Source organism: Paraferrimonas sedimenticola (assembly GCF_002282855.1).
Classification (GTDB): domain Bacteria; phylum Pseudomonadota; class Gammaproteobacteria; order Enterobacterales; family Shewanellaceae; genus Paraferrimonas; species Paraferrimonas sedimenticola.
In genome coordinates this window covers 57672-173014 of sequence record NZ_NRIR01000006.1, presented here as the reverse complement: position 1 = coordinate 173014, position 115343 = coordinate 57672, and the positions used below count along the sequence as shown (strand labels likewise).

General features: G+C 51.4%; 103 protein-coding genes (2 of these 103 cut by a window edge). 58 read left to right on the top strand and 45 right to left on the bottom strand.

Annotated features, from left to right (window positions below; translation table 11 throughout):
* Together CLC93_RS11830 and folX are read right to left on the bottom strand one after the other, a co-directional pair.
* Nucleotides 1-63, bottom strand: partial view of a TIGR01777 family oxidoreductase gene (locus CLC93_RS11830; protein WP_095506188.1) — the start only. 861 nt of this gene lie to the left of the window's left edge; only the first 63 of its 924 coding nucleotides appear in the window; the start codon lies at nucleotides 61-63; the stop codon falls past the left edge of the window.
* Between the two features lie 18 nt (nucleotides 64-81).
* Nucleotides 82-450, bottom strand: coding sequence for a dihydroneopterin triphosphate 2'-epimerase (gene folX / locus CLC93_RS11825; protein ID WP_095506187.1), 369 nt, complete (start codon nucleotides 448-450; stop codon nucleotides 82-84).
* A 91-nt stretch (nucleotides 451-541) separates the two neighbouring features.
* On the opposite strand from folX, the gene CLC93_RS11820 reads away from it, so the two are divergent.
* Both CLC93_RS11820 and CLC93_RS11815 read left to right on the top strand, forming a co-directional pair.
* Nucleotides 542-1627, top strand: a complete 1086-nt coding sequence (locus tag CLC93_RS11820) for an AI-2E family transporter (protein ID WP_095506186.1) — start codon at nucleotides 542-544, stop codon at nucleotides 1625-1627.
* Nucleotides 1624-2532 (top strand): class I SAM-dependent methyltransferase, encoded by a 909-nt coding sequence (locus CLC93_RS11815; RefSeq protein WP_095506185.1) that lies wholly within the window; start codon nucleotides 1624-1626, stop codon nucleotides 2530-2532. Before CLC93_RS11820 ends, CLC93_RS11815 begins: the two co-directional genes overlap by 4 nt.
* On the opposite strand, the gene CLC93_RS11810 is transcribed toward CLC93_RS11815, so the two are convergent.
* Both CLC93_RS11810 and CLC93_RS11805 read right to left on the bottom strand, forming a co-directional pair.
* Nucleotides 2529-2753 carry a hypothetical protein gene (locus tag CLC93_RS11810; RefSeq protein ID WP_095506184.1) on the bottom strand — a complete coding sequence of 75 codons (225 nt, stop codon included), beginning with the start codon at nucleotides 2751-2753 and terminating at the stop codon, nucleotides 2529-2531. The two genes, CLC93_RS11815 and CLC93_RS11810, sit on opposite strands and share 4 nt — an antisense overlap.
* 62 nt (nucleotides 2754-2815) lie before the next feature.
* Nucleotides 2816-3076 carry a hypothetical protein gene (locus CLC93_RS11805; RefSeq protein WP_095506183.1) on the bottom strand — a complete coding sequence of 87 codons (261 nt, stop codon included), beginning with the start codon at nucleotides 3074-3076 and terminating at the stop codon, nucleotides 2816-2818.
* Between the two features lie 434 nt (nucleotides 3077-3510).
* Here CLC93_RS11805 and ggt point away from each other — a divergent pair, with 434 nt between their 5' ends.
* From ggt to CLC93_RS11785, 4 genes are all read left to right on the top strand, one after another.
* Nucleotides 3511-5250, top strand: a complete 1740-nt coding sequence (gene ggt, locus CLC93_RS11800) for a gamma-glutamyltransferase (protein WP_095506182.1) — start codon at nucleotides 3511-3513, stop codon at nucleotides 5248-5250.
* Between the two features lie 4 nt (nucleotides 5251-5254).
* Nucleotides 5255-5683: a hypothetical protein gene (locus CLC93_RS11795; RefSeq protein ID WP_095506181.1), complete on the top strand. Its 429-nt coding sequence runs from the start codon at nucleotides 5255-5257 to the stop codon at nucleotides 5681-5683.
* Nucleotides 5684-5985: 302 nt separating this feature from the next.
* Complete coding sequence (locus tag CLC93_RS11790) at nucleotides 5986-7353, top strand: GntP family permease (protein ID WP_095506180.1); 1368 nt, start codon at nucleotides 5986-5988, stop codon at nucleotides 7351-7353.
* 16 nt (nucleotides 7354-7369) lie between these two features.
* Nucleotides 7370-8506: a glycerate kinase family protein gene (locus CLC93_RS11785; protein WP_095506179.1), complete on the top strand. Its 1137-nt coding sequence runs from the start codon at nucleotides 7370-7372 to the stop codon at nucleotides 8504-8506.
* A 60-nt stretch (nucleotides 8507-8566) separates the two neighbouring features.
* Here CLC93_RS11785 and pta read toward each other — a convergent pair whose 3' ends face one another.
* Entirely contained in the window at nucleotides 8567-10705 is a 2139-nt protein-coding gene (pta, locus tag CLC93_RS11780) for a phosphate acetyltransferase (RefSeq protein WP_095506178.1), read from the bottom strand.
* 11 nt (nucleotides 10706-10716) lie between these two features.
* Nucleotides 10717-11910, bottom strand: coding sequence for an acetate kinase (locus tag CLC93_RS11775; protein ID WP_095506177.1), 1194 nt, complete (start codon nucleotides 11908-11910; stop codon nucleotides 10717-10719).
* Between the two features lie 104 nt (nucleotides 11911-12014).
* Here CLC93_RS11775 and yfbV point away from each other — a divergent pair, with 104 nt between their 5' ends.
* Nucleotides 12015-12455 carry a terminus macrodomain insulation protein YfbV gene (gene yfbV / locus CLC93_RS11770; protein ID WP_095506176.1) on the top strand — a complete coding sequence of 147 codons (441 nt, stop codon included), beginning with the start codon at nucleotides 12015-12017 and terminating at the stop codon, nucleotides 12453-12455.
* A gap of 14 nt (nucleotides 12456-12469) precedes the next feature.
* Here the strand turns inward: yfbV and pflA are convergent, their stop codons facing one another.
* The 4 genes from pflA to fur form a co-directional block, all read right to left on the bottom strand.
* The gene (gene pflA, locus CLC93_RS11765; protein WP_095506175.1) at nucleotides 12470-13204 is read right to left on the bottom strand and encodes a pyruvate formate lyase 1-activating protein; all 735 of its coding nucleotides are present in this window, start codon (nucleotides 13202-13204) and stop codon (nucleotides 12470-12472) included.
* Between the two features lie 7 nt (nucleotides 13205-13211).
* Nucleotides 13212-15494 (bottom strand): formate C-acetyltransferase, encoded by a 2283-nt coding sequence (gene pflB / locus CLC93_RS11760; protein WP_095506174.1) that lies wholly within the window; start codon nucleotides 15492-15494, stop codon nucleotides 13212-13214.
* 314 nt (nucleotides 15495-15808) lie between these two features.
* Nucleotides 15809-16645 (bottom strand): CvfB family protein, encoded by an 837-nt coding sequence (locus CLC93_RS11755; RefSeq protein WP_095506173.1) that lies wholly within the window; start codon nucleotides 16643-16645, stop codon nucleotides 15809-15811.
* A gap of 119 nt (nucleotides 16646-16764) precedes the next feature.
* The gene (fur, locus tag CLC93_RS11750) at nucleotides 16765-17196 is read right to left on the bottom strand and encodes a ferric iron uptake transcriptional regulator (RefSeq protein WP_095506172.1); all 432 of its coding nucleotides are present in this window, start codon (nucleotides 17194-17196) and stop codon (nucleotides 16765-16767) included.
* Between the two features lie 176 nt (nucleotides 17197-17372).
* Here fur and cobB point away from each other — a divergent pair, with 176 nt between their 5' ends.
* The gene (cobB, locus tag CLC93_RS11745) at nucleotides 17373-18080 is read left to right on the top strand and encodes a Sir2 family NAD+-dependent deacetylase (RefSeq protein ID WP_245837154.1); all 708 of its coding nucleotides are present in this window, start codon (nucleotides 17373-17375) and stop codon (nucleotides 18078-18080) included.
* Nucleotides 18081-18117: 37 nt separating this feature from the next.
* Here cobB and CLC93_RS11740 read toward each other — a convergent pair whose 3' ends face one another.
* Nucleotides 18118-18972, bottom strand: a complete 855-nt coding sequence (locus tag CLC93_RS11740; protein WP_095506170.1) for an outer membrane beta-barrel protein — start codon at nucleotides 18970-18972, stop codon at nucleotides 18118-18120.
* Between the two features lie 96 nt (nucleotides 18973-19068).
* Here CLC93_RS11740 and CLC93_RS11735 point away from each other — a divergent pair, with 96 nt between their 5' ends.
* Nucleotides 19069-20550, top strand: coding sequence for an MATE family efflux transporter (locus CLC93_RS11735; protein ID WP_095506169.1), 1482 nt, complete (start codon nucleotides 19069-19071; stop codon nucleotides 20548-20550).
* A 43-nt stretch (nucleotides 20551-20593) separates the two neighbouring features.
* Here the strand turns inward: CLC93_RS11735 and CLC93_RS11730 are convergent, their stop codons facing one another.
* The 5 genes from CLC93_RS11730 to CLC93_RS11710 all read right to left on the bottom strand — a co-directional run bounded on the left by CLC93_RS11730 (nucleotide 20594) and on the right by CLC93_RS11710 (nucleotide 29455).
* On the bottom strand, nucleotides 20594-22675 hold the full coding sequence (locus tag CLC93_RS11730) for an MtrB/PioB family decaheme-associated outer membrane protein (RefSeq protein ID WP_095506168.1): 2082 nt from the start codon (nucleotides 22673-22675) through the stop codon (nucleotides 20594-20596).
* Nucleotides 22676-22690: 15 nt separating this feature from the next.
* Nucleotides 22691-23647: a DmsE family decaheme c-type cytochrome gene (locus tag CLC93_RS11725; RefSeq protein ID WP_095506167.1), complete on the bottom strand. Its 957-nt coding sequence runs from the start codon at nucleotides 23645-23647 to the stop codon at nucleotides 22691-22693.
* A 58-nt stretch (nucleotides 23648-23705) separates the two neighbouring features.
* Entirely contained in the window at nucleotides 23706-25715 is a 2010-nt protein-coding gene (locus CLC93_RS11720; RefSeq protein WP_095506166.1) for an OmcA/MtrC family decaheme c-type cytochrome, read from the bottom strand.
* Nucleotides 25716-25982: 267 nt separating this feature from the next.
* Complete coding sequence (locus CLC93_RS11715; protein ID WP_095506165.1) at nucleotides 25983-28445, bottom strand: OmcA/MtrC family decaheme c-type cytochrome; 2463 nt, start codon at nucleotides 28443-28445, stop codon at nucleotides 25983-25985.
* Nucleotides 28446-28879: 434 nt separating this feature from the next.
* The gene (locus CLC93_RS11710) at nucleotides 28880-29455 is read right to left on the bottom strand and encodes a hypothetical protein (protein ID WP_141237389.1); all 576 of its coding nucleotides are present in this window, start codon (nucleotides 29453-29455) and stop codon (nucleotides 28880-28882) included.
* A gap of 320 nt (nucleotides 29456-29775) precedes the next feature.
* Between CLC93_RS11710 and CLC93_RS11705 the strand changes: the two genes are divergently transcribed.
* The 8 genes from CLC93_RS11705 to CLC93_RS11670 all read left to right on the top strand — a co-directional run bounded on the left by CLC93_RS11705 (nucleotide 29776) and on the right by CLC93_RS11670 (nucleotide 40709).
* The gene (locus CLC93_RS11705) at nucleotides 29776-30012 is read left to right on the top strand and encodes a FeoA family protein (RefSeq protein WP_095506163.1); all 237 of its coding nucleotides are present in this window, start codon (nucleotides 29776-29778) and stop codon (nucleotides 30010-30012) included.
* A complete protein-coding gene (gene feoB / locus CLC93_RS11700) occupies nucleotides 30009-32339 on the top strand; it encodes a Fe(2+) transporter permease subunit FeoB (protein WP_095506162.1) in 2331 nt (776 codons plus the stop codon). The genes CLC93_RS11705 and feoB overlap by 4 nt, the downstream gene beginning before the upstream one ends.
* A 138-nt stretch (nucleotides 32340-32477) precedes the next feature.
* Nucleotides 32478-34145, top strand: coding sequence for a glutamine--tRNA ligase (gene glnS / locus CLC93_RS11695; protein ID WP_095506161.1), 1668 nt, complete (start codon nucleotides 32478-32480; stop codon nucleotides 34143-34145).
* 177 nt (nucleotides 34146-34322) lie between these two features.
* Nucleotides 34323-35708 carry a sensor histidine kinase gene (locus tag CLC93_RS11690; RefSeq protein WP_095506160.1) on the top strand — a complete coding sequence of 462 codons (1386 nt, stop codon included), beginning with the start codon at nucleotides 34323-34325 and terminating at the stop codon, nucleotides 35706-35708.
* The gene (locus CLC93_RS11685; protein ID WP_095506159.1) at nucleotides 35705-36349 is read left to right on the top strand and encodes a response regulator; all 645 of its coding nucleotides are present in this window, start codon (nucleotides 35705-35707) and stop codon (nucleotides 36347-36349) included. Before CLC93_RS11690 ends, CLC93_RS11685 begins: the two co-directional genes overlap by 4 nt.
* Nucleotides 36350-36503: 154 nt before the next feature.
* Entirely contained in the window at nucleotides 36504-38213 is a 1710-nt protein-coding gene (locus CLC93_RS11680; RefSeq protein WP_141237388.1) for an Ig-like domain-containing protein, read from the top strand.
* A gap of 245 nt (nucleotides 38214-38458) precedes the next feature.
* Complete coding sequence (locus CLC93_RS11675) at nucleotides 38459-39883, top strand: DUF3360 family protein (protein WP_095506157.1); 1425 nt, start codon at nucleotides 38459-38461, stop codon at nucleotides 39881-39883.
* 217 nt (nucleotides 39884-40100) lie between these two features.
* Nucleotides 40101-40709 carry a MarC family protein gene (locus tag CLC93_RS11670; protein WP_095506156.1) on the top strand — a complete coding sequence of 203 codons (609 nt, stop codon included), beginning with the start codon at nucleotides 40101-40103 and terminating at the stop codon, nucleotides 40707-40709.
* 8 nt (nucleotides 40710-40717) lie between these two features.
* On the opposite strand, the gene CLC93_RS11665 is transcribed toward CLC93_RS11670, so the two are convergent.
* The 4 genes from CLC93_RS11665 to purM form a co-directional block, all read right to left on the bottom strand.
* Nucleotides 40718-41905, bottom strand: a complete 1188-nt coding sequence (locus CLC93_RS11665; RefSeq protein WP_095506155.1) for a cystathionine beta-lyase — start codon at nucleotides 41903-41905, stop codon at nucleotides 40718-40720.
* A 91-nt stretch (nucleotides 41906-41996) separates the two neighbouring features.
* The gene (gene asnB, locus CLC93_RS11660) at nucleotides 41997-43658 is read right to left on the bottom strand and encodes an asparagine synthase B (protein ID WP_095506154.1); all 1662 of its coding nucleotides are present in this window, start codon (nucleotides 43656-43658) and stop codon (nucleotides 41997-41999) included.
* A gap of 162 nt (nucleotides 43659-43820) precedes the next feature.
* Entirely contained in the window at nucleotides 43821-44468 is a 648-nt protein-coding gene (gene purN / locus CLC93_RS11655; RefSeq protein ID WP_095506153.1) for a phosphoribosylglycinamide formyltransferase, read from the bottom strand.
* On the bottom strand, nucleotides 44468-45505 hold the full coding sequence (gene purM, locus CLC93_RS11650) for a phosphoribosylformylglycinamidine cyclo-ligase (protein ID WP_095506152.1): 1038 nt from the start codon (nucleotides 45503-45505) through the stop codon (nucleotides 44468-44470). The genes purN and purM overlap by 1 nt, the downstream gene beginning before the upstream one ends.
* 197 nt (nucleotides 45506-45702) lie before the next feature.
* Between purM and upp the strand changes: the two genes are divergently transcribed.
* The 7 genes from upp (at nucleotide 45703) to CLC93_RS11615 (ending at nucleotide 53011) form a co-directional block, all read left to right on the top strand.
* Complete coding sequence (gene upp / locus CLC93_RS11645) at nucleotides 45703-46329, top strand: uracil phosphoribosyltransferase (RefSeq protein ID WP_095506151.1); 627 nt, start codon at nucleotides 45703-45705, stop codon at nucleotides 46327-46329.
* A gap of 14 nt (nucleotides 46330-46343) precedes the next feature.
* Nucleotides 46344-47420 carry a DUF2066 domain-containing protein gene (locus CLC93_RS11640; protein WP_095506150.1) on the top strand — a complete coding sequence of 359 codons (1077 nt, stop codon included), beginning with the start codon at nucleotides 46344-46346 and terminating at the stop codon, nucleotides 47418-47420.
* Nucleotides 47421-47487: 67 nt separating this feature from the next.
* Nucleotides 47488-48192: a DnaA inactivator Hda gene (gene hda, locus CLC93_RS11635; protein WP_095506149.1), complete on the top strand. Its 705-nt coding sequence runs from the start codon at nucleotides 47488-47490 to the stop codon at nucleotides 48190-48192.
* A gap of 109 nt (nucleotides 48193-48301) precedes the next feature.
* The gene (locus CLC93_RS11630) at nucleotides 48302-49405 is read left to right on the top strand and encodes a phosphoribosylaminoimidazolesuccinocarboxamide synthase (protein WP_095506148.1); all 1104 of its coding nucleotides are present in this window, start codon (nucleotides 48302-48304) and stop codon (nucleotides 49403-49405) included.
* Nucleotides 49406-49519: 114 nt separating this feature from the next.
* The gene (locus CLC93_RS11625) at nucleotides 49520-50308 is read left to right on the top strand and encodes a Rossmann-like fold-containing protein (protein WP_095506147.1); all 789 of its coding nucleotides are present in this window, start codon (nucleotides 49520-49522) and stop codon (nucleotides 50306-50308) included.
* 393 nt (nucleotides 50309-50701) lie between these two features.
* Complete coding sequence (locus CLC93_RS11620) at nucleotides 50702-51778, top strand: TonB family protein (protein ID WP_095506146.1); 1077 nt, start codon at nucleotides 50702-50704, stop codon at nucleotides 51776-51778.
* Nucleotides 51779-51931: 153 nt separating this feature from the next.
* A complete protein-coding gene (locus CLC93_RS11615) occupies nucleotides 51932-53011 on the top strand; it encodes a TonB family protein (RefSeq protein WP_095506145.1) in 1080 nt (359 codons plus the stop codon).
* Between the two features lie 55 nt (nucleotides 53012-53066).
* Here the strand turns inward: CLC93_RS11615 and CLC93_RS11610 are convergent, their stop codons facing one another.
* Nucleotides 53067-55640 carry a TonB-dependent receptor plug domain-containing protein gene (locus CLC93_RS11610; protein WP_095506144.1) on the bottom strand — a complete coding sequence of 858 codons (2574 nt, stop codon included), beginning with the start codon at nucleotides 55638-55640 and terminating at the stop codon, nucleotides 53067-53069.
* 517 nt (nucleotides 55641-56157) lie between these two features.
* On the opposite strand from CLC93_RS11610, the gene CLC93_RS11605 reads away from it, so the two are divergent.
* The 4 genes from CLC93_RS11605 to yghU all read left to right on the top strand — a co-directional run bounded on the left by CLC93_RS11605 (nucleotide 56158) and on the right by yghU (nucleotide 60197).
* Entirely contained in the window at nucleotides 56158-57780 is a 1623-nt protein-coding gene (locus CLC93_RS11605; protein ID WP_095506143.1) for an FAD-dependent oxidoreductase, read from the top strand.
* Entirely contained in the window at nucleotides 57773-58249 is a 477-nt protein-coding gene (locus CLC93_RS11600; protein WP_095506142.1) for a GNAT family N-acetyltransferase, read from the top strand. Before CLC93_RS11605 ends, CLC93_RS11600 begins: the two co-directional genes overlap by 8 nt.
* Nucleotides 58250-58323: 74 nt before the next feature.
* A complete protein-coding gene (locus tag CLC93_RS11595) occupies nucleotides 58324-59250 on the top strand; it encodes an alpha/beta hydrolase (protein ID WP_169902992.1) in 927 nt (308 codons plus the stop codon).
* Between the two features lie 80 nt (nucleotides 59251-59330).
* Nucleotides 59331-60197, top strand: coding sequence for a glutathione-dependent disulfide-bond oxidoreductase (gene yghU / locus CLC93_RS11590; RefSeq protein WP_095506140.1), 867 nt, complete (start codon nucleotides 59331-59333; stop codon nucleotides 60195-60197).
* A 67-nt stretch (nucleotides 60198-60264) separates the two neighbouring features.
* Here the strand turns inward: yghU and CLC93_RS11585 are convergent, their stop codons facing one another.
* From CLC93_RS11585 to bepA, 4 genes are read right to left on the bottom strand one after another with little or no spacing between them, the layout of a single operon-like run.
* Entirely contained in the window at nucleotides 60265-62136 is a 1872-nt protein-coding gene (locus tag CLC93_RS11585) for a PKD domain-containing protein (RefSeq protein ID WP_095506139.1), read from the bottom strand.
* A 35-nt stretch (nucleotides 62137-62171) separates the two neighbouring features.
* Complete coding sequence (locus CLC93_RS11580) at nucleotides 62172-62543, bottom strand: DUF2069 domain-containing protein (RefSeq protein WP_095506138.1); 372 nt, start codon at nucleotides 62541-62543, stop codon at nucleotides 62172-62174.
* Complete coding sequence (gene arsC / locus CLC93_RS11575; RefSeq protein WP_095506137.1) at nucleotides 62540-62899, bottom strand: arsenate reductase (glutaredoxin); 360 nt, start codon at nucleotides 62897-62899, stop codon at nucleotides 62540-62542. Before arsC ends, CLC93_RS11580 begins: the two co-directional genes overlap by 4 nt.
* Before the next feature lie 15 nt (nucleotides 62900-62914).
* On the bottom strand, nucleotides 62915-64381 hold the full coding sequence (gene bepA / locus CLC93_RS11570; protein ID WP_245837153.1) for a beta-barrel assembly-enhancing protease: 1467 nt from the start codon (nucleotides 64379-64381) through the stop codon (nucleotides 62915-62917).
* A 142-nt stretch (nucleotides 64382-64523) separates the two neighbouring features.
* Between bepA and CLC93_RS11565 the strand changes: the two genes are divergently transcribed.
* Together CLC93_RS11565 and CLC93_RS11560 are read left to right on the top strand one after the other, a co-directional pair.
* Complete coding sequence (locus tag CLC93_RS11565; RefSeq protein ID WP_095506136.1) at nucleotides 64524-64739, top strand: sulfurtransferase TusA family protein; 216 nt, start codon at nucleotides 64524-64526, stop codon at nucleotides 64737-64739.
* An 18-nt stretch (nucleotides 64740-64757) separates the two neighbouring features.
* Nucleotides 64758-65852: an AI-2E family transporter gene (locus CLC93_RS11560; RefSeq protein ID WP_095506135.1), complete on the top strand. Its 1095-nt coding sequence runs from the start codon at nucleotides 64758-64760 to the stop codon at nucleotides 65850-65852.
* Between the two features lie 19 nt (nucleotides 65853-65871).
* Here CLC93_RS11560 and CLC93_RS11555 read toward each other — a convergent pair whose 3' ends face one another.
* Complete coding sequence (locus CLC93_RS11555; RefSeq protein ID WP_095506134.1) at nucleotides 65872-66774, bottom strand: LysR family transcriptional regulator ArgP; 903 nt, start codon at nucleotides 66772-66774, stop codon at nucleotides 65872-65874.
* 131 nt (nucleotides 66775-66905) lie between these two features.
* Between CLC93_RS11555 and CLC93_RS11550 the strand changes: the two genes are divergently transcribed.
* Nucleotides 66906-67532 carry a LysE/ArgO family amino acid transporter gene (locus CLC93_RS11550; RefSeq protein WP_095506133.1) on the top strand — a complete coding sequence of 209 codons (627 nt, stop codon included), beginning with the start codon at nucleotides 66906-66908 and terminating at the stop codon, nucleotides 67530-67532.
* Between the two features lie 99 nt (nucleotides 67533-67631).
* A complete protein-coding gene (bcp, locus tag CLC93_RS11545; protein ID WP_211286864.1) occupies nucleotides 67632-68099 on the top strand; it encodes a thioredoxin-dependent thiol peroxidase in 468 nt (155 codons plus the stop codon).
* Nucleotides 68100-68156: 57 nt separating this feature from the next.
* On the opposite strand, the gene CLC93_RS11540 is transcribed toward bcp, so the two are convergent.
* Nucleotides 68157-68684 carry a glycine cleavage system transcriptional repressor gene (locus CLC93_RS11540; protein WP_095506132.1) on the bottom strand — a complete coding sequence of 176 codons (528 nt, stop codon included), beginning with the start codon at nucleotides 68682-68684 and terminating at the stop codon, nucleotides 68157-68159.
* Nucleotides 68685-68820: 136 nt separating this feature from the next.
* Here CLC93_RS11540 and dapA point away from each other — a divergent pair, with 136 nt between their 5' ends.
* The 6 genes from dapA to CLC93_RS11510 all read left to right on the top strand — a co-directional run bounded on the left by dapA (nucleotide 68821) and on the right by CLC93_RS11510 (nucleotide 76864).
* Nucleotides 68821-69708 carry a 4-hydroxy-tetrahydrodipicolinate synthase gene (gene dapA, locus CLC93_RS11535; RefSeq protein WP_095506131.1) on the top strand — a complete coding sequence of 296 codons (888 nt, stop codon included), beginning with the start codon at nucleotides 68821-68823 and terminating at the stop codon, nucleotides 69706-69708.
* Nucleotides 69705-70808: an outer membrane protein assembly factor BamC gene (gene bamC, locus CLC93_RS11530; RefSeq protein ID WP_095506130.1), complete on the top strand. Its 1104-nt coding sequence runs from the start codon at nucleotides 69705-69707 to the stop codon at nucleotides 70806-70808. Before dapA ends, bamC begins: the two co-directional genes overlap by 4 nt.
* A 163-nt stretch (nucleotides 70809-70971) precedes the next feature.
* Entirely contained in the window at nucleotides 70972-72039 is a 1068-nt protein-coding gene (locus tag CLC93_RS11525; RefSeq protein ID WP_095506129.1) for an efflux RND transporter periplasmic adaptor subunit, read from the top strand.
* A gap of 6 nt (nucleotides 72040-72045) precedes the next feature.
* A complete protein-coding gene (locus CLC93_RS11520; protein WP_095506128.1) occupies nucleotides 72046-75147 on the top strand; it encodes an efflux RND transporter permease subunit in 3102 nt (1033 codons plus the stop codon).
* Nucleotides 75148-75299: 152 nt separating this feature from the next.
* Entirely contained in the window at nucleotides 75300-75782 is a 483-nt protein-coding gene (locus CLC93_RS11515) for a DUF4019 domain-containing protein (protein WP_095506127.1), read from the top strand.
* Nucleotides 75783-75889: 107 nt separating this feature from the next.
* On the top strand, nucleotides 75890-76864 hold the full coding sequence (locus CLC93_RS11510) for a transposase (RefSeq protein ID WP_095506126.1): 975 nt from the start codon (nucleotides 75890-75892) through the stop codon (nucleotides 76862-76864).
* Between the two features lie 176 nt (nucleotides 76865-77040).
* On the opposite strand, the gene CLC93_RS17980 is transcribed toward CLC93_RS11510, so the two are convergent.
* The 6 genes from CLC93_RS17980 to CLC93_RS11480 form a co-directional block, all read right to left on the bottom strand.
* Nucleotides 77041-77163, bottom strand: coding sequence for a DUF2897 family protein (locus tag CLC93_RS17980; RefSeq protein ID WP_425439853.1), 123 nt, complete (start codon nucleotides 77161-77163; stop codon nucleotides 77041-77043).
* Between the two features lie 71 nt (nucleotides 77164-77234).
* Nucleotides 77235-77972, bottom strand: a complete 738-nt coding sequence (gene kdsB / locus CLC93_RS11500; protein ID WP_095506125.1) for a 3-deoxy-manno-octulosonate cytidylyltransferase — start codon at nucleotides 77970-77972, stop codon at nucleotides 77235-77237.
* Nucleotides 77973-77978: 6 nt separating this feature from the next.
* Nucleotides 77979-78602 (bottom strand): carbonate dehydratase, encoded by a 624-nt coding sequence (gene can / locus CLC93_RS11495; protein ID WP_095506124.1) that lies wholly within the window; start codon nucleotides 78600-78602, stop codon nucleotides 77979-77981.
* Between the two features lie 87 nt (nucleotides 78603-78689).
* Complete coding sequence (locus tag CLC93_RS11490; protein ID WP_141237387.1) at nucleotides 78690-79427, bottom strand: M15 family metallopeptidase; 738 nt, start codon at nucleotides 79425-79427, stop codon at nucleotides 78690-78692.
* On the bottom strand, nucleotides 79355-80485 hold the full coding sequence (gene dapE / locus CLC93_RS11485; protein WP_095506122.1) for a succinyl-diaminopimelate desuccinylase: 1131 nt from the start codon (nucleotides 80483-80485) through the stop codon (nucleotides 79355-79357). The genes CLC93_RS11490 and dapE overlap by 73 nt, the downstream gene beginning before the upstream one ends.
* On the bottom strand, nucleotides 80482-80829 hold the full coding sequence (locus tag CLC93_RS11480; protein WP_095506121.1) for an ArsC family reductase: 348 nt from the start codon (nucleotides 80827-80829) through the stop codon (nucleotides 80482-80484). The genes dapE and CLC93_RS11480 overlap by 4 nt, the downstream gene beginning before the upstream one ends.
* Nucleotides 80830-81184: 355 nt before the next feature.
* Here CLC93_RS11480 and CLC93_RS11475 point away from each other — a divergent pair, with 355 nt between their 5' ends.
* Nucleotides 81185-81559 (top strand): NAD-dependent epimerase/dehydratase family protein, encoded by a 375-nt coding sequence (locus tag CLC93_RS11475; RefSeq protein WP_342744934.1) that lies wholly within the window; start codon nucleotides 81185-81187, stop codon nucleotides 81557-81559.
* Between the two features lie 150 nt (nucleotides 81560-81709).
* On the top strand, nucleotides 81710-82432 hold the full coding sequence (locus tag CLC93_RS11470; RefSeq protein WP_095506119.1) for a YebC/PmpR family DNA-binding transcriptional regulator: 723 nt from the start codon (nucleotides 81710-81712) through the stop codon (nucleotides 82430-82432).
* Nucleotides 82433-82476: 44 nt separating this feature from the next.
* Here CLC93_RS11470 and CLC93_RS11465 read toward each other — a convergent pair whose 3' ends face one another.
* From CLC93_RS11465 to cysZ, 4 genes are all read right to left on the bottom strand, one after another.
* Nucleotides 82477-82869 (bottom strand): ACT domain-containing protein, encoded by a 393-nt coding sequence (locus CLC93_RS11465; protein ID WP_245837152.1) that lies wholly within the window; start codon nucleotides 82867-82869, stop codon nucleotides 82477-82479.
* Between the two features lie 402 nt (nucleotides 82870-83271).
* A complete protein-coding gene (locus CLC93_RS11460; protein ID WP_095506118.1) occupies nucleotides 83272-84909 on the bottom strand; it encodes a methyl-accepting chemotaxis protein in 1638 nt (545 codons plus the stop codon).
* A 145-nt stretch (nucleotides 84910-85054) separates the two neighbouring features.
* On the bottom strand, nucleotides 85055-86023 hold the full coding sequence (gene cysK, locus CLC93_RS11455) for a cysteine synthase A (RefSeq protein ID WP_095506117.1): 969 nt from the start codon (nucleotides 86021-86023) through the stop codon (nucleotides 85055-85057).
* Between the two features lie 108 nt (nucleotides 86024-86131).
* On the bottom strand, nucleotides 86132-86920 hold the full coding sequence (gene cysZ / locus CLC93_RS11450) for a sulfate transporter CysZ (protein ID WP_095506116.1): 789 nt from the start codon (nucleotides 86918-86920) through the stop codon (nucleotides 86132-86134).
* 164 nt (nucleotides 86921-87084) lie between these two features.
* Between cysZ and CLC93_RS11445 the strand changes: the two genes are divergently transcribed.
* Genes CLC93_RS11445 through ligA form a run of 3 tightly spaced genes read left to right on the top strand, consistent with a single transcriptional unit; the run spans nucleotide 87085 to nucleotide 93750 of the window.
* Complete coding sequence (locus tag CLC93_RS11445; RefSeq protein WP_095506115.1) at nucleotides 87085-90501, top strand: chromosome segregation SMC family protein; 3417 nt, start codon at nucleotides 87085-87087, stop codon at nucleotides 90499-90501.
* Between the two features lie 24 nt (nucleotides 90502-90525).
* Nucleotides 90526-91683, top strand: a complete 1158-nt coding sequence (gene zipA, locus CLC93_RS11440) for a cell division protein ZipA (RefSeq protein WP_095506114.1) — start codon at nucleotides 90526-90528, stop codon at nucleotides 91681-91683.
* A gap of 48 nt (nucleotides 91684-91731) precedes the next feature.
* Nucleotides 91732-93750: an NAD-dependent DNA ligase LigA gene (gene ligA / locus CLC93_RS11435; protein WP_095506113.1), complete on the top strand. Its 2019-nt coding sequence runs from the start codon at nucleotides 91732-91734 to the stop codon at nucleotides 93748-93750.
* 65 nt (nucleotides 93751-93815) lie between these two features.
* Here the strand turns inward: ligA and CLC93_RS11430 are convergent, their stop codons facing one another.
* The gene (locus tag CLC93_RS11430; RefSeq protein ID WP_095506112.1) at nucleotides 93816-94742 is read right to left on the bottom strand and encodes an alpha/beta hydrolase family protein; all 927 of its coding nucleotides are present in this window, start codon (nucleotides 94740-94742) and stop codon (nucleotides 93816-93818) included.
* A gap of 163 nt (nucleotides 94743-94905) precedes the next feature.
* Here CLC93_RS11430 and CLC93_RS11425 point away from each other — a divergent pair, with 163 nt between their 5' ends.
* Nucleotides 94906-95814 carry an AraC family transcriptional regulator gene (locus tag CLC93_RS11425; protein ID WP_169902990.1) on the top strand — a complete coding sequence of 303 codons (909 nt, stop codon included), beginning with the start codon at nucleotides 94906-94908 and terminating at the stop codon, nucleotides 95812-95814.
* 116 nt (nucleotides 95815-95930) lie between these two features.
* Here CLC93_RS11425 and CLC93_RS11420 read toward each other — a convergent pair whose 3' ends face one another.
* From CLC93_RS11420 to CLC93_RS11410, 3 genes are read right to left on the bottom strand one after another with little or no spacing between them, the layout of a single operon-like run.
* Nucleotides 95931-96134: a PLDc N-terminal domain-containing protein gene (locus tag CLC93_RS11420; protein WP_095506110.1), complete on the bottom strand. Its 204-nt coding sequence runs from the start codon at nucleotides 96132-96134 to the stop codon at nucleotides 95931-95933.
* Nucleotides 96135-96157: 23 nt separating this feature from the next.
* Nucleotides 96158-97318 carry an isovaleryl-CoA dehydrogenase gene (locus CLC93_RS11415; protein ID WP_095506109.1) on the bottom strand — a complete coding sequence of 387 codons (1161 nt, stop codon included), beginning with the start codon at nucleotides 97316-97318 and terminating at the stop codon, nucleotides 96158-96160.
* 13 nt (nucleotides 97319-97331) lie between these two features.
* A complete protein-coding gene (locus CLC93_RS11410; RefSeq protein ID WP_095506108.1) occupies nucleotides 97332-97727 on the bottom strand; it encodes a MerR family transcriptional regulator in 396 nt (131 codons plus the stop codon).
* Nucleotides 97728-97898: 171 nt separating this feature from the next.
* Between CLC93_RS11410 and CLC93_RS11405 the strand changes: the two genes are divergently transcribed.
* A complete protein-coding gene (locus tag CLC93_RS11405) occupies nucleotides 97899-99797 on the top strand; it encodes a propionyl-CoA synthetase (RefSeq protein WP_095506107.1) in 1899 nt (632 codons plus the stop codon).
* Here the strand turns inward: CLC93_RS11405 and CLC93_RS11400 are convergent.
* Entirely contained in the window at nucleotides 99794-100687 is an 894-nt protein-coding gene (locus CLC93_RS11400; RefSeq protein WP_095506106.1) for a 1,4-dihydroxy-2-naphthoate polyprenyltransferase, read from the bottom strand. The genes CLC93_RS11405 and CLC93_RS11400 overlap by 4 nt on opposite strands.
* 259 nt (nucleotides 100688-100946) lie before the next feature.
* Between CLC93_RS11400 and CLC93_RS11395 the strand changes: the two genes are divergently transcribed.
* The 3 genes from CLC93_RS11395 (at nucleotide 100947) to CLC93_RS11385 (ending at nucleotide 103223) form a co-directional block, all read left to right on the top strand.
* Nucleotides 100947-101864, top strand: coding sequence for an SDR family NAD(P)-dependent oxidoreductase (locus CLC93_RS11395; RefSeq protein ID WP_095506105.1), 918 nt, complete (start codon nucleotides 100947-100949; stop codon nucleotides 101862-101864).
* Nucleotides 101865-101948: 84 nt separating this feature from the next.
* Nucleotides 101949-102824, top strand: coding sequence for an acyl-CoA thioesterase II (gene tesB / locus CLC93_RS11390; protein ID WP_095506104.1), 876 nt, complete (start codon nucleotides 101949-101951; stop codon nucleotides 102822-102824).
* Nucleotides 102825-102836: 12 nt separating this feature from the next.
* Nucleotides 102837-103223 carry a YbaY family lipoprotein gene (locus CLC93_RS11385; RefSeq protein WP_095506103.1) on the top strand — a complete coding sequence of 129 codons (387 nt, stop codon included), beginning with the start codon at nucleotides 102837-102839 and terminating at the stop codon, nucleotides 103221-103223.
* Nucleotides 103224-103239: 16 nt separating this feature from the next.
* Here CLC93_RS11385 and CLC93_RS11380 read toward each other — a convergent pair whose 3' ends face one another.
* Complete coding sequence (locus CLC93_RS11380) at nucleotides 103240-103995, bottom strand: SDR family NAD(P)-dependent oxidoreductase (RefSeq protein WP_095506102.1); 756 nt, start codon at nucleotides 103993-103995, stop codon at nucleotides 103240-103242.
* Nucleotides 103996-104179: 184 nt separating this feature from the next.
* On the opposite strand from CLC93_RS11380, the gene metA reads away from it, so the two are divergent.
* The 7 genes from metA (at nucleotide 104180) to CLC93_RS11345 (ending at nucleotide 112037) form a co-directional block, all read left to right on the top strand.
* The gene (gene metA / locus CLC93_RS11375; protein WP_095506101.1) at nucleotides 104180-105130 is read left to right on the top strand and encodes a homoserine O-acetyltransferase MetA; all 951 of its coding nucleotides are present in this window, start codon (nucleotides 104180-104182) and stop codon (nucleotides 105128-105130) included.
* Between the two features lie 199 nt (nucleotides 105131-105329).
* Entirely contained in the window at nucleotides 105330-106502 is a 1173-nt protein-coding gene (locus CLC93_RS11370) for a thiolase family protein (RefSeq protein WP_095506100.1), read from the top strand.
* 88 nt (nucleotides 106503-106590) lie between these two features.
* Entirely contained in the window at nucleotides 106591-108081 is a 1491-nt protein-coding gene (locus tag CLC93_RS11365; protein WP_095506099.1) for a CoA-acylating methylmalonate-semialdehyde dehydrogenase, read from the top strand.
* A 12-nt stretch (nucleotides 108082-108093) separates the two neighbouring features.
* Nucleotides 108094-109251 (top strand): acyl-CoA dehydrogenase family protein, encoded by a 1158-nt coding sequence (locus CLC93_RS11360; protein WP_095506098.1) that lies wholly within the window; start codon nucleotides 108094-108096, stop codon nucleotides 109249-109251.
* 8 nt (nucleotides 109252-109259) lie between these two features.
* Nucleotides 109260-110381 carry an enoyl-CoA hydratase/isomerase family protein gene (locus tag CLC93_RS11355; protein WP_095506097.1) on the top strand — a complete coding sequence of 374 codons (1122 nt, stop codon included), beginning with the start codon at nucleotides 109260-109262 and terminating at the stop codon, nucleotides 110379-110381.
* Nucleotide 110382: 1 nt separating this feature from the next.
* On the top strand, nucleotides 110383-111273 hold the full coding sequence (gene mmsB, locus CLC93_RS11350; protein ID WP_095506096.1) for a 3-hydroxyisobutyrate dehydrogenase: 891 nt from the start codon (nucleotides 110383-110385) through the stop codon (nucleotides 111271-111273).
* 2 nt (nucleotides 111274-111275) lie between these two features.
* Nucleotides 111276-112037 carry an SDR family oxidoreductase gene (locus CLC93_RS11345; protein ID WP_095506095.1) on the top strand — a complete coding sequence of 254 codons (762 nt, stop codon included), beginning with the start codon at nucleotides 111276-111278 and terminating at the stop codon, nucleotides 112035-112037.
* On the opposite strand, the gene CLC93_RS11340 is transcribed toward CLC93_RS11345, so the two are convergent.
* A complete protein-coding gene (locus CLC93_RS11340; RefSeq protein WP_169902988.1) occupies nucleotides 112034-112504 on the bottom strand; it encodes a GNAT family N-acetyltransferase in 471 nt (156 codons plus the stop codon). The genes CLC93_RS11345 and CLC93_RS11340 overlap by 4 nt on opposite strands.
* 40 nt (nucleotides 112505-112544) lie before the next feature.
* Here CLC93_RS11340 and CLC93_RS11335 point away from each other — a divergent pair, with 40 nt between their 5' ends.
* The 3 genes from CLC93_RS11335 to CLC93_RS11325 all read left to right on the top strand — a co-directional run bounded on the left by CLC93_RS11335 (nucleotide 112545) and on the right by CLC93_RS11325 (nucleotide 114338).
* Nucleotides 112545-112922: a hypothetical protein gene (locus tag CLC93_RS11335; protein ID WP_169902986.1), complete on the top strand. Its 378-nt coding sequence runs from the start codon at nucleotides 112545-112547 to the stop codon at nucleotides 112920-112922.
* A gap of 99 nt (nucleotides 112923-113021) precedes the next feature.
* Nucleotides 113022-113969 (top strand): magnesium/cobalt transporter CorA, encoded by a 948-nt coding sequence (corA, locus tag CLC93_RS11330; protein WP_095506309.1) that lies wholly within the window; start codon nucleotides 113022-113024, stop codon nucleotides 113967-113969.
* Between the two features lie 60 nt (nucleotides 113970-114029).
* Nucleotides 114030-114338: a DUF3135 domain-containing protein gene (locus CLC93_RS11325; protein WP_169902984.1), complete on the top strand. Its 309-nt coding sequence runs from the start codon at nucleotides 114030-114032 to the stop codon at nucleotides 114336-114338.
* Here the strand turns inward: CLC93_RS11325 and CLC93_RS11320 are convergent.
* Nucleotides 114335-115343, bottom strand: partial view of an ATP-binding protein gene (locus tag CLC93_RS11320; protein WP_425439851.1) — the 3' portion only. It continues 353 nt past the right edge of the window; only the last 1009 of its 1362 coding nucleotides appear in the window; its start codon lies off the right edge, out of view; the stop codon is at nucleotides 114335-114337. The two genes, CLC93_RS11325 and CLC93_RS11320, sit on opposite strands and share 4 nt — an antisense overlap.

Below are 115343 nucleotides of genomic sequence, written 5' to 3'. Positions count from 1 at the left end.
GAGTAACTTGCTAACCAGCGCACTGCCAAGAAACCCGGTGGCGCCACTGACAAGAAGATTCATTAGACCTCTCTTGCGATATTAAACGTCTCGCTCAAAACTTAATTGTAGTGAAACTGAGTCGGCAAAGCGCAGCGCGTGCGGTTTGTCGATCTCAACACTGGCTCGCTCAACCCAAGGGTGCTCGCTCGCAATGTCTAACACGTCTTGAGTTAGCTTTTCGAGCAAGAAGAAGCGATTGTCTTCTACTAAAGGGATAATGCGTTTGGTGATGGTGCGATAATTCAAAGCATCGTCCATGTTGTCGCTTTGGCGCGCCTTATCATCGCAATACTCAATCACGACGTTAATGACCACATCCTGCTTGTTCTTCACCTCGTCGGGATTGATACCTATGTAGGTGCGCAAGCGCAGGTTTTTTATTCGAATAATGGCTTTGTCTGGTTGCATGCTTTTGCTTTTGAGTTATTTGCACTTATGATAACCAGTGTATACGAGCCCCCGCCGGTTTTGGACTAATTATTTCGGAAAAATCAACACCATGCTAAAAGTCGCTAAAGAAAGCGTGATGTTTCGCAGCCTAGCTATCATGGCCTTCCTAGTGGTCATCATGGCCGGAATCAAAGCCGCCAGCGCGGTATTGGTGCCGTTTATCCTATCGGCGTTTATCGCCATTATCTGTTACCCATTGATTCGTCGCATGACCGACAAAGGGGTACCCAAAGTCCTAGCTGTGCTTGTGATAGTGGCCTTCATCGTGCTCATGGGGCTTTGGCTTGCAGGCCTTGTGGGCTCTTCGATCAACGAGTTTACTCAACAACTGCCTGTGTATCGCGCCAAGCTACTGGCCCAACTTGGTTGGGTGTTTGAGTGGCTTGCACACAACAATGTGTCCTTGGGGCGCGAGCAAATTCTGGCGTATTTTGACCCGGGTAAAGCCATGTCGCTGGCTACCAATATGCTCTCCGGCGTGGGCGGTGTGATGACCAATCTGTTTTTGATCATCTTAACCGTGGTCTTCATGCTATTTGAAGCGCCAAGTCTGGGTAAGAAGGTCCATTTGGCGATGGACGACCCCACCATGCGCATCAAGCAAATCGACGAAGTGCTTGAGTCCATTAATCGCTACATGGTGATAAAGACGCTAATCAGCCTGGCCACAGGTGCTGTGGTCGGTTTAGGTTTGACGCTAATTGGCGTTGACTACGCGCTGCTGTGGGCGGTCGTAGCTTTCTTATTCAATTACATTCCCAATATTGGCAGTATCATTGCCGCGGTACCTGCGGTGATATTAGCCTTGGTTCAACTCGGGCCTGCAGCTGCTGGTGCAACCGCGCTACTGTATTTGGGAACCAACACTGTCATGGGTAACGCCATCGAGCCAAGGTTTATGGGGAAGGGACTTGGGCTCTCAACCCTAGTGGTGTTTTTATCTTTGTTGTTTTGGGGCTGGTTGTTGGGCTCTACCGGCATGTTGCTATCCGTGCCGCTAACAATGGTGGTGAAAATCGCGATGGAATCCTCGTCTAGTGGTCGTTGGTTGTCGGTCATTATGGGCGGAGATGCGGATTTGGATAAGCAAATCGAGCAAGCGGAAGCAGAACAGCAAGCGCAGAACGAGTCATGAAGCCAGTAATTGATAGCCTTGAGTCGCTAACTCAAATCGACCAAGTACAGCGCTTGTTTCACGGCCGTGGTGGGCGTTTTAGCGGACTAAATCACATTTGTTTGGACTGGTTTCCGGATGTTTTGCTACTCACCAGTTTTGATGTCATCGAAGATGACCTGTTAGCAGACTGGCATCGCGCAATAGAGGCTGCGGTGCAACAACATCCATTGATGCAAAGCTTTAATTTGGTGTATCAATGCCGCGCCAAAGGCCATCAACAGACTCAGTTGTTAGCGGGCGAGGTACCCGAGCCCCATATCGTTCAAGAAGGTCAGTGTCGCTACCTAATCCACCTGATGCGCGGCCAGAATCACGGACTGTTTTTGGACATGGCGAATGGGCGCAACTGGGTTCAAAATCACGCCAACGGGGCTAAAGTGCTCAATCTGTTTGCTTATACCTGTGCTTTTTCTTGCGTGGCTATGGCTGGCGGTGCTCAAAGCGTGGTCAATATGGATATGAGCCGAGGCGCGCTAAACATTGGAAAGCGCAATCATCAGCTCAACGGCTTTGAATCCGGCGTGCGCTATTTCTCCCATGACATTTTTTCAAGCTTTGGCAAGCTCAAACGCCATGGTCCCTACGACTTGATAGTTGCGGATCCACCCAGTTACCAAAAGGGTAGCTTTATCGCCAGCAAAGATTACCCAAGATTGCTGCGCAGGCTGCCAGAGCTGCTTGAGGAACGAGGGGAGTTGTTGTTGTGTTTGAACGCGCCGAATCTCGATAGCGGCTTTTTGCGCGAGCAAGTCGCGCAAGCTGCTCCAGAATTGGTGTTTGCGGAGCGATTGGCTAACCCAGCAGTATTCGCTGATAGCGACGAAGAGCGTTCTCTGAAAGTGTTGCGTTACCGCAAGCGCTAGCCGCGAATACGTTCTGAGATAGTGCTGTAGCCGTGGGATTCTATAATGCTGCCGATGTTGACACTATTACAGGTTCTCAGTTGAGAAACGTCGTCGAGGATCTTGTCCTGGACGTCAACCGGCAAACTCATCGATTCCATAAACATGCGAATTGCGATGTGGTCGCCTTGCTTGAGTAGCATTGCTAACTGGTCTGCTTCGAACTCTACCAGAGTGTTCATGGATACCTCGCTTATCGACACCGATCTATTAAGTAAAGTCGGCACAAGCGAGATTTTCCAGTCTATGAGAGCTCGTTAATGTCCTTTCTCAGTTGGTATGTATTGTCGGTTACTATCGCCTCTAAGGTCGCAACTCTTTGTTTTAATTTCTCAATTTCTAGTTCCATCTGGCTGACTTGACGCTCCGACGCTTTTCCCTGAATTTCAGCAGAATGCATGGCCAATTCTTTCTGATGTTTCAGATGGCTGCGATATGCGGTCAACATTAGGCCGCCGCCTATGGCAATTAATGGAATTAACAAGGAGAGTATCGCTGGGTTCATTTTAGGGCTCCGGCTCGCTGTACACCTTTAAAAGGATAACTCAGTTTTTTAGCTCTTGGTTAACCTCTATTGATGTTGTTTTTGCTGAAAGTATTACAAGATCTAATGCGTAAGTTATTGAGTTTTGCTTTGCATAAACAGTTTTAGTCTATTTTTTAGTCAAAACTTTCAAAAAACTTTCAAAAAGGAAAGCTTTTGCGTGCCAAGTTAGCTAAACTAGGCACACTGTTTAATCACAATTAGTAGGAAGTCGCCATGAACGAGCGTTTGCCATACTATTTGATTCGTTATCAATTGGGCCGCCGCAGCTAATTTGCGATTGCCTTGGCTTTGTTAAGCCAACCAAGAATAGCAACCCTGCGCGGTTGCTATTTTTTTTGCGCCTTTGCAGAATGGACGGCATGCCATCGAATAACTAACAACAAAGGTGCGTTGTGCGTTTCACTCCCTGGGTTCTTTCCCTTTGCCTAATCGGCCTAAGTCAATCAGTCTTAGCCAAAACTCCGCTAGAAGTCGGCGAGCCGGAGGCAGCCACCGGGATCCAAACGGTTCGCTTAGTCGAGGGCAAACAATGGCTGGCCGCTACCGCTAATCCTCACGCCTCGCAAGCGGCAGCCGAGCAGCTGCGAAATGGCGGTAGCGCAATTGATGCTGCCATTGCGGCCCAGACTATGCTGACGCTTACAGAGCCTCAGTCATCTGGGATTGGCGGCGGCTTTTTCATGATGTTTTGGGACGCCAAAGCCAAAAAATTACACACACTAGATGCTCGTGAAACAGCCCCCATGAGCGCCGATGCCAGCCAGTACGTCGAAGCCGATGGCAAGCGCAGCACTTGGCGTCAGGCGATTGTCGGCGGACGTAGCGTCGGCGTACCCGGCGCGGTACAGGGGCTTTGGGATGCGCACCAGCGCTGGGGCAAACTGCCGTGGAAAGCCAGCTTTCAGCCAGCCATCCAAAAATCCATCGATGGCTTTGCAGTATCCCCGCGTTTACACAAGTTACTGGCGGCTCGTATTCACCCGGGATTTGAGCGGGACGGCGCTGCGGCCGATTACTTTTACCCCAAGGGCGAGCCTTTGGCGATTGGGCACCAGCTGAAAAACCCGGAGCTGGCCGAGAGTTTGCGTTTGGTAGCCAATTACGGTCCTGCGGGCTTTTATCAGGGGCAGTTGGCAAAACAGATAGTGACCGCGGTACAAAACGACCCAGACTACCCTGGGCGCTTGAGTTTAACCGACATGGCAGACTATCAAGTGCGCTGGCGTGAACCTTTGTGCGGTGATTATCGCCAGTTTTCGGTATGCGGCATGGGACCGCCTTCTTCCGGCGCAGTGACCATTGCTCAGATACTGGGCATTCTGGCTCACCAGGATGTAGCCAGCATGCCGGTGAATGGGCTTGAGTTTGTCCATTGGTTCTCACAGGCGTCCCGCTTAGCCTACGCGGATCGCAACAAGTTCGTCGCTGACCCAGATTTCAACGACACTCCGATTGAGCAAATGCTTGACCCCCAATACCTCAAATCCCGCTGGCAGCTAATTGATCAGGCTAAAGACGGAGGCGTTCGACGGGCGGGCATTTCTCAAGGGATTTACGTCAGCGCGAAGGCGTTTGAACTGCCATCCACTAGCCATATGGTGTTCAAAGACAGCGAAGGCAACCTAGTGAGTCTGACCAGCTCAATCGAAATGGGCTTTGGCTCTAGTGTGATGGTCGGTGGCTTTTTACTAAACAATCAATTGACTGACTTTACTCTGTCAGCAGACAGTGGCGATATTACCGTGGCCAATCGACTGCAAGGGGGTAAACGGCCCCGTAGCTCAATGGCGCCGACCATAGTATTTGACGATAAAGGCCAACCCATATTGGCTGTGGGTTCGCCCGGCGGTAGCCGAATTATCAATTACGTGGCTCAGGCAGTCATCGCCAGTTTGGACTGGCAACTGCCTTTGGATCAGGTGATGGCCCTGCCCAGAGTCACCAACCGCAACGATTACACCGCGCTTGAAGTCGACACTGGTCTTGAGAAGTTACAGCCACAGCTTGAGCAAATGGGACACAAGGTACGAGTGGTGCCGTTGAATTCCGGCATTCAGGCGATTCAATTCAAAGATGGGCGCTGGTTCGGCAGCGCGGATCCACGCCGTGAAGGCTTGGTGGTAGCGGAGTAACCCTATGCGATTATTGCTGTTGTTAGTGGCTTTGTTGAGCTTGGGTTGTCAGCCCAAAGATCCTCGTGCTGAAATGACTCCAGAGCAAGTGGCGATTGCGTTTTTGGATGCGATCTATGTCCAGCAAAACACTCAGCTTGCCAGCGAATTTGTGTCCGATGAACTCAAAGAGTTACTGGCTCATTACCGCCTTCCGTCCAGTGTACAAAGGCACGTACTTGGTCTGCGGATGAACAATGCCGAATTGATGATTGGCGACGTAGGCATCGACTTTTTTCGGTTGAGCGACAAGGACATTCAGGTCACGGTTAAGCTGGAGGGAGATTTGGACTTTGAGCGTCGCTTAGACGATAGAACGCTAGAGCTAAACCGGATCAATGGTTACTGGTATGTCACCAAAGTTGAAATGGATATTCACGATATCAACGGCTGACAAGTTATCCACAAAATCTGTGGACAAGTGTGTTTACAGTTTTGGCGAAACTCCGTAAGTGCATGAATATCAAAGTTAAAAATTGGTGATTATTTTTTACCACCCACGAGTCAAGCAAAACTTTTCGGTTTTGAAAAACTGCGCGAAACAAGATCCAGATCAAAGGACTGTGGGATAGCTCAAAAAACCGCGTTGTTCCGTCTCAGCGCGCGTGTGTTCACTAACAAATTCGATTAACATTGGCCGCTTTATTACTCTCAACTAATGTAAGTTAGTCGTCGATTACAAAATCGGAGCCTGTTGTGGATCTCATCCTGATACTTCTGGCCGTTGTCACCTTCATTGTTGTGGCTGCGTCAAAATACAAACTACACGCCTTTCTAACCCTGTTGTTGGCCTCTTATTTGGCCGCCTTTGCCTACGGACTTGAACCTGCAGAAATTGCCTCCACCATTACCGGTGGTTTTGGCGGTATTCTGGGTTACATCGGTCTAGTGATTGTGCTGGGTACCATTATTGGTGTGATTCTCGAAAAGAGCGGAGCGGCAATTACCATGGCCGACGCGGTTGTGCGCGTGCTGGGTGACCGTTTTCCAACCCTGACCATGGCGATTATCGGTTACATTGTATCGGTACCCGTTTTCTGCGATTCAGGCTTTGTGATTCTGAACTCGCTGAAAGAGTCTATGGCCAAGCGCATGCTGGTATCACCGGTGGCCATGAGTGTGGCGTTGGCTTGTGGTTTGTACGCCACTCACACCTTTATCCCACCAACCCCAGGTCCGATTGCTGCTGCGGGTAACTTAGGCCTTGAGTCTAACTTGGGCTTAGTGATTGCCATGGGTATTGTGGTTGCCGCTGTGGCCACGCTTGCGGGACTGTTTTGGGCCAACCGCTTCAAAGACACTCAGCGTGACGAAGAAGATCCACAGTCTTCTGAAGAAGTCATGGCCGAGTACCAGCGCATCAAAGACAGCTACGGCGTGCTGCCGTCTGCGGGCATGGCGTTTGCGCCAATTTTTGTTCCAATTCTGCTTATCTGCCTAGGCTCAATTGCTAACTTCCCATCTGCGCCGTTGGGCGAGGGTGTTGTGGCCGATGTGTTTGCTTTCTTTGGTCAGCCGCTTAATGCTTTGTTGGTTGGTCTGCTTGTGGCTTTGGGTCTGCTTAAGAGCGATGAGCAAAACAATCGCGCCGAAGTTTTGTCTAAGCGCATTGGTGAAGGTCTTACGGTTGCTGCGCCAATTCTATTGATCACAGGTGCAGGTGGTGCCTTTGGTGCGGTACTAAAAGCCACTCCAATCGGTGAGTACTTGGGATCGACCTTGTCTGCCTTGGGTATTGGCATCTTCATGCCATTCGTTGTGGCGGCAGCGCTTAAATCGGCACAGGGCTCGTCTACCGTTGCCTTAGTGACAACTTCTGCTCTTGTGGCGCCTTTAATGGCCGAACTCGGACTAGACTCTGAAATGGGCCGGGTATTATGCGTGATGGCGATTGGCGCTGGTGCGATGACAGTTTCTCATGCAAACGACAGTTTCTTCTGGGTAGTATCACAGTTCAGTAAGATGAATGTGTCACTGGCTTACCGCGCTCACACCATGGCGACCTTGGTGCAAGGTGTGACAGCTATGATTGCGGTGTATATCCTCAGCTTGGTGCTACTGTAACAACGAGTGAGAATTGATGAATTCTATACTGATTGCTCCGGACTCTTTTAAAGAAAGCTTGACCGCTATGCAGGTGTCTCAAGCCATTCAAAAAGGTTTAATGAAAGTTTGGCCCGATGCCAACTATCAACTGCTGCCAGTGGCTGACGGCGGCGAGGGGACGGTGCAATCCTTAGTGGATGCTAGCCATGGTGAATTTTGTCAAAAAACCGTTCGCGGCCCGATGGGCGAGCCCGTCAGTGCTCGCTACGGCCTGATTGACCAAGGAGACACCGCGGTCATCGAAATGGCGGAAGCTTCAGGCCTTCACCTGGTGGAGCGTCGCCAGCGCAATCCCTTGGTGGCTTCGTCTTTTGGTACAGGCGAGCTGATTGTCGATGCGTTAAACAAAGGCGTGTCGAAACTGATTATCGGCTTGGGTGGCAGTGCCACCAATGACGCTGGGCGTGGCATGTTGGCCGCACTTGGGGTGAAGTTCATTGATGCCGATGGCAAACTCCTGCCTCCAGGCGGAGCGGCACTGTCTCAGCTGGCCAAAGTGGATGCCAGTTCGCTGGATCCGCGTCTTGCCAAAGTTGAACTACAGGTGGCATGCGACGTGGATAACCCGCTTTGTGGCGCACGAGGCGCTAGTGCTGTGTTTGGCCCACAAAAGGGCGCAAATGACGCTATGGTCGAGCAACTGGACAAAGCTCTGATGCAGTTTGCCAAGGTTGTATCTCAATGCGGCGGGCCAAATGTGGCCAATATCGCCGGAGCGGGCGCCGCAGGTGGAATGGGGGCGGGTTTGTTGGCCTTCACTCAAGCCCAGTTGCGCCCTGGCATCGACATTGTGACCGACGCGGTTAGCCTGAAAGAGCGCCTTAAGGGGGTGGACTTGGTGGTAACCGGAGAAGGTCGAATTGATGCGCAAACCGTGTTTGGTAAAACTCCGGTTGGGGTGGCGCGCCATGCACGTGAACTTGGCATTCCTGTGATTGCGATTTGCGGCAGCGTCGGCGATGGCGCCGAAGCGGTTTATGAGCACGGCATTGATGCAGTGTTCGATGTGGTTCCAGGGGCGATGAGCTTAGAGCAAGCTCTTGCCGATGGCGCAATTAATCTCGAACGTTGCGCTGAAAACCTAGCGCGCGCGATGCGCTTATCTCGCTAATTTTGTCTTTTATATGAAAACGCCGACTCTGTGGAGTCGGCGTTTTTTTTGCTTCAGAGCTTATTGCTGATCCGCTTGAATCGCAGTTAGCGCGATGGTGTAAACGATATCGTCCACCAAAGCACCTCGGCTCAAGTCGTTCACCGGTTTGCCTAAACCTTGCAGCATAGGACCGATACTGATCAGGTCTGCGCTTCGCTGTACCGCCTTGTAGGTGGTGTTACCCGTGTTTAGGTCGGGGAATACGAACACAGTGGCTTTACCGGCTACTGGGCTATCTGGCGCTTTAGATGCAGCCACATTTGGCATTACTGCAGCGTCGTATTGCAGCGGGCCATCGATCACTAGATCCGGACGGGCTTTTTGCGCCAGCTCGGTGGCTTGGCGAACCTTCTCAACGTCGGAACCCGAGCCAGATGAGCCGGTGGAGTAGCTGATCATCGCCACTCTTGGTTCAATCCCAAAGGCTTTGGCCGACTCGGCGCTTTGAATAGCAATGTCAGCCAGCTGCTCTGAGGTAGGGTCTGGGTTAATCGCACAATCACCGTAAATCAGTACTTGATCCGGCAACAGCATAAAGAACACAGAGGATACCAAGTTGGAATTGGGTGCGGTTTTAATCAACTGCAGGGCCGGACGAATGGTATTGGCGGTGGTGTGAACCGCGCCAGAAACCAAGCCGTCTACGTGGTCTTGCTGCAACATCATGGTACCAAGCACTACGTTGTCTTCCAGTTGCTCACGAGCGACGACTTCTTCTAGGCCTTTGTGCTTGCGCAGCTCAACCATAGGCGCCACGTATTGTTCGCGAATGCTTTGCGGATCGACAATCTCAACCCCAGGCCCAAGCGTAACACCTTGCGCAGCGGCAACGCGCTCGATTTCAGCGGGATCGCCAAGCAGCACACACTGAGCGATGCCACGCTCTGCAGCAATTGCAGCCGCTTGCACGGTGCGCGGCTCGTCGCCTTCTGGCAATACCACGCGTTTTTTGGCGGCGCGGGCCAATTCGGTCAACTGATAGCGGAATGCCGAAGGTGATAAACGACGCGCACGAGCACTGCCTTGAGCAATACCGGTGACAAAGTTCTCGTCGATACAGCTGGCTACATAGTCTTGCATAAACTCAATGCGCACGGCATCGTCCACTGGCACTTCGTTGTTGAAGTTCTGCAAGTGCAGAGCGGTTTGCCAAGTGTTGGACTGGACTAAAAAGACAGGTAAGCCGGTGGCCAACGCTTGCTCGCAAAGCTCCATGATCTGCGGCTCTGGGTGTAAACCACTGGTCAGCAAGATAGCGCCGACTTTGACGCCATTCATCGCAGCCAAGCAGGCCGCAACCAGCACATCGGAGCGATCGCCTGAGGTCACCAACAAAGTATCGGCAGCAATGTGGTTCACCATGTAAGGCACAGAGCGGGCGCAGAACGAGGTGCGACGCAGACGGCGAGTGTTCATCTCACCGGCATTCAAAATCTGTACGTTTAAATGCTTGGCCAAGTCTGAAGCACGGGGTGCGCGCATGTCAGTATGGAAAGGGATAGCACCAAGCAGCGGTACCGGGCATCGCTCAGAAAGGGCGAACTGCTCGGACACTGCCACAAACTCCATGTTGGACTCGTCAAACACCTCACCGGTATCCGGTTGCAGATTGGTAGGAGTTACCGCCGGTTGACCAACCTTGTTGACAATAGTGCCAAGCAAACGTTTGTTCGAGCGCCCACCCCAAGTGTTGTAGGCCATCTCCAATCGCGCGGACACATCAGCGGGATCTGAGCCACCACCAGAGGTGACGAATACAATATCTGCGTCTAGTGCGCTGGCGACGTTTTCATTGACGTACTTGGCGTAAGGGTGCGAGCGGGTCGGCACCAAGCCTTCAAGCACCAGCACTTCGCACTCGCTTTGCACAGTTTGGGCGCGGGCGATGATCTCTTCGAGCATGATGTCCATCTCATTGGCACCAATGCGCTCTTCCACATAGTCCATTGAGAAAGGCTCAAGTGGGCTAATGGTAGGCGAGGTGGCCAAAATCGTGGTGGAGCGCTCTGGGCCAATATCCCCTTCGCGCAACTGAGAGATGGGCTTGAAGAACTGGACTTTAATCCCCTGACGTTCAAGCGCTCGAACCATGCCCAGACTGATAGAGGTCAAACCTACGTCAGAGCCAACCGGAACCAGAATAATATTACGCTTCATTAATGCGCCCCTTAAATCAGGTTGATAGCGTCGGAGGCGATAACCCACTCTTCGTTGGTGGGGATCACCATGGCCTTGGTAGCACCTTCGGCGGTAATCACTCCAGATGCGCCAAAGCAAGCCGCGTTATTGCCGGCCTCGTCTAGTTTATAACCCAAAATACTCAACTGATTGATGACTTTAGCGCGAATCAACGCCGAATTCTCGCCAATACCGCCAGTAAATACTAAAGCGTCAATGCGGTCGAGCGCCACAGCGTAACTGCCAATGTACTTGGCCAGTCGGTAGCAGAAGATTTCCAGCGCCAAGGTCGCACCTTTGTGGCCCTTTTCGTAGCCTTCTTCAATGTCGCGACAATCATTGGTCAGCTCGCTGATCCCCAAAAGCCCCGATTGCTTGTTGAGCATTTGCTGTACTTCATCCAGGGTGTAGCCCAGTTGGTCGACCAAATGGAAGATGATACTAGGGTCAAGGTCGCCACAGCGTGTGCCCATTACCAGTCCTTCTAGTGGGGTCAGGCCCATCGAGGTATCGACGCATTGACCGTTTTTCACCGCCGCTACCGAGGCACCATTGCCCAAGTGGCAACAAATCAAGTTGGTCTCACTCTCACTTTTGCCCAGGGTACGTGCGGTTTCTTGGGTAATGAACTTGTGGCTGGTACCGTGCATGCCGTAGCGACGTACGCTGTTCTCTCGATAAAGCTTGTACGGCAGGGCGTAGACATACGCTTTTTCTGGCATGGTTTGATGAAACGCGGTATCGAACACCGCCACTTGTGGCAGGTCGGGGAATGAGGCCTGAGCGGCACGAATACCAATTAGATGCGCTGGATTGTGCAGCGGCGCCAAAGTGGCGCAGGCTTCAATACCCTTGATGACGTCGTCGGTAATTTGTACGGATTCGCTAAACTTCTCACCACCGTGTACCACGCGATGGCCAATAGCTTTGATGCCGGCCGACAGCTCTGGGTGAGCGCCCAGTACTTTGTCGACAATAAACTCAACAGCTTCGCGGTGAGCACTAAAAGGCGGCAAATCGGCGCTGTCTTTTTGGCCAGACGCTTTCCACTTGATGCGGGCATCTTCCAACGCGAAACACTCGGCTAGGCCTGAGATTAAATCGTCGCCGGTGGCGGCGTCGATCACAGCGAATTTCAGCGATGAGCTACCGCAATTCAGTACTAGTACCAGTTGTTGACTCATATTGACCTCTTTGATTGATTCAGGCATTCACTAGAATGCGCGAAAAAGCTCTGTCTGTTGCGTTCAAGCTTAGCTGAGCCTGTGCTTTGTGCTAAGGTTGCGTTATGAACGCGTTTTCTAGTTTGTTTTCCGAGGGGCAGCGCTACATGGCCACTTGGCCGATGTTGAAAGCTCTGGCGTCCTCATTTCCCGAATATCGGGTTATCAAAGCCACTCAATTTGCCATGCGATACTTGCCCGCCGTGGCTGTGTTGGTGGCTTTTGGCCATGTCAGCGTGTTTGGTCTGGAGCAATTGCCCCAAGCCCTTGCCATGGCCTTGTTAATCCTGAGTCTGCCCATGCAGGGCTTATTGTGGTTGGGCTGGCGCGCACGCCACCCGCTTCCTTTGTCTGTGTACGCTTGGTGCCAGCAGTTGCAGCAACGCATGCGTGAGGCCGGGCATGAGGCGCCGGCTTTTCGATATGGCGCTTGTTATTTAGACCTAGCTTGTATCCTCAACCAAGCACTGGTGTGTTTGGATGACAATTTCCTCGACGATCTTTAGCGACGCCGCTTGTGTCAATAACGCGCTTTAAGCCCTTTGGCTTCAAACACCCCTAGGATGCGTTTCATGGTGTCGCCACTCGGTGGCTTAACTCCGTCTAACGGGTAGTCCAGTCCCAGTGCCTGCCATTTGTGCTTGCCCAGTTCGTGATAGGGCAATAACTCAACCTGCTCTACATTTTTCATGGGGGCGATGAATTCAGCCAAGGCTTCGGCGCTGTCGACATCGTCGGTGAAACCGTCCACGACCACGTAGCGAATCCAAGTAGGTTGATTGAGCTTGGCCAGGTATTCGGCAAATTGCAGGGTTCGTTTGTTGCTGACTTGGGTAAGTGCTATGTGCTTGTCGTCGTCCATCTGCTTGATGTCCAACAGCACTAAATCGGTGAGCGATAACAACTCGTCCAGCGCCGGCGTGTAATGGCGCGCGAATCCATTGGTATCCAAGCAAGTGTGCAGTCCTTCCGCTTTGACTCGCTTAAACAGCTCTACCAAAAACTCCACTTGCAATATGGCTTCGCCACCAGAGGCGGTGATACCGCCTCCCGAGGCTTCAAAAAAGTGTCGATAGCTGAGGATTTGCTCCATCAGCTCGTCGACACTGACCAGCTTGCCATCGTCCAACGCCCAAGAGTCGCGGTTGTGACAATACTGGCAACGCATTAGGCAGCCTTGCATAAACACAATAAAACGGATCCCGGGCCCGTCGACCGTGCCACAGGATTCCGTTGAGTGTATGCGACCTAGCATAGCGGCCTTATACCGACTCGGTGAAAGTCCGAGTGATAACGTCTTTCTGCTGTTCGGCAGTCAGAGCGTTAAAGCGTACCGCGTAACCGGACACACGAATGGTCAGTTGCGGGTACTTCTCTGGATTCTCTACCGCGTCCATCAGCATTTCGCGATTCAGAACGTTCACGTTTAGGTGCTGACCACCTTCAACGCGATCGTCATGCTTAAAGTAACCGTCCATCAGTGCGGCTAGGTTGCCACGACGGCTGTCGTCGTCTTTACCCAGTGCGTTTGGCACGATAGAGAAGGTGTACGAGATACCATCTTTGGCGTGCGAGAAGGGCAGTTTGGCCACCGAAGTCAGCGAGGCAATCGCGCCTTTTTGGTCGCGGCCGTGCATCGGGTTGGCACCAGGTGCAAAGGGTGCGCCTGCAGGGCGACCATCTGGCGTGTTACCTGTCTTCTTACCGTAAACTACGTTTGAGGTAATGGTCAGAATTGACTGAGTGTGCGTCGCGTTGCGATAGGTTTTGATGTTGCGAATCTTGCTCATAAAGCGTTCGGTCAAATCCACCGCAATGTCATCAACACGAGCGTCGTTGTTACCGAACTTAGGATAATCGCCTTCGATGTTGAAGTCGGTCGCAATACCATCGTCGTCAAGTACCGGAGTAACCTTGGCGTACTTAATCGCAGACAGTGAGTCAGCGGCAACCGACAGACCAGCAATACCACAAGCCATGGTGCGCTCTACGTCACGGTCGTGCAGGGCTAGCTGAATTGACTCGTAGGCGTATTTGTCGTGCATGAAGTGAATGGTGTTCAGCGCAGTCACGTATTGAGTGGCTAACCAGTCCATTAGTGGGTCTAGCTTGGCCATCACAGCGTCGTAGTCCAACACACCATCGGTGAGCTTGTCTGACACAGGTGCCACTTGGGCTTTTGACTTCTCGTCCACACCACCGTTGATAGCGTATAACAAGGTCTTACCAAGGTTGGCGCGAGCACCAAAGAACTGCATTTGCTTACCAACGATCATCGGGCTTACACAACAAGCGATAGCATAGTCATCGTTGTTGAAGTCCGGACGCATCAAATCGTCGTTCTCATACTGGATTGAGCTGGTGTCGATGGAGACCTTGGCGCAGTACTTTTTAAATGGGGTAGGCAGTTGCTCAGACCAAAGCACAGTAATGTTTGGCTCTGGGCTTGGACCCATGGTGTAAAGGGTGTGCAGAATACGGAAGCTCGACTTGGTCACCAAAGTGCGACCGTCAACGCCCATACCGGCAACCGATTCAGTCGCCCAGATTGGGTCGCCCGAGAACAATTCGTCGTACTCTGGGGTACGAAGGAAGCGAACCATACGCAACTTCATCACAAAGTGGTCCATCATCTCTTGCGCTTCAGATTCGGTAATTGCACCCGCTTGCAAGTCGCGCTCAAAGTAGATGTCTAGGAAAGTCGATACACGACCCAATGACATCGCGGCACCGTTTTGGCTCTTAACCGCAGCCAGGTAGGCAAAGTAGGTCCACTGAACCGCTTCTTTAGCGTTTTGCGCAGGCTTGGAGATGTCGAAACCATAGCTGGCGGCCATTTCTTTCAGCTGACCAAGTGCACGGTGCTGCTCGGCAATCTCTTCGCGCAGCTGAATCACAGCCTGCACGTCTTGACCAGTTTCTAGGTCTGCTTGAGTCGAGTGGAATTGGTTTAGCTTGTCTTGCATCAAGAAGTCGATGCCGTACAGAGCAACGCGACGGTAGTCACCAATAATACGACCACGGCCGTACGCATCTGGCAAACCAGTCAGTACGCCAGATTTGCGGCAGCGCAGAATGTCTGGAGTATAAACGTCAAATACGCCCTGGTTGTGGGTTTTGCGGTATTCGCTGTAAATCTTAGAAATCTGTGGGTCTAGGGTGCGACCATAGGCTTTGCACGAACCTTCCACCATGCGCACACCACCGTTTGGCATGACCGCGCGCTTAAGCGGTGCATCAGTTTGTAAGCCAACAATGGTTTCTAAATCTTGATTGATATAGCCGGGGGCGTGGGAGGTAATGGTAGAGATAACGTCAGTGTCGAAGTCGACTGGGGCTAGGGTGGCGTTTTCTTTCTTAATGCCTTCCATCACTTTTGCCCACAAAGTGGTGGTGGCGTCGGTGGCGTCGGCTAGAAACGATTCGTCGCCGTGGTAAGGAGTGTAATTGGTTTGAATGAAATCGCGAACGTTTACCGCTTCTTTCCAATCACCAGGGGTAAATTCACGCCAAGCTTGTGCATATACTTCTTGCGTCACTGTCATCGCTTCGTACCTTAATATAACGAAATCACGGGTGAAGGGCTGTGCCCTAACTAACCATAGCAGCCGCGCTAAATTTAGAAAGCTGGCGGCTACGACATCATTGCCCAAGCGATTTATCTCCACTTCAAAATCGCTTTTTTGAATGACGGTAAATTGGTAAGACCAATTTTAGTAAATAGTATAACACGCTTATCGAGCTGCGCATTGAGCGCTGGATCGAATTTTTTAAACCGTGGTGTTAAACGACCTTTAAGGCCATTAAAGCAGAGGCACAAGGCGAGCAATGTGTCTTAGCGCTCGCCTTATGTGAGGAGTTACTTAGAGATGAGACGAATGCCGGAAGGTTCAATAACTATTTGTTGTTGCTTATAAAGGCTGCCAATGGCTTGCTTGAACGATTTTTTCGAACAGCCAAACAAACGCTTGATAAGCGCCGGGTCACTTTTATCGGTAACCGCCATAAACCCATCGTTTTTCTGTAGGTTTGTTAGCACTTGTTGCGTTAGTGTTTCAATTTTGCCGTAACCGGGCTCGGTAAGAGTGAGATTGATTTTGTCGTCGCGGCGTACTTTTTGGACAAAACCCTTTACCTTCATGCCCGGGTAAAGCTTTTGATAAACCTCTTCGTGAAAAATCACACCCCAGTGGCTTTTATTGATAATGGCTTTTTGACCAAGGTCAGTTCGACCGGCAATGATTAGCTCAACCGCTTCACCTGTCTCGTAGGGTGGTGGGGTTTTATCCAAAAACTTGTTGAGCTTGGCAGACGCACAAATACGCTGGCTGGCGCGGTCCTGATAAAGGTGAACCAAGACTCGCTGGCCTACTTCGTAGGGGCGCAACTGCTCACCAAACGGAAGCAATAGGTCTTTGGGTAAGCCCCAGTCCAAAAAAGCGCCCGCTTTATTGACATCGACTACTTTGAGCGACACAAAGTCACCCAGTTGGGCCAGTGGCTTTTCTGTGGTGGCCAGTAATCTGTCTTCGGAATCAAGGTAAATGAACACTTGGAGGCGATCGCCAATGGCCGAGTTTTGCGGCACGTAGCGATTGGGCAGCAAAATATCACCGAGTTCGCCGGCGTCTAAATACAAGCCTTGCGCGGTTTCTTCCACCACTGAAAGTAAATTGAAGCGGCCGAGTTGAGCCATGGTTACACCTTGTTGCCTGAGAACAGATTGGGAGGCAGATTGTAGGCTGCAAGGGCTGAGTGTCAAGGCAAAAAACAAAGGCTTACCTGAGGTAAGCCTTTATTTGGAGTGATTTCGACTCAGTCGTCGTTGTGGTCGCATTTGCCGTCGATTGACGAACCGTACAAATACAAGCTGTGGTTGGTCAGTTTGATATTGTGTTTGGCGGCGATCTGGTTTTGACGTTCTTCGATAATGTCGTCGCTAAACTCAATCACTTTGCCGCAATCTAGGCAGACTAGGTGATCGTGGTGTTTTTGCGAGGAAAGTTCAAACACGGCTTTGCCGCTTTCGAAGTGGTGTCGAGTAACGATACCAGCGTCATCAAACTGGTTAAGTACGCGATACACGGTGGCTAAACCAATTTCTTCGCCTTGATCCAGCAGTAGTTTGTAAAGGTCTTCTGCACTGATGTGCTGATTGCTAGGTTGCTCCAGAAGCTCCAAAATCTTAATTCGGGGCAGGGTGATTTTCAGACCGGCTTTTTTTAAGGCCTGATTTCCGTCTGTCATAGTCCGTCTCTTATTTTCGCCTGGTGAATTAAGGCAACCCGTCGGCACCTTTTAGTGGATTCATTATAAAGAAAAAGTCTAAAACTGAAAGCGTTATCACAGTGTTTCGTGGTCGGCTTCCCATGTTGGTGGATTTTCGCCACAATGGGTGTGGCAGTATAAAAGGGGACCACACATTGGCTAATATCGTCATTCTGACCGGCGCAGGGATTTCAGCGGAATCTGGCTTGAAGACTTTTCGAGATCAAGACGGACTTTGGGAGAATCATCCGATTGAAGCGGTGGCCACTCCAGAGGGCTATCAAGCAAATCCACAGCTGGTTCGCGAGTTTTATAACGCTCGCTGGAAACAGCTTAAAGACGCCGATGTCGCTCCAAACGCGGCGCACCAAGCGCTGGCTCGATTAGAGGCAGAGCACCAAGGTCGCGTGACCTTGGTGACCCAAAACGTAGACGACTTACACGAGCGCGCCGGCAGCCGTCGCGTGATTCACATGCACGGCCAGCTCACAAAGGCTCGTTGCCCAGTGAGTCAGCAAGTATTTCCAAAAACCGAACCTTTTTCGGAAAGTACGGTTTGCACCTGTTGCATTCCCCATTACCCGCTGCGTCCACACATTGTTTGGTTTGGTGAAATGCCACTGCAAATGGAGCGCATTGAGAACGAACTGGCCCAGTGTGATTTGTTCATTTCTATCGGTACTAGCGGCAGTGTGTACCCTGCAGCAGGCTTTGTGGAGTTGGCCAATCAGCTGGGAGCGCAAACCATTGAACTCAACCTCGAGCCTTCGCAAGTAGCCAGTCAATTCCAGCAAACCCGCTATGGTAGAGCTTCTGAAACTGTGGTCGAGCTGGTGGAACAGATACTAAAAAGCCCGCAGTAGCGGGCTCCTATACAGCAATTTCCTCTACACCTTTATTTTAGAAAAAGTAGCGCAAGCTAAGCTCGGGACCCCAGTAGGTGAAACGCGCGTCCATTTCTCCAAGGAAGCCAGTCTCTTTGGCTTCAGCCTGATAATACTGATAAGCCAAACCCACCGAGAAATTGTCGGTAAAGTATTTGCTAAGCTCTAAACGCAAATCCACCAAACCTCCAGAGACACTATCTAGGCTAATCGCAAAGTACTGGGCGTTGCCCACCAACAACCAGTCTGGCGCCAACTGGTAGCTGCCATAGACACCAATGTCCGGCAGCGGTGCGGTGGCTTTGCCTTCCACACCGTCGTCGGTAATGGGAATGTTGACTCGGTCATCTGGATTCATCGCGTCGATAATCTGAATATCACCACTAAAGCCCAAATTGAATCGCATAATATGAGCGCCCGCGGTTAACGCGATACGCGAGTTTTCAGTGGGGTAGAAGCTATAGCCGTACATCAACTGGTAAATGTCGATATCCAGCTTGGTTGTGATTTGAGCTGCAGCCCCAATACTGTAATCGACTCCGCCTAGGGTAAAGTCAAACGGGCGGGTGACGCCTTCGGTAAAGCCCGTTCGATTCAAGTTGATGTAGTTCAGTGACAGGCTGTGGCGCTCATTAAAGCCATAAGCGATTTCGATGAAAGGGCTGTTTTTACTTTGCTCCAGCGCTAAATCGTTCTCTAAATCCACTCGATAGGGCTCTTCGCGACCTATGACTCGAGCGTTGAGTTTGGAATCCACTTTGGCCCAGAAGGCGCCAAGACCTACTGACCAACCTTGTTCGCGGGCTACAGCATGTGCCTGGCCTGTGCTAGCTAGCAGCGCAAGTCCTACTAAGCTGGATAAAACTTTCATGGCAACGTCCTTTGCGAAAACAATGTTATGCTTTTGTTGTGTTTGTTTAATTTTAAGATAGTATCCCATCCAAAGCTAAAACACTAAACGTGGATTATGGTTCAAGCTAAGTTCGTTACCGGCTCCATCATGCGACACATCGCAGTGATGAGCTCAACTGCCGCTGTTGGCATTACCGCGCTGTTCCTGGTTGACCTGCTAGACATGTTCTTCTTAAGCCTTTTAGGGCAAGAGCATTTGGCGGCCGCTGTGGGCTACGCCGGGACGATTTCCTTTTTTACCACCTCGGTCGGGATTGGTTTGTCTATCGCGGTCGGCGCTTTGGTGTCGCGCAATATTGGCGCGAAAGATAAAGAAACCGCCCAACGATTACTTATCAACGCCTTGGTTCTGACCTTAATCATTGCGCTGGTGGTGACCGTTGCCGTATTCCTAAGCATTGATGAGTTACTGTCTTTAATTGGTGCCAAAGGCAACACCCACACTCTGGCCAGTCAGTATTTGGTGATTTTGGTGCCATCGATGCCGGTGATCTGTATGGCCATGGCACTAGGTGCCGCGTTGCGCGCGGTGGGCGATGCCAAATTGTCGATGAACTCTACCTTGGCCGGTGGTGCGGTTAATGCCATCCTCGACCCCATCTTAATTTTTGGTCTTAGCATGGGAATTGAAGGGGCGGCTGTCGCCTCGGTGTTTGCGCGTTTCACCGTGATGTTTGTGTCACTGCGTGGGGTGTGGGTTAAACACGGACTACTGGTGAAATGGGTGCCAGCGCTGTTCGTTGAAGATGTCAGCAAAGTCATGGCTATTGCTGGACCTGCGATAATTACCAATGTTGCGACGCCAATAGGTAACGCTTTTGCCACTCGTGCGATTGCGGAATTTGGCGATGGTTACGTGGCTGGGTGGGCGATAGTCGGGCGTATTATCCCGGTAGCTTTTGGGATGATCTTCGCACTATCTGGCGCGATAGGACCGATCATCGGCCAAAACTACGGTGCGCAATCCTATAAAAGAGTCCGCCAAACCCTCACGGATTCACTTAAGTTTTGTGTCTACTATGTCCTGGGCATGTGCTTGTTGTTATTTGTGTTCCACAATCAGATATCCACCCTGTTTAACGTCAGTGGCGATGCAGCTCACTTAATCCAAGTGTTCTGTCAGTTCATTGCGATAAGCTTTGCCTTTAACGGCGCTTTGTTCATTGCCAATGCGTCGTTTAACAATTTGGGTAAAGCCAAATACTCCACCATGTTTAATGTAGGTAAAGCCACCTTGGGTACCATTCCCTTTGTGTATTTAGGCGGCTTGTGGGGCGGTGCGGTTGGCGTTTTGGTGGGGCAGGCAATTGGTGCCGCCTTGTTTGGTGTCGCCGGCGTTTGGGCAGCGTATACCTTGGTCAACAAGATTAGCGAGTGCGAAGAGCCGGAGCCTGAAGAAGACGAGCCGCTGTCCAGCGCCAGCAATACAGGGGTTGCACTTAGCTCTGACCGCTCGATTATGGGGCAGGAAACCGACCCAGATCTCGCTTGTGATATCGCCGACGAAGCCTCCAAATCGACACAAAAAACGACATAAAAAAAGCGCCTTAAGACGCTTTTTTTGACTCGAAACCGACGATTTACAGACGGTAGTTCAAGCTTAACATCACCAAGTGAGCTGTGTAGTCATGGCGTTGGTCGCCAAAGGTGACTACGTTCCAGATGGTATCTGGCGTGGTGCCCGCGTTGGCAAAGTTAGTGTCGCGGTAGCGTTCAATCTTGTAGTCCAAACGCAGCGCGGCGCGCTCTGAAACCTGGAAGCTGGTGTAGGCATTCAGGTTGTGTACTTTAGAGAAGTAATCTCCGTACTGGTTAGGCGTACCGTTAACCACCAAAGTGTCAGACTTAGAGTCGTTAAAGGTGTAATCCAGACCAATGCGCATTCTGTCGTCTAACAGATTGCCCTTAGAGATGCCGGCGCCATACGACTTAATCTTGTCTTCGACTTTGCTGGTCCAAGTCGGAGTGCTGAAGATAGCGCTACCGGCTTGCTCAGAGACGATTTCTTGATGCGAGAAGAAAGCGTATGCGTTGAAACCATTGCTGGTGACATAGCTGGCGTTCACATCAAAGTACTGGTCATCCGCTTCGGTTAGGCCAATTACCGTGCTCTTATAGTCGTCGTGGGCGTAGCGATAACCCGCGTCTAGGCTCAAGCTTTCCAATGGCGTGTGCGATACACGAACTTCGCTGAACTTACGGCTGCGGTCGGCAAGGTAGTACTTGCGCAGCAGAGCGTTGTTCTCGCGAGAAGTGTGTGCAGAGGCCTGATACTCAGAACCATCGCGCTCGCTAAAGCCACCTTTAACCCACATGTCCCAGTTGTCCATGCGGTTAAAGCGCAACTTACCCCAAAGCGACTGCTCATCGGTCTTTTCGCGCTCTTGATTTGAGCGCTCATCGCTGCGGAAGTCGTAACCCACTTCACCCCGAAGTCCCTGAGCCATACGCACGTCGGTCGCCAGTTTTACCTTTTGAGTACGAATGTCGTATTGCTTGTTGTAAGCCACTCGGCCGTTGACGTTATCAATGCTGACTTGGTCATAAGGCAGTGAGCTGGTTTTGTTATCGCGATCCGAGTAGTCGTAAGCCGCGCGCACGCGCACAGCTGAAGACACGCGGGAGGTCAGCTTAAAGTTGGCCTGAGTCAGGTCAACTTTGCCGTCCAACGAATGAGCCGGAACGTCATAACGATAGTTGGTCGTTACGTAATCTTGGTTTTGGGTCATCTTGGTGTGATTCACACGACCAGACAGATGGGTTTTACCCAACGACACCTGGCCCAGGGCCGAAATGGTGTGCGCTTGGTTGTCTGGCGCCAAAGCCATAGTACCTTGAGTTTGCCCGCCAAAAGTCGGCACAAACGCGTTGGCGTAGGTCAGCTGTGAATTGCCGTTTTGGAAGCGCGAACCATTGTAGGTTAGGGCACCAAACCAGTTGTCACCATTGAGCTTAAAGCCAGCTTCAACCAAGTCCGTGGTGTAATCCACTGGCGAGGCCAGCATCATCGACTGGTTAAAGAAAGCACCAGAAGCGGTTTTCAGACCTGTCTTCTCTTCGCGGCTGTAATCCACATAGGCGCTCCAAAGCTTTTCACCTTGAAGCTCGGCACCCATGAAGGCTTTCTGACGCTTGAGCTTAAGTGTCACAGGTTGTAGCGAGTTGTTCAGCTCGCTCATATCACCTGTGTTGCCCGCAGGCACCCAGTTGTCAGGCAGGGTCAGGTTGTTACCACCCACACCTTGATACGGCGTCAGTGCCTTGTCAGTTTGATAAGTCGCGATTTGGCGAATACCTAGCTCAACGTTGGCAGTACCTTTACGGCCGGCCTTGATTTTGGCATCACCGCGCTCGGTACCCAGCTCGCGGGCTTCAAAGCTCGCGCTGTGGTTACCGCGGTTGTACTGCATGTCGGCGTCTAAGCGGCCAAACACGCCATCTTTTACACCAAAGGCATTGGCACTGCGAACATCATCCGAGTTGCTGTTGCCCATGCCAACGGCGAAATCGCCGCTGGCACCTTGTTCAACTTTACAGGCTTTACAAGCCCACTTGTCGAACTTGACCTTTTCAGTGTTGGCTTGGCTCAAGTCGAAGCTAGCAATCGCTGCGCCTGAGTGAGCCAGCACCGCCAAGGTAATCAGATTGAGTTTAAATTTCATCTGTAACTCTCCTTGTTAGCGCTGGAACAACTGGCCAGATGGGTGGTTTGAACCGTGAATCTGGTTGTGACAGTTGAGGCAGCTACGACCACCAGTGAAGGCATTGTTATTACCGCCGGTATACGGGTTGCTGACGTGACCGTCGCTCGCGTGACACTGTTGACACAGTTGCGGGGCGCGGGTCTTCAACATGCCTTCATTCACCGATCCATGGGGGTTATGACACGAAACACAGTTCTCGGTGACTGGCGCGTGCTCCCACAAATGTGGACCGCGCTTCTCGGCGTGACACTCGTAACAGGTTTCGTTAATGCTTGGCTTTACCAGGTCGGCTTCGCTTAAGGTACCGTGCGGGTTGTGACAATCACTACATACCATCTGTGCCCATTTCAGCGGGTGCGAAGAGCGCTTCAGTGCATCAGATTTTTGCTTAGTGTGACAGCTAGTACAGACTTCCATTTCGGTCTGCTTAGACAGCACGGCATCGTTGTGAGTGTGAACTTGGTGACATGAGGCACAAGACACGTCCGCGATGTCGTGGTGACCACCGTTCCAAGCCATGCGCTTGTCGTCTTTGTGACAGCTCATACACACACTGTTTTGCTTCTCAGTCGACAGGGTAGAGTCTGGACCAAAGGTGATCATTGGCTCGCGGCCACCTTTGTTGTGACTACCTTGTGGGCCGTGGCAAGACTCACACTGTAGACCCGCCATAGGTCCTTTCGGATGGCTTGGATCACCGTGTACGTTGTTGAAAATGGCCTTCACCTTGTCAGAACGACGGTGACACATCATGCATGAGTCGGCGCCCTTAGGTGAGTATTTCCCTTCTGCAAACTTGGTTTCGAGAACTTGCTCCACCTCAGCGGGGGTCATTTTCTCGTCCCACTTAGCAGCTAGCGCTTGGCCGTTGATACCGGCAAATGCCAATACACCGAACAAGACTGTGGCTAAACGTTTTTTATGTTTCATCGTAGGCTTCTCTTATCCACGTGAATTCGAGGGAGGGCAAGCCTCCCTCGAAAGTCCCTTACATCTTGATGGCGCGGTGATCGTCAACCGTGACATCGTGGCAGAAGAAACAAGTTTCAGACTGCGCAGCCTGGTTGGCCTTAGTGAAGTCATCATTGACGACAGCACCCATGTTCTCTAGGCCGTGGCCGATAGAGTCAGAGCTGTGGCAAGAGAGACAGGTAGCAGTACGAGGCGTGGTGTAACCTTGGGCGTCGTCGCTTTCGTAAGTGCGGATAGCACCTTTGTTAGCAAACGCTTCTAGGTTAAAGCTGTCGTGACACTGAGCACAGTCACTAACCACTTGCTGACCGCTGTGAGTGGTGTGGATCTTCATTTCCCAAGCACCATTCTTAGTCGGCGAGTAAGTGCCTTCTGGCGTATGACAGGTCACACAAGCGTCAGTACCAACACGCAGCTCACCGTCTACTTCGCGGCCCATTTGCTCGGTGTTCATGACGAAACCAGCGTGGTAGCCCTTGTGAATCTGCCAATCTTCACCGTGACAGCTTTGGCAAGAAGCGAAGTTAACCGAGTCAATGTGACGCAGTGATGGCGCATCACCAGAAGCGGTTACGTGAGCCAGAGAGGCTTTAGTACCTGTGTACTCAGAAGAACCGTCTTCATTACACTCAACGATTTGGTCTGCGTCAGAACACACAGCCAAGCCGGCGAAGGTAAAGGCAGTGTCAGCGTCGCCTTCTGCGAATGGCAGGCTACCTGTGTTAACCACAAACTTGCCGTTCTCGATGGCAGCATCACCTTGAAGCTGGCCGTCTTTCACCAAGTCGATAGCTTTCTTACCTTGAATGCCATTGGCTTCGTTGGCGCTGTAGCCCATCACTGGGAAGTTAGGGCCTACGTTAGTCAGGGTTTCGATGCGCTTGATCTTGCTCAGCATGCTCGAAGCATCGATGTCGTTGCCGTTACCGTCGTTCAGACCAACGATTAGGTTGGCAGAACCAGTGGTTTGGCCTTCAGCGGCTGCAACGTACTCAAGGGTCAGTGACATGCCTACTTGGTCAATCACGGCAGCTGTGTCGGTAGACTTGCGCAAGTGCAATTCTTCGGTCCACTCGGCGTTGTGACAGGCGATACAGTTAGAGTTGTCTAGCTGTTGGCTGTGGCCTTGGCCCGCTTGGAAGTCAACGTTGTGACAGCTTGAACAGGTTTCCATGGTAGGAACGCGAGTCCAGTTGCCCCACTCAGTAAGCTCTTCGCTTTCCACGTGACAGCTAGAACAGTTGTTTTGTAGCAAGTGCTCAGCTTTCTCACCAGTGTATTCATCACCGTTTTTGTCGGTGAATGACTTGGTGCTGTTGTGGATATTGTGAACCAGGTGTTTCCACTGGGTCTCAGTGCGGAAGCTGCCGTTGTGGCAGGTGGCACAAGTCTCGTTGGTATAGTAGCTAGAATGACGACGGGTCAGCGGCTCGCTCTCATCGTGACACTGAGTACAGGCTTCGTGAGAAACGATGTCTTTGGTGTAGTGAGCAATACCGCCTTGGCCGTTAAAATCAGCGACGATTTCGCGGCGCGGTACTTCGGTTACACCGTCTTCAAGTACTTTGCCTTTGCCGCCAGCGTATACGTTGTAGCGCTGGGTCAAAGCAGCGTCAAAGCCGTCAATGGCAGGGGTGAAGGTGTAGTAACCGTTCTTTTGGTCGACGTAGTTATCAGCTCCGCTCACGCGTGCGGTGCGGCTCCACTCAGCACTATCACCAGGATTTTTGTCTCCCTGTGGAGTTAGTTGAGCGACAACCATGCCCATACCTGTGATACCGACGACTGGCTGGCCTTCTTCGTTAGAGGCGTAAACTTGAATGGTTGGTTGGTTACCCTCGTAGGTTACCGCGTCAACTTCCAAGTTCAGCACTTCGATAGAAGTGGCTGGGGTTCCGCCTGGACGACCAGGTTCACCAGGTTCGCCCGGTTGACCGTCTTTACCGTCTTGGGCACAACCGGCTAACGCGGCTGAAACCATGCTGGCAATGAGCAGCTTTTTCAGATTTGATTTGTGAATTTCCATTATAACTCCCTGCAATTTTGACCCTTTTTCGAACGCTTATTGGTTCGCTTGTCGCTGACTTGGAGGCTCAGTCAGACGGGTTTTTGTTATGGTTCAAGCGTACCTAAATCGATATACCCCTGCAGCAGCTGTAGATGGGAACTGTGAACAGACCCCCACTTTGTTTGCAGATGTGTATCAAAGCGTTCGCTAGATCCCGTTTTTACAGGTCAAAATTAAACAAAAATGTAACGATGGAGCCGGCTGGCTCCATCGTTTGTTAACGGCTTACTTGTAACGCACTGGGTGCACTATATCGACGCCGTGAGACTTGCCTTCTGCGTGACACGCAGCACAAGACTCAGTACCTGGAACGTAAGGCTCAGGTCCCCATACACCACCATTGCCAATAGCGTGGGATTTGAAGGAATCACCACCATGGCCTTCGTGACAGGCTGCACAAGTAGCTGTGGTTGGTGAGACATTGATGACTTCACCGTCCTGACTAGCAACCACGGCTTTTTGCATAGCTACTTCGGTCAGAGTTAACTGGCCTGGGTTGTGGCAACTGCCGCAATTGGCATAGTGCTCAGGGTAGGTGATCGCTGAACTCTCTTGCTCGCCATCGTCATTGGTATGAGTGCGCTTACTAGCGTGCAGGCTGTGAGCTAACACTTTGTAATCCAATGAGTTATTTAGTGGGCGAACAAAGCTTGAGTGGTAGTTGTTGATGCTGTTGTTGTGACAGCTAGCACAGCTACCATCTTCGAAGTTGCCCGACAACATAGAGCGGTCGTGACAAGCGATACAGCTTGAGCTTTCGTCCTTACCAGTGTCAGTGTGAATCCCACGGTCTTTTGAGGTGTTCATCTGACCTTCGTGACAGCTTTGACACTTGGCATTATCTACCACCATACGGCGCACTTCGGTGTCCGCGGTTTCAGTGGCGAAAGTAATGGCACTGGTCAGTACTTTTGCGGTCACCAGTTTTACGTCTTCACCGGCGTTGCAATCGACAGCAGTGCCACCTTTTTCAGCGCAGATTTCTAGGTGTGCGGTCAGGTTACCTTGCTCGGCTTTTTGCATTGCAACGTTAGCTACTTGATAAACGAAGAAACCGTCATCGCCTTGGGAAACCGTGACGCGTGGCGACTCGGTTTTCTTCAGTTCAGCCACCAAATCGCCCACGTATGAGTTGTAGCGAGCGGTGTAGGAACGCGCATTGCTCTCGTCGCCTGGGGGCACGTCAAAGTTGTAGTCGTAGTTGGCATTACCCATAGCGCGAACTGGCAACTTACTGATCTGTGCGATTTCGTGAACAGGAGTGTTGTAGCTAGAGCCATCGCTTGGGTTGCTTACCTTCACTTCGAAGGTCAGTGTGCCTTCGGTTTCTGATAAGCGCTCAAAGCTGGCGTTACGAGTTTCAATGGCGAACAAATCGCTGGCTTGAGCGCGAGCTGACTGAGTTGCCATGTGGAACTGAGTGGCACCCAACGACTGGTTGTCGTCGGCGTGACACGAGCTACAGCCTTGCTCCCAAGCATTCGGAAAACGCTCAGGGTCGTGGAATAAGCCCTTAGCGGTGCCATCCCAACCGGCCATACCTTCATCCGTGCTTGGCTCGTGACAGCTCAAACAGGCTTCTTGGCGGTGGAAGTTGAAGTAGTTGGCTTGCGCTGGTGCATCTTCGCCTTGGATGTGACAAGCCTGACAGGCATTGTACTCAGCTGGGAATGTAACCTTGCTGTAGTCGTGTCCACGACCACCGTAACCAACGATAAAGGACTTAGACTTGTGGATCCTGTGCAGCATTGCCCCAAAATCTACGGTTTCACCGGTTTCAGGGTCGCCAGAATAGCTGGTATGACAAACTACGCAGTTCTCGATATTGGTCCGACGCCCGCCGTGGAACACCAACTTTGGGGCCCAAGCGTGATCGTAATCATTGGAGTGACAACGAATACAAGATTCTTCCAGAGACACCAGATTACGGGTTTCGTCCGCAGGTGCGGCTTGGCCAGTTTCAGGAATGAAGTCGTAGAAGGTGTTGATAAGCTTTACCGCTGGCGCACCCGATTCAACGTTGAGCTCCATAGTGACACGGTGTACTAGCTCGGGTTGGTAATCGGTATTGATGCCTTCAATGGCGTCGTACTCGTTGAGCGCTTTGGAGAAGGTGTAGCGATAAATGCCATCGTCCACCAATTCGACACAGTCTAGCTGGCAGCTAGAGTCGATGCTGGCTTGGATTTGTGGTCCTTGGTGACGGTCCCAGTTTTCCGGGAAACCATCGGTGTTTGGTGGCGTCACTGGGTCAACCATGCGGTTGATATAGCTGGTCCACTGTTGAGTTTTAAACCCTTTGGCGTAGGTGCTTGCGTCATCTTGGCCGGTTGGGTGGCCCGGTAGTGGGCGAGTACGGGTTTGCAATTCACTGAGTTTGGCAATACCAAAGCCCAGAGTGTGAATGCTGTCGAGCTCGTTCAGGCCTGATACGGCAACGCCGTTACCGTCGACCAAGTCGAACTCAACGCTAACACGCCCGTCGACAATCTCGGTTTGAATGATGGTCGCCTGTAGCGCGCTGGCTTCGCGGATATCAACGGTGACTGGTCCCGGCCCGCCAGGCTCGCCTGGCTTACCTTGATCACCATCTTTGCCATCGCGAGCACAGCCCGTGAGTGCCATTGACAATACGCCAGCGCCCAAAATCGCTTTGGTCGCTAAGCTGAGGTTAAATTGAAGGTTCATAAGATTCCCTGCATAAAAATCTATTTCTGTGTGTTGCCAAGCACTCGTACAATCAAGGGCTTAGGCCAACTCGGAATTTAATCCGGCGACTAGTTTAGCGAGTTGCTAATTTAGAGTTCAGCAAACCGGTGGCTTTTGTGATCCCACTCCAACTATTTCGAAAGGAGTAGTTCTTCAAGGGTTTAGCCAGATGCTCGCTTAACTGCGACGTTACAAAATGGCCACATAAGCAGGGGAAAAATACAGGGATTTTGCAACTTAGGAGGTATTGTTCAAAGCATTGAAATCTATAGGTTTGATCTATACTTCCTGAAATTGCCAGTTTTGAAAAGTGTGAGCTGGATCTACTAAAAAGAGGCGGTGTGCCTCTTTTCAGTGGATTGGATTTAACAGATTGTGATCTTGATGCAGCATCGAAAAACGAACGTTTTTGTTTACATGGAATAACTCACGCTCAAGCCGAAGAAAGGGGAGGGGCGAACGTTAGAAATGGCGTCTTGCACGCCGGCATGATTACCCATATTTGCTGAATGGTTATGCAGCGGGGCTTGGGTGTGCCAATCGAAGCGAACTTGTAGCTGTTGCTCATAGGCGTATTTAACGTAGAAGCTCAAAGCAGGAGCATTTAAGTCCAATTGGGCACGGCTTTGCTCGCCAGGATTTAAACCGGCGCCCACTTGAACTTGGTGATTGGACAGCGAGGTAAAACCAAACCCAAGCTGAGCCTGTTGTTTGTCGTTCCAGGGACTGGTGCCGTAATCTGTCTGAGAGTGCAGCCCCAGCTCTTGTCGCCACTGATTGTGGTTGACGACCACTTGTTTGGGCTGCAAGCGCCAATCCACGCCCCAACCGATAGAATCCGATTGCATTTGTGCGAGGGGAGCGCTGAGAGTGTGTGCGAGGGGAGCGCTGAGAGTGGTTTCGTCGGAAGCGAGCGCAGCCGTGCCTAGCAGGCCGCTGCATGCGTATAAAATGAAGCTAACTCTGATCTTTTTTATTAAGTTCGTCATTATCACTCCCGAAGGCTTTGCGCAGTTCACAGTAAATTACTGTTTGTTCTTTTAATTTGTCTTATTTGTTGGTGTCTATCTGGGCTCGAACGACGAACTTCACGCAGCCTCATTTAACTATAAACAAGCTTTTTCATCCCTGCATAAAAATTATGCAAAATACCGTAATTTTGTTCGCAGCAACTCACATTTACGGATTTAGTATTGAAAACCATTCGCATTAAAGTTCGTAAATATGATCTCGATTAAGTTTTTCCGTAAGTGCCTTGGGTAGACTGTCGCCAATTAAGCTGTTTACTGGTTCGTATCCAGGAGTACCAATGATTTTATCTGACCTGAGTCCGGGGCAAGTGGCGACCATTCGCCAAATCAACGCCCAAGACTTACCTCAACCTATTAAACGCAAGCTACTGTCGATGGGATTAACCCCTAATAGCAGTGTTGAGTTTGTGCGCAATGCGCCGTTGGGGAGCAATTTACAAGTCAAAATTCGAGGAAGTCAGTTGTGTTTGCGCAAGGACTTGGCTGAGAAAATTCAAGTTGAGGTAAGCCAATGAGCAAGCAACACAAACAGTGCGGTTGCCACTCGCCTGCGATTAACATTACTCCTGGGAAACACTTTCATTGCGTGACTGTGGGTAACCCAAACGCCGGTAAATCTACTCTGTTTAACGCTCTAACCGGTGGTAATCAGCACGTGGGTAACTGGTCAGGGGTTACTGTCGAAAAGAAAACCGGTGAGTTTCAACTAGCCGGACAGTCAATTCACCTGACCGATTTGCCAGGCATTTATGACTTGGTACCGGCCGAAGCCGACCAACAGGGCAGTTTAGACGAAGTCATCGCCCAACAGTTTTTAGCGCGCCAACCGGTAGACGCCATTATTAACTTGGTCGATGCCACTAATCTTGAGCGCCATTTGTACCTCACAGTGCAACTGCTTGAGCTAAACCTACCTATGTTGGTGGTCATCAACAAAATCGATGTTGCCGGTGCACAAGGTGTGGTGATCGACGAGCGTGCTTTAGAGGCTCAGCTCGGTTGTCAGGTGATTTCGGTTAACGCCAAAAACGCCGCCGATATTAAGCACGTGCAGCAGCACGTTGTGGAGCTGGTGAACTGTTCCGCGAACGCCAAGCCGGTACGCATCGATTATGGCCAGCAGATTGAAGCTGAGTTGGCGGCACTGTCAAGCGAAGCGCTTCCGCGTAGCGAGCTATTAAACGCACTGGCGCAGCCAGAACGAGCTGAGCCACGCAGCGAGCTAGAGGCCAAGGCGGCCAAAACTAAGGCACGCTTGCTAGAACAAGGTGTTGATGTTGACACCGAGCTGGCACACGCCCGCTATCAAAAAGTGGAAAGCATTTGCGCCGCTGGTGTCAAAGCCCGCGAGTCGATGACTTTGACTGAGCGCTTAGACAAAGTGGTATTGCACCCAATTACCGGGGTGCCTGTGTTCTTGTTGGCCATGTACTTGATGTTCATGTTCGCGATTAACGTGGGCTCGGCCTTTATCGACTTTTTCGACATTGCCGCTGGGGCATTGTTCGTCGACCACTTTGGTGCGCTAATGAGCACCATGGGTGCGCCTGAGTGGCTAGTCACTATTGTTGCCGGTGGTATTGGTGCCGGTATTCAAACAGTAGCGACCTTTATTCCAGTGGTGGTTGCCTTGTTCCTAGCGCTTTCCTTTATGGAAACCTCGGGTTACCTGTCGCGCGCGGCCTTCGTGATTGACGGTGTGATGCGTCGCATTGGCCTGCCTGGCAAAGCCTTTGTACCTATGATTGTGGGCTTTGGCTGTTCGGTACCTGCGATTATGGCGACTCGTACTCTGGGTAACGAACGCGAGCGCATTGTGACCGGGATGATGACGCCGTTCATGTCTTGTGGTGCGCGTTTGCCTGTGTATGCCTTGTTTGCCGCCGCCTTCTTTCCCGAGCAGGGTCAAAACCTAGTCTTCTTGCTATACGTGATTGGCATTATCGCTGCGATTGGTACTGGTTTGATGCTGCGCTCCACGGTTCTGCCGGGTCAATCGACTTCCAGCGTCATGGAACTGCCAGACTACGAATTGCCGAAAGCCAAAGCGATTTTGAATCGTACCGGTAAGCGTACCAAGAGCTTTATCAAAGGCGCAGGTGTCACTATTGTGCTAGTGGTTACCGGACTTAACTTTGTGAATTCCATTGGTACCGATGGCAGCTTTGGCCACGAAGACTCCAAAGAGTCAGTGCTTAGTGCCATTAGCCAGACGGTAACGCCAGTGTTTGCCCCTATGGGTGTTGAGCAGGACAACTGGCCAGCTACCGTGGGCATTGTGACTGGTATTTTTGCCAAAGAAGCCGTAGTAGGTACGCTGAATAGCTTGTACTCCGGCGGTGGCGAAGAAGAAGAGCTAGCGCCTTTGTCTGAGTCGATGGCGGAAGCCTTTGCCACTATTCCTGAGAACCTGCTGGGGATTAATCCACGCGACCCTTTAGGCGTTGATACCGGCGATAGCACCAACAGAGCAGAGCAATCTGAAGCTTTAGAGGTGGATAACAGTACCTTTGATAAAGTTAAAGGAAGCTTCACAAATAGTGCCGCCTTTGCTTACCTGCTATTCGTGCTGCTTTACACCCCGTGTGTAGCCGCCATGGGCGCTTTGGTTGCCGAATTTGGCAAGAAGTGGGCGATCTTCGCCGGTACTTGGACCTTTGGCCTGGCCTACGGTGTGGCGACTCTGTTCTATCAAAGCGTGAATTTCGCTAGCCATCCTGCCCAATCAAGCGCATACATTATTGCGGTGTTGGTGACTTTTGTTGGCTACTTTAAGTGGCTACAACACAAAGGCCGCAAACAGCAGCAAATCATCCCGACTCAGGTGATTTCTCAAAGCTAATGCTGGATTAATAGTCGAGTGTTTCTAAAGCCGCTTGAGAGAGCGGCTTTTTTATTGTACTTGGATTAGATATGTAGGATTATACCCGGCTAGTCTAAGAGTTAACCGCAACACAGTCCTGAAGCTAAGGGGTAAGGCATGAGCGCCTCGGACACAGAAAACCGTCCAAGCAATTTCATTCGCACCATCATTGACACTGATTTGGCCGCTGGTAAGCACCAAAGTGTTAAGACTCGTTTTCCACCTGAGCCTAATGGTTATCTGCACATTGGCCACGCTAAGTCTATCTGCTTGAACTTTGGCATCGCGCAAGACTACCAGGGTACTTGTAACCTGCGTTTTGACGACACCAATCCAGAGAAAGAAGACATGGATTTTGTGCGCTCGATTCAGGAAGACGTGAGCTGGTTGGGTTTTCAGTGGGATGGCGAGGTTCGCTACTCCTCTAATTACTTCGACAGCTTGTACGGCTACGCCATCGAACTCATCGAAAAGGGCTTGGCCTATGTGGATTTCTTAAGCCCTGAGCAAATGCGCGAGTACCGCGGTACCCTAAAAGAGCCGGGTAAGAACTCGCCCCATCGCGACAGCAGTGTCGAAGACAATCTGGCCAACTTTGAGAAAATGCGCGCCGGTGAGTACAAAGAAGGTCAAGCCTGTTTACGTGCCAAGATCGACATGAGCTCACCATTCATGGTGATGCGCGATCCTGTGTTGTATCGCGTGAAGTTTGTTGAGCATCATCAGACCGGTGATAAGTGGTGCATTTACCCTATGTACGACTTCACTCACTGTATCTCGGATGCGCTTGAGAACATTACTCACTCTCTGTGTACTTTAGAGTTCCAAGACAACCGTCGTTTGTACGACTGGGTGCTGGATAACATCTCGATTGAAGCTCGCCCACATCAGTACGAATTCAGCCGCCTGAATTTGGAATACACCCTGATGTCCAAGCGCAAGCTTTCGGCCTTGGTGGAAGAGGGTAAGGTTAGCGGCTGGAACGACCCGCGTATGCCAACCATTGCCGGTTTGCGTCGCCGTGGTTACACCCCAGCTTCGATTCGTGAATTCTCTAAGCGCATTGGTGTCACCAAGCAAGACAATCTCGTAGAAATGGGCATGCTTGAAGCCTGTATTCGCGACGATTTAAACGCTAACGCGCCACGTGCGATGGCGGTCATGGACCCAATTAAACTGGTTATCGAAAACTTCGATGGCGAGCCTGAGATCCTGCAAGCGCCAAATCACCCGAATAAGGAAGAAATGGGTACTCGTGAGCTGCCGTTTAGCCGTGAGATCTATATCGACCGCGCTGACTTCCGCGAAGAAGCCAACAAGAAGTACAAGCGCTTGGTATTGGGTAACGAAGTGCGTTTGCGTAATGCTTATGTTGTCTCGGCGGATCGTGTTGAGTACGACGAGCAGGGCAACGTCACTACCATTTATGGTCAGTACGACAAAGACACGCTGGGTAAGAACCCTGAGCCGCGCGAAGGCCGCAAGGTACGTGGGGTTATCCATTGGGTGGCAGCAAGTCACGCCAAACCGGCTCAATTCCGTTTGTACGACCGCTTGTTTAAAGTGGCCAACCCTAACGGCCTAGAAATCGACGAAGCCTTGAATCCTGACTCTTTGATTGAGAAGAGCGGTTTTGTTGAAGCCAGCCTAGCCAATGCCGTAGCCGAGCAAGCCTATCAGTTTGAGCGTGAAGGCTACTTCTGCGCTGACAACACTGACAGCTCTGCGGATAACTTGGTGTTTAACCGCACGGTTGGTCTTCGCGACTCTTGGGGTCAAGGCTAACCGCAAACGCCTGTCGAAAAAACCGAGAGCTGGCCTCTCGGTTTTTTTATGCCTGAAGCTTGCCTTGCATGAGCGGTCACATTTCCCGGTAAATTCTAATTGCAGAGAAACCTCTGTTCCTGCCGTCACTACCAAGCTCACAGAATCCTGAACCAGAGCCGCTTATATTGCGGCACTATGAACGTATCTTTGATTTTTATCGTCTACCTGATTTACGGCTTGGCGTTTTTCTCCATTGCTTGCGCGATTGCGTTTCGCAATGTGGGCTTTTCCAATTTGGCTATTACCAAAGCCTTGCCGGCACTGGCGGTGTTTGGCTTGGTGCACGCCGTGCATGAATGGTCGGAAATGTACTGGCTATTACGCCATCATCACTTTGACCCAAGTCTTTGGCATGTGGGACAGGTGTGGCGAGTCATCAAACTCGTTTTCTCCTATTTGGCCATGGTGTGGTTTGCCTGGCTGATGATTGACATCAGCCGAGTCAAACGCAGCCATTTGTTTAAATCGGCGATAGTGGCTGTGCTGTTTAGCTATGTGGCGCTTATGTATCGCCATTGGAATCTACTCGACTCACAGGAATACGTTAGCCAAGCGGCCTTAATTACTCGCTGGGTGTTTGGTTTTGGCGCATCGACCTTAGCTGGCATTCTGCTAATTGTTTATGGCGGCAATAAGCAAAGCAAAGGCCTAGATGGCGGTCGTTATTTCGCTTACTGCGGCATCGCTCTGGGTTGTTACGGCATCGCGGCCGGTATTTTGAAAGCGGATTATGGACTTTGGGTGCCTATGCTCAGAACCACCATGGCATTGGCCATGCTGGTATTTCTAATTCAGGCGCTCAAGGTGTTTGACGAAGAGCGCGAACGCCAGATTGCTGCCCAACTAACCCGCGCGATGAAAGCCGAAAAGCTCAACGCTATCGGTCAGCTCACCACTGGCATAGCCCATGAGATAAAGACGCCGTTGGCTAATGCTACCTTGGCCTTGGATTTGGTTGAGCGCCAGCCCAGTTTAGAAGACGCAAAACCGCTATTGGGACGAATTAAAAAAAGCTTAAGTCGGGCCAGTCATATCAGCCAGGAAGTGCTGCAGTTTGGGCGTCAGAAAAAGACTGAATTTGAGGCGGTTGATCTGAGTAAGGTGGTTGCATCTACGCTCGATCTGCTAGCGTTTAGGGCCCGCCAGTACCGAATTATCAACTCTGTGGTGGAGCCGGTTTGGGTTCACGGTGATCCGATTAAACTCGAAGAAGTGCTGGTTAATTTGATTGGCAATGCCATGGATGCCAGCGAACCGGGTGGCCGAATTTCGTTGTTCGTCGAACAGTGCGATGAGCGCGTACGTTTGTGCGTGCGTGATAACGGCCCTGGCATCGAGCCTCATGAGCTGGAAAAAGCCTTTACGCCTTTCTATACCAGCAAGCCTGCGGGACAGGGCACTGGATTAGGACTGGTGATCAGTCGCGAAATCGTAGAGCAGCATTTAGGTGAGTTGAGCTTAGAAAATCACGCCAGCGGTCTACAGGCGTGGGTGTGTTTACCGGGAGGGAGCGAAACGTGAGCATTCGATTATTGTTGGCTGAGGATGATGCCGATCTACGCGAAACCCTGACTGAGGCCCTTGAGTTCTCAGGCTTTGAGGTGAGTGCTTGTGAAGACGCTGAGCAAGCGATCGCGGTAGCGCAAGAGCAAGTGTTCGACATGGCTTTGTTGGACATGGTGATGCCAGGCATGAGCGGGATTGATGCCATTGGCCAGATTCGCCTGTTTCAGCCAACCATAGGAGTGGTGATCACCACCGCCTTTGGCACGGTAGATACTGCAGTGGATGCTATGAAGCACGGCGCTGCGGAGTTTTTAACCAAGCCCTTTGATATGGATAGTTTGTGCGTGACCCTTAAACGGGTCGAGGCACAACGACGTCAAAGCCCCAAACTTAGTGGCGATAAAGCGGACAAGGTGTTTTCAGCGCTGGCTAACCCAATACGCCGTGAAACCTTGCTACAACTCAGGAAACACGGGCGCTTGCGTTTTATGGATCTGTGCCGCTTGGTCCATATTGATAACCACACCAAGTTTAATTTTCACGTGCGACAGCTCAAAAACTCGGGGCTTGTCGAGCAAACTGAGAGCAAGATCTACTTTTTAACAACTCAAGGCAAAAACCTGTGCGCTTCCTTGTTTGAGGAGGAAAATGCCTAGCCTAGAGGGATAAAGGGCTGGCAACAATTCTGATAAGTAAATTTGACAACCCCTGAATCCTTGTCAATTTTGCTTATCTAGTTTCAACTCGCCGCTGCGACCATCATGAATCCCAGAACAATAATGACAGCCTTTTTTGGGTATTTGGGAGTTCATGATGAAAACCACACATAAAGCCAAACTCTTGGCAATGGTAGTCGCCGCGGCATTAGCAGGCTGTTCGAGCGACGATCCGAAAGACGTCACCCCTGAGGTGCCAGAAGTTCCACAAAACAACGCGCCAGTAGCGGGTGAAGTGGCGCAAGCCACCATTGTTAACCAAGTTATCACTCTGGATGTCGTTGCCGTTGCTAGCGACGCCGATGGCGATGAAGTTAGCCTTGTGGCTGATAGTGTTTCTGCCTCAGTGGGTGATGCCGTCTACTACGGCGGAAAAATTAGCTATTTTGCGCCGTTGGGCACCGATGGTGAAGTGACCGTAAGCTACACCCTGACCGATGGCACCGACGAAACTGCGGCAACCGCAACCGTTACCGTTGAAGACAAGACCATGAGCGTTGAGTACATGGGCTCACAAAGCTGCTTAGGCTGCCACGCCGATCACGCCAGCTTCCTAGAGACTGGTCACAACTTTAAAATCAACAAAGTTGAGAACGACCAAGCGCCTAAGTACCCATTCTCCAACATCGACGGTCGCCTAGAGCAGTTGGTTGAGCGTTTGGAGAGCGGTGATTCGTTTATCGAGAATATTCTGCAACCATCAAGCTATGCCGACGTGACTTATGTTATTGGTGGTTACCACTGGAAAAACCGCTGGGCCGATGCCGATGGCTATGTCCATGCCGGTACTGGCACCCAGTTTAACTTGCAAGCGGAAGAAGGCGCTGCTGATCAATGGGGTAACTACAAGTCTGGCCAAGTATTCAAAGATGGCGAACGTTTGAAAGATGGTTACACCTATGGTTGTGGTGGCTGTCACAACACAGGTTATAAGCGCTATGACGAAGAGCTAAACCCGAACCGTCAGTGGGACCTAGTGGGTACCGGTGGTACTTGGGAGCTATCTGGCGTTCAGTGTGAAGCCTGCCACGGTGCCGGTAACGAGCACGTAGACACCATGGTGGCTATCTCGAACACGCCACACGTATTGGACTCAGAGCTGTTGCGCATTACACGCAAGGCCACCCCACGTACAGCAGAGGCCTTGGCAGCGGATGACATGGCCTTTGGTCAAGCGGTTCACTGCGCCGAGTGTCATACCCGGGATGGTGAGCGCAAGTACGACTCTGAAACTGGCGAGTACAAGACTCCGTACAACAAGGCCTTCCCAGAGGGTTCTACTTATGGCGGCCGTATTGTCGGTAACAACAAAGGTTACGGCTTAGGTAAGCATCACCAAACCATTGATGAGTTGGTGGGTGTGAACCCTGCGACCGGCGAGGAAATGGGTAAGCATTTCCAAGCGGGATTGGATTGCTCTAGCTGTCACAACCCTCACAAGTCGACGGTGAATCGCGACAAGCCAGGACACGACGGTGCGCTGAAGTCAGTATGTACTGACTGCCATACCGACCAAGCGCCAAGTGGTGCGACTCACGCAGCACTTGACTGTACCTCTTGTCACATGCCAGGGACCGCGAAGAGTGCCATCTATGAAGACTTCACCCCAATGATGGGTGGTGGTGAAGAGAGCGTGCGCTTGGGCGACGTTAAGGGTCACATCTTCAAGATTGACCTGAGTAAGAGCTCGGCTGAGCTAGAGATGGACGGATTTGTCTATCCTGCTATATCTCGCGACCAAGCTTGTGGCGCATGTCACAGCGAAAGTTTCCGTGAAATGACGAAGAGCACAGTTATTCACTAAGCTTTCAAGCGTCCCTGCATAGTTGGAGCAAGGCGCGGTATGGATACCGCGCCTTTTTCCTTTTTGATTATGAGTAAAAAGCGTTCGAAAAACCGTTCTTTTTGCTGTTTTTTTGTCCTGACTGTTGGGCTAGTCCAGTTCTCCATTGAAACCTATTAGACCATTGGCGCATGGTGCGTCTTAGGCCACTCAATTAGTGTGCAAGGCTCCTTACTGTGGTTTTGAGCTGAGAATTACAAAACACTATGTCGTCACAGAGTACTAATTCGTCACAGAGTGAGCGCCAAGCCTTGCTCGACAACGAGCTTATCAACGCGCGCTACCAGCGCTGGAAAATTCACTTACCCGGAAGAGACTTCCATTTTCGCATCGAGGACTGGGTGCCTGCGATGGCGGGTACCATTGGCAAGATTGTGATGGTCGCCGCGGTGGCGGGGATGTTTGCCGCCGAGTTTGGCCTAGGCCCTGAGTTCGTAGCCGAGAACGTACGCTATGAATTATTGATTGTGGCGCTATTTGCGGTGCTGTTTTGTGGCATTTTACTGCCTAACGCCAACCTGCCAGGCACTCATGGTCCTATGCTGCCGCTAATTCCGCTGGTGGTGGCCTCTGGCGGACATCCCTTAGCATTGGGGATTGCTGTGGGTGTGCTTGGGTTGATGTTGAGTTTGTTCAAAGGCGGTAGTCGCTTGTTGAATTTAACCGGGGTTGGCGTGAGAGCGGGCCTTCTATTGTATCTCGGCGCGGTGGGGCTCATCTCACAGATGTCGGCATTTCAAGCTTGGGCCGAGGCCAGCGGTAATGGTTTGGCTTTCTTTGGCGTGATTTTGGTAACCATAGTGATTTACGCTGTGCTAGCTCGAGTGCAGCTGCGTTGGCTGGCCATTCCATTGTGTTCTGTTGTGGCGGGTGTTATGGCGTTGATGCTTGGTGCAGACTTTGAATTTAAGACCGAACCTGGATTACCGCACTTAAGCCCATTTTACTGGTGGGGTGAGGATACGGGTTGGCAGCTGGGCTGGCCAGAGTTAAGCCATTTTGTGGCAGTGCTGCCGTTCGCCATTTTGGCAGTAGCCATGTGGTCACCAGATTTCGTTGGCCATCGCGTCTTCCAAGAGATGAACTATCCGAAAAAGGCCAAGGGCGCGTTAATGAACGTCGACGACACCATGACGGTGTGCTCGGTGCGTCAGATTGTCGGCTCAACCTTGTGTGGCGGCAATCTTACGTCAAGCTGGGGCACCTACATTATCCCCGCGGCAATCGCTAAACGCCCAATTCCAGGCGGGGCTATGTTAACCGGTTTGCTGTGCGTGGTGTGCGCGCTATGGGGCTACCCAATGGACTTGGCCATGTGGGAGCCGGTATTGCGAGTGGCCTTGATCGTGGGTGTGTTCTTACCGCTACTGGAAGCCGGCATGACCATGGTGAAAGAGGTCAAGACCTCGCAGGTGGCTGGCATTTGTCTGTTTAGCTGTGCGTTTGTGAATCCTGTGTTTGGCTGGGCGGCCACCATGTTAATGGATAATTCGGGTGTGATTGGCGATCGCGACCGCAGCAGTAGCTTAACCTCGGCCGATCGAGTATGGCTCCCTCTGGCGACTCTATCCTTGTGTGTGGTTGCTCTGGCGAGTGTCGGTCAGCTGCCGGGAATACCAGCTCTGCTATAGCGAGCGTTTATTAGGGGCTAGGGTTGTCGGCCAACTGAATACTGCGTCTTGTGCCTATTGAGTTTATTGCGACAATCCAAGACAGCCCCTAAGCTGTGCTTGGTGGTCAAACAATTCCACCGCTTTAGAACGAGCTGCCGTTGAGCCAAAACAAGATACGCTTCGTAGACTGTGAGCAGCGAGGGAGAATGCGTCTTAATGCCCGCAGGTTTAATCAATGATTGATTTCGTTGCCACTTTTATCGTTTTTTTCGCCGTCATAGACCCGATAGGGACTGTGCCCGTGTTTGTGGCTGTCACTTCGCGCTTTGACAGTGCCGCGAGGAAGAAAATCGCGCTGGTTGCCACCATAGCTGCGGCGCTGATTCTGCTGTTTTTTGTCATCGCCGGCGAGATCATTCTAATAGCCATGTCTATCCCACTGCCTGCTTTTCAGATAGCGGGAGGCATAGTGTTATTCCTGTTTGCCTTGACCATGATTTTTGGTGAGAGCAAGCCAGAGGAGGAGGTCAAGCTGATTCCGGACCATCATCAGACGGCAATTTACCCCCTGGCAATCCCCTCAATAGCAAGCCCAGGCGCCATATTAGCGGCTGTCCTACTCACGGAAAAAAATCGTTTTAGCCTGTGGGAGCAAGCCCAAACCGTGTCTATGATTTTTGCGGTTTTACTGGTCACCTACATACTCATGTTGTTGGCAGGCCGCATCAATCGCTTGATTGGCGCAAGCGGTGCCACTGTGGTGAGCCGAGTCATGGGCTTGATTCTAGCCTCAGTGGCCACATCCAATACGCTTGATGGTATCAAAGCCTACTTTGAGTTGTAGCCACTGGCTTAACTGTTCTGAAGCGCTGCGTGAAAGCGCGCAAAACCCGCTTCCAAATCCTCAATTAAATCCTGAGTGTCCTCAAGGCCGATGTGCAACCTAAGCAACGGGCCATCCGCCTGCCATTGAGTGGCACTACGAGGTCCAGGAGTACCGTGATTGGCCAACATTAAGCTCTCAAATCCGCCCCAGCTGTAGCCCATTTTAAAGTGCTCCATACCATTGAGCATGGCGTTGGTGGCGGCGCGATTGCCACAGTTAAGTACTACGCTGAAAAGGCCATTGCTGCCGTTAAAGTCACGCTTAAATTCGGCGTGTCCTGGGTTGGATTCAAAGGCTGGATGACGCACTTCTGCCACTTCGGGGCGAGCCGCTAGCCAGTTGGCTACTTCAAGGGCGTTTGTCTCGTGCTGGCGCATGCGAACTCCCAGAGTACGCAGGCCGCGCAAGGCCAAATAGGCGTCGTCTGGTGACACACAGTAGCCGTGCAAATAGCTTTGCTCACGCAGCTGAGGCCAAAGTTCTTCCGTGGTTGAGGCAGTACCCATCATCACATCTGAGTGACCGACGATGTACTTGGTGGCCGCTTGAATACAAACGTCCACCCCATGGGCTTTGGCATCGAATAATAGTGGGCTGGCCCAAGTGTTATCCAGCATCACCAGAATGTCCTTGCTACGCGCCACTTCTACGATTGCGGGCAGGTCTTGCACTTCCATGGTGATAGAGCCTGGCGACTCAGTGAAAATCACCTTGGTATTCGGCTGAACTAGGCGAGCGATATCGGCGCCAAGCATAGGGTCGTAATAGGTGGTGGTAACGCCCATTTTGGCTAGTACTTTGTCGCAAAAGTCACGGGTGGGCTCGTAGGTGGTATCCACCATCAACAGGTGATCGCCGGCCTCTAAGAAGGCCATCAAGCTGCCAGCGATTGCTGCGGTACCGCAAGGGTACAAAGCGCAACCGGCGTAGCCGTCGAGCTCATTTATCGCTTGTTGCAAGGCAAAGTGCGTGTCGGTACCGCGACGACCGTAAAACATCACCTTGTCGCCACGGTTTTGAGTGGCGTGCTTCATCTCGTCGGTATTGTTAAACACCACGGTGGAGGCGCGCGTCACCGGTGGGTTGACGGTGTTTTTGGTCCAACGCTTGTTGCGTCCGCCGCTGATAATTTTGGTATCGATTCGCTTGGTCATGGAGTTTTTGTAATTCTTGAGTCTGTTGCACTGAGTGTATAAAAACTAAGGCCGGCATAAAACCGGCCTTTGGCGTAAATGTTAGCTATCACTAATAACTTTCGTTGTGAACGCTCTTAACCGCCCGTCCTGAAGGGTCGGTAAGCTCGGCCAAACTGGCATCCCAAGCCAAGGCTTGTTCGGTAGAGCAGGCCACAGATTTACCGCCAGGCACACACTCGGCGGCGGTAGGCTGTGGGAAGTGACCTTCAAACAAGCTGCGATACAAATAAGCCTCTTTGGTTTCCGGTGTGTTGTGCGGAAAGCGATAGTGGGCGTTGGCTAACTCGCTATCCGACACCACAGCGTCGGCCTGGTCTTTAAGACCGTCAATCCAGGAGTAACCCACACCATCGGAGAACTGTTCCTTTTGGCGCTTCACAATCGACTCGGGCAGCATGTCGGCAAAGGCGTCTCGCAGCGCTTGTTTTTCGATGCGTCCATCGCGACACATTTTGGCCTCTGGATTAAAGCGCATCGCAATATCGACAAACTCTTTATCCAAGAAGGGCACACGCGCTTCCAAGCCCCAAGCGGCCATCGCCTTGTTGGCGCGGGCGCAGTCAAACATGTGCAGCTTGTCGAGCTTACGTACCGTCTCTTCGTGGAATTCCTGCGCGTTCGGCGCTTTGTGGAAGTACAAATAGCCGCCAAACAGCTCATCGGCGCCTTCGCCAGAGAGCACCATTTTAATGCCCATGGCTTTAATTTTACGCGCCATCAAATACATAGGGGTGGAAGCGCGAATGGTGGTCACGTCATAGGTTTCCAAGTGGTAGATAACATCTTTAATCGCATCTAAGCCTTCTTGGAAGGTGAAGTGAATCTCGTGGTGCACTGTGCCTAAGTACTTGGCCACTTCCGCAGCGGCGGCCAAATCTGGCGCGCCTTTAAGACCGACGGCAAAGCTGTGTAGCTGCGGCCACCAGGCAGCGCTTTGCTGATCGTCCTCAACTCGCTTATCCGCATAGCTCTTGGTAATCGCGCTGATAATGGATGAATCCAAACCACCGGAAAGTAAGACGCCGTAAGGCACATCAGACATCAGCTGGCGTTTTACCGCCGCCATTAAGCCTAGACGCAGGCTGGCCAAATCGGCGCTTTCTGCAGATACATTGGCGTAGTCACGCCAATCGCGCTGGTAGTAGTGCACCGGCGCTTGCTGGTCTTGCTGATAGTGGCCGGGTTTAAACTCCGCAATGGTGCGACACACAGGAGTTAAGGCTTTCATTTCAGAGGCGACGTAAAAGTTACCTTTCTCATCAAAGCCAGTGTAGAGCGGAATAATGCCGATGTGGTCGCGACCAATTAGCGTGCGGCCGGTTTGCTTGTCATACAGCACAAAGGCAAAGATACCGTTGAGCTTGTCTAAAAAGTCGTTGCCGTACTCTTGGTACAAGGCCAAAATCACTTCGCAGTCCGAGTCGGTTTGATAGCGATACTTGTCGCCAAGCTCGGCTTTTAGCTCTCTGTGATTGTAAATCTCGCCATTAACTGCCAAAACCAAATTACCATCTTCGCTGAATAGTGGTTGCGCGCCATTATTAATATCAACGATTGCCAAACGTTCGTGAGCCAGGATGGCTTGGTTATCCGCATATATACCTGACCAGTCAGGGCCGCGGTGACGCAAGCGTTTGGACATCTCAAGGGCGACATCGCGCAGGGCTTGAGGATCGGACTTAATATCGAGAATGGCAAAGATGGAACACATAGCTGGCTCTCCAACGACTAATGGGCGCAGTCTCTAGAGTGCCATTAAGCGGGGCAAATGCCTAACCCAAAGTGGTTGAGGATTACTAATAAAACCCAAGGTGAAATGCTAAATAAAAAGGGCCACTTTCAAAGCGGCCCTTATGTTTAGATTTTGGCGTCGTTAATCTGCAGCGTAGCCCGATGGCGGCAGCGGCTGGTCATCCAACCAAGCCTGACCGTCTTTAAGCTGCACGCGCTGTTGCGAGAGCCATTTTACCACCAAAGGATAAATGCTGTGCTCTTGTACGTGCACGCGCTCAGACAAGCTAGTGACATCGTCATCGGCAAATACTGGCACTTTGGCCTGTAAAATCACGGGGCCAGAATCCAGTTGTGGGGTCACAAAGTGCACGCTGGCACCGTGTTCCTCGTCACCGTTGTCGATAGCCTTTTGGTGAGTGTTAAGGCCTGGGTACTTAGGTAGCAGCGATGGGTGAATGTTCACCATGCGGCCTAGGTAGCGCTCAACAAACTCATCGCTGAGAATTCGCATAAAGCCCGCCAGCACAATGATGTCTGGCTGGTACTCGCTCAAGGCCTGGTGCAAGCGTTGATCGTAGCTTGCACGAGATTCACCGGCTTCAGCGGTTAACGCCAACGCTGGAATGCCTTGTTGCTCGGCACGAATGAGGCCGTAAGCGTCTTCCTTGTTGCTAATTACCACTGCAAACTCGACATCGATGTCGCCAATGGTGTTGGCGTCCATGATGGCTTGCAGGTTAGTGCCTTGTCCTGAAATCAGGACGGCGACTCGTGCCGGGCGATTCACTAGCGGATCTCCACCTGAGGCTGGTCGCCTTCGCGAGCGTCAATGTGGCCGATTAGCCATGCATTTTCGCCAGCGGCTTGCAGCTGAGCTACCGCTTTGTCAGCGCAGTCGGCAGGAACCACAACTACCATGCCCACACCACAGTTAAAGGTGCGGTACATTTCGTCTTGAGCGATGTTGCCGTTTTCCATTAGCCAGTTGAACACTACTGGCCATTCCCAAGAGCTGCCATCGCATACGGCTTTGGCGTCAACTGGCAATACGCGAGGAATGTTTTCCCAGAAACCACCACCGGTGATGTGGGCCATGGCGTGCACAGGCACTTGCTCGATAAGCTCAAGCAAAGGCTTCACGTAAATTTTGGTAGGCGCCAATAGGTGCTCAATTAGCGGCTTGCCGTTCAAGTCTTGGCTTGGGTCAGCTTGGCTCACTTCCAGTACTTTGCGAATTAGCGAGTAGCCGTTTGAGTGTGGGCCAGATGAGCCCAGTGCAATCAGTGCATCACCCGCGGCCACTTTAGAGCCGTCGATAACGCCGTCTTTTTCTACAACGCCAACGCAGAAGCCGGCTAGGTCGTAGTCTTCGCCTTCGTACATGCCAGGCATTTCAGCAGTTTCACCGCCGATAAGGGCACAGCCAGATTGCTGACAGCCTTCGCCGATACCGCTTACCACACTGGTAGCAGTGGCAACGTCTAGTTTGCCAGTGGCGTAGTAGTCCAAGAAGAACAGAGGCTCAGCGCCTTGAACGATAAGGTCGTTAACGCACATGGCAACCAAATCGATACCCACAGAGTCGTGCTTGTTGTGGTCGATTGCCAGACGTAGCTTGGTACCAACACCATCGGTGCCGCTAACCAGTACAGGGTGCTTATATTTAGTTGGTAGTTCGCACAGGGCACCAAATCCACCTAAGTTACCCAAAACTTCTGGGCGGTGAGTCTTTTTAACGACAGATTTGATGTTATCAACCAGTTCATTACCAGCGTCGATATCGACACCAGCGTCTTTATAGCTTAATTGGCTTGGGGCACTCACGGAGGATCCTCGTAAATGGCGTGTAATGGGTTTTTTAGCGCGCATAGTCTAGCAGCTTGTGACTCGGCTCAAAAGAAAAATGTCCAAAATAGTAGCTGTTGAACTGAGTGATTCGGTTTTGAAGCAAATTTTGGCTGTTGCGCGGCAAGCGATTCGACTAAAATCCTTGGCAAGCAGCAAAATTTGGAGAGATTTCAATGAAGATCGTTGAAGTGAAGCACCCCTTGGTTCAGCACAAAATCGGTAAAATGCGCGAAGGTGATGTATCCACCAAGCGCTTTAGAGAGCTGGCGGGGGAGATAGGTAGCTTACTGACCTACGAAGCCACCGCTGACTTGGCCACCGAAGCGGTCACCATCGACGGTTGGAACGGCCCGATTGATGTTCGCCAAATCAAAGGTAAGAAAATCACGGTGGTACCAATTTTGCGCGCGGGCCTTGGAATGATGGACGGCGTGCTAGAGCACGTACCGTCAGCTCGAATCAGCGTGGTGGGCATGTACCGCAACGAAGAAACGCTTGAGCCGGTTTGGTATTTCGAAAAGCTCGCCTCAAGTCTCGAAGAGCGCCTAGCTCTGGTGGTTGACCCTATGCTGGCCACCGGTGGTTCTATGGTGGCGACCATTGATTTGCTTAAAGAGCGCGGCTGTAAGAACATCAAGTTGTTGGTATTGGTCGCAGCCCCTGAAGGCATTGCCGCAGTGGAAGCTGCACATCCAGATGTAGAGCTGTATACTGCAGCGATTGACGAACGACTCAACGAAGATGGCTACATTCTGCCCGGACTGGGCGATGCAGGCGATAAAATCTTCGGAACCAAATAAGGATTCAGCAGTTGATGCGACAGGCGTTGGCGTTAGTGTTCGCCGGCTTGACCCTATTGTGGGCACAAGCACTACAGGCAGTCGAAGTTAAGGACTTAGACAAGGCTCAGGTGAAAGTGAGCTCGCGCAGTAATGCCTCGCTCAATCAAGGCATGAAAGCGGGCTTAACCCAAGTGCTGATGAAAAACTCAGGCGGCTTGGCCCAGCTTGACGAGCCTTTGTTAAAAAGCCGCTTGGCCGCGCCGCGTGCTCTGATAAGCCAATACGGTTACACCGACGTCGACGGCCAGTTGTGGTTAGAAATGAGCTTTGACCACAAGCAAATCTTGGCGCTATTACGCCAGTCGAACCAGCCGATATGGGCGGCGCAGCGTCCGTTGACCTTAATGTGGATGGTGGACGAGCAAAGCGAAGAGCAGACTATTCTATCTGACACCTTAGACTCTGAATTTCGCGACCAGTTACTAGAGCAGGCTCAGCAAGTGGGCATGCCTATGCTGCTACCGCTAATGGATTTAGACGATGCCATGACGGTCGCTGCCAACGACGTGAAAGGTCAGTTTATCGATCCAGTGGCGACCGCTAGTGCGCGCTATCGCTCCGATTTCTTTGCCATGGCGAGCGTACAGTCGTCGTTGGATGGGGTGTTTTATCAGCTGCAGCTGTACCCAAAGAACAGCAACACTCAAGGGTTTGTGCGCCCTGTGCTCAACCTGCAAGACCAAGCGCTTGATGCCGATGCCGCCCTAGCTGCCATGATGAGCGCGATAAGCGGCTATTATGTGGATCGCTACGCCGTGGTTAGCACTGGCGAGAGCGATACCGTGAGCTTGAGCTTCGCGCCGATTAAGGACCTGACCAAGCTGGTGGAGCTTGAGCGCTATTTGAGCAGCTTACCTTCGGTGAAGTCACTCTTGATGAGCAACTATCAAGGCGAAGTGGCTCAGTTTGATGTGGCCTTATTTGGTCAGCTGGCCGAGCTTGAGCAACAGCTGAGCCTAGACTCTCGCATCAGTCCGGTGGAGGCTTCTGATACTCCGTCTGACGATCTGCAACCAAAGCAAGAATTAAACTTTTGGTGGCAGCCGTAACAGAGTTCAGATCCCCTTTGGCTTTTGATATGATCCCTTGCAATAAGAGTTACCCCGAGAGGGATCATTGAGCCAGTCTTCGCCCACCCAGTTGTCCTTACCGGTGTACCTGCCGGACGATGAGACTTTTACCAGTTTTTACGCGGCTGCGAATTGCGAGCTGATCGATCAGCTGCAAAGCATTGCCCAAGGTAAAGGCGACAACAATGTATTCCTTTGGGGCGAGCCTAAATGCGGTCGTACGCATTTGCTCCACGCCGCCTGTGCTGCCGCCAACGAGGCACAGCGTCGCAGCTTCTATTTGCCGCTAGCCATTCATTCCAGTTTGTCCGTTGCCGTTTTTGAAGATCTCGAGCAGTGCGACTTGGTGTGCCTGGACGACATACACAGTATTTGTGGCAATCCACTGTGGGAAGAGGCGGTGTTTGATTTGTACAATCGGGTTGCCGAGCAAGGGCACACCTTAATTGTCAGCGGTAATGCAGGTCCTGCCAGTTTGCCAATTGCGCTGCCGGATCTGCGCTCGCGATTGTCTTGGGGCGTGGCCTACCAATTGCACCCGCTGGATGATGAGCAAAAACTGGCAGCCCTAACTCGCCGCGCCGAAGCCCGTGGTTTGAGCTTGCCTGAGGATGCTGGTCGTTTTTTACTGAATCGTTTGAATCGGGACATGCGAACGCTGTTTGATGTATTGGATAAGCTAGACAAAGCGTCCATGGTGCATCAGCGTCGCCTGACAATCCCATTTATTAAAGAAACTTTATTGCTGTAATTGTGTGCCGATTCCTTGATCTGGTACACTTTGCGACCCTAACAAGCTGTTAACAAACAGACTTGTGACAGTCTATTAATAACAACGTCGACCTAGGAAAGCGCTAACCATGAGTCTTGCCGACAAAGTACTTGCCGTAAATAACGATCTACCCATTCGTACCGACGCTCCAGTGCACAGCGGAAAAGTTCGCTCTGTATACTGGCTAACTGCCGAAGACAGTGCCCGTCTGATTAAAGACCGTGGCTATGACGTCGCTGCAGATGCGCCACTGGCCATCATGGTGATTTCTGACCGCATCTCGGCGTTTGACTGCATTTGGCACGGCGAAGGCGACATGCGCGGCGTACCGGGTAAAGGTGCCGCCTTGAACGCGATTTCGAACCACTGGTTTGGGCTGTTCAAAGAAAAAGGTTTGGCCGATAGCCACATTCTAGAAATCCCACATCCGTTCGTTTGGATCGTGCAAAAAGCCCGCCCAGTGATGATTGAAGCGATTTGTCGCCAGTACATCACAGGCTCTATGTGGCGCTCATACGCCAAGGGCGAGCGCGATTTCTGTGGCATCACCATGCCTGAAGGCCTAGAGCGCGATAAGAAGCTTCCTGAGCTGCTGATCACTCCATCGACCAAAGGTATTTTGGAAAATATTCCTGGTGTGCCGGCGGTAGACGATGTGAACATTAGCCGCAGCGACATCGATAACAACTTCGAAGCCTTTAAGTTCCAGTCGAAAGAAGACATCGACCGCTACGAGCGTCTGCTGCGCGAAGGTTTTGACGTTATTAGCGATGAGCTATCTAAAATCGATCAAATCTTTGTCGATACCAAGTTTGAATTTGGCTATGTCACCGATGCTTCGGGCAACGACAAGCTGATCTACATGGACGAAGTGGGTACGCCTGACTCGTCACGCATTTGGGACGGCCCAAGCTACCGCGATGGCAAAGTCGTGGAAAACTCAAAAGAAGGTTTCCGCCAGTTGCTGCTTAACCACTTCCCAGATCCAGACATTCTGTTGAACAAGGACCGCATGGAGGAGCGCTCGGCCTTGGCGCGCGATAACGCTCTGCCAACTGACGTGCTAATGGCGGTTTCTAAGACCTACACCGACATCGCTGAGAAAATCACTGGCCAGCCAGTACACCTAAGCGATAACCCCCGCGCTGAAATCCTTGAGATTTTGAAAAACGAGTTCAACTTGGTGGACTAAGTTTTTATCAGTGCGTAGAAGCCTCAAGCCTTAGCTTGGGGCTTTTTCGTTTTTGAGCGTGTATGATTTGCTCGGTATAGCGGGTTGATTCGATCGTGAGGATGGGAAGCGGGCATGTATTTAGACCCTAGTTGGCGAGTGCTGACCATTGGTGATGGCGATTTAAGCTTTTCGCGTTCTTTGGCGCGCATGGGCTCTGTGGCGGACCTGACCGCTAGTGTGTATGACTCTCGGGAAAGTTTGTTGGCTAAATATGCGGACAATGGACATTCTGAACTTGAGAGCGCTGGTGTACCGGTGTTGTTTGGGTTGGACGTCACTCGACCTGAGAGTTTTGTGGAGTGTGTGACGAAGCACTTTGATGCGGTCATTTTTCAGTTTCCCTTGTTAACTGCTGATGTGAGCAGCCAAGCTTTGAGAGATGGCGTTAAGGTCGATTCCAACCTAATGAATCGACAGTTACTGCGTTGGTTTTTGGAACACTGCCATGCGCATTTACTCGATGACACCGGCGCAGGGCTTGCAATTATCTCTTCAAAAGATGTCCAGCCATACCGCCACTGGAACTTGGAGTCGAGCTTGGCTGTCGGTTGTGATTTGGGGTATCTGGGCAAAAGCGAGTTCGATGTCAGCGCATTTCCCGGTTATCGGATTCGCAACGTAGAGCGAGATAAGAAAGTCAAAAACACACAGGCCTACAGCTACTATTTCGGTCGAGCCATTTCTCCACAAATAGATAGCTTGCAGCCGCCAATCCCAAGTTCTAAGTTCTACTGCCCCTGGTGCCGAGTCGGCCCCGCCCAAAACGCTGCCGATTGGCAAGCGCATTTAGCTTCAAAGTCCCATCAGAAAATGGCGGCCTACGAGCAGGCTTACCAGCAATGGCTTTTCTCTCGCAAATAACACAGACACCCACCGCTAATTTGCTTTGGCCTAACACAGACACCCACCGTTAACTCGCTTTGAATTAACACAGACACCCGCCGTTAACTCGCTTTGAATTAATACAGACACCCATCGCTAATTTGTTTTGACCTAACGCAGACACCCACCGCTAATTAGCTTTGGATTAATACAGACACCCACCGTTAACTCGCTTTGAGCTAACACAGACATCCACTCTCAGTGACACTTCGGTTTTTCAGCCACTAGCAGCAATCAGGGTTTCAACTTCTAAGTCGTTCATCTATACGAATAGCTTATGCTTTAGTTGGTTAGGTTTTGCTTATAAACGGCCAAGCTGCTAGCTTAAAGGCTTGCTGTTGAAAGCGGAACAATAAAACAAGGAGTGTTTTTATGTCATCGAAACTATGGTTCGGCGCAGTCATCGCTTGCTTTCTGCCTTTCTCAGGTGCTCATTCATCAAAAACTGATGATTTCTCAACAGCCTATAAAGCCTACAACCAAGCCTTAGAAACTGACGACAAATCAGCTATCACTCAGCATGCCAAAACTGCCTTTGAGTTGGGCTGCAAAAAGTTCGGCGATTCGAGCACCAACTGCGCTTCGTTAATGGTCAACTACGCCAATAGCCTCCCTAAAGAGCTCGAGAATGCGGAAGAAACCAACGAGCTTCTAGAGGATGCTAGAAATATCTTTTTGAAGCTGTATGGAGAAAACTCAGTCGAAGTCGCAGAAACCTATTTATCTGCTGCAGAACTGTATGGCTTGTTTCCAAGGAGAGTCGGTGCTTACGCTGGAGAGGCAATAGACATAGGTAATGCTATAGAGGCGCAAGACCCTGTCACAGCAGCTCAAATATACCTAGAAGCCGGTAAAACTTTACTAAAAATGGGTTCTAAGCAATCACGTGTTTTGATTCGAGCCTATGAGTTGTTTAAAGACCATCTAGAGCCAGATGATGATCGATTTCTTGAGGCTCGAAGCACGCTGGGTGCTTATTATCGAGCGGCGGAAAACTACAGTGAGTCTATCGCGCTCTTTGAAGAGAATATTGCGCAATTAGATAGGCTTGGCGATAGCACCAATCCATATGATGTATACAGTCGGGCGCAGCTTGTGGAGTTGTACGAAAGGCTAGGTAAAAGCGACGAAGCGACTCGACATTGTTTGGCTATAGGAGCCATGAAGCCTTGGGATCCCAATCAGGAGGCGGAGCCTTTGTATAAGGTGAACCCCGATTTCCCAATTTCAAAAATAAGGAATGTGGGGATGGCTACCGTACATCTTAGCTTTGATATCAGTGAAACGGGCTTCGTAGAGAATATCGAAGTGATCGAGTCCACAAAGGGGTTTAGTCGATACGCTAAGAAAGCCTTAAAGCAATGGCGTTATGCCCCGAAATTCGAAAATGGCGAACCAGTTGTGGCCCGGAGTACCGTAAGTTTTAGTGTCGAGCGCGTTAAACCATAGCCAGATATAACAATACAGGCACCCGCCTTCTCGTTAGCTGCTGACTAAAACACACTCAACTACAACGGGGACGACAGTTTCTTTTTGTGTTTATTTGAAAAGATTGTTAATTTCATTGCCGCAATTAGGAAGTATTGAACAAGGAGTGTCTCTATGTTGCCGCGCTTTGCACTGGTATTCGCCGGTGGTTTATTGTCGTTTAATCTGGTTGCCGAGCCTGCACAAAGCAATGATTTTTCAAAAGCATACCAGGCTTATCAAGCGGCCGTCGAAGCTCAAAACAACGAATTGATACCCCTTCACGCGAAGCAATCCGTTGACCTTGGATGTAACAAGTTTGGTGAAAAAAGCGAGAACTGTGCGGCGCTGTGGAGCAATTACGGCTATGCCCTTGGGCACGATGACGACAAGGCATATGAAGCCGCCAATGCATTCAATAGCGCTCGTCTGATTTTCAAAGAGCTGTATGGCCCAGATTCCATCGAGGTGGCAGACACGCTGATTGGCGCGGGTCAGCTAACTGGTTTACCCAACAAAAAGCGCATCCGTTACCTGCAAGATGCCATTAGCATCGCCGATATACACGACTCAACCAGCCCATTGTATGCCGCCAATATATACCTAGAAGCTGGCAAGGAGCTGTTGAGAGCCAACTCGCCCAAATCTAAGGTGTTGGAGAAGGCATACCGCATTCTCTCACAAGAGCTCGCCAACAATGACCGTCGTCTGTTTGAAGCTCGCACGACTTTGGCAAACTACTATCGAGCTGATAGGAAGCTTGAGAAGTCTATTGAACTGTTGGAGCTCAATATTCAACAACTGGAAGCGGTAGGTGCCAAAGATCATCCTTATGATGTGCATAGCCGAGCTCAATTGGTGGACTTGTACGAGCGCGTTGGTGAAAGCGACAAGGCGACACCTCACTGTGTTGCGATTGGCGCCATGACTCCTTGGGACCCCAACCAAGAGGCTTCGCCGTTATTTCGCGTACCTCCAAAATATCCAGTGAACTTAGCGAGAAGACAACAAGGCGGGCAGGTAGTGCTTGATTTTGAGATTGACGAAATGGGGTTCGTCGATAACGTGAAAATAGTGAGATCCACCAATAAATCCTTGTCCAGAGAGACAACCAAAGCACTAAAGAACTGGCGCTATGCTCCAAAATTTGAGGATGGCAAACCGGTTAGAGCGGAAAGCAAAGTGACCATAGATTTTTCCATCGATGAGCGGTAATTAGCCAAACAAAAGCCTAGCGAATGCTAGGCTTTTTTCTCAACTAACCAAAAGGTTAGAAGTTATAGATACCGCGCAGGTAGTAGAAACCACCGTTGAAACCAAACGGCGAGGTTTCATAGTACTTACCACCAAAGGCGTTGTTTGGCAGACCCAGTTTCTCAGCGTGGTCTAGCTCTTCTGCTTGCTGATTCAACAGGTTCTGCGCGCCAACGGCGACAGTCCAGCTATCGCTAATGAAGTAGCTAACCTCGGCGTCCAAAGTGATGGCTGCTTTTGCGTTTTTAGTCGCTGTTGAGTCATCAATGTGAACCCCTTGATACGGGCCGTAGTAGTTACCACGCAGGTAAGCACCGAAGCTATCCCAGTTCTGCGCCCAAGTCGCGGTACCGCGATGATTTGGCAAGTCGTTTTCTAGACGCGAAACCTTGAAGGCACCAGTGATCTCAGTAAAGCGATCGACCTTGGTTTCGTTCCAGTTGTAGGCCAGGGTAAAGGCTGACGCGCCACCTAACAATTCCGCCGAGTAGTTAGCAACGATGTCCACACCTTGAGTGGTGGTGTCAAAGTCGTTGGTAAAGAAGCTCACCTGAGATAGGCCGTCGACGTTAGGCACGCCAGCCTCTTTCAGAATGCGCTTGTCTTCGTCGGTCAAGTCGATGCGCTCAGACTGACTGATGCGGTTCTCTACTTTGATGTTGTAGTAATCCACAGTCAGGAAGAAGTCGTTGTAGTTGTACACCAAACCACCTGTGAAACTCTTCGACTCTTCTGGTTGCAGGGCTTTACCACCTAACTGAACCGCAATTGGGTTAGTTGGTGGCAACAGCGCCGAGTCGACCAATTCACCGTTAGACAGTGCAGTCTGAACGTTGGCTACGTTAGCCTGACCTACGGTCGGAGCGCGGAAACCTGTGTTGTACGATGCACGAATTTTCAGGTCATCGGTAATCGAGTAGTTAGCCGCAACCTTGTAGTTAGTGGTGTTACCAAAGGTGGCGTAATCTTCGTAACGAATCGCCACTTCGGCAAAGAAGTTGTCGGTAAACTGAAGGTCGGTATCAATGTAAGCGGCCCAGTTGCGACGAGTAAACTCGCCTGCAGCGGCTGGTTGGAAACCTGGGAAGCCGTTCGAGCCAATACCAAAGCCTTGTTGAGTCAGCGGACCAACTTGCCAAGACGCCTCTTCACCGGCGACTACGGTAAAGGTCTCTTCGTGCCACTCCAAACCAAAAGCGAACGCGGTTTCCGCGGCTAAGCCAATATCAGCAAACTTAACGAAGTCAGCGTTGAAGTTGTATTCTTGCTGCTCGTATTTACCTGGGCTGAACTCCATTGGTGTGTCTGGACCCAAGGAGGCGTTGACGGTATTGAAAATGAAGTAACGGGACTCGTTGTTACCATAGCTGGCGCTAAAGTCGTAATTAATGCCTTTAATCCAGTTGATCTGGAATTCACCCTTAGAGCCTGCGGTTAGCGAGGTGTCTTTAATTTTACCGCCAAAGTTTGGTGTAAAGCCGCCTGGCAAAATCAGGTTGAAGGCGAAACAGTTCGCTTCCTGAAGCGCATTCAAAGCGTTGGCATCTGGGATACCGTCCACGATAGGCACGATAGGACAGCGCGAGTTATCGGTAGCGCCCGGGTTGAGATCCGCGGTCAGAATCGTCTCTGTACCGTCTTCTAGGGTTGGACCGCCATAAACACCACCACGCGTGTTTGGATTACGGTAGTAAAAACCACCTTTCACTTCACGCTCTGAATAGTTACCAAACAGGTAGGCTTGCTGATACAAATCTAGGTCTAAGCCTAGGTTGGCCCATAAGGTCACGTCGTTCTTAATTTCTGGTGAGCCCCAAACCTGCGCAGGATCGGCTACTGGCAAGCCGGCCGCCTTGAACGCTGCGGCATCTGGGCGTTGCACTGAGCGGCTAGTAGCATCAGCGTTTTTGTATTGAGCGGAGAAGTTGGCAAAACCCGCATCAGTCAGCTTGGTACCCACGTTGGCCGAAACCACCACGGTATCGCCATCACCTTCGTAGTATTGGCCAGCTTTGGCTTCAATAGTACCGCCGTCAGCATCATCTTTAAGAACGAAGTTAATAACACCGGCAATGGCGTCTGAGCCGTATTGAGCCGCTGCACCATCGCGCAAGACTTCCACTTGCTTCATGGCGATAGCCGGGATCACCGAAATATCTGGGCCGTGGGAGCCATCGTTAATACCACCACCCAAGAAGGTAATTACTGACGAGCGGTGACGACGCTTACCGTTTAATAGCACCAAGGTCGAGTCGGCAGACAAACCACGCAGGTTCGCTGGGCGCACTAAAGTAGCGGCATCACTGATGGGGTTAGTGTGAACGTTTAACGACGGCACTGAAGCTTTTAGCACTTCTAGCATGTCTGGGTTGGCAGACTTGCGCAGCTCGTCGCCGCCAATGATATCGATAGGTACTGGTGAGTCACCAATTGAGCGTGGAGCGGCGCGTGAACCTACTACCGCAATTTTCTCAATACCTTTGAGCGACTGCTCTTCTTCGGCGGCAAGTGCACTGACACTTAGGCCGCCAGATACCGCTACAGCAATCGCGATACTAAGCGCGCTGTAACGATGGTTTGACTTTTTCATGGTCTCATTCCCTGTATTGCGTTTATTGTTGTAAGCGCAAACCGATAGGCTCCTTCCTTGGCAATGAACCGCAAAGACTGCGAACGAATCAGGGTTGCCATTTGTTTTTATTACATTTCATTTACATTAGCCATAGCTAAATGAGTGCAAGCTAGCGGAATCTTGATTCTGGGTTAGTGAGTTAGTTTTGAACAGAGTTTGCGAACAGGAGAAATAACTAAAGTTCCGTCATGTAGTGGGTTTATCTGACTGATTTGGTAGGTTTTTAAGGGTGGGTGTCTTTTTTAGTGAAAAATTTGATGATGACGGATTTGGGGTGGGTGTCTGTGTTATTTGCCAGAAACTGGACTCGGCTTAAGAGTGGGTGTCTGTGTTAATTACTAGATATTGCAGTCGGTTTAAGGGTGGGTGTCTGTGTTATTTGAGGGGGTTGGACTCGATAGTGTGATTTGTGCTTAACAGGGAGATACCAAGTTGGTAGATTGTGACAATGTTAATGAAAAGGAAGTCTTAACCCATGCCATCTCAATCTCCTCAATCTGCCACTAATGTTATCGTGGGCGCTGGCGTCGCCGGACTGGTTTGCGCGCTTGAATTGGCTCGCGCAGGGCAATCGGTTGTGCTTATTGAACGTCAAAACGAGAAGCGTCGCGGCGGATTGGCGCGCTGGGCCTTTGGGGGCATGGCCTTGGTGGGAACCGAGCTGCAGCAGCGCATGGGGGTGGATGACACGCCAGAGACGGCTTATCGCGACTGGTGCAACTTCGCTGACTTCGAAGAGGGCGATTACTGGCCGCGCCAGTGGGCGCAGGCGTATGTGCAAGAGTCGAATGCCGACGTTTATCAGTGGCTCCTAAAGGAAGGCTTTAAGTTCATGCCGGCGGTTAACTGGGTCGAGCGCGGCTTGTTTGGCGACGGTAACACGCGCCCTCGTTATCACGTGATGTGGGGCACCGGATTTCATCTAGTCGAAACTTTGTTTGGAAAACTCGCTGAACAACAACTCAAGAAGTTAGTCGAAATTCGCTATGAGCAAACGGTTACCAAGCTGGAAGCCAACGACAGCGGTTATCTGCTGCACATTGAAAGCGATACCGGTGAGGCTTATACCCTAGACGCCGAGCGTCTGATTTTGGCCTGTGGCGGTATCAACGGCTCGGTCGAACAAGTTAGAGCTAACTGGCCTAGCGACCAAGGACCAATGCCGCTGGAGATTCTCAACGGCGCTCATCCAGACGCCGACGGTGCTCTGCATCATCAAGTGTCCAACATTGGCGGGCGACTGACTCATCTGGACAAAATGTGGAATTACGCGGCGGGTATCGCTCATCCCCAAGCCCATTATCCAGGTCATGGCTTGAGTTTGATCCCCTGTAAATCGGCGTTGTGGCTCAACGCCGAGGGCGATCGTATTGGGCCTATGCCGCTGGTGACTGGCTTTGATACCAATGATTTGTGCCGTCGCGTTAATGAGCAGCAGGGCGAGCATACCTGGCACGTACTCAATTGGAAAATTGCTACCAAAGAGCTGGCGATCTCTGGGTCAGAGCACAATGTACACATTCGTGATCGCAACCAACTGCGCTTTTTCAAAGATCTACTGTTTGGCAATAAAGCGCTGGTCAATCGCATGCTCAAAGAGTCTGTGGACTTTATTCAAGCCGAAACTCTTGAAGCACTGGCCGCTAAGATGAGTCAGTTAACTCCAGAATGGCCCATCAGTGCCGACCAACTGCAATTACAGGTCAATCTCTACGATGAGCAGCTAGGCGCGAAAAAAGCGCTGCAAAATGACGAGCAAGTACGCCGTATTGAGCACGCTCGCCAGTGGCGCCCCGACCGTCTGCGCACCTGTAAGCCCGAGCCTTTGCAGACCCTTAAAAACGGGCCTTTTATTGCTATTCGACTCAAATTTATCAGTCGCAAAAGCTTGGGTGGCATTCAAACCAATTTAAGCTCGCAAGTGTTGGACCTGCAGGGCCTACCGATGAACAACCTGTACGCCATCGGTGAAGCGGCAGGCTTTGGCGGCGGTGGTATTTCTGGCCGTCGCTCACTCGAAGGAACTTTCTTAAGCTGTTGCGTGCACACTGCGCGGCGGGCGGCTAGCGCAATCCTGCAAGGCGGGCAGAGTGAGTGAGTTTGAGTGGCAACTATTGGCCGACCGTCCTGAAACCATCCCACAAGTGGCGCTTTGGTACTTCCGAGAATGGTGCGAGGAAAGCGGCCGATACCGCCTTGAAGAAGTTCAACAAAACGTCGCTAAGTCGGTTGAGCGCACTCAAGCTCCGCTGATTTTGCTGGGTTTCCAAGACAGTGAACTCGCCTGTGCTGGTGAGTTTAAACTCACAGAAATGGACATGTACCCAGACTACGAGCACTGGATTGGTGGAATCTATGTCGACCCGCAGCATCGCGGGCTTGGGCTAGGACGTCAGTTGGTCGAGCGCCTAATGGCCATCGCAAAGCGCGCTGGCGTAAAACAGCTATACCTGCAAACCGAGCGACTAGACGGTGGCTTGTACTCACCGCTGGGTTTTAAACCCATTCATCAGGTCAACAACAAAGGTGTTGACGTTCGAGTGATGGTGGCCAATCTCGAGCGATAAGCTAACAGCACTTTGGGGTTTTGCTGATATGAGACTAGCTTAAACACATGCCCAGTACTCAAGGACCCTCAAAAATGCGCACTTTGGTGTTGCTGTTAGGACTTTCTGTTTATGCCGCTATCGCTACTCCGCTAGAGCGCGAGGTGAAGCTCACGCTAAACTCAGGTCAGGTTCACGGTGTGTTATTGGAACCAAGCCAACCGACTCAAGTGGCGGCCTTGTTGATCGCCGGTTCCGGCCCAACCGATCGCAATGGCAACAATCCTCGCATGCAAAATAACTCCCTTAAGATGTTAGCCGAAGGCTTGGCGGCAAATGGCGTGGCCAGCCTGCGCTACGACAAGCGCGGTATTGCAGCCAGTCACGGCGCTGGCGCTGATGAGAGCCAGTTGCGCTTTGAACACTATGTGGACGATGCGGTGGCTTGGTTGGCGCAACTGTCAAACAAGTTCGGTTATCAAAAAGTGGTGGTGATAGGTCACAGCGAAGGCTCCATGATTGCCATGCTAGCCGCGGCGCGCGCCGGTTCACACAAGGTGGTTTCTATCGCTGGACCGGGTGAGCGCGGCGATAAACTCATCGACGCTCAGCTCAGTGCTCACTCGCCGCCGCTAGCCCAACAAGCCAGGCCGATACTCGACAAGCTGGTGGCGGGCGAAACCATTGTCGACACACCTGCGCAATTAGCCCCTTTGTTTCGTCCGAGTGTGCAGCCTTATTTGAAGTCCTGGTTTCGCCACGACCCACAGCAAGCAGCTGCCAAGCTCACTCAACCCTTACTCATCGTCCAAGGTACCAGCGATATTCAAGTCGGTGTCGCTCACGCTGAGTATTTGAAAGCAGCTCAGCCTGATGCAGAGGTGGTGATCATTGAAGGCATGAACCACGTACTTAAGCCCGCATCCATGGACTACAGCTCCAATTTAGCCACATACAATCAGCCCGAATTGCCACTTAGCGAAGCGCTACTCCCAGCCATCGTTGAATTTGTATTGGAATAGGGTCTATCTGGCTATCTTTTGGACTCACATCGAGTTAGGCTGAAGTCAAAAATTAATCAATGAAAAACAACGGACTAAGTATGAGTGACAATAGCTATCAGCCGCCGAAGGTTTGGCAATGGGACCAAGCCAGCGGTGGTAAATTTGCCAACATCAATCGACCCATCGCCGGTAAAACCCACGACCAAGAGCTACCTCGGGGCGAACACCCATTCCAGTTGTACTCGCTAGCCACACCTAACGGCGTCAAAGTGACCCTTATGTTTGAAGAGTTGCTGGCCGCTGGGCACAAAGGCGCGGAGTACGACGCTTTTATCATTGATATTTCAGAGGGTACCCAGTTTAGCTCGGGCTTTGTTGAAATTAATCCTAACTCAAAAATCCCAGCGCTACTGGATGTTAGCGGCGACGAGCCGGTACGAGTGTTTGAGTCGGGCGCGATATTGCTGCACTTGGCCGAAAAGTTTGACGCATTCATTCCTAAAGACGCTAATACTCGCACCGAGTGCCTGTCTTGGTTGTTCTGGCAAATGGGCAGTGCGCCGTTTGTCGGCGGAGGCTTTGGTCACTTCTACAATTACGCGCCAGAGAAGTTCGAATACCCAATCAATCGCTACGCCATGGAGACCAAACGCCAGCTCAGCCTATTAGACCAACAGCTAGCGGAGCGCGAGTACATTTGCGGCGACGAGTACACCATTGCTGATATGGCCATTTGGCCCTGGTACGGCGGTATGGTGCTAGGGCGCATGTACGATGCGGGAGAGTTCTTATCGGTGCACGAGTACCCGAATTTGATTCGCTGGGCCAAAGCCATTGATGCTCGTCCCGCGGCGCAGCGCGGTCGCGCTGTAAACCGTGGCTGGGGCGAGGAGCATGAACAAGTGCACAACCGTCATAGCGCCGAGGACATCGACAAGGTGTTTGCGCTCAAGCCAAGCGAATAATCGCATCCCCGCACACACAAAAAAACGCCGCGTAAATTTGCGCGGCGTTTTTTTTTCGTGTCGAACTCTAGTGTCGTCCACTTCGCAGTGGTGGCTCTTGTAGCCTTGGGTCGCGAACCTTTGTTCCTTGTTGCAGCGCTGAGACGCCGGCAGGGGTTCCGTTCAAGCTTAAGTTGCTATTCCAGCTCTCGCCCGCGCGCATCGGCGTTGGTGCTGGAAGCCCTGAAACAATTTCAGTGGCGTTCAAGTTAGGCAAGAAGCTCTCGATAGTCGCGCTCGCGCGCGCTTGAATCTTATCTTCTGCGACTCGTCCGCGCTGTCCCCAGTCCACAATCACAGTATCACCAGTTCTTACTTCTGGGTCGTTGGTGACCGCCACGTCGCGACGAATACCGAAGCGGTGCGCCATCATGATTTCTTCAAACATCATGGCGGTGTCTTCACGGGTGGTGGAGTAAGCGTAGAAATCCGTGGCCAAATCAGGCTCAAAGAAGCTGGTGACGTCGTCAGGCTGGTAATTTCTTTGCGTTGGAGTGGCGGTTTCGCCGTTAAAGCGCACCTGAGCTAGCCCGTCCATTTCGCTGCTGGTTAGCGGATAGTCGCGGCTGATTTCATCGGAGACTAGGCCTGCGCGGTCAAAGCGAAGGAAAATGTCATCCCACAGACTTGGCCCCTGCAAACTCGCGTGGGTAGAGGGTGGCAAAAAGTCGTTGGCGTGAGCCAGTTCGTGATACAGCAGTGAGGCTAAATCCGGTTGTAAGTCGGTCATGCTACGGGTTAGGCGCAGCTCTCGAGGGTAGAATAAGGAGGCGTAGTCATTGTTTTTGGTGTAGCGCCAAATCATCAAAAACTGCAGGTCACTACCAAAGCCGGCACGGTAGTCCGGTGCTTCATTGATGGTATCCCGTTGTTCCGGAGTCAGCCACAAATCTTCTGGGTCGAGATATATTGCGGCTGTGCCCGCCCAATAAAACGAAGGGCGTACGTCGTAGCTAATCACAACCGCGCTGGTGGCAGCCAATAAGCGCTTAAGATCGCCACTGGTATCGTAGTCGCGCAGAAAGGTCTCAAAATTTTGGCCCATCCACTCGTGACTCACCACTACCTTATCCATGATGTCGTCAAGGCTCGGCGTACCATTTTGGCCAATCAGCGGCAGGGTGTCGATATTGCAAAATCCTTCTGGTAACTGAGTCGAATAGACACAGGTCTCTAGCGCGCTGGCGTACGGCGAATCCTGTTTGTAGGCCTTAACCCGCGCTACTGGCTCTTGGAAAATCTCATAAGGGGTGCTGATGTTAAGCTCGGATGTCACTAGCACATGCACATCGTCGCTCCAGTTCTGCCCATTGACCTGACCCGAGACGCGGAAACTGAGCAGGGTATCAATGCCAACGTCTGGGCTATCGAAAAAGGCTTGTACTGGGTTGGTGGTGTCTAACGTCACACTGGGCCCAGCGGTCTGAGTCCAATTAATATTGCTTGGGCTATCTGGGGTATACAGTCGCAGTGACACACCGTTGCCTTCGGCAACCATATGATCTCGGGTTACGTTGAAGGTTTGCACCTCACCACTGACATTGATATCAACCTGATCTTGCAGCACATTACCCGCACTATCGGTAGCGCTTAGCTCGAACTGGTAAGTACCGGACGTCGGTGGGCTGATGGCCAACAAGGGGCCGGTTGGATCGGCGATGAAAACACTTGGACCGCTAACTTGACGCCAACGATAACTCAAGTTTCGGCTTTGCTGGTTGTCTACCTGACCCCATACAGCAATCGCTTGTTGCGGGCGAGCTTCGGTTTCGCCCACAAAAGTGATGCCATCGTCGCCGCTAATTGGCGGCGCGCCAGGGCCTGAATCGTTTGAACTGCCTCCACCACAAGCGCTTAGGCCTGCAGCGACTAGCAGCATCACGGCAAAGTTGCGTTTCATCTACCACTCCTTCTGATGACACAGCTTCTATTCAGTTAGGATTGCTGTGCTTTGATTTGTTTTAGTGAAGTTCCCATTTCACGTACCCGCATACGGGCGTAATAACTTTGTGCAGCGATTAAGGTCAACGCCAAAATACTTTCAATACTGGCAAATACGCGTGCCTCTGGCGCAATCACCAGCAGGGTCAAACCGTGGCACAGGTACAGGCACAAGATGAACCCCGACCAAGCGTAGGTGTATGGCTTACCTGCGAGGATTCCTGGGATTGGTAGTAATAAAGGTGCGACTAGCAGGGCTTTAAAGCCCAGCGAATACTCACCTTGAGTCAAAATGTAGCTGCCAACCAAGGCCACAAAGGCCAAATAGCCGATACGGCAAAGTCGCATTAGGTTCATACTGCTCATGCGTTAACACCCAAAAGCGTCAGCACGTTTTCTGGCGGACGACCGATAGCTGCCTTATCGGCTACGACCACAATTGGTCGCTCGATCAGTTTTGGGGTATCTAACATGGCTTGAATAAGTGCTTGCTCGTCATCCACTTGGGCCAGGCCCTGGTCTTTGTACTCGGCTTCTTTGGTGCGCATTAGCTCACGAGGAGACAGTGACAACATGCTCAACAGTTGCTTTAACGCCTCTTCTGTCGGCGGAGTTTTTAGATATTCGATCACTTCTACCGATTGCGCGTGCTCGCGAACTAGCTCTAGAGTTTGACGGCTTTTTGAGCAGCGCGGGTTGTGGTAGATAACGGCGTGAGTCATGGGTTTTCCTTGTTCTTATAAGTCTTCAAAATCGCGTTTAGCTTTGCGGAACTGGCGCAGTCTGGCTTCGATTCTGGCGGTTTGTAAGGGTTCTTCTGTGGTTAGCTTGTAGGCGTAGTTGAGCTGGTCAATCGCGTTGTCGTAATCTGCGGCTAGCGCCATTAGCTCGGCTTGGGCTAAGTGGCGTTGGGCTTTTTCGCCGGTTTTCTTGTAAGCATCGACCATCATGGAGTAGGGCAGCATGTAGTCTTTGTCCAAAAACGCCATGGATTGCAACTTGTTGATGGCCAACTCGGGTTGGTTGTCCTGCATGTAGGCGTTAGCCAAGTTCGCCAGCACCACTTGCGAGGTTGGCTTGAGCTTGAGCTGATGCTTTAACATGGCAATGGCTTCGTCGTTTTTGTCTTGCTCAAGCAACAGGTCAGTTTTCAAATCCACATAAAACAGGTTGTTCTTATCGTTTTTTATTAGCTCTTCGAGCACCTGTTGTGACTCCTCGTAACGCTTGAGCCTAAACAGCGCCAAGGCGCGACCGTATAGCGCCGCTTCCTTAAATTCGTAGTCGCGTTTTTTGAGCTGCATGTCGTAGCGAGCTAGTGCCGCCTTGTCGTTTAGCGGCGAGTAGCGCACCCAAATGCGCGCCCGCGCCAAATGGTAATCCAAGTTTTGCTCGTAGCGGCGTCGAGGATAATTGGCGGCACGGGTTCTCGCTTCAGAAATCCGCGATTCGGGCAATGGGTGAGTCAGCAGCATTTGTGGCGGCTTGCTGGAGTAGCGATAGCGCGCGGCCAATTTGGCGAAGAACTCCGGTGCCCCTTGGGGATCGAAACCGGCTTCGGCCAACATGGCAATGCCAATTCGGTCTGCTTCGCGCTCGTGAGCACGGGTGTAGTTAATTGAACTCTGCTGGGCCAGTGCTTGAGTGGTCGCCAATGCCGCCATACCCGCTTGTGGGGCGGCAATCGCGAGTAAGATTGCGCCTAACATGCCCACCATGGCGGCAGGCCCGGTTTTCTGTTGAGCTTCCATAGAACGGGCCAAGTGACGCTGGGTCACGTGCACAATTTCGTGCGCAAGTACCGAAGCCAGCTGCGCTTCGTTGTCGGCGTTGAGAAACAGCCCGGTGTGAATCCCTACGTGGCCGCCGAAAAAGGCGAATGCGTTAATTTCGTCCTGACGCAGCATAAAAAAGGTGAACGGGGTTTTCACGTCATGGGCGTGGCTGACCAGTTTATTGCCCAGTTCCGAGAGGTACTGTTCTAATACAGGGTCGGTCACCATTGGGGCTGAACCGCGGATCACCCGCATGTAGGCATCACCCACCTGCATTTCTTTTTCGATGCTTAGGGTGTTGACCGCGGCGGTGCCAAGATCGGGCAGATTAGAAGCCGTCATGTGCGCACTGACACCGGCGCTGACGGCCAAGGCTAGCGCGCCTGCGGCGAGACGTTTAATCCTTTGCTTGGTTGTTTGTTTTTTCAATGTATCAATCTCTTAACGACCTTGTTTAGTGTACCGTTATCCTTCGGCATTCGGCTAGTGTTTGCTTTCAAGCAGGCCTTGATAGTTGTGGTTTTCGCCATCGCAACGGATAATAGCGCCACTCATATGCGACGGAGTTGTCATGGAACGGCTAGACCTAAGGTCAGAAAATTGTCCTATCCCATTGATTACAGTCAAATTAAAGCTGAAGCAAATGGCAGCCGGGGAACAATTGTGTGTGTTACTATCAGACCCTGGTTCGGTTAAAGATGTTCCCCGCCTGTTAGCAAAAAAAGCGATTCCGTTTGAGCGAAGGCTGCGGGACTCGGCCACTGAATTGACCATAACAAAACCATAAGGGAGCCAGAACTCAACAATGCTTTCCATGATTAAAGGCTGGTACAAAGCGCATTTCTCGGATCCTCAAGCGGTCACCTTACTCTTTATTCTGGTGGGCGGCTTTTTACTCCTGTATTTTGCCAGCTCACTGTTAATGCCTATTATCCTCGCTGTGGTTTTGGCTTATTTGCTCGAGTGGCCTGTTGAAAAAATGAGCCGGCTTGGCATTCCTAGAGCCGCTGCCGCATCGCTGGTGCTGTTGCTGTTCGTGCTGATGATGCTAATCATCACCTTTGGTCTGGTACCCAGTCTGTGGAATCAAGGGGTTGCTTTAGTCGCTGAAATTCCAAGCATGCTAGATAAGGGTTATCAGACGCTGCAACACTTAGCGGACGAGTACCCTCAATTTATTTCTTCCGAGCAAATCAGCACTATCATGGCCGAGGTTCGCTCGCTGGCGGACAGTCAACATCTGTTGCGCTTTGTGCAAGGTTTACTGGGCTTTTCCGCCGAAGCTTTGGTGCTGATGATTTACGCAATTTTGGTGCCTTTGCTGGTGTTTTTCTTTCTCAAAGACAAAGAGCAGCTGCTCAAAGACGCCAAACGCTTTTTCCCCACCAATCGTCAATTGGCCCGCAAAGTGTGGGCTGAAATGGACGTGCAAATCTTCAATTATATTCGCGGTAAGGTGATGGAGATTGTGATCATTGGTTTGGTCAGTTACATCTTCTTTGCCTTTATGGGGCTGCGCTACTCAGTGCTGCTAGGTGTGCTAACTGGCCTGTCGGTATTGGTGCCGTACGTGGGGGCCACTTTGGTGACAATTCCCATCGCTTTGGTGGGCTTTTTCCAGTGGGGCTTTAGTGCCGAGTTTGGCTATCTGATGATTGGTTACGGCGTCATTCAAGCGCTGGATGGCAATTTACTGGTACCGATTTTGTTCTCAGGGGCGGTAAATCTGCATCCTGTGATGATTATTGCCGCGGTACTGGTCTTTGGCGGCTTGTGGGGTGTGTGGGGCGTGTTCTTTGCGATACCGTTAGCTTCTTTGGTGAGGGCTGTGATGAACGCTTGGCCGAGCATGTCGGTGAGCGAGGCCACCGAACCACCCAAGCCCAGCGAGACCAACTAGCGCGTCTTCCAACTAGTCTCTACGGCGTGGGCTCTTGCAACAAGTAGCGTCGCGCCGTGGCCGATAAAGCGCGGTAAATCAATGTGGTTTGCGGCGCTTTAATGTTCCAATGCTGCCAGTACAGCGGCACCTTCATTTGTTTATCCGGTTCTAGCTCTATCAAGCGTTGCTGCTCGATAAGCGGCTTGGCTTGCAAGTGGCTCACCAGACCATAACCAAACCCGTTAACGATTAACTCGAGGAAACTCTCGGACGATGGAATGCGGTGGTACTGCCATTGCCCTGGCGCCATGTTGTGATGTTGCTGTAAGTATCTGTGGTGCATTTCGTCTTTTACGCTGAACACTACTCCAGGGGCTTTTTGCAGGGCCGCTGGGGTCATGCCATCGGCAAAGTAGCGCGCTTTAAAGGAGCGATTACACACGCAACTGTAAATCATGGTGCCTAGATAGTCGGAGCGACAGCCCGGCAGGGCGTGAGCCTCGGTGGTTACACAGCCAATCACTTTGCCGTCTTTCAGTAATTTATGGGTCTCGCCCTCGTCATCGATGATGAGGTCTAATAGCCAATCGCGTCGGTCAAACAAAGCGTTAAGCGAAGGCATGAACCAGGTGGCCAGCGAATCGGCATTCACCGCAATTTGAATTTTACTTTGGGCCAAGGCCACTTCTTCGCCGCGCTCGTGGCCCAGTTCAGCTTCGAGCAAACTGACTTGCTGAAAATGGCGCAACAGTCGATTACCTGCCGCGGTGGTTTCTACCGGATTGGAGCGAATAAGCAGGGCTTCACCGGTTTTTTGTTCTAGCTGTTTGACCCGCTGCGACACCGCTGATTGGCTGATAAACAGCACCTTGGCCGCCCGCTCAAACCCACCCTCTTGGACCACTGTGGCCAGAGCTTGTAATCCTTTGTAATCGAGCATGTTAACCTTGTTGATAGATTATAAGTTTTACTTATGCTGTATCGTAAATATTAGTTTCACTTAAGTCGTTAAGCAATTTATTCTGCGCCCACTTTCTACTACCGCACAGTATTTTTTAAGGAATTTGGGTTATGGCAGCGGCATTCGTTCAAGGTATGGGTATCGGCGCAAGCTTGATTATTGCTGTAGGAGCGCAAAATGCGTTTGTACTTAAGCAAGGCATTAAGCGCAACTATCCTATGCCAATTGCCATGCTGTGCTCGTTGATTGATGCGTTGATGATCACCGCCGGAGTGATGGGCATGGGTCAGTTGATCATGAACTTCCCAACCTTGGCCCACGCCGCAAGCTTTGGTGGCGCAGCGTTTTTGTTCTGGTACGGCTTTAACGCGCTGAAATCGTCTTTCAACCCGCAGGCGATGAATACCAACGGCGGACAGGCGGCGGACTCGCTGAAAAAAGCGATTTTGACCACCTTGGCGATTAGCTTGCTAAACCCGCATTTGTATCTAGATACCGTTGTACTACTGGGCTCGATTAGCACTCAGTATGCAGTAGATGACCGTCCATTGTTTGGTGCCGGTGCTGTGTTTGCTTCTTTCTTATGGTTCTTTGCTTTGAGCTATGGTTCGCGCTTCTTAGCGCCTGTGTTCCAAAACCCGAAAGCTTGGGTGTATTTGGACCGATTTATTTTCTTGACCATGTGGGGCATCGCCTTTGCGATTTTAAGTCCTTACATCAAGATGTTGCTAAATTAAGCTGATGCTTTTGGGCGAACCGCATGGTTCGCCTTTTTTTTGTCTTTGGCTAGGGGTAGACTCGTTGGCAAGTCAATAAAACAACCACGAGACGGATCTATGATTAAGCCTTTGCAAGCGGGTGATACCGCCCCAGACTTTAGCCTGCCAGACCAAAATGGCGACACAGTTAAACTGAGCGACCTTCGCGGCAAGAAAGTATTGGTGTACTTTTACCCGAAAGCCTCGACCCCTGGCTGTACCGTACAAGCCTGCTCATTGCGCGACACTCAAGCCGAGTTGGAGGCTTTGAATGTGGTGACCTTGGGCATCAGTCCTGACCCGCAAAAACGCCTGAAAAACTTTGAGACCAAACAATCGCTCAACTTTACCTTGTTAGGGGATGAAGACCATGCGGTGTGCGAAGCCTTTGGTATTTGGGGACAAAAGAAATTCATGGGAAAGGTTTACGATGGCGTGCATCGTTTGAGCTTCTTAATCAATGAAGAAGGGGTGGTTGAGCACCTGTTCGACAAATTTAAAACCAAAGACCATCACGAGGTGGTGTTGGATTATTTGAAAGGTTAGAGAGTCTTAAACGCAGAACGGCGCTAGTTAGCGCCGTTTTTTGTGCGGTGACTTTGTTTACTCGCTGGACTGAATGTCCATCGCGGTGCATTGGCAGCTCAGTGACATTTCTTCTGCGATAGTCTGAATGTCCTGACACACCTTGGCGCTATCGGCGCCTGGTGGCAAATTCAGACTAAAGTGCAGCTCTTGCTGACCCTTGTCCAAGGTTTGAGTGCGCAAGGCGGCTAGGTCCAACTGCTGCTCGGCAAAGTACTGAGTAAAGCGGCTCATAGTCCCGCGTTTATCCGGCCCGGTTAGGGCAATATCCAGCTTACCGATGAATTCGAGTGCGGTGTGAGATTGGGTGCGCTTGATGATGGTGTGCAGCTCTAACTCAACGCTCAGTGGTGGCAGGGCATTTTCGATTCGAGTAATGGCGCTGTATTCGCCGCTAAGCATCAGGCTTAGGGTAAATTCACTGCCGTATAGCGCCATGCGGCTATCGACAATATTACAGTCGCATTCACTGGCCAAACGGGTGAAGCGGTTAACGATACCGGGACGATCGCTACCCATGGCTGTGACCACCAAATAATCGGTCATCGAGTCTCTCTTTTGGCGCAGTTGAAAAATTTGAGCATATGCTATCACACAAAGCCCAATTTGGAATGTTTTGTCGCTTGTGTTCGCCTATTGGTGTCAGTACCATTGACAGTCCAAAACGGCTTGAGGAATTAAGATGTTAAAGGGAAGCATAGTCGCGCTGATCACTCCAATGCACGATGACGGACGCGTCGATTATGAAAGTCTTGAGCGATTGGTGGAATTTCACATAGAGCAGGGTACTAGTGCAATTGTTGCGGTTGGTACCACTGGCGAGTCCGCCACGTTGCCAGTTGATGACCACATTGAGGTCGTTCGACAAGTAGTTAAGTATGCCAATGGCCGGATTGCTGTTGTTGGCGGTAATGGCGCTAATGCCACTGCTGAAGCCGTGGAGCTAACCGAGAAACTTAACCCGCTAGGCATAGACGCCATGTTGGGTGTGACGCCTTATTACAACAAACCGTCACCCAAAGGTCTGATTGCTCACTACAAAGCAGTAGCCGCGGCGACCGATGTGCCTCAGATTTTGTACAATGTGCCGGGTCGTACAGCGCTGGATATGCCGCTTGAGACTGTGGCCGAGTTGTCTCAAGTTAATAATATTATTGCCATCAAAGAAGCCACGGGTGATGTTAGCCGAGTGGCCAAGTTGCGCGAGCTTTGCGGTGATGACTTCTTGCTCTACAGTGGCGATGACGCCACGGCCATGGAGTTTTTGTTGGCCGGCGGTGACGGCGTAATTTCTGTGGCCAACAATATCGTTCCCGCGCAATTTCAGGCCATGTGTCAGGCGGCTTTAAGCGGTGATGCGCAAAAAGCTGCGGAACTGGACGCGCCTATGCGTGGTCTATACAAACAATTGTTTGTCGAAGCCAACCCAATTCCTGTGAAATGGGCTGCGCATCGCATGGGATTAATCCCAGGTGGGCTCTTGCGTCTGCCACTGACCGAACTAGAACAACAACATCATGCTGTGGTGCTGAACGCCATGCGTCAGGCCAACATCGAGGTTAATTCATGATAAAGCCCATTAGTACCGCTGTGACTTTGGTACTTTTGTTGAGCGCTTGCTCAACGCCAATCGAACGTCGTCAAATCTCCGGTTCCGATGAGTACACCAATGCCGATATTGGCGAGCCGTTGAAAATTCCATCGCATCTAAAAGAGCCGACCTACTCGAAAGAGTTTGACGTGCCAGAGCTGACCGAAGAAGGCCAAGCTCGTTCCATGGGGCGCGCGTTGGACATTCGCCCACCACTACAGATTTTGGCCAGTGCCGATGGCACCTTTGTAGAAGAGGGCACGGATAACGTTAAGGTCATGATTGAGGCCGTGGGCGACCAAGACCTCAATACTGAGGTGCACGACTCAATTATTGGCTATCTGGCGCAACGCGAAGTTGGCGTGACTACCGACGATTTTGACGGCGGGGTTATCGAAACTGACTGGATTGAAACTCGCCAAGAGTTCAAAAAGAACTGGATTGGTAAGAACGACGAATATGTTTTGCGACAACGCTACCGTTTCACCATTCAGGTCAAGCCACACGGCCGCAGCGGTGATGTCTCCATTGACTTGATTGAGCACGATGAAAGCATCGATGGCGCTACCGAAATCCCTGCGCTGACCAGTGATGACAAGCGTCGTTACACCATCGATATGCTCAACGATGCGGTGGCCTATGTGAGTGCTAAACGTGCCGCAGAAGAGCGGGCCGAGCGTATTCGCAACAGCTTGGGTATTGAGATTGAGCTGGAAGACAACGCCGAGCAAGAAACTGTCTGGGTGGCCGAGTCTAAGTTCTTGCGGACATGGGACCGCTTGGGCCTAGTGTTACCTGAGCTTGGCTTTGATATCGAAGACAGAGATCGCAATAACGGCATCTACTACGCCCGCCTTGATGACGATCCTGGTTTCTGGGACTCCATGTTTGGTGGCGAAGCCTTGCCATTGGATGAAGGTTTGTATCGCTTTAAGTTGACTGATACCGAAGACGGCAAAACTCAGATTCAAATGTTTGACGCCGAAGACAACAAACTGTCTAACGAGGTGGTGGAACAGATCCACGAGTTCTTCGCTGAAGTTATGGGTGAAGACCGCAGCACCAGTCGACGCCGTTAACTCGCGTTAAGTGCTTGAACCAAAAGACCGCAGCCTTGAGCTGCGGTTTTTGTTTACAATTTGCTCGCAGCTTTTTTGCTTAATTGTAAACCTTTGTAATCTGCATTGCGTAGAGCACGGGTATCGGTAAACTAACCTCACTCAAATTAGGCAAGTCAGACCCATGAAAAAAATAATAATAGCTCTATTGGTGATAGTAGCGGCTGGCGCTGCATACCTGCAGTTTTCCCCAAAAGAAGCTGCTAAAGGCCCGCAAAAACGCGGTCCCGGTGTCGTAAATGTGGTAGTCACGGATGTAACTGAACAAGTGGTTCAAGACCGGGTGGAAGCTCTGGGGACCACCCGTGCCAAAGAGTCGGTGACCATTACCTCAAAGGTGACTGAAAAGATTGATTCTATCTCGTTTGACGATGGCGACATGGTTTCTGCGGGCCAGTTGCTAGTGACCCTGCGTCAAAACGAACAGGCGGCCAAAGTGCGCGCGGCCAAAGTTCAGCTTGCCGACCACATTCGCGAGTATCAACGTATTGACTCGCTGGTGACCAACCAAACTATCGCAGAGTTAGAGCGCGACCGCCTCCAAACCTTAATTGATACCGCTCGCGCTAACCTGAGCCAATCGGAAGCTGAGCTGCAAACCCGCTCGATTAAAGCACCGTTTGCCGGACGTTTAGGCCTTCGCCAGGTTTCTACTGGCTCACTGGTCTCTACCGGACAAGAAATTACTACTCTGGATGACATCTCCACCATTAAGTTGGACTTCTCAGTACCTGAGCGATTTTTGGGTGATTTGCGCCCAGGTTCATCGGTAGAAGCCATTTCTGCGGCATACCCAGACAAAGTCTTTCGCGGCACGGTTAAGTCGTTAGACAGCCGTATCGACCCTGAAACGCGTGCGGTTGTGGTACGCGCCGAGATTCCAAACCAAGACGGCCTAGTGCTACCGGGTATGTTGATGAAGGTTCGCCTGATCAAAGCCGAGCACACTACCTTGGTGGTGCCAGAGTCTGCAATTATTCCATTACAAGCGGACCACTTTGTTTATCTGGTGGACGACTCGGGCATGGTTGAGCGCAAACAAGTAAAAATCGGCATTCGTCAGCGCGGTTTAGTAGAGCTGGTTGATGGTGTGAGCGAAGGACAGCAAGTGGTGATCCGCGGTGCCATGAAAGTCCGTGTCGGTCAGAAAGTGAATGCGACTACCTCAGAACCTTGGGTTACAAAGAGGTAGGGCACCATGATATTAACGGACGTTTCGGTTAAGCGACCGGTATTCGCTTCTGTTTTGAGTTTGTTGCTAATTGCCTTTGGTTTAGTGGCGTTTGACCGCTTGCCATTGCGCGAGTATCCCAACATTGATCCACCGGTTGTGTCGGTGGACACCAACTACCGCGGCGCTTCAGCGGCGGTGGTAGAAACTCGTATTACTCAGTTGATTGAAAACCGCATTTCGGGTGTCGAAGGCATTCGCCACATCTCCTCGTCGAGCCGCGATGGGCGCTCGTCGATTACTTTGGAATTCCAAGTGGGCCGCGATATTGATTCGGCGGCAAACGACGTGCGCGATAGAGTGTCTGGCTTGCTGAATAACCTACCGGATGAAGCGGATCCACCTGAGGTGCAAAAGGCCAACAGTGGCGACGAAGTTATCATGTGGCTGAACCTAGTGTCGGATCGCATGGACACTTTGCAGTTGACCGATTATGCCCGCCGCTATTTGGTGGACCGCATGTCGGTGCAAGACGGGGTGGCAACCATTCGCGTTGGTGGCGGTAAAGTTTACTCGATGCGGATCTGGATCGACCGTCAGGCGCTAGCCTCGCGTCAGTTGACCGTGACTGACGTTGAAAACGCGCTGCGCGCTGAAAACGTGGAGCTTCCAGCCGGTTCGATTGAGTCGAAAGAGCGTCACTTTAGTGTGCGCGTTCAGCGCTCGTTCGCCACCGAAAAAGACTTTTCTAAGCTGGTGCTGGCTGAGGGTAGCGATGGTTACCTGGTGAAACTGGGCGATGTGGCCAAAGTGGAGTTGGGTTCAGAAGAAGAGCGCATCATGTTCCGCGGTAATGGTGAGAACATGATTGGTTTGGGCGTGGCCAAGCAGTCGACGGCAAACTCGCTGGACGTGGGCCGTGCGATTAATGCCATGGTGGATGAGATTAATCCAACTTTGCCTGAAGGGATGGAGATTAAGCGCTCCTACGACTCTACCGTATTTATTGAAGCCTCGATTGAAGAGGTATATCAGACCCTATTTATCGCGATGAGCATGGTAATTTTGGTGATTTTCCTGTTTTTGGGGAATTTCCGCGCCATGTTGATCCCAGCCTTGACCGTGCCTGTGTCTTTGATGGGTACTTTTATTGTGCTGTTCATGCTGGGTTACTCAATTAACCTGCTGACCCTGCTGGCGCTGATTTTGGCGATTGGTATGGTAGTGGATGATGCGATTGTGATGCTCGAAAACATTCACCGTCGTATCGAGGAAGGCGAGACACCGCTTAAAGCCGCATTCTTGGGGGCTAAGGAAGTCTCGTTTGCGATTGTCGCTACTACCTTGGTATTGATTTCCGTGTTCATGCCTATCACCTTCTTAGAAGGGGATTTGGGCAAGCTGTTTAAAGAGTTCGCGGTGGCCATGAGTGCCGCTGTGCTGTTCTCATCCTTTATCGCTTTGAGCTTGAGCCCAATGATGTGCTCCAAGGTACTCAAACAGCACGAAGCCGGCTGGATGACTACGCGTATCGATCGCGCCATGGATTGGCTGACCGCCCGATACGCAGGTGGCGTACGCCAAGCGATTGCGCATCCGTTTATTATGGTTGCGCTTATTTTAAGTGCCTTTGCCGCGTCTTTTTATCTGGTCAAAGAAGTACCAGCAGAGTTTGCCCCTCGTGAAGATCGCGGCTCCATGTTCGTGATGGTTAACGGTCCGCAAGGCGGCAGCTACGAGTACATCTCTGAGTACATGAACGAAGTGGAAACTCGTTTGATGCCATTGGTAGAGTCGGGCGATGTGAAACGATTGCTGATTCGTGCTCCGCGCGGCTGGGGTGGCACTGCTGATTTCTCCAACGGTATGGCGATTGTGGTACTGGAAGACTGGTCGGTGCGTCGTCCAGCCCAAGAGATTATCGGCGATATTCGTGCGCGATTGGGCGATTTGGCCGGGGTTCGCGCCTTCCCAATTATGCGTCAGGCCTTTGGGCGTGGTGTAGGTAAGCCGATTCAGTTTGTGATTGGTGGTCCTAGCTACGAAGCCCTGGTGGAGTGGCGTGACATCATGCTTGAGAAAGCGCAAGACAACCCGTATGTGGTTGGTCTGGACCACGATTACCAAGAGACTAAGCCGCAGCTTCGAGTGCTTATCGACAAAGAGCGCGCCGCTAGCTTGGGTGTCTCTATTAGCCACATTGGCCGCACGCTTGAGAGCATGCTGGGTTCGAAGAAGGTCACCACCTTTATGCGCGACGGCGAAGAGTACGATGTGATCATCGAGGGTGAGCGTGATAATCAAAATACCGCTAACGACCTTGAGAACATCTACGTCCGTTCAGACCGTACTAAGCAACTGATTCCATTGTCAAATATGGTATCTGTGGAAGAGTTTGCCGACGCTTCGCGCTTGAATCGATACAACCGCTTGCGCTCGATTACGTTGGAAGCCAACTTGGCCGATGGTGCGTCTTTGGGTGATGCTCTGAACTATTTGAATGGCTTGGCGGCAGAGCATCTGCCAGCAGAAGCCATCATTAGCTATAAGGGCCAATCGCTGGATTACTACGAGTCCGGAAGCTCGATTTACTTCGTGTTCTTGCTGGCCTTGGTAGTGGTGTTCTTGGTGCTTGCGGCACAGTTTGAAAGTTACGTGCACCCACTGGTTATCATGTTGACGGTACCACTGGCGACTCTGGGTGCTTTGTTGGGGCTGTACTTTACCGGTCAAACGCTCAACATTTACTCACAAATCGGGATTATTATGTTAGTCGGTCTGTCGGCTAAGAATGGTATTTTGATTGTTGAGTTTGCTAACCAGCTGCGCGACCGTGGCTTGGCTTTTGAAGAGGCGGTGGTGCAAGCCTCTAGCCAGCGATTGCGTCCGATTCTGATGACGGGTATCACTACCGCAGCCGGTGCGATTCCGCTAGTGCTGGCCTCTGGCGCGGGCGCTGAGACTCGCCTTGTGATTGGTGTGGTGGTACTCAGCGGCACCTTGGTTGCCACACTGTTTACTCTGTTTGTCATCCCTGGCACCTACAGCCTACTGGCCCGCAACACCAGTTCGCCGGACGCGGTAGCGCGCAAGCTCGAGGCCGAGCTCGCCGCCGACAAACCCAACTAACACAGACACCCACCCCAACTCTGGGGTGTTTAGTTAAAACAGACACCCACTCTAATCGTCGTTAGGGTGGGTGTCTGCGTTATTGCTGTTGCTATCACCAGTGCTAAACTCATTCAACTGCTCGTGTCCGAAGCCGGATAAAGGAGAAGACGATGATGGAACCCAAAGAGTTAACAAAGCTAGTTTTGATAGCAGCCCTAGTAGTTTCTTCGATGCTGTCCTCAATTCGCTTACAAGCTCAGCCTGAACTTGCTGACCCTCAAATGCTGTTAGATCCAATCGACATTGATGGCGCGAAACTAATCACTGAGCAACAAGGAAGAGATTGGTTGGTGACGGTCGATGCAGGGCGTTATGCGGATTCATGGAGTGATGCGAGTACGCTTTTCCAACAAGCCATTCAACAAGAAGCTTGGGCTGCAACACTTGAGCAAATGAGGCGACCTTTGGGTGAAATAATCGCTAGAGAGTTGGTTCAATCGGACTACGCCGAAGAGTTACCAGGCGTGCCACAAGGGCACTACATCACAATGGTGTTCCAGACCGAGTTTTCAGAATATACAGGACAAGAGACGGTGACACTAATGCTCGATACGGGGCGTGAGTGGAGGGTTACAGGGTATTTTATTCATTAAGGTAACCTGCAATTCAGTCACTCTTTAGTATGAGTGTGTGGAATCATAACTATTCAGTCTCGAAAAGCTAGCTAGCCTTAGGATTAAACCCCATAGGCGAGTTAGGTATGCCCAGTCCCAGAAGCTCACAGATCTGTCTCGAACAGACACCTTTTTATCATTGCGTCAGCCGCGTTGTTCGGCGGGCTTACCTTTGCGGAAAAGACTCTGTTTCAGGACGTTGTTATGACCATCGGCGCAATTGGGTTGAAAAGCGCATTTTACAACTTGCCAAAGTCTTCTCAATCGATGTCGCAGCCTACGCGGTTATGAGCAATCATCTTCACGTGGTTTTACGTGTAAATCAGAGTGGTGCTAACCTCCTTAGTCCCGCTTCGATTGCTGAGAGATGGTTGAGCTTGTTCAAAGGAACAACCGCGCTTCGTGAGATTGCTGCAGGTGAGACCCAAGGTCGCTCTGATGAGGAACAACTTGAAGTAGTTGCGATCTATCGACAGCGGCTGGCGTGTATTAGTTGGTTTATGCGCTGCCTAAATGAGCCAATTGCAAGACAGGCCAACGCTGAAGATGAATGTACAGGCCGGTTCTGGGAAGGTCGGTTCAAGTCTCAAGCATTGTTGGATGAAAGGGCTGTAATAACCTGTATGGCTTACGTCGATTTAAATCCGGTGAGAGCCCAAGAGTCAAAGCTGCCTGAACATGGGCCATACACTAGCTTGAGGTTGAGAGTTGAAGCGGCATCTAAGGGGCTTGAACCAAAATCATTATTGCCTTTTCAAGCGGATAGCTTTCGAGATGAACGGTGTTCGATAGGCATTTCTCTGAGAGACTACCTCCAATTGGTCGATGCAACCGGTCGTGCCATTGTCGAGGGGAAGTCGGGTTCAATAAGCGATGGAGTTAGCGATATTCTCAGCCGGCTTTCCTTGGCTAAAGACAATTGGCTGGAGCATACCAGCCGCTTTGAAGCCCAGTTTCGTGGAGCAGCAGGTTCACCAGAATCGTTGACCGCTTATTGTATTCAAACCCATCGACGAAGACGACCTAACACGGGCATAGCGCCTTCACTAACTTTTCACTGAAATGATTCGATATATGGATTCGGTCATACCAAATAAGGTCGTGGCCGATTCTCGCTGGCCTTAGACCAGTCACACTCAAATTTGCCTTGTAAACTCTCGAGTCGAGCTTGCCTCTAGCTAATTTGTGCTCAATATCAGCTTTGATTTTTTGAGAGAGGATAGGGTGGGTGTCTGTATTACTTATCTGGCTCGTTGTTATTGGTGGGTGTCTTCTTTAGAGGCGCCTTTGGCTTCTTGCTCGACTTCTTGGGAGCCCCAAACTGCGGCATCTTAAATTTGCTGGAGTACTTGAGCACCATAAGGTTGCTCACCACAACCCCAAGGACCAATATGATTAAAAGGATTACCTCCCAAGTCTCCAGCATCTTATCTACTCCAGCCCGAGTTGGCGTTCAGCTCGTTGAACATCCGCCGGAGTGTCGACTTCAGTGGAGTCTATGCCGCTTACGGCTATGCGAATTTTAAAGCCATTTTCCAAAGCTCTCAGTTGCTCGAGTTTTTCTAAAGCCTCCAAGCGGCCCACAGGCAGCTTTGCAAATGCATCAACAAACCCTTTTGAGTAGCCGTAAATGCCCAAATGCTTGTAGATAGGGTAATCCTCAGCGTCTCGACCAAATGGAATCGTCGAGCGACTGAAGTAGAGCGCGTTGTGCTGATTATCAAAAACTACCTTAACCTGATTGGGGTCCGCAATCGCCTTGGGATCGGTAATTTGATAGGCCAAGGTTGCCATAGAAAATTCACCAGGGTGAGCTTTAAATAACTGGATGAGCTGCTCTAAGGTATTTGGGTCAACTAGCGGTTGGTCGCCTTGCAGATTAATAATAATATCTTCATCTTGAAGTCCAATGCGCTCAGCTGCCTGGTTGATTCTATCGGTACCACTGGGCAACTCAGAATCGGTCATTACAGCTATCGCGCCGACTTGCTCAACCGCATCAGCGATGCGTTTATCGTCAGTGGCAACGTAGATTGCATCAGCGCCTTTGACCAACTTGGCGCGCTCGATCACTCGCTGGATCATGGGTTGTCCGTTAATCAGAGTTAAAGGCTTACCAGGGAAGCGGCTTGAACCGAATCGAGCGGGAATTAGAATTACGGTTTTCATATTAGTTTAAACCAGCCCTTTTGCACGAGCCCAATGCTCACGATCGACAGTAACTTCGAGATTCTTCAAAAGGCCGTTGTCCAAGCCGTAAATCAACCCGTGAACCGCTAGTTTTTGGCCGCCAGACCAAGCATCCTGCACTATGCTGGTGTTGCAAACGTTGGCCACTTGTTCGATGACATTCAATTCGCACAAACGATGAAACTTGGCCTCTTCATCTAAGCTGTTCAGTTCGTTGCGATGGAGTCTTACGATGTCTTTGATATGCCCAAGCCAATTGTCGATAAGACCATTCTTCTGGTTGTCTAAGGCGGCTTTAACACCACCACAGCCATAGTGACCGACAACCATAATGTGTTTGACCTTGAGCACATCAACGGCGTATTGAAGCACGGAAAGACAGTTGAGATCCGAGTGGACAACTTGATTGGCGATATTGCGGTGAACAAAAACTTCGCCAGGCGCTAAGTCGATGATCTGATTCGCCGGAACACGAGAGTCTGAGCAACCAATCCACAGGTATTCGGGCTTTTGCTGTTTGGCCAAATGTTCAAAAAATTTTGGGTCTTGTGCGACGGTACGGTCCGCCCATTCTCGATTGTTTTGGAAAAGCTTTTTAATGGCGTTCATTGTTTTGGATTCTCTACCAAGGTGACGAAATTATACTGCTAGCTCGGAAAATACTGAAGAGAGCAGCTAGATGGTCGGTGCAGCTGGTCACCAGGTTTTGTCGACATTTAAGACATAGTGCTCAAAAATCTTGTCGAGTTCGCTCTCTATCGTCGCTGATAACTCAACATTCGCCTTAGTAATCGCATCCCTCAGATGCTTTATTTCAAAGTTCGCCAGACATTGGTCTGACTCGCGTTTATAGCTGTAATGCCATGGTTCAGGTTGCACACCGTTAGTGGGCGAGCGATAAGGGCGATAAAAACCAAAATCTCTGGCATTTTTTTCGAGCCAACAGGCCAGTTCATGGCAGGGGCCACCGGCATCGAATTCTGACTGAACTAATTCCAGCTGTCCGTGTTCGATATGGCATGGGTCAAATAAATCAATATCTGTACCCCAGTGGTGTCGCGATGCGCCGGGTAGCGCCGACCAGATGAGAATGGTCTTTAGCAGCGCTCTCGGCTCCGCGATTGGCGTCGCAATGATATTGTGGCTCGAGTCGCGCAAAGCTAATTCTCCTCTGGCTTTGCGGTTAAAAATGCTTGCTTGAGCCTCAAAACTCCTAAATCCAGAAGCGATTGCCATTGTCACGCCATCGCGCTCAGCCGCTTTTTGCATTAATAAGTAGGCTTTAGCTGTGCCATCTGTGACACGAACCTCTCCCAAATCAGTAAGGTGGGTGTCTTCGCAACCGGTTAGTTGCTCTGGAGTTAGCAAAGCAGCTTCTCCAACAATCGCTGATAAATGCGTGCCAAAGTTTCGAGATCGTCCACGTTCACGCACTCGTTGACCTTGTGAATGGTAGCGTTGATTGGACCAACTTCGATAACTTGCGCTCCGGTTGGCGCGATAAATCGACCATCTGAGGTGCCACCGCTGGTCTGAGGATCCGTTTCAATTCCTGTGACTTCGGAAATTGCTTGGCGGGTCGCAGATAATAATTCGCCGTCGTCAGTCAGGAAAGGCACACCATTGTAGGTCCAGTCTAACTCGTACTCTAGTTGGTGCTTATCAAACACGGATTGAACAGCTTGAGTCAGTTGGTCGGCGGTGACTTCCGTTGAGTATCTGAAATTAAACAGAACATCGCAGTAACCCGGTACCACATTTGGGGCGCCAGTCCCGGCGTGAATATTGGAGACTTGAAAGCTGGTCGGCGGGAAGTAGCGGTTTCCTTGATCCCATTGGGTCGCAGATAATTCTGCCAAAGCAGGAGCGACTGCATGGATAGGGTTTTGCACCAAGTCTGGGTAAGCCACGTGTCCTTGAGTGCCTTTGACCTTGAGCGCACCGGTAAGGCTGCCGCGACGACCATTTTTTACCACATCGCCGAGTCGTTGACTGGATGAGGGTTCGCCGACTAAAGACCAGGTAATGGCTTCGTTTCGGGCTTGTAATGTCTCGATGACCTTGACGGTACCATTGATAAAAGGACCTTCTTCATCGGAGGTGATTAGAAACGCAATCGAGCCTTTGTGGTTGGGGTGCTCCGTGACGAATCGCTCGGTGGCGACCACCATGGCCGCGAGTGAACCTTTCATATCAGCGGCGCCGCGACCGTACAAATAACCGTCGCGGATTTCTGATTTAAAAGGATCTGAGTGCCACAAGCTCAAGTCGCCAGCGGGCACAACATCGGTATGACCGGCGAAACAAAACACAGGGCCCATTGAGCCGCGGCGCGCCCACATATTGGTGGTGTCGTGAAACACCATGGATTCGATATCAAACCCTACTTTCGATAGTCGCTTTGCCATCAAAGGCTGACAACCTGCGTCTTCTGGCGTGACTGATGCACGGTCAATTAATTCGATTGCAAGTGCTAGGACGTCCTGCCTCATGCCTTTAACCACGCTTGGTATTGTTCTGCTTTAAAACCCACCAATATCCCTTGTTTACCGATAAGTACTGGGCGTTTCACCAGCTTTGGATTCGCTAGCATCAGCGCTTTGGCTTTTGCTTGGTCAATATCTTGCTTGTCGTCATCGCTAAGTGCGCGAAAATTGGTAGAGCGCTTGTTTAAAAGGACTTCCCACGAGGCTGCTTCAAGCCACTGGTCGATAGTTTCTTCGCTGAGCCCTTGCGATACGAAATCGTGAAACTGATAGGCGTGTTCGTTGGCGTTGAGAAATTTTTGAGCTTTTTTGACCGAGTCGCAATTTTTGATGCCGTATAGAGTTGTCATGCTTTGTTCTTTTCTAATGCTGTGAAAAAGCATTGTGGCAAAGCTACCGCGGAGGCTCAAGAGGCGCTTTCGTTGAATTGCTAATCTAGCGGTAAATAACACGGATAACACAGACACCCACCGCTAGTGGGAATAACACAGACACCCACCTTTAGTCCGAGTTTGGCTGTCGCTCTGCAAGATAAATTAATCATGGGTGTCTGTGTTATTGATTGTGCTATTTGCAACAGTGGGTGTCTGTCTAAGAGCGATAGAGAAACGCCACGGGCGTGACAAGGTTTTGGTTAGCAAGGCTTAGCGCAATGCTGATGGCGCACAGCGATAGCCATTTGTATGCATTGCCCACTACCGCCTTGTGCTTTTTACCGTGCACTGTCCATGGGGCGTCCAGATAGGGCTTACTTCAAATTTACGGAAAGATTTGGCGGGTGAAGCGAAAGAGGTATATGACCATGGCCAATTATCTAGAGATTTTACCTACATAGATGACACTGTGGCTGCTATTATGGCCGCCATGCAGGTGATGCCTGAAGGGGAGCCGGAGAGCGGCAATTTTACGCCGTACACTTCCAGTGCACCCTACCAAGTGTTTAATATAGGCCACCACCGACCGGTACCCCTTTGGGATTTTATCCGCAGTTTGGAAAATACTTTGGGGCGCCGAGCCAAGTTGGAACTCAAAGCCATGCAGCAAGGTGACGTTTATGACACCTACGCCAGCACAGAATAGCTCTAACGGGCCACAGGGTTCCAACCGAGTACAGATTAACAGCAATGGCTTGAAGCTTTTGCGAAATGGTATCGAGACTATTACGATACCTGATTGGCCTAGCGCCAGTCGCCACATTTTCAATACGACATATATCAGCGAGACCAAATAATGGGCAGAGCGTTTCAAAACCGAAAAGAATCCATGGCTAAAACGCAGGGAGCAAAAACCAAGCTTTACTCCCGCTACGGCAAGGAAATCTACATGTGCGCCAAGAATGGCGGCATTGACCCAGACAGCAACTTGGCGCTACGTCGCCTGATCGACAAAGCTAAGAAAGACCAAGTGCCGACTCACGTTATCGACCGCGGTATTGATAAAGCTAAAGGTGGTGGTGGCGAAGACTATTCTACCGCTCGTTACGAAGGCTTTGGCCCCGGCGGTTGCATGGTCATTGTTGATTGTCTGACCGACAACAATAAGCGTACCTTCACCGAAGTGCGTCAGTGCTTCGTGAAGAACGATGCAAAAATTGGTGCGCCAGGTGCGGTATCGCACATGTTTGATCACCAAGCAGTGTTTGCCTTTGCCGGTGACGACGAAGAAGGCTGCCTAGAAGCCTTGATGATGGAAGATGTAGACGTTGCCGATATTGAGTGCGAGGACGGCAAGCTGACCGTATTTGTACCCCATACCGAATACAATAAAGCTCGAACTGCACTGGCTGAATGGCAAGCGGACATCGACTTTGAAGTAGATGAGATTAGCTTTGTTCCGCAAAACACTCATGAGGTGAGCGGTGACGATGTGGCAGTGTTTGAGAAATTTATGGACATGCTAAACGACTGCGACGATGTACAAGACGTTTATCACAACGCCGAGCTGCCAGCTTAACTCCTTGTTGTTAGCAATAAAAAACCGACCTTTGGGTCGGTTTTTTATTTATCAGGGTAGAGCACTTGATAACTATTGCTTCGCAAGGCCTTCGCCGCCTCTTCGAGTCGTTGTGATTTTACAAACACATAGTCAGTATCAAAGGTAGAAACCGCCAGAATACTGATATTGGCGTTAGCCAAGGTAGTAGACACACGAGCCATTATACCCACCATCGAAAAGCCCAGAGGACCGAGGACTTCTAAACATTTCCAGCCAGATTCGACCTCATCGCTAACAAGCGGCAAGCTCGATGGCACCAAGATTGACACTTCGTCTTGGGTCTTACCGATAAAGTACAAGGGTTGCGCCATTACCTCTGTGGGAATATCCGCATTGGGTGGAAGGCTGTGAATGCTGTATTCGCCATCCAGCACCGCCAAAGTTAAATTGGCCACATTAAAATCCTTTAAGCCTGTTTAGTACAAAGATTAGCAGCAAAGTCCAAGCTTTAGAAAAGTGGAATGATGCGAACTAGCGCCCCTGTGGGTTTTTCGATTAGTAATGGGTGTCTTTGTTAGCTAGTGCCTTTGGGTTTGCTGACTAACGGTGGGTGTCTGTGTTAGCTAGCATGCCAGGGGTTTGTTGATTAACAGTGGGTGTCTGTGTTAGCTAGCATGCCGTGGTTTGTCGATTAACAGTGGGTGTCTGTGTTAGCTAGTATGCCAGGGTTTGTCGATTAACAATGGGTGTCTGTGTTAGCTAGCGCCTTTGGGTTGCTGACTAACGGTGGGTGTCTGCGTTAAAGCACAACAAAAAACCGAAGCGCGAGGCTTCGGTTTTGCTGAGTTTGGTGCGGGTTACACTTTAAACTGCTGAATTAGTCCACCAATCTCATTGGATACTTGGTGCAGATTATCGCTCGATTGCGAGTTCTGCTGATTGGTCTCTAAAGACTCAGAACTCAGTTCTGAGATACGGCTGATATTGCGGTTGATTTCTGTGGTGACCAGCGACTGCTCTTCGGTGGCGGAAGCCAGTTGAGTGTTCATGTCGCTGATGGTGGCTACTGCCGCCAAGATCTGCTCCAGCGCAATACCCGCTTGCTGGGCGTGCTGTTCCAAAGTATCCGACTGCAGTTGGGTCTGCTCGTTAGACTCGGTCACATCGCCAACCGCTTGCTGAATGTTCTCGATGATTTTTTGAATCTCATCAGTACTGTCTTGAGTGCGGTTAGCCAAGGCGCGAACCTCGTCGGCGACTACCGCAAAGCCGCGACCATGGGTACCGGCACGAGCGGCTTCAATGGCGGCGTTCAGAGCCAGCAAGTTAGTCTGCTCGGCAATACCGCGAATCACTTCCAAAATGCTACCGATTTGCGAGCTGTGCTGAGCCAGCTGGCGAGTCGTAGCGGTCGCCTTGCGAACCTCACCACCTAGAGTGTGCGAGGCAGTAATGGTATTCATCACCAGGTCATTGGTAGTCTCAGCTTGGGACTTGGCGTGCTCAGCCGCGTCAGCCGCCTGTTGAGTGTTGTTGGCCATTTCATGGGTGGTGGCCACCATCTGATTGATTGCCGTGGCCACACTGTCAGTCTCTTTGTACAAAGAATCGGCGCTAACAGAAGCGGCAGCAACCGACTCATTTAATGTATTGGCCTGAGCGTGCAGTGTGTCGGTTACCGGGCGCATGCCGCGAACCAGTTCGCCAATCTTGGCCACAAAGGTGTTAAATTCACGGGCAACATCAGACACTTCGTCCTTGCCATCGGCTGACAGGGTTTTCGACAGGTCGCCATCGCCTTCAGAGATGTCTTTTAGCGCCTGCAAAATATCGTTGATAGGCTTGGTTATCGAATGATTAATCAACAAGAATGCGGCAAAGATAGGCAGCGCAATTGAGCCTAGAATAATCACATAAGACCACAGCACATCGCGCATGGTCGCGTCGATTTCACCGGTATAGGTGCCAGTGGCAATCATCCAACCCCACTCGGGAAACGCTTTAGCGACCGTCAGCTTGCTCTCGTCTTCACGGGTTTTTGGATTGAGGAATGGATACTCAATCTTAGAGACCTGTTGCGAGTTAATTCTCCGCTGCAACGGCGCAAATGGACGTTGGCCGTCAGTGGTGGTGTAAGAGAGGTAAGAAGTACCTTCCAACTTGGGAATGGTTGGGTGCATCAGGAAGTCACCGTCAGCGCCTAGAATCAAGAAATAACCGGCAGCACCAAAACGCACATTGCGAATGAGCTCCAAGGTGGTGGTTTTGGCCTCTTCCTCGGTGATTTTGCCGGTGCGCACCAAATCGCGCTCGGCATCGATAACCGCCAAAATGGTTTCTAATTGCTGCTCAGCTTGCTGCCACTTTTGCTCAATTAGGTTTGCTCTTTGCTCGCTGATAGACTGGTAGGCAAACATCATAGTGCCTAACGCGGCCATCCCCAGCATGGCCAGCAAACGCTGCAAAATCGTGATATTTCTTAAAAATGCGATCATCGGAACCTCAGACAAATCCTTGTTACTAGCCAGTTATCGGCGGGTGTAGATAATAATTGAGAGAAAAGTTTGAGGTTGTGACGGGGGCCAAAAAAAATGGCGCGAGAGTCTCGCGCCATCTAAGCTAGCAAAGCATAAGTCTTTGTTACTGAACCAGTTCCTGCTCAGTAAATTCGTCCGCGAACAGGGCGCTGGTGAGGTAGCGCTCGGCACTAGAAGGCAGCACCACAACAATGGTTTTACCTGCGTACTCTGGCTTCTCAGCAATGCGGTTAGCCGCAACGACAGCCGCACCTGAGCTGATACCCGCCAAAATGCCTTCTTCTTTCATCAGACGCTTAGCCATGGCCATCGCATCTTCGTTGCTGACCTGTTCAACCGCGTCCACCAAATCCAAATCCAAGTTGCCCGGGATAAAGCCGGCACCAATACCTTGGATTTTGTGCGGCCCAGGAGTAAGCGCTTCATTGGCTTTCGCCTGAGTAATCACTGGTGAGTCAACCGGCTCAACCGCTACCGAAGTAATCGCCTTGCCCTGAGTTTGTTTGATGTAGCGGCTAACACCTGTGATGGTACCACCAGTACCCACACCAGCAACAAACACGTCAACTTCACCGTCGGTGTCATTCCAGATTTCTGGGCCTGTGGTCTTTTCGTGAATTTGCGGGTTCGCTGGGTTGTCGAATTGCTGCAGCAATACGTACTTATTCGGATCGGAATTCAGAATCTCTTCAGCGGCGGCAATCGCGCCTTTCATACCCTTAGCGCCTTCGGTCAGCACTAATTCAGCACCTAAGGCCTTAAGCAACTTGCGGCGCTCGAGACTCATGGTGTTCGGCATGGTCAAGGTCAATGGATAGCCACGTGCCGCAGCAACAAATGCCAGAGCAATCCCCGTATTACCCGAGGTTGGTTCAATCAGTGCTTTGCCAGGGCCTAACAGACCTTGCTTTTCGGCTTGCCAAATCATATTGGCACCGATGCGACATTTTACACTGAAGCTTGGGTTACGGGATTCGAGTTTAGCCAGTACCTTTCCTTGGCTGACTCGATTCAGTTTCACCAGCGGAGTATCTCCGATGGACAGCGAGTTATCTTCAAACACTTTGCTCATTGCATGCTCCTTAATGTTATAAGCACAAGCATAAAGTCCGTTCAAAATTTTAGAAGTGACTGATAGTTATGCCTTATTCCGTTTAGCTATATGTATAGTTTCTTTTATTTAAAGGCCATCCTTCAGCGGGGCGGCATAGGCGTCGCGATACTTGTCGACCCACAGTGCAGTCGCGCCACAAATTGCTACTGGCATTACCACCAAATTGACGAATGGGATCATCGCAAATACAGCCACACTCATGCCAAAACTGAAGCTAGAGCCGCGAGTTTGCTTGAGTGACCACTTCATATCGTCAAAGGGCACCTTGTGGTTATCAAAGGGGTAGTCGCAGTACTGCACCGCCATCATCCAGCTGGTGAACATAAACCACACCACAGGCCCGAGAGTTTGACCAAACACAGGCACAATAAACAACAGCAAACACAAAATGGCCCGTGGCAGGTAATACTTGAGTTTTTTCCATTCTCGGCCAAAAACCCGGGGCAGGTCTTTAACGATATCCATCAAACCGGCGTCATTGAGTTTTTGGCCTGTGAGTTTGAGTTCCACTTTTTCCGCTAACAAGCCGTTAAAGGGCGCCGCTATCCAGTTCATCACAGAACTGAAGATAAACGACAAACTCACTAACATGCTGATGACCGCCAAGGGGTAAAGGATAAAGTTCAGCCAACTCAAGAATTCGGGCAACTGAGCTGCTACCCAAGTCAGCATTTCGTCCAATCGCCCCAAAGCGAAGTAAAAGCCCACGCCAAACAACAGCATGTTGATCAGCAGGGGGAGAATGACAAAGGTACGAAGCCCTGGCTGTCTGATTAGCTCAAAGCCATACATGAAATAACTGGCACCGGATCCGCGGCGAACCCGTTCTGGGGTGCCTACCTGGCTGCGTTCCATAGCAAATTCCTTACAAAGCGTGTGTCTTATTGTGTGAGCAAGGTGTGATTTGAATCAAGTAACAAAGCGTTGCAAAGCATTTCAACTTGGCCGCGTTGCATCCTCGACCTTGACTGGTACTATAGAGGTTTGACCCTTATTCACGGCGCTATTCTACCTCTCGCATGCGATTAAAGCAGATCAAACTGGCTGGCTTTAAGTCTTTTGTCGATCCCACCAAGATTGCCTTACCTAAGGCGATCACGGCGATCGTCGGTCCGAATGGCTGTGGCAAGTCCAATGTGATTGACGCGGTGCGCTGGGTATTAGGCGAAAGCTCGGCAAAGCATTTGCGCGGCGATGCCATGACCGACGTGATTTTCAACGGCTCCAATAGTCGCAAGCCGGTGGGCCAAGCCTCGGTGGAGCTGGTATTCGAGCAGTGCGATTCGCGCTTAACCGCGGAATACGCCCAGTACAATGAAATCAGCGTTAAACGAGTTGTGAATCGCGAGGCCCAATCCCAATATTGGCTCAACGGTAAAAAATGCCGTCGTCGCGACGTTACCGATTTGTTCATGGGCACAGGCCTCGGCCCGCGCAGCTACGCCATTATTGAGCAGGGCACCATTGCTCGTTTAATCGAATCTAAACCCGCTGAGCTTCGCGTATTTATCGAAGAAGCAGCGGCGATTTCTAAGTATAAAGAGCGTCGTCGCGAAACCGAGAATCGGATTCGCCACACTCGCGAGAACCTCGACCGCTTAAGCGATATTCGCTTAGAGCTAGGCAACCAATTGTCTCGTTTGCAACGTCAAGCGGACGCCGCCAAGCGCTATCGCAACTACAAACAACAGCAAGGCCAACTCAAAGCGCAGTTGGCCGCTTGGCTGTGGCGCGACGCTGAAACCGAACGCCAGGCCTTAGACGCCAAGATCGACGAACTGAAAACTCAGCGCGAGGCAATCAGCGCTGAGCAGGTTAAACGCAACCTGTCGCTGCAACAGCTGCAGAGCCAAACCGAAGCGCAGCGCAGCGCCGAGCAAGAGCACACCCAAAAAGCCTTTGTGCTGTCTAAGCAAGCCAACCAGCTCGAGCAGCAAATTCGCAGCCAAGAGCAATCGAGCCAACACAGACAAGAGCAGTTAGCTGCGGCTAAGCAGACGCTTGAGCAGGCTGTGGCTCAGCAGACTCAATTGGAGGCGCAAGCCACTGGCTTACAGTCGACCTTAGCCGAACTTGAGCCGGAATTGGCATTAGCCCAAGCCTTGCTTGAGGAGCGCCAGGCTCAGTTGGCCGACGCCAAAGAGCACAACGATCTGATCTTGGCGAAACAGGCGAAATACCAAGGGATGTTGTCGCAAGCGCATCAACATCTGGCCAAGTCGCAAACAGAGCAAGCCAGCGCAAAGGCTAAACAGAACGCCTTGCAGCAGCGACTGCAAGAGTTAAGCGAGGCGCTAGAAGAGCAGGCGGACAGCCAGCTCGAAACCCAAGCCGAAGAGCTCACCCAAGCACTGGCGCAAAACCAAGCGGCAATTGACCTACAACAGCAGGTGGCTGAAGAAGCGCAGTTTGCCTTAGAGGCCGCCCAGCAAGCATTGGCGGACGACGAGGCCAGTACTCGTGACGCACTAAAACGCGAAAGTCAGCTGCAAGGGGAGTTGGCGGCGGTTAAAGCGCAACTGGCGAGTTTAGAAACTCAGGCCGAAACCAGTGTTTATCAGGTGTTAGACGCGCCAAAACTGTGGCAAAAAGCACTAGGCCAGCTAATGGCGCCGATCATGTTGCAGCCAGTCCAAGTGTTTGCCGACGGTGAGTCAACGGAATCTGGTTTTAGCGATGATCAAAGTTTTGAACTGACCTTAGACGATGGCAGTCGTATTCAAGCGCCTATCAACCTACAGCCATGGTTAGACGGTATTCGCTTTGCCAAAGACGAAGCGCAGGCTGAAGCCTTAATGACAGGGCTTAAGCCCCAACAAGCGATATTACTCGCAGACGGTCAGTTGTGGGGGCAGGGTTTTAAACTCACCCCTGCGCAAACCACTCATGCGCTTAGTCTGGAGTCCCAATCGCAGACGTTGGATGCTGAACTTAGCACCAATAGCCAACGCCTGGCACAGTTGCGCCAAAGCAATGAGCGCCAGCTAGAAACGGTGCACATTCGTCACAACCAAGCAAAGCAAGCGCAAACTGAAGCTCAAAGTCTTAATCAGCAGCATCAACGCATCGAGTTACAGCGCGAGCACGTGCAAAGTCAGCTGGTACAACTCACTGAGCAACAGCAAAAAGCCCAACTCAAATATAGCCAAGCAGAGCAAGAGTTACAGCAACTGAGCGCCGCGCTAGCGCCTTTAGATGCGCAAATGGCCGAGGCTCAAGCACAGCAACAAAGTGCTCAAGCTCAGCTGGAGCAACTGGGGCTCGAGGTCGAGCAGACTCGAGAGCATTGGCAAACCCTACAATCACAAGCCCTCGAAGCCGAGCGTCAGCAGCTGGGGTTGAGTCATCAGCAACAAAGTACTCAGCAGCAAATCGCTGCACTTCAGCCAAGTCTTGGCCAAGCCCGACAACAGGCACAACAAGCGCAAGCCCGCATTGACGAGTTATCGAAAACAAGCGATGCGCCAGTAGACATGGCAGCGCTGCAAAGCCAGCTACAGAGTCTCTTAAGCGCCCAAAGCGATGCGCAAAAAGCGGCCGAGAGTGCTCGTCAGCAAAGCTTTGAGGCGTCGCAAAGCCAGCAACAAATGGTGGCTGAGCAGGCGAAAGCCAACCAATCTCTGCAGCAGATTGCCGAGTCCCAGCACAACATAGAGCTGGCGCAACAGCAAAAGCTCAGCGACGCCCAGCATCAGCTTGAGCAATTGGGAGAGGGCGTTGACGCTAACCAGCTGAGTTTGTTGCTCGAAGGCATTGATGAGATCGCCACTGAACAAAGTTTGCGCAGTCAGTTGTCCCAGGTCGCACTGAAAATCGAGCGCTTGGGTGCTATCAATTTGGCGGCGGTGGAAGAGTTTGACCAGGCCAATCAGCGCAAGGTCTACTTGGACGAGCAAGACCTGGATCTCAACAAGGCGTTAGAGGCGCTAGAGCAGGCCATACGCACCATAGACAAAGAGACGCGACAGAAATTCAAGACGACTTTTGACGCCATTAACGACGGTTTTCAACGCCTGTTTCCACAGGTGTTTGGCGGCGGTAAAGCCTGGTTGGAACTAACCGACGACGACTTACTCCAAAGTGGTGTGGCGATTATGGCGCAACCACCTGGAAAGCGTAACAGCACAATTCACCTTCTTAGCGGTGGTGAAAAGGCGCTAACCGCATTATCATTGGTGTTCGCCATTTTCCAGCTCAATCCTGCGCCATTCTGCTTATTGGATGAGGTGGATGCCCCATTGGACGATGCCAACGTGGGGCGCTTTTGCCAACTCTTAGAACAAATGGCGAAAGACGTGCAGTTTATATACATTAGTCATAACAAGGTAACGATGGAGCTGGCCCAACAATTGACCGGGGTCACCATGCAAGAAGCCGGCGCTTCGCGCATCGTTGCTGTGGATATAGAAGACGCTCTGGCCTTTGCTGAAGCGTGATAACAAAGGGATACGGAACTACCAATGAACGATGAGTTGCAACTGGTATTAATCATCTTGGGATTGATGGCCATTGCCGGCGTGCTAGTGCACGGATACTGGACCAATAAAAAGAACAAAGCCCAATCCATCGAAGAAAAACCTTTTACTCCTTTGTATCAAGATCCTGAAAACCCGCCACGCGATGCCGATGGCTTCGACCCAGATGGCGTGGGGCAGGTTCGGATTGTTAAGAATTCAGAGACCAAGCCTGCGGAGCCGAGTGAGCCGCTTGAGCCAGTTATCAAGCTAGACGCTGAAGAAGACGATATTCGCACAGAGCCTGTGATTTCCACGCCAGCGGCTGAGACTAAGTCCGAAGGCCCAATGCAGTTGGGCCTTGGCGGTTTCGACATTGAAGGTGACTCATTGCCAAGCGCAAGTGCCGAGCTTAAACCCAAAACTCAGCGCCGTCGTACTGAGCCAAAGATGGATGCACCTGAGCCACAGTTGAACTTGGACGACAACTTTGAATTGTCGCCTTCACCGGCTCAAGCCGAACCTGTCATCGAATCCAGCTCAGTTGCTGAAACGCCTGCTTTCGACGAGCCGCTCATTGCCGAGCCAAAAATCGAAGACCTAGTTACTGAAGACCTAGGCACCGAAGAGCCTGTGATTGCAGCGCCTGCTGAAGCTGTGGTTAACGAGTCAGCTGTTGCCCAAGCGCAACCGGCGACTAGCGGTGCCGCGAGTCCAGAGCCACAAGCGGCTTCAGCGGAACCACAAGACGTATTGGTACTGCACGTGCAAGCTCAGCCGGGCGAACAGCTCGCTGGTGCTGAGTTGCTGCCTTGCATGCTGACTCTAGGTCTTAAGTTTGGCGAGATGAATATCTTCCATCGCCATCAAGATCCTGCTGGTACCGGCAAGGTCATCTACTCGCTGGCCAACATGATGAAACCGGGCACCTTTGACCCGGACAACATGGAGCAATTTAAAACCGAAGGCGTGGTGTTGTTTTTACAGCTTCCATGTCCAGGCGAAGCCAAGCTAAGCTTCTCGACCATGCTAAACGCGGCTCATCAGTTGGCCGATGACTTAAACGGTGTGGTCACCGACGATGCTCGCAACCCATGGAGCGATGCTAGTCGCAGCGCCTACCTAGAGCGAATTAAAACCGTCTACCGGTCGGTTCCAGCCTAATTTTCAATGGCCGCCTAACGCGGCCATTTTTGTTTTAAGAGTGAGTTCATGAGCGACATACAAGCCCAAATTCAATCCTTAACAGATACCCTTAACGACCATAACTATCGGTATTACGTTCTCGATGAGCCCAGTGTGCCAGACGCCGAGTACGACCGCTTACTGCGCCAGTTACAGGCCCTTGAAGCCGAGTATCCAGAGCTAGCGTCGCCCAGCAGCCCCACTCAACGGGTTGGCGGCCAGGCGTTAAGCCAGTTTGAGCAACTGACTCACTTAAAGCCAATGCTGTCGTTAGACAACGCCTTTGATCAAGCTGAGTTTGAGGCCTTTTACAAGAGAATTGGCGACAGAGTGGGTAGCCAGATTGAGTTTTGCTGCGAGCCTAAACTCGATGGCTTGGCGGTATCTCTGATATATCGCGATGGTGAGTTAGAGTCGGCTGCGACTCGAGGCGATGGTCTTGTGGGCGAGAACATTACCGCTAATGTGCGCACGATTGCCGCGATCCCACTAAAGCTGCGCGGCGAAGGCTATCCCAAGCTGTTAGAAGTGCGCGGTGAAGTGGTGATGCCAAAGGCCGGCTTTGAAGCGCTTAACGAGCGCGCTCGCACTCAAGGGCAAAAGACCTTTGCCAACCCGCGTAATGCCGCCGCTGGTTCGCTGCGTCAACTGGATTCAAAAATCACCGCCTCGCGCCCGTTGGCGTTTTACGCTTATTCCTTGGGCGTAGTGGAGCAAGAGCAGCAACCCATGGCCAACAGCCATCACGCCCAGCTAGAGCAGCTGCGTCAATGGGGCTTACCCGTGTCACTGGAGCTTAAAAAGGCCGACAACGTCGAAGGTGTGATGGATTACTACCGCGCCATCATGGAAAAACGCGATGCGCTGACCTACGAAATTGACGGCGTGGTTATCAAGGTTAACTCTCTCGAGCAGCAACAAACTCTGGGTTTTGTGGCTCGAGCACCACGCTGGGCGATTGCCTTTAAGTTCCCGGCGCAAGAAGAGCTAACCGAGCTGCAAGGGGTGGATTTCCAAGTGGGCCGCACTGGCTCGGTGACTCCTGTGGCGCGCCTCAAACCGGTATTTGTTGGCGGTGTGACCGTATCCAATGCCACCTTGCACAACCAAGACGAAATTGAGCGCCTTGGGGTCATGGTAGGTGACACTGTGATTATTCGTCGCGCTGGGGATGTAATCCCACAAGTGGTGGCGGTAGTGGCTGAGCGCCGTCCAGCAGATGCTTCTCCTATCGAGTTTCCAACCGACTGCCCTGTGTGCGGTTCTCAAGTGGAGCGCGAAGAGGGCGAAGCCGTGGCTCGCTGCAGCGCAGGGCTTTTCTGTCAGGCCCAGCGCAAGCAAGCCATCATTCACTTCGTCAGTCGCAAAGCGCTGGATGTGGATGGTATGGGTGACAAAATCATCGAGCAGTTGGTGGACAAAGAGTTGGTGGAAACCCCAGCGGATTTGTTTGGCTTAAGCGCATCGACCTTGACCATGCTCGAGCGCATGGGCCCTAAGTCGGCGGCCAATAAAGTCGACGCGCTGCAAGCGGCCAAGCGCACCACATTACCTAAGTTCCTATATTCGCTGGGTATTCGCGAGGTAGGCGAGGCTACGGCGTTAAACCTAGCAACACATTTCCAAACCTTAGAAGCGGTCATGGCGGCCACCCACGAACAGCTGCTAGAAGTGGATGATGTGGGTGAGATTGTGGCGGCACACATTGTGACCTTCTTTGCTCAAAGCCATAACCGCGAGGTGATTGACGCTTTGATTGCCGCTGGAATCAATTGGCCAGCCATCGAGGCGCCAAGCCAAGACGCACAACCCTTAGTGGGCCAGACCTGGGTGCTCACTGGCACCTTGTCGCAGCTTAATCGCAGCGACGCCAAAGCGCGCCTGCAGGCGCTAGGTGCCAAAGTGGCAGGTAGTGTATCAGCGAAGACCCATTGCCTTGTGGCGGGTGAGAAAGCAGGCTCCAAGCTGACCAAAGCGACCGATTTGGGTATTGAGGTACTCGATGAGCAGGGATTGATGGATTTGTTTGAGCGCTATTCTGCTTAAGACAATGGTTCGCGAGGGAGCAGGACGACTCCCTCGCGAGCTAGCGTTTAGCTAATTCGACACGCTCACAGGTACTTGCCAAACCACTCCAGCATCATCTCTGGATGCTCGCCAAAATAGTTATAGCCGTCGAATCGACGCGTCGTACCTTCTATCCAAAACAATTGTTTGTCTTGGCTGCCCAAAGCGTCAAAGGTCTTTTGGCCATCGGCGGGGTTGTCTGTCCACAAATCGTCTTTTACTTGAACACTGAGTACCGGCATAGTCACCGCATCGGCAAAGTGCTGAGGGTTCATCGCTTCGTTTTTAAACCCACCTAATTTGAGCTGTTCGAAATCCATCAGCTCCAAATAGTCAGCCACGCCTTGTAGAGCTGCGAAAGAGCTCATTAATGCCTGCATTGAAACAGGCAAAGGCGCAAGCATGCATTTCACATTGGCAAACAACTCAGGGTGATACTTTATTGCCTCGAATTGAGCGTTAGCACCAGTACATTGGCTGTACAAAGCGACATCCATTTGCGCGAGCTCAGGGTGATTGTCAACGTAGCGCTTAGCGCCAACACAGTCGCGCCATTCATAGCGGCCGATACCACAAATACCACCATTCGCGGCGCCACTGGTGCCGTGATTGCGCAGATCATAAGCCAGCACGTTATAACCCGCCTTGACCAGATGAGACCAAATCCGCACGAAGTCGATTTTGATGTCATCCACATTGCTCCAAGGCTCACCGAAATGGCCACAAAATCCCGCGCGAGACATAGGCATTGGATGGTTGGCAATGATGAGCTTTTGGGAGTTAGCTGCTCGCATCAGCCAACCTTCAAGGGGAACGCCATCGGCAGACGGAAAAAACACGTTTTTATAATTATCTATGCCCCAGTCGTTTGGGGTGACAAACAGTGGGGTTCTGAACATAGGGCGAACCGCAAACTCCGCCAAATACTTTACTGTGGCTAGCTGTTCTGGAGAGATATCAGATGCTTGCATTGGACCTAGCTCCCATTGGAAAGGTGGGTGAATCAGTAATTTCCACTTCAATATAGGATGGATACTTGGCTCGGGTTAGTCACAAATCTGCCCAAAAATTGTACTTTTCTGCTTTTTTGCACGAGGGTTATCAATGGTCTTAGTGAGTTTCCAGAGGTGTGGTTTGAGCGAAGCGTTACAGCTATATCGAGCATTCAGAAAGGAATACGGCGTTTGTGATAAGCAGGGTGTCGTCCCTTCGTATGTCGAAGGGGTTAACTTTTTCTGGAGCGTCAAACCGGTGGACTTTAGCGCCATGGTGTACCCCAGTGGTATTGGGTTTATTCTCAATGGTGCCAAAATAGGCGTGTTCGGTGAGCAGCAGTTTAACTATGACTCGGAACACTTTTTGATAGTCACAGTGTCGACGCCACTTATCTGTCAAACCTTGGCCAGCGAATCTGAGCCAGTGTTTGGCTTATTCATCCAAACTAACTCCAGCGATGTGAAACATCTTGTGGCCAGTATGGGAGGGGAAAGTGCTTTACCGAATACCGAAACTCGAGGGGTCGAGCCAGTGGCGCTTAGCGCTGAGCTCAGCGATTCTGTAGTTCGGCTAGCCAATTCTATGCTGTCCAAGCAAGACAGCGCGGCTATCGGTGAATCACAATTGCGCGAGGTGTTGTATCGAGTACTGCAAAGCCCCCACGGCCGCACTTTGCACCAGGCCATGCAAGTCAACACGCCAGAGAATAAGATTGCGCTGGTGGTGGACTATATCAAGCAGTCTTACTCACAACGGATAGAAGTGTCTTCGCTGGCGGACATGTCTAACATGAGCGCCAGTCACTTCCATCGAGAATTCAAATTGCTAACAGGCACATCGCCGATTCAATTCATCAAGCAGATTCGACTGAGTAAGGCGCGAAACTTGATAGTTCACGATTGCAAACAGGTGACAGTGGCCGCTGATGAGGTGGGTTATCGCAATTTGTCGCAGTTTCATCGAGACTTTAAAACTCACTTTAAAGTGACGCCAAGACAGGCTTCAACTAGTGGCTACGCTGAGATTGACCGATTTGTAAGCGACTGAGTGAAGGAGCTAGCCTTGTGGGATTGCCAAAGAGTGGTGCTTGATTAGCACTAAGCGCACATAAAAACGGGGTCGTGTAAGACCCCGTTTCACAGACACCAGTTTCAATGGCAGATTTAATGCACGTGAGGTTTTCTCACCCCGGACACTGGCGCTACTAGCCAATACAAGAGGCATGCAAACCAAGACACAAACACCACGGCGAAAAGCCAAATGATTTTCTCCGTGCCTTGGGTTTTGTCTGAGCGCGCGATTATCACGATTGGCGTCAGGTATATCAATAGCGCGACCACGAGCGTTAACAGTCCGATGTTTCCCATACTTCCTTCCTTGTAAATCTGATTTACTTAACCAACTCTCGGCCAATTAGCATACGGCGGATCTCTGAAGTGCCGGCGCCAATCTCATAAAGCTTGGCATCGCGCAGCAAACGTCCGGCGCTGAACTCGTTGATGTAGCCATTACCACCGAGCAGCTGAATCGCATCCAGCGCTACTTGAGTGGCTTTCTCGGCCGCGTACAAAATCGCCCCAGCGGCGTCTTTACGGGTGGTCTCACCGCGATCGCATGCACGCGCTACCGAGTAAACATAGCTGCGACAGGCGTTCATTTGGGTGTACATGTCCGCCAATTTGCCTTGTACTAGCTGGAAAGCGCCGATGGGTTTGCCAAACTGCTCGCGCTGTTGCACGTAGGGCAACACTAGGTCCATGGCCGCTGCCATGATACCTAATGGTCCGGCAGCCAATACCACGCGCTCGTAATCCAAGCCGCTCATCAGAACTTTAACGCCCTGATTCAGACCGCCCAGTATGTTCTCTTCTGGCACTTCCACATCTTCAAACACCAACTCGCAAGTGTTTGAGCCACGCATGCCCAACTTGTCGAGCTTTTGCGCTTGCGAAAAGCCTTTGTAGCCTTTCTCGACGATAAAGGCAGTAATGCCGTGGGCGCCAAGGTCATTGTCAGTTTTAGCGTAAATCACAAAGGTATTCGCATCGGGACCATTGGTGATCCACATCTTGGTGCCATTGAGAATGTACTTGTCGCCTTGTTTACGCGCCTGCAGTTTCATCGATACCACGTCCGAGCCGGCGTTTGGCTCACTCATGGCTAGAGCGCCAATGTGCTCACCGCTAATCAGCTTGGGTAGGTACTTGGCCTTTTGCTCTGGAGACCCGTTTTTAGTCAACTGGTTAACGCACAGGTTGGAGTGCGCGCCGTAGCTCAAACCAATCGAGGCCGACGCTCGGCTGATTTCTTCCATCGCTAGCACATGGGCTAGATAGCCCATGTTGACCCCGCCGTACTCCTCTTCGGCGGTAATACCTAGCAGGCCCATTTCACCAAGTTTTGGCCACAACTCGTTGGGGAAGGCGTTATTGGCGTCGGCTGCTTCAGCAAGGGGGGCGATTTCAGCTTGGGCGAATTCGCGTACCGACTGCTGCAGCATGTCTAGCGTTTCGCCGTGGCCAAAATTGAAGCCGTCAAACAAGGGGTTCATGCAATCTTCCTTTTCAGGTTAGTTTTTTATTATGAAGGGCGGCTCGACATTGAGCCTCAGAAGCATTCAGTTCCATCAACACCACTTGAATGTCGTCCATTTGTTGTTGTAGCTCTTGTTTTTTTTGGTCGATCATCGACAGCATGGCTTCTAACTGGTTTGAGCTGGATTTGTCGGTATCGTATAGCTCAAACAAACGACGGGTTTCTGCCAGTGAAAAGCCCAAGCGTTTGCCGCGCAGAACCAGTTTCAAACGCACTTTATCTTTAATGCTGTAGATACGGGTTTGGCCTTTACGACGCGGCTTAATCAAGCCTTGGTCCTCGTAAAAACGAATGCTGCGGGTGGTAATATCAAACTCTTTGGACAACTCGCTAATGCTGAATGTCGCTTTCTTTTCGTTAGTCATCGTGCTGTTTTTTTGGGGCTGATTGAAATTACCTTAAAGGAAGTTTACGTAAAGGTAAAGGATGCAGAATTATCCCTCTTGATTAGTGCTCCCTACACTTAGGTCTAATTGGCTAAGTTTTGAACGCTTGCTATTACTAGAGTCCAGCTAGCGAGAGTCAAGGAGTGGAAAATGACGCAGTTGAGAAAAGTCATGGCTGAGCAGGCCGCAAGCAACCCGCAACAATTCTGGGGTGAGGCCGCCAAAGCGGTCGACTGGGCATCGCCTTATCAAGAGGTACTGACTCAGGGGGAGCAAGCCCACGACTACCAGTGGTTTAGTGGCGGTAAGCTCAATACTTGCTACAACGCGGTTGACCGTCATGTGGAGCTAGGGCGGGGTGAACAAGCCGCCATCTATTACGACAGTCCTGTCACTGATAGCCGCGAGACCATCAGCTACAACCAACTGCATCGCGAAGTAAAACGCCTAGCTGGCGCCTTGCAAGACCTGGGTGTGACTCAAGGAGATACTGTGGTGATCTACATGCCGATGATCCCGCAAACCACCTATGCCATGCTAGCCTGCGCTCGTATCGGTGCGATTCACTCTGTGGTGTTTGGTGGATTTGCCGCCAAAGAACTGGCCACGCGAATTGATGATGCCAAACCGAAAATCGTGATTTCCGCTTCTTGTGGCGTTGAAGGTGCCAAAGTGCTGCCTTACAAACCCTTGTTGGATGAGGCCCTAAATCTCAGTGCGCATAGCGTCGATGCTTGTCTTATCTATCAGCGCGAGCAATGTCAGGCGCAACTGCAAGCGCCCAGAGATCACGATTGGCTCGATTGCTGCGAACGCGCCAGCGACGCCGATTGGGTAGCGCTTGATGCGACTCACCCACTGTACATTCTTTACACCTCTGGCACCACGGGAACACCCAAAGGTGTGGTACGCGATAATGGTGGTCACGCGGTGGCGCTGACCTGGTCTATGAAACACATTTATGATGTGGGCGCTGGCGAAGTGTTTTGGGCCGCCTCAGATGTTGGCTGGGTGGTTGGCCACTCTTACATTGTGTACGGGCCATTGTTGGTTGGTGCAACCACTGTGGTTTACGAAGGTAAACCTGTGGGCACCCCGAATGCCGGTGCTTTTTGGCGAGTTATTCAAGACTACAGCGTTAAGAGTTTCTTTACCGCGCCTACCGCGATTCGAGCGATTAAGCGCGAAGATCCCAACGGCGACTGGTTGAGCCAATACGATACCAGCTCGCTGGCTGTGTTGTTTTTGGCCGGCGAGCGTTGCGATCCAGACACTTTGCATTGGGCCGGTGAACGTTTGCAAAAGCCTGTGGTGGATCACTGGTGGCAAACCGAAACGGGCTGGTCAATTTGTGCCAACATGATGGGCAGTGATCCCATGCCGGTGAAAGCTGGAAGCCCCTGTTTGGCAATCCCTGGTTATCAGGTCAGCGTGGTGGACGAGTCCGGTGAGCCAGTGGAGCCGAACGCTCAAGGTGCTGTGGTGATAAAACTGCCGCTGCCACCGGGGACTTTGACTGGCCTGTGGGGTAACCCAGAGCGCTTTTATCAGGGCTATATGGCGCGCTACCCGGGTTACTACTTAAGTGGCGATGCCGGTTACATGGATGAAGATGGTTACTTGTACATCATGAGTCGCCTTGATGACATCATTAATGTGGCGGGGCACCGACTCTCTACCGGTCGCTTCGAAGAGGTACTGTGCAGCCATCCGGCGGTAGCCGAGGCAGCGGTGATTGGAGTTCACGACAATCTCAAAGGTCAATTGCCACTGGGTTTAGTGGTGTTAAAGCAAGGGGTTGAGCTCAGTGAAGACGCGCTGCAACAAGAGTTGATTTCTTTGGTGCGTGAGCAAGTGGGAGCGGTAGCTAGCTTTAAGCTGGTCAGCTCAATTCCGCGCTTACCCAAGACCCGTTCGGGCAAAATATTGCGAGCCACCATGCGTAAAATTGCCGACAACCAAAGTTATCAGACGCCAGCTACCATTGAGGACCCAAGCACACTGCAATTGGTGGAGCAAACTCTCCACCAAATGGGCGTCAAAGACTAGCTTTGGGCGGGAAATAAAACGCTTAGCGCCAAGCCTACGCTGTAGGCCAAGCTAAACATTAGCGTGAGCAAGGCGGTGCGACCAAGCAAGGGGTTGAGAGCAGCCCCTTGCGACTGTTGAAAGGCGTTGGCTAGTGAGCGCGCCATTGGCAGGGTCAGGCCCACAGCCAAAGCCAGCCAGCCGCTGCCTTCGAGCAACAAGAATTGCAGAATCGTCAGCATAATGGGGGCGAACAGCAGCACAGTATAGAGGCTACGGGCGTTCGCCAAACCAATGCGCACCGCCAAAGTGCGCTTGCCAGCCTTTTGGTCGGTACTGATATCGCGGGTGTTGTTGACCAACATGATTGCCGCATTGAGCAGACCTAAGCAGCTGGCCAATATCCAAGCATCGGCGTGAGTGGTACCTGTGTGTATAAAGTAAACGCCGACAATCGCCACTAAACCAAAATAGACAAACGCCGCCACTTCGCCGAGTCCGTGGGATGCCAGAGGGTATGGGCCACCGCTGTAGCAAAGCGCGCCCAGCACAGAGAAGGCCGCCAAAAAGGCCACAATCGGGCCACCGATGTAGATCAGGTACAAACCCACCGCGACCGCCGCCACTAAGGACAGCGCCATGGCGTTGCGCACCTTTTCCGGAGCTATCAAGCCTTGCTGAGTAACGCGCATTGGCCCTAATCGATCGTCTGTATCCACTCCAGAGCGAAAATCAAAGTAGTCGTTGGCTAGGTTCACCCCGATTTGCAGCAACAGCGCGCATCCCATCGAACTGACGGCTATCAGCCATGCAAAGTGGCCGTGACTCCAAGCTAAAACGTTAGCCACCAGTATGGGGCCAATAGCGGCGGGAAGAGTTCGAGGACGAATGGCGGTTAGCCAGGCAGACATAAGCGAGTTCACGATTGAAAAAATTGGCCAGAGTTTAACATAGGCCTCACTGGTGCTAAAGGAGCTGCTAAAAGAGGGGTTTGCTAAGCGATTGACGACAGCTCCTATAGCCACCTGTTAACAAATCTGAATGCCTGCGCCTGCGTCAGCTAACACTTGTTCTATTCAAATTGATCCCGGTTGCAATTTTGCTATCGCAACCGTCCCTTGTTGCGAGTTTGTGGTTTACTTAACTAAAAGGAAACAGGGGAGATGAGATATGCGATTTGACGGTCAGACCGCGATTGTGACAGGAGCTGCGCGCGGACTGGGTCGGGCTTATGCGTTGGCGTTAGCCGAGCGCGGAGCCAAAGTAGCTTTAATTGACAATGGTTGCGATGCTGATGGTCAGGGTGAAAGCGATGAAGCCCTGCAAGAGGTCGCAAGTTTAATTCATCACCTAGGTGGCGAAGCCATGACTTTTGTGGTGGATGTGGCTGACGAAATGGATATCGATGGCACGGTCAAATTTGTGGTTGAGCAATGGGGGCGGCTAGATATTGTCGTTTGCTCAGCAGGCTATCAGATGCATAAATCGCTTATCGATACTAGTCACTCCGAATGGCAGCGCATGTTCTCGGTCGAAGTCGACAGCGTATTTCACTTAGCCAAGCGCGCCTGGCCTTTGTTTCAGGCACAAGGTGGCGGTCGTATTATAGTGGCTACCTCGGCCACTGGCTTTTACGGTGAAGCTGGGCACGTGCCTCACTCATCGGCCAAAATGGCCTTGTACGGCATGGTTAACTCGCTGGCTCGCGAAGGCGAAGCCGACAACATTCGAGTCAATAGCCTGTGTCCTGTGGCCAATACGCGTCTGACTCAAGAGCACTACAAGCCCGAGCTCAAGCAAATAGCGCAACCGCAGCGTGTGACTCCTGGCTTGGTGTTGTTAGCCAGTGACTCAGCACCCAATGGTAAGCACTTGCTCGTCGCCGGTGGTCAATTTTCTTTAGCTCAGGTCTACGAGAGCAAAGGAGTGCTGCTAGACGAAGAAGAGGCCAATCCAGAGACCCTTTTGCGCAACTGGCCATCCTTGGAGCAGTCGGCGCCGTTAAAGCCTTATCGCTCGGTAACGGATTATTTGGTGCAGCTCACGCAACGCTTGAAAAAGGCCAGCAAGCCGCTGTTGTTTGGTTAATCGGCGAGCGAGTGTTTCTAGGAAAACTGTTGATTTTGCGGTAAATTAGCTCAATCTTAGCCATTGCTAATGAGGTAGCATTATATGTCCGCTGTGCTCGAACAATTGGTCGAACTGCACAATCTAGAAACCATTGAGCAAGGGCTGTATCGCGGCCAAAGCCAAGATTTGGGCTTTGGCCACGTGTTTGGCGGCCAAGTCATTGGTCAGGCGCTCGCTGCTGCTAAGCGCACCGTTGAAGCCTCTCGAGGCATCACCTCACTGCACACCTATTTTTTACTTCCGGGCGATGTCAGTCTTCCTATCGTTTACGACGTGGAAGTGATTCGCGACGGTGGCAGCTTTTCTACTCGTCGGGTTAAGGCCATTCAAAAAGGTCGTCCGATCTTCTACATGACTTGTTCGTTTCAAGAGCCGGAAGAGGGCTTTGAGCACCAAACGCAAATGCCCGAGGTTAACGGACCAGAAGGCTTGCTAAACAGTCAGCAATTGGCGCAAGCCATGGTCGGTAAAGTGCCGGCGCGCTCGTTGGCCATGTGGCTAGCCGAAGGCCCAATCGAAATGCGCCCGCTGAATCCGGTAAACCCGGTTAAGCCAGAGAAATTACCGGCGGTGAATCGCGTCTGGTTCCGTGCCAATGGCACTTTGCCTGACGATCCTCGCCTACACAAATACCTACTGGCCTACGTATCGGACTTTAATTTCTTAACCACCACTTTGCTGCCTCATGGGGTTGGCTTCATGACCCCTGGGGTGCGCATGGCCACCATAGACCACAGTATGTGGTATCACCGCGACGTTAACCTAAACGATTGGATTTTGTTTGAATCTGAGAGTACCTCAGCCAGCGGTGGTCGTGGTTTGGTCCACGGTAAGTTCTACGACCCACAAGGCAAGTTGTTGGTATCCGCCAGCCAAGAAGGGCTAATTCGATTTAATCCACCTGAAAGTCAGGGATAGGGAGTCAAAGGGATGAAATTCAAACACTATTTATCACTCTTGGTTTTGTTGTTTGTCAGCGCTTGCGTCACGGTTGAACCGGCTAAGCCAATTGTGGTCTCTGGGGCGGCTGGCTTCTTGGACGAGCGTCCGTTGCCACGGGATTCGGTGATTACCATAGCCATTATCGACTTTGACACTCCAGGTGCCATTTTGGCACAAAAGAGTTTCAACGTAGCAGTACAACCGGTGCCGTTTAAGTTCTCACTGCAGCCTGACACGCTAGATGCCAATGCCAACTATGGCGTGGTGGCGCACATCGAGTCGCAAGGTCGAATCATCTATCAGACCTATGACAGGGTTAGTGTGATTACCAACGACCAATACACTGCCGAAGTGGTAATGAAACCGGCTCGCTAAGCGAGCCGGCTGGCTTTTAGGCCTTGTCTTTGTTCTTGTCTTTTTTCTTCCACCGGCGTGTGTTGTAGATATAGCCGGGAAGCAGCTTAAACATGGTGGACACCAGCCACCAACGTTTGGTGACGTGAAACTTCTGTTTGCCTTTCTTAAGACCTGCCAAAATTTGCTTGGCCACCACAGGTAAGGGCGAAAGCCAAAAAGTACGTCCCTGCTGGGCAAACTTATCAAATTGGCCTAATTGCACATCGCTGACTGTAATTCCAAGCTTGAGTCGCTGGGCGTGCATCCGCAGGCCTTCCAAATAGTTACTGGCAAAGGCCTTTGAGGCGTGAAATGCCATGGCAGGGCCGCCGCGTACCCCAGATACCGAATTAATCGCCGCCAATTGACCGTAACTTTGTTCGCGCAAACGCTCGAAGGCGAGGTGGCAAGCCTTGGCAAACCCAACCACGTTGACATCAATTACGTCCTGGTCAATCTGCCATGGCAGTGAAGGGTGGTAGGCATTAAGACCGGTATTCACTAACACTAAATGAGCGCCGCCGAGCTGCTGCCAAAGGCTATCGATGGCCGCGGCGATATCGTCGATGTCATTGATATTTACCGCTTGCAACAAAGTGTCGTCTGGCAACTGTTGGGTTAAATCACCGAGGCTGTCGAGATCTGGACTAATTAATCCCAGTCGGACGCCCTCGTTGGCCAGCTGACGAGCGAGCTCTTGGCTTAAGGCAGAACTTGCGCCAAAGATAATGGCGGTGGTTTTTGCGGTCATAGCGTTAAAAATTCATAAGTTTCAATCAATTCAGTTTACCTGATATTCACTCGATGCCTAGCGGCGGTTTTTAGCTGCCTTTGAAAATGAGGCACTGCGCAGATTTTTCATGGTTTGGCTGTCTAGACATCTAAATGGCCTGGTGTATCATGAATGCTATTGCCAGAGATAACCGATAACGCCCATGCCAGTAAGAATTCCGGACAATTTACCTGCCGCAGATACCCTGACCGAAGAAAATATCTTTGTGATGTCAGAGACGCGCGCTGCCAATCAGGACATTCGTCCCATGCAGGTGCTGATCCTTAACTTGATGCCGAATAAGATCGAAACCGAGACTCAGTTGCTGCGCATGCTCAGTAATACGCCGCTGCAGGTGAACGTGGATCTGATGCGCATTCACGACAAGGAGTCAAAGCACACCCCGGCGGATCATATGAACGCCTTTTATCGGGACTTCGATGACATTCGCAATCGCAACTATGACGGGCTAATTATCACCGGTGCGCCTCTGGGTCAGCTGGATTTCACCGATGTAAGCTATTGGGACAAAATTCGCGACATTATGGATTGGTCGCAACAGCACTGTACTTCAGTGTTATTCCTTTGCTGGGCCGCTCACGCTGGTTTTTACCATCTGTACGGTTTGAAACGCAAGCTGCTTGAGACCAAGCGTTCAGGCGTCTACCTACACGCTCGTAGTCGTGAGCACGACCCGCTGCTGCGCGGCTTTGACGATGAATTCTACGCGCCGCACTCCCGCTATGCAGAAATGTCGGTTGAAGAGTTAGAAGCCCATCCGGACTTGCGCATCTTAGCGGCCTCAGAAGAAGTGGGGGCCTACTTGGTGATCTCCGAAGACAACCGCAATCTGTTTGTAATGGGCCACCCTGAGTACCAAAAGGATACGTTGGCCTTTGAGTACCACAGAGACATATCTGCTGGCCTAAATCCGAGTTTGCCGGTGAACTACTTTAAACAAGACGACCCAGCACTGGAGCCCATTGGTCGCTGGCACGGACACGCCAACTTGCTGATCAGCAATTGGCTCAACTATTACGTCTATCAGTTGACCCCTTACAATCTCAAAACCGAAGAGATTCAAGGGATCACCCCCTGGGAAACCAACCCCTAATTTTTACTCCTTACAGAGCCGCGGTATCGCGGCTTTTTTGTGCCCGCTGTACGCATTTGTTTACTGTTTAAAACCTGCTCACTTTGAAAATTTTGTGACATTGGTCGGACTTTTTGGTAAAAGCTTGCTTTACGTTAGCGTAAACGTCATTGTGTGACTCAGGCTACACTAATACTAATGACTGAAGGGACTTTTGATTATGAGCAATGTGGTAATTGTGGCGGCACGACGCACTCCTATGGGTGGTTTTCAGGGGAGTTTATCTAGCGTTCCTGCCAGCGATTTAGCCGCGCAATCGATTCGCGCATGTATTGAAGACACTGGCCTTGCCCCAGAGCAAGTATCAGAAGTGCTAATGGGCTGTGTACTGCCCGCTGGCCAAGGCCAAGCGCCAGCTCGCCAAGCCACCATCAAGGCTGGCTTAGACTTGAGCGTTGGCGCTACCACAGTCAACAAAGTGTGTGGCTCAGGCATGAAAACCGTGATGATGGCCAACGACCTTATCAAAGCCGGAAGCGCTGATGTGGTTCTGGCTGGCGGTATGGAGAGCATGAGCTTAGCGCCGTACCTATTGGACAAAGCCCGCGGCGGCATGCGTATGGGCCACGGTAAGGTGATGGACCACATGTTCTTAGATGGTCTGGAAGATGCCTACACCGGTGGTGCGATGGGCACTTTCGCGCAAAAGACGGCCGATGATTTTGGCCTGACCCGCGAGCAAATGGACGAGTACGCACTGACCTCGCTACAGCGTGCAAATGATGCGATTAACTCAGGTGCCTTTGAAGCGGAAATCACCCCGGTAACGGTTAAGACTCGCAAAGGCGAGCATGTTATCAGCGTGGACGAGCAACCGGGCAATGCCCGCCCAGAGAAAATTCCTCAACTGCGTCCGGCTTTTGCCAAAGACGGCACCATCACAGCCGCTAACTCAAGCTCAATTTCCGATGGCGCGGCATCGCTGATTCTAATGAGCGAAGAGCAAGCTAAGGCGATGAACCTAGACGTTCTGGCCACCATTAAGGGGCATGCGACTCACGCGCAAAAGCCAGAAGAGTTCACCATTGCGCCAGTAGGCGCGGTTACCAAGCTGATGGAAAAAGTGGGTTGGAGCGCGGACGATGTCGACCTGTTTGAAATCAACGAAGCTTTTGCCATGGTGACCATGCTAGCCATCTCTGAGCTAGGTCTGCACCCAGAAAAAGTCAACGTTAACGGCGGTGCTTGCGCGCTAGGCCACCCAATTGGCTGTAGCGGTGCTCGCTTGTTGGTAACTCTGATCCACGCCTTGCGTCGTCAGGGTAAGTCCAAAGGTGTGGCATCTCTGTGTATCGGTGGCGGTGAAGCGACTGCGATGGCTATCGAGGTTTAACACTCGAAGTTCAAATCATTAAAACAACAATAAAACTAACGAAAATACATTGGCAGCCCCAAGCCAACCGAACTTAGGAAGTAAGGCAATGAAACAAGTTCTACACTACATCGACGGCGAGTTTGTCGAAGGCAACTCAGAGCGTCAAATCACGGTCACCAACCCGGCCAACAACGAAGCAATTGCACGCGTTAACTGTGCCTCTGATGCGGAAGTTCACGCGGCAATTGCCAGCGCCAAAGCGGCGTTTGATAGCTGGAAAGAGACCCCAGTCTCTGAGCGCGCTCGCGTGATGTTGCGCTATCAAGCGCTTCTAAAAGAGCACCATGACGAAATCGCAGAGATTCTGGCCCAAGAAACCGGTAAAACCTTTGAAGATGCCAAGGGTGACGTGTGGCGCGGCATCGAAGTGGCCGAGCACGCTTGTAACATTGCCAGCCTTTCCATGGGTGAAACCGTTGAGAACGTTGCCCGTAAAATCGATACCTACAGCTACACCCAGCCATTGGGCGTGTGCGCTGGTATCACTCCGTTTAACTTCCCAGCGATGATCCCACTGTGGATGTTCCCGTTGGCGATTGCTTGCGGGAACACCTTTGTACTTAAGCCCTCTGAGCAAGACCCAATGACACCGCAGCGCTTGGTTGAGCTGTTTGAAGAAGCAGGCGCGCCAAAAGGTGTTTTGCAACTGGTTCACGGCGACAAGAGCGCGGTGGATATTTTGTTGACGCACGAAGACATCAAAGCCATCTCGTTTGTAGGCTCTGTGGGTGTTGGCCAATACGTTTACAAAACCGGTACTGACCACCTAAAACGCGTGCAAGCCTTTGCCGGTGCCAAAAACCACAGCGTGATTATGCCGGATGCTAACAAGCAGCAAGTGATCAACAACCTAGTTGGCGCTTCTGTGGGTGCTGCGGGACAGCGTTGTATGGCGATTTCAGTGGCGGTATTTGTTGGTTCTTCTAAAGAGTGGATTGACGAAGTGGCTGCTGAGATTGGCAAAGTGAAACCAGGTCTTTGGAACGACCCAGAAGCCGGTTACGGCCCTCTGATCTCACCGCAAGCCAAGGTGCGAGTGTTGGACTTGATTGCTCAAGGTAAACAACAAGGTGCTGAGTGTCTGGTTGACGGCTCGGATTTCACCGTTGAAGGCTATGAAACAGGTAACTGGGTGGGTCCTACCGTATTCCGTAACGTGACCCCAGAGATGAGCATCTACCAAGAAGAAATTTTCGGCCCAGTGCTTTGCTGCGTTGAGGTAGAGACACTAGAAGAAGCGTTAGAACTGGTGAACAACAGCCCTTATGGTAACGGTACTTCTATCTTTACCGCATCTGGCGCCGCTGCGCGCAAGTACCAACACGAAGTGGAAGTCGGCCAAGTGGGCATCAATATTCCAATCCCTGTGCCACTGCCGTTCTTTAGCTTTACTGGTTGGAAAGGCAGCTTCTACGGCGACCAACACGCCTACGGTAAGCAAGCGGTGCGCTTTTACACGGAAACTAAGACAATCACCGCTCGTTGGTTCGACTCGGACATTGCTACCGGTCCAAACATGACCATTGCTTTGAAATAAGCGGAGGTCCCAATGAACTTTGATTTAACCGAAGACCAACTCGCATTTAGCGAGGCGGCGCGCCAGTTTGCCGATAGCGAGCTGGCCCCGAATGCGGCTAAGTGGGACGAAGAGCATATCTTTCCCAAGGCCGTGATTCAGCAAGCAGGAGAGCTGGGCTTTTGTGGCCTGTATGCCAAAGAAGAAGCCGGTGGCATGGGTCTGCCGCGCTTAGATTCCAGCATTATCTTTGAGCAGCTTTCCACCGGTTGTACCGCGACCACGGCCATGCTGACCATTCACAATATGGCGGCCTGGATGCTGACCGACTTTGGTCAGGATGGCTTGGTCAAAGATTGGGGCGAGGCGCTAACTAGCGGTGCCAAATTAGCCTCTTACTGCTTAACCGAGCCTGGTGCGGGCTCAGATGCGGCCAGTCTTGCCACCAAAGCGGTACGTGATGGTGATGACTATCTGGTTAGCGGTACCAAGGTATTTATCTCAGGCGCTGGTGAAACCGACATGCTGATTGTCATGTGTCGCACCGGTGGCGAAGGTGCCTCGGGTATTTCGGCACTGGCAATCCCTGCGGATAGCGACGGTATTTCCTACGGCAAGCCGGAAGTAAAAATGGGCTGGAACGCTCAGCCCACTCGTCAAATCAACTTTGACCAGGTACGAGTGCCGGTGGCCAATCGTTTAGGCGAAGAAGGCGAGGGCTTTAAGATTGCCATGAAGGGCTTGGACGGCGGTCGTATTAATATCGCTTCTTGCTCGCTAGGTACTGCCCAAGCGGCCCTTGAGCGCGCCACCGAGTATATGCAAGAGCGCCAGCAATTTGGCAAGCCGTTGGCGGCTTTTCAAGCCTTGCAGTTTAAGCTGGCGGACATGGCCACCGAGCTAATTGCCGCTCGCCAAATGGTGCGTTTAGCGGCCTTTAAACTGGATAATAACGACCCAGAGAAAACCGCTTATTGTGCCATGGCCAAACGCTTTGCCACCGATATTGGCTTTAAGGTGTGCGATGCAGCGCTGCAGCTACATGGCGGCTATGGCTACATTCGTGAGTACCCGTTAGAGCGCCACTTGCGTGACGTTCGCGTGCACCAAATTCTTGAAGGGACCAATGAGATCATGCGCTTGATCGTGGCCCGTCGATTGCTGGCGGACAACGCCGGTCAGATTTTGTAGAGGGAACTATGGTCGAATTTGAACTTCTCTCCGGCCCCAATGGTAAGCAACTGGGTGTCGCTACCCTAAACGCGCCCAAGTCACTCAATGCTCTGAGCTTTGAGATGGTCAAGCAGCTGAGCGAGCAACTACTGGCTTGGCAAAACGACGAGCGGGTTGCCGCAGTGTTGCTTAAAGGCAGTGGCGAAAAGGCGTTTTGCGCCGGTGGCGATGTGGTGTCGTTGTTTAATGCGGCTAAGGCCGATGCCGAGCGGGTTAGCGACTGGGCTCGAGACTTTTTCACCTACGAGTATCAAGTGGATTATTTAATTCACACCTACGCCAAGCCAGTCGTGGTTTGGGGTAGTGGAATCGTGATGGGCGGTGGCCTGGGTTTGATGGCTGGAGCCAGCCACCGAGTGGTTACTGAGACCTCGCGTATCGCCATGCCGGAAGTCACCATTGGTCTGTACCCAGATGTGGGTGCGAGCTACTTCCTCAATCGCATGCCGGGCAAAGTGGGTTTATTCCTCGGAATGACAGGCCATGGTCTGAATGCCGAAGACGCCCGCTACGTGGGCCTGGCGGATTACTCTTTGGCTAACGCCCAACTAGACAAGCTAATTGACCTTTTGAGCACTCAAGCATGGGATAACAACGCCGAACTGAACCATCGCCGAGTGAAAGCTTGTATGACAGAGCTTAGTGCCGAACGTGATGTGGACATGCCAGCCGGCGTATTGGCTGACAATCAAGCGCAAATTGATGAGCTGATGCAAGGCGAGCTAACTGAGATTATCAAACGCTTTGAGAGTCTAGAATATGCGCCTAAGTGGTTGGCTCGCGCGGCGCAAACCATGGCATCCGGTAGCCCAATTTCATTAGCACTGATTAATTACCAACACGCGGCAGGGCAAAGCAAAAGCTTGGCTACTTGTTTTCGCGAAGAGCTGGCCATGTCAGTGCAATCCCTGGCCTACGGCGATTTTGTCGAAGGGGTGCGCGCACTGCTTATCGATAAAGACCGTCAGCCCAAGTTTCAGTATGAGCGCCTAGAGCAGGTGCCGGAGGCTTTGGTGAAACGTATTACTCAGTCGCCATGGGAGGCACAAGACCACCCATTAGCGAACCTAGAACAGCAAGGAGCTTAGTATGCAACGTATTGCTTTTATCGGCCTTGGCAACATGGGTGGGCCAATGGCGGCCAACCTTCTAAAAGCAGGCAAACAAGTCAAAGTCTTCGATTTGGTTCAAGCGGCGATTGACCCGTTAGTGGCGGCTGGAGCGACTCAAGCGGCTAGCGCCCTTGATGCGGTTGCTGACGTGGATTGTGTAGTGAGCATGCTACCAGCGGGCAAGCATGTTCGCGGCTTGTTCATGGGAGAAGAGGGCATAATCGCCAAGGTTAACTCAGGTACTTTGCTGATTGATTGCTCCACCATTGACGCTGACAGTGCTCGCGCAGTGGCGGCTGAGGCTCAGAGCAAAGGCATCGATTTTGTTGATGCGCCAGTGTCTGGCGGTACTGCTGGTGCCCAGGCCGGCACTCTGACCTTTATCTGTGGGGGCTCAGAGACCGCGGTTGAGCGTGCTCGTGATGTTTTAGATATCATGGGTGCCAACGTGTTCCGCGCTGGTGACAGTGGTGCCGGACAGGTCGCAAAAATCTGCAACAACCAATTGTTGGCGGTATTGATGGTGGGTACTAGCGAAGCATTGCAGCTGGGTATCGACAATGGTCTTGACCCTAAAGTGCTGTCAGACATCATGAAAGTGTCTAGCGGCGGTAACTGGACTCTGGAAAAATACAATCCTTGTCCCGGGGTAATGGAGCAAACTCCAGCCAGTCACGGCTATCAGGGTGGCTTCATGACCGACTTGATGGTAAAAGACTTGGGGTTGGCTTCAGAAGCGGCGCTTAGCAGTCAGTCTAGCGCGCCAATGGGAGCATTAGCTCGAAGCCTTTATCAGGCTCACGCTCGCGCCGGCAATGGCAAAGCGGACTTTTCGAGCATCTTTAATTATTTCAGCCGTAAGGACTAATTATGCAAGTGAAAGACCAGGTAGTGGTTATCACAGGTGGCGCGCGAGGCTTGGGCTTTGCCATGGCGACTAACTTTGCCAACGCTGGCGCTAAACTGGCGATCATCGACGCAGACGAGCAGAACCTCAACAAAGCCGTAGGCGACTTGGGCGCTGCGGGTGCCGAAGTACAGGGCTACTGTGTCGACATTACCGACGAAGAGCTTATCACTGATACCTTCAACTACATTCTCGAAGACTTTGGCAAAGTTAACGTGCTGATCAATAACGCAGGCATTCTGCGTGACGGCATGTTGCTTAAAGCCAAAGACGGCGAAATTCGCGAGAAAATGTCGCTGGCCCAATTCAACGCTGTAATTGGGGTTAACCTTGCGGGTAGTTTTTTGTGTGGCCGCGAAGGTGCTGCGGCCATGATCCGCTCTGGCCAACAAGGCGTGATCATCAACATGTCGTCTGTAGCACGGGCCGGCAACATGGGTCAAAGCAACTACTCGGCGTCAAAAGCCGGTGTGGCGGCCATGACAGTCACTTGGGCGCGCGAATTGGCGCGTCACAACATTCGTTGTGCGGCGATCGCACCTGGTGTTATCGAGACCGAAATGACTGCGGGCATGAAACCTGAAATGCTAGAGCGTCTTGAGAAAATGGTCCCTGTGGGCCGTTTAGGCCAAGCCGATGAGATTGCATCGACCGCTCGCTACATTGTCGAGAATGACTATGTAAACGGTCGCGTGATTGAAGTTGATGGTGGCGTTTCGTTTTAAGGCGTTGGCCTAAACATGGCTACTAAGCTGGTTTGAGCGCGCCGATAGGTGTGAAAACGCCCTCTCAGTTCAGTCGGTAATGAATCCGGATTCACCCCTGTGAATCCGGATTTTCGGTATAAGGGCGTCAGCGAAGCATCACAAAACAGGTAGCAATCGCTTGAGTACTGGGTCAAAGCTTGGTTTAACAAGTGTGCGGCGAGTCCTTTGCGGCGCATTGCCGAGTCGACCACTAAGCCACTTAGTAACCAGTCTGAGCCAATCGGCAGCAAGCGCATCACGGCTACTCGCTGGTTATTTAGCAATAGTTGCCACACCAAATCGTGGGACTTCACTCTGGCGCTTTTGTAATGCGCCTGATAAAAGCGCTGAATCAGCGGAAAGTGACTGCTAGGCACAGCTTCTACCCGCCAATTTGTTGGTTCAGGTTGGCGGTTGTGATCTGGCTGGTATTCTTTAACACTCACTGGGGTATACTGGCACTCTACTGATTTTGGGAGAATCTTAGTGCTTACCAAGTTGCTTGTCACCGTTGTGGTTTTGATTTTCAGCATGATGCTGTTAAAGCGCTCTAAAGCCAAAACCGAGCAAGTTGAACCCAGCGCTGACGTTACTGCAATGTCGCGCAAAGCCTTGTTTCGCTTTTACGCTGTGTTTTGCTTGGGCGCGCTGCTCATAGGCAGTGCGGCGTTTATGGGTTGGCGCTACATCGACAATCAGCAATTAATGCGTGTCACCATTACCAATCCCAACACAGGTGCTTCGGTAGAATACTTGGCCCACAAAGGCGATATTGAGTCTAAGGTCCTAGTCACGGTTGACGGCCAGACCATTCGAATTTCACCGCTAGAAAGTGTCATTATTCAGTTAGCCGAGACCAAATAAGCCGTTAACTTGGTAAAAGCTAAGATTTTCTTCTGCAATTGAGAGTGCTTGCTGTACACTAGCGCCCATTCGAAAGCCATTCAGAATGGGGGAAGCGCTGTGATCACCGCATACCTATACCAAAATCAATCCCTACAGAGCATCGAACTCACGGTGAGCGATGCCATTCCTGACGGTACGCTGTGGTTGGACGTGTATCAACCCGAAGAAGACGAGCGTCAGTGGCTTTCCAGTTATTTTGTCGAAGAAGTCCCCGAAGAAGACGACTTCAACGAGATTGAGGCCTCGGCGCGTTTTTACACCGACAAAGACGGCCTGCACATCAATAGCTTGTTTCCGCAGCGCTTAGGCACTGATCTTAAAGCGGTTAACGTTTCGTTTAACTTGCGTCCAAACTTGCTGATCACCATTCGCGAAGAAGACGTGGGCCTGATTCGCCTGTTGCGCAACTACTTGCGCTTAGGCCGCTTAGATGCCGAAACTCCTGCAGATCTTTTCCTTGAGCTGTTTAACCTAAAGGTTGAGTACCTGTCGGATTTAATTGAAGACGTTTATACCGTGCTGGAGAACGTCGGCGATCAGGCGCTCAACGCGCAAGAGTTGGACGACATCTTTAAGCTAATTACCATGCAGGAAGATGCCAACGGTAAAATTCGCTTGAGTTTGCTCGATACGCAACGTTCACTGCGTTACATGAACCGCTATTATCGCAAGCAGCTGCACGACGACAACGTTAAAGATCTCAAAGAAATGCTGGCGGACGTCGATTCCTTGATGCCCCACAGCCAGTTCATCTTCGACAAGTTAAACTTCTTGCTCGACGCCGCAGTGGGTTTAAGCGGTCTGCAGCAAAACAAGATCATTAAAATCTTCTCGGTTGCCGCTGTGGTGTTCCTGCCACCGACTGTGATTGCCAGTAGCTACGGGATGAACTTTGCCAATATGCCAGAGCTGGATTGGCAGTTTGGTTACCCCATGGCATTGGGCATGATGCTTGCCAGTGCGGTCGGTACCTATCTGTTTTTCCGAAGAAAAGGCTGGCTGTAACGGGGCAAAAATCCCGGCTCTGAACTAGGCTTGATAAAAAGTCATTGTTTGGAGCTAGCCTTGAGTGACACCTCTCCTGAAATCGATTGGCAGGCGTTAGCCGAGCTTGCCAAGCGAGACCCTATCGCTTTTGAGCGGCATCGTAGCGCTTTGCTGAACGACATGCTGGCGCGAGTGAGCCATGAGCGAAGAGGGCGCTTGGAAGCCTACCAATCTCACTTGGATCGCTTAAGAGAACGGGCCAAAAACCCCTTGCACGCTTGCGTGCTATTTGAAGCGGAAATGCGTACTCAGCTTGAAAAGCTTCAGCGAACTTGTCGAGGAGAGATAACGCCCGCGTCGGTGGTGTCCTTGCGGGCGAGAGATTAAGCTTGTGATTCGTCCAAAGTAGGGATGTGGATTTCGAATTTTGCACCTTCAAGCTCGGACGTCTCAATGTGCAACACCCCTTGATATGAGGCCACGATTTCACTACACACGGCCAGTCCAATGCCTTGCCCTGGAGAGTTGGTGTCGGCGCGAACTCCGCGCTGTAAAATCTTATCGCGCATCTCAGGAGCTACCCCTTCGCCGTCGTCTTCTACCGTGATCACTAACTTGTCTTGGTGCTGAGTGGCAGTCACCAGCACTTGCGAGATACACAAGCGAAAAGCGTTTTCCATCAAGTTGCCCAACAGCTCCATTAAGTCGCCTTTGTTGCCAGGGAAGCAAACATCGGCAGCGACCCGCTGCTGGTAGCTCACTTGCTTATCCTGATATACCTTGTCGAGCATATTGCTCATTTGGGTTAGGATTGGCGCCATTTCAGTTTGCTCTTGAGCCAAACCTTGGCGGCCGAGCATGGCGCGCTTGAGTTGATATTTTACCAGCAGGTCCATTTGACCCACTTGGTCCATCACCTTATCCATCAGCTGGTGGCGCTGCAGCGTGTTGTCGTCCATTAGCGCATGAACCGCCGCCAAACGAGTTTTCAAGCTGTGGGCCAAGTCATTCATGGCGTTTTGGTATCTGTCTTGCTGGGCACCGGATTGCTTAATCAGTTGGTTAACCGCACTGGTGACACCATCGAGCTCCACAGGATACTGACCAGACAACTGTTGTGTTTTACCGTCGGAGATTCGTTGCAGCTCACTTTGCATCTTCACTAGGGGACGCATCCCCCAGTAGCCCGCTGAAATCATCAACACCGTAGCGAGCGCTAGTACCACGGCTAGTTTGATGAAAGTGTTGCGGGCAAAGCGGTCGTAGTCTTGCTCGATACTTTGCGAGTCTTTCATCACCAAAAGATTGTATGGGTTGCCACCTAGCTCTACTTCAAGCAGGTAGATGAAGTAATTTTTCTGATCCGCGAGCGTCAGATAGTAGGGAGGAGCG

Excerpts from the sequence above, each read along its gene's own strand:
- CLC93_RS11345 (WP_095506095.1), top strand. The coding sequence starts at position 111,276 with ATGCAAGTGAAAGACCAGGTAGTGGTTATCACAGGTGGCGCGCGAGGC.
- CLC93_RS11620 (WP_095506146.1), top strand. The coding sequence starts at position 50,702 with ATGTCATCGAAACTATGGTTCGGCGCAGTCATCGCTTGCTTTCTGCCT.
- CLC93_RS11355 (WP_095506097.1), top strand. The coding sequence starts at position 109,260 with ATGGTCGAATTTGAACTTCTCTCCGGCCCCAATGGTAAGCAACTGGGT.
- yghU (WP_095506140.1), top strand. The coding sequence starts at position 59,331 with ATGAGTGACAATAGCTATCAGCCGCCGAAGGTTTGGCAATGGGACCAA.
- CLC93_RS11665 (WP_095506155.1), bottom strand. The coding sequence starts at position 41,905 with ATGACCAAGCGAATCGATACCAAAATTATCAGCGGCGGACGCAACAAG.
- CLC93_RS11430 (WP_095506112.1), bottom strand. The coding sequence starts at position 94,742 with ATGCAAGCATCTGATATCTCTCCAGAACAGCTAGCCACAGTAAAGTAT.
- CLC93_RS11670 (WP_095506156.1), top strand. The coding sequence starts at position 40,101 with ATGATTGATTTCGTTGCCACTTTTATCGTTTTTTTCGCCGTCATAGAC.
- CLC93_RS11675 (WP_095506157.1), top strand. The coding sequence starts at position 38,459 with ATGTCGTCACAGAGTACTAATTCGTCACAGAGTGAGCGCCAAGCCTTG.
- CLC93_RS11370 (WP_095506100.1), top strand. The coding sequence starts at position 105,330 with ATGAGCAATGTGGTAATTGTGGCGGCACGACGCACTCCTATGGGTGGT.
- CLC93_RS11615 (WP_095506145.1), top strand. The coding sequence starts at position 51,932 with ATGTTGCCGCGCTTTGCACTGGTATTCGCCGGTGGTTTATTGTCGTTT.
- CLC93_RS11595 (WP_169902992.1), top strand. The coding sequence starts at position 58,324 with ATGCGCACTTTGGTGTTGCTGTTAGGACTTTCTGTTTATGCCGCTATC.
- dapA (WP_095506131.1), top strand. The coding sequence starts at position 68,821 with ATGTTAAAGGGAAGCATAGTCGCGCTGATCACTCCAATGCACGATGAC.
- cysZ (WP_095506116.1), bottom strand. The coding sequence starts at position 86,920 with ATGGAACGCAGCCAGGTAGGCACCCCAGAACGGGTTCGCCGCGGATCC.
- can (WP_095506124.1), bottom strand. The coding sequence starts at position 78,602 with ATGAACGCCATTAAAAAGCTTTTCCAAAACAATCGAGAATGGGCGGAC.
- CLC93_RS11810 (WP_095506184.1), bottom strand. The coding sequence starts at position 2,753 with ATGAACACTCTGGTAGAGTTCGAAGCAGACCAGTTAGCAATGCTACTC.
- CLC93_RS11520 (WP_095506128.1), top strand. The coding sequence starts at position 72,046 with ATGATATTAACGGACGTTTCGGTTAAGCGACCGGTATTCGCTTCTGTT.
- CLC93_RS11395 (WP_095506105.1), top strand. The coding sequence starts at position 100,947 with ATGCGATTTGACGGTCAGACCGCGATTGTGACAGGAGCTGCGCGCGGA.
- CLC93_RS11460 (WP_095506118.1), bottom strand. The coding sequence starts at position 84,909 with ATGATCGCATTTTTAAGAAATATCACGATTTTGCAGCGTTTGCTGGCC.
- CLC93_RS11735 (WP_095506169.1), top strand. The coding sequence starts at position 19,069 with ATGGTTCAAGCTAAGTTCGTTACCGGCTCCATCATGCGACACATCGCA.
- CLC93_RS11565 (WP_095506136.1), top strand. The coding sequence starts at position 64,524 with ATGGAACGGCTAGACCTAAGGTCAGAAAATTGTCCTATCCCATTGATT.
- pflB (WP_095506174.1), bottom strand. The coding sequence starts at position 15,494 with ATGACAGTGACGCAAGAAGTATATGCACAAGCTTGGCGTGAATTTACC.
- CLC93_RS11805 (WP_095506183.1), bottom strand. The coding sequence starts at position 3,076 with ATGAACCCAGCGATACTCTCCTTGTTAATTCCATTAATTGCCATAGGC.
- CLC93_RS11445 (WP_095506115.1), top strand. The coding sequence starts at position 87,085 with ATGCGATTAAAGCAGATCAAACTGGCTGGCTTTAAGTCTTTTGTCGAT.
- kdsB (WP_095506125.1), bottom strand. The coding sequence starts at position 77,972 with ATGAAAACCGTAATTCTAATTCCCGCTCGATTCGGTTCAAGCCGCTTC.
- CLC93_RS11725 (WP_095506167.1), bottom strand. The coding sequence starts at position 23,647 with ATGAAACATAAAAAACGTTTAGCCACAGTCTTGTTCGGTGTATTGGCA.
- CLC93_RS11405 (WP_095506107.1), top strand. The coding sequence starts at position 97,899 with ATGACGCAGTTGAGAAAAGTCATGGCTGAGCAGGCCGCAAGCAACCCG.
- glnS (WP_095506161.1), top strand. The coding sequence starts at position 32,478 with ATGAGCGCCTCGGACACAGAAAACCGTCCAAGCAATTTCATTCGCACC.
- CLC93_RS17980 (WP_425439853.1), bottom strand. The coding sequence starts at position 77,163 with ATGGTGCTCAAGTACTCCAGCAAATTTAAGATGCCGCAGTTTGGGGCT.
- pflA (WP_095506175.1), bottom strand. The coding sequence starts at position 13,204 with ATGCTAGGTCGCATACACTCAACGGAATCCTGTGGCACGGTCGACGGG.
- CLC93_RS11640 (WP_095506150.1), top strand. The coding sequence starts at position 46,344 with ATGCGACAGGCGTTGGCGTTAGTGTTCGCCGGCTTGACCCTATTGTGG.
- ligA (WP_095506113.1), top strand. The coding sequence starts at position 91,732 with ATGAGCGACATACAAGCCCAAATTCAATCCTTAACAGATACCCTTAAC.
- CLC93_RS11380 (WP_095506102.1), bottom strand. The coding sequence starts at position 103,995 with ATGACCGCAAAAACCACCGCCATTATCTTTGGCGCAAGTTCTGCCTTA.
- CLC93_RS11400 (WP_095506106.1), bottom strand. The coding sequence starts at position 100,687 with ATGTCTGCCTGGCTAACCGCCATTCGTCCTCGAACTCTTCCCGCCGCT.
- CLC93_RS11775 (WP_095506177.1), bottom strand. The coding sequence starts at position 11,910 with ATGAGTCAACAACTGGTACTAGTACTGAATTGCGGTAGCTCATCGCTG.
- CLC93_RS11410 (WP_095506108.1), bottom strand. The coding sequence starts at position 97,727 with ATGACTAACGAAAAGAAAGCGACATTCAGCATTAGCGAGTTGTCCAAA.
- dapE (WP_095506122.1), bottom strand. The coding sequence starts at position 80,485 with ATGAGGCAGGACGTCCTAGCACTTGCAATCGAATTAATTGACCGTGCA.
- CLC93_RS11630 (WP_095506148.1), top strand. The coding sequence starts at position 48,302 with ATGAGTCTTGCCGACAAAGTACTTGCCGTAAATAACGATCTACCCATT.
- CLC93_RS11365 (WP_095506099.1), top strand. The coding sequence starts at position 106,591 with ATGAAACAAGTTCTACACTACATCGACGGCGAGTTTGTCGAAGGCAAC.
- CLC93_RS11820 (WP_095506186.1), top strand. The coding sequence starts at position 542 with ATGCTAAAAGTCGCTAAAGAAAGCGTGATGTTTCGCAGCCTAGCTATC.
- CLC93_RS11715 (WP_095506165.1), bottom strand. The coding sequence starts at position 28,445 with ATGAACCTTCAATTTAACCTCAGCTTAGCGACCAAAGCGATTTTGGGC.
- CLC93_RS11585 (WP_095506139.1), bottom strand. The coding sequence starts at position 62,136 with ATGAAACGCAACTTTGCCGTGATGCTGCTAGTCGCTGCAGGCCTAAGC.
- CLC93_RS11415 (WP_095506109.1), bottom strand. The coding sequence starts at position 97,318 with ATGAACCCCTTGTTTGACGGCTTCAATTTTGGCCACGGCGAAACGCTA.
- zipA (WP_095506114.1), top strand. The coding sequence starts at position 90,526 with ATGAACGATGAGTTGCAACTGGTATTAATCATCTTGGGATTGATGGCC.
- cysK (WP_095506117.1), bottom strand. The coding sequence starts at position 86,023 with ATGAGCAAAGTGTTTGAAGATAACTCGCTGTCCATCGGAGATACTCCG.
- CLC93_RS11720 (WP_095506166.1), bottom strand. The coding sequence starts at position 25,715 with ATGGAAATTCACAAATCAAATCTGAAAAAGCTGCTCATTGCCAGCATG.
- asnB (WP_095506154.1), bottom strand. The coding sequence starts at position 43,658 with ATGTGTTCCATCTTTGCCATTCTCGATATTAAGTCCGATCCTCAAGCC.
- CLC93_RS11510 (WP_095506126.1), top strand. The coding sequence starts at position 75,890 with ATGCCCAGTCCCAGAAGCTCACAGATCTGTCTCGAACAGACACCTTTT.
- folX (WP_095506187.1), bottom strand. The coding sequence starts at position 450 with ATGCAACCAGACAAAGCCATTATTCGAATAAAAAACCTGCGCTTGCGC.
- CLC93_RS11360 (WP_095506098.1), top strand. The coding sequence starts at position 108,094 with ATGAACTTTGATTTAACCGAAGACCAACTCGCATTTAGCGAGGCGGCG.
- tesB (WP_095506104.1), top strand. The coding sequence starts at position 101,949 with ATGTCCGCTGTGCTCGAACAATTGGTCGAACTGCACAATCTAGAAACC.
- yfbV (WP_095506176.1), top strand. The coding sequence starts at position 12,015 with ATGAACGCGTTTTCTAGTTTGTTTTCCGAGGGGCAGCGCTACATGGCC.
- CLC93_RS11470 (WP_095506119.1), top strand. The coding sequence starts at position 81,710 with ATGGGCAGAGCGTTTCAAAACCGAAAAGAATCCATGGCTAAAACGCAG.
- CLC93_RS11480 (WP_095506121.1), bottom strand. The coding sequence starts at position 80,829 with ATGACAACTCTATACGGCATCAAAAATTGCGACTCGGTCAAAAAAGCT.
- CLC93_RS11385 (WP_095506103.1), top strand. The coding sequence starts at position 102,837 with ATGAAATTCAAACACTATTTATCACTCTTGGTTTTGTTGTTTGTCAGC.
- CLC93_RS11795 (WP_095506181.1), top strand. The coding sequence starts at position 5,255 with ATGCGATTATTGCTGTTGTTAGTGGCTTTGTTGAGCTTGGGTTGTCAG.
- CLC93_RS11550 (WP_095506133.1), top strand. The coding sequence starts at position 66,906 with ATGGCAGCGGCATTCGTTCAAGGTATGGGTATCGGCGCAAGCTTGATT.
- CLC93_RS11625 (WP_095506147.1), top strand. The coding sequence starts at position 49,520 with ATGTATTTAGACCCTAGTTGGCGAGTGCTGACCATTGGTGATGGCGAT.
- CLC93_RS11605 (WP_095506143.1), top strand. The coding sequence starts at position 56,158 with ATGCCATCTCAATCTCCTCAATCTGCCACTAATGTTATCGTGGGCGCT.
- CLC93_RS11420 (WP_095506110.1), bottom strand. The coding sequence starts at position 96,134 with ATGGGAAACATCGGACTGTTAACGCTCGTGGTCGCGCTATTGATATAC.
- CLC93_RS11730 (WP_095506168.1), bottom strand. The coding sequence starts at position 22,675 with ATGAAATTTAAACTCAATCTGATTACCTTGGCGGTGCTGGCTCACTCA.
- CLC93_RS11710 (WP_141237389.1), bottom strand. The coding sequence starts at position 29,455 with ATGACGAACTTAATAAAAAAGATCAGAGTTAGCTTCATTTTATACGCA.
- CLC93_RS11560 (WP_095506135.1), top strand. The coding sequence starts at position 64,758 with ATGCTTTCCATGATTAAAGGCTGGTACAAAGCGCATTTCTCGGATCCT.
- metA (WP_095506101.1), top strand. The coding sequence starts at position 104,180 with ATGCCAGTAAGAATTCCGGACAATTTACCTGCCGCAGATACCCTGACC.
- CLC93_RS11690 (WP_095506160.1), top strand. The coding sequence starts at position 34,323 with ATGAACGTATCTTTGATTTTTATCGTCTACCTGATTTACGGCTTGGCG.
- bamC (WP_095506130.1), top strand. The coding sequence starts at position 69,705 with ATGATAAAGCCCATTAGTACCGCTGTGACTTTGGTACTTTTGTTGAGC.
- CLC93_RS11525 (WP_095506129.1), top strand. The coding sequence starts at position 70,972 with ATGAAAAAAATAATAATAGCTCTATTGGTGATAGTAGCGGCTGGCGCT.
- fur (WP_095506172.1), bottom strand. The coding sequence starts at position 17,196 with ATGACAGACGGAAATCAGGCCTTAAAAAAAGCCGGTCTGAAAATCACC.
- CLC93_RS11580 (WP_095506138.1), bottom strand. The coding sequence starts at position 62,543 with ATGAGCAGTATGAACCTAATGCGACTTTGCCGTATCGGCTATTTGGCC.
- pta (WP_095506178.1), bottom strand. The coding sequence starts at position 10,705 with ATGAAGCGTAATATTATTCTGGTTCCGGTTGGCTCTGACGTAGGTTTG.
- CLC93_RS11815 (WP_095506185.1), top strand. The coding sequence starts at position 1,624 with ATGAAGCCAGTAATTGATAGCCTTGAGTCGCTAACTCAAATCGACCAA.
- mmsB (WP_095506096.1), top strand. The coding sequence starts at position 110,383 with ATGCAACGTATTGCTTTTATCGGCCTTGGCAACATGGGTGGGCCAATG.
- CLC93_RS11540 (WP_095506132.1), bottom strand. The coding sequence starts at position 68,684 with ATGACCGATTATTTGGTGGTCACAGCCATGGGTAGCGATCGTCCCGGT.
- CLC93_RS11740 (WP_095506170.1), bottom strand. The coding sequence starts at position 18,972 with ATGAAAGTTTTATCCAGCTTAGTAGGACTTGCGCTGCTAGCTAGCACA.
- CLC93_RS11705 (WP_095506163.1), top strand. The coding sequence starts at position 29,776 with ATGATTTTATCTGACCTGAGTCCGGGGCAAGTGGCGACCATTCGCCAA.
- CLC93_RS11680 (WP_141237388.1), top strand. The coding sequence starts at position 36,504 with ATGATGAAAACCACACATAAAGCCAAACTCTTGGCAATGGTAGTCGCC.
- CLC93_RS11610 (WP_095506144.1), bottom strand. The coding sequence starts at position 55,640 with ATGAAAAAGTCAAACCATCGTTACAGCGCGCTTAGTATCGCGATTGCT.
- feoB (WP_095506162.1), top strand. The coding sequence starts at position 30,009 with ATGAGCAAGCAACACAAACAGTGCGGTTGCCACTCGCCTGCGATTAAC.
- CLC93_RS11785 (WP_095506179.1), top strand. The coding sequence starts at position 7,370 with ATGAATTCTATACTGATTGCTCCGGACTCTTTTAAAGAAAGCTTGACC.
- CLC93_RS11755 (WP_095506173.1), bottom strand. The coding sequence starts at position 16,645 with ATGGCTCAACTCGGCCGCTTCAATTTACTTTCAGTGGTGGAAGAAACC.
- bcp (WP_211286864.1), top strand. The coding sequence starts at position 67,632 with ATGATTAAGCCTTTGCAAGCGGGTGATACCGCCCCAGACTTTAGCCTG.
- CLC93_RS11555 (WP_095506134.1), bottom strand. The coding sequence starts at position 66,774 with ATGCTCGATTACAAAGGATTACAAGCTCTGGCCACAGTGGTCCAAGAG.
- upp (WP_095506151.1), top strand. The coding sequence starts at position 45,703 with ATGAAGATCGTTGAAGTGAAGCACCCCTTGGTTCAGCACAAAATCGGT.
- arsC (WP_095506137.1), bottom strand. The coding sequence starts at position 62,899 with ATGACTCACGCCGTTATCTACCACAACCCGCGCTGCTCAAAAAGCCGT.
- CLC93_RS11515 (WP_095506127.1), top strand. The coding sequence starts at position 75,300 with ATGATGGAACCCAAAGAGTTAACAAAGCTAGTTTTGATAGCAGCCCTA.